The 115,343-nt window shown below is 37.8% G+C and carries 109 protein-coding genes, 2 pseudogenes and 1 riboswitch (1 of these 112 running past the window's edge); of the genes and pseudogenes, 72 read left to right on the plus strand and 39 right to left on the minus strand.

Annotated elements, in window-relative coordinates; translation table 11 throughout:
• The first annotated feature begins 100 nt into the window (after positions 1–100).
• Both aroA and MHH51_RS02490 read left to right on the plus strand, forming a co-directional pair.
• Positions 101–1,456, plus strand: coding sequence for a 3-phosphoshikimate 1-carboxyvinyltransferase (gene aroA, locus MHH51_RS02485; RefSeq protein ID WP_339284305.1), 1,356 nt, complete (start codon positions 101–103; stop codon positions 1,454–1,456).
• A 44-nt stretch (positions 1,457–1,500) separates the two neighbouring features.
• Positions 1,501–2,040 (plus strand): helicase, encoded by a 540-nt coding sequence (locus MHH51_RS02490; RefSeq protein ID WP_339284306.1) that lies wholly within the window; start codon positions 1,501–1,503, stop codon positions 2,038–2,040.
• Between the two features lie 66 nt (positions 2,041–2,106).
• On the opposite strand, the pseudogene MHH51_RS02495 reads toward MHH51_RS02490, so the two are convergent.
• A pseudogene (locus MHH51_RS02495) lies at positions 2,107–3,641 on the minus strand (BCCT family transporter).
• Positions 3,642–4,292: 651 nt separating this feature from the next.
• A riboswitch (FMN riboswitch) is annotated at positions 4,293–4,430 on the plus strand.
• A 141-nt stretch (positions 4,431–4,571) separates the two neighbouring features.
• Between MHH51_RS02495 and ribD the strand changes: the two are divergent.
• From ribD to MHH51_RS02530, 7 genes are all read left to right on the plus strand, one after another.
• Positions 4,572–5,699, plus strand: a complete 1,128-nt coding sequence (gene ribD, locus MHH51_RS02500; RefSeq protein ID WP_339284308.1) for a bifunctional diaminohydroxyphosphoribosylaminopyrimidine deaminase/5-amino-6-(5-phosphoribosylamino)uracil reductase RibD — start codon at positions 4,572–4,574, stop codon at positions 5,697–5,699.
• On the plus strand, positions 5,644–6,258 hold the full coding sequence (locus tag MHH51_RS02505) for a riboflavin synthase (RefSeq protein WP_339284310.1): 615 nt from the start codon (positions 5,644–5,646) through the stop codon (positions 6,256–6,258). Before ribD ends, MHH51_RS02505 begins: the two co-directional genes overlap by 56 nt.
• 10 nt (positions 6,259–6,268) lie before the next feature.
• Positions 6,269–7,468 carry a GTP cyclohydrolase II gene (gene ribA / locus MHH51_RS02510; RefSeq protein ID WP_339284312.1) on the plus strand — a complete coding sequence of 400 codons (1,200 nt, stop codon included), beginning with the start codon at positions 6,269–6,271 and terminating at the stop codon, positions 7,466–7,468.
• 2 nt (positions 7,469–7,470) lie between these two features.
• Positions 7,471–7,938: a 6,7-dimethyl-8-ribityllumazine synthase gene (ribE, locus tag MHH51_RS02515; protein ID WP_339284313.1), complete on the plus strand. Its 468-nt coding sequence runs from the start codon at positions 7,471–7,473 to the stop codon at positions 7,936–7,938.
• Between the two features lie 180 nt (positions 7,939–8,118).
• Positions 8,119–8,556 carry a MarR family transcriptional regulator gene (locus tag MHH51_RS02520; protein WP_147208991.1) on the plus strand — a complete coding sequence of 146 codons (438 nt, stop codon included), beginning with the start codon at positions 8,119–8,121 and terminating at the stop codon, positions 8,554–8,556.
• Between the two features lie 60 nt (positions 8,557–8,616).
• A complete protein-coding gene (locus MHH51_RS02525) occupies positions 8,617–9,555 on the plus strand; it encodes a ring-cleaving dioxygenase (RefSeq protein WP_339284315.1) in 939 nt (312 codons plus the stop codon).
• Positions 9,556–9,592: 37 nt separating this feature from the next.
• Entirely contained in the window at positions 9,593–10,570 is a 978-nt protein-coding gene (locus MHH51_RS02530; protein WP_339284317.1) for a ring-cleaving dioxygenase, read from the plus strand.
• 79 nt (positions 10,571–10,649) lie between these two features.
• Here the strand turns inward: MHH51_RS02530 and MHH51_RS02535 are convergent, their stop codons facing one another.
• Complete coding sequence (locus MHH51_RS02535; protein ID WP_147208996.1) at positions 10,650–11,333, minus strand: YjjG family noncanonical pyrimidine nucleotidase; 684 nt, start codon at positions 11,331–11,333, stop codon at positions 10,650–10,652.
• A gap of 198 nt (positions 11,334–11,531) precedes the next feature.
• Here MHH51_RS02535 and MHH51_RS02540 point away from each other — a divergent pair, with 198 nt between their 5' ends.
• Positions 11,532–11,687 (plus strand): hypothetical protein, encoded by a 156-nt coding sequence (locus tag MHH51_RS02540; RefSeq protein ID WP_186813571.1) that lies wholly within the window; start codon positions 11,532–11,534, stop codon positions 11,685–11,687.
• 31 nt (positions 11,688–11,718) lie between these two features.
• Entirely contained in the window at positions 11,719–12,063 is a 345-nt protein-coding gene (gene ytxJ / locus MHH51_RS02545; protein ID WP_147208998.1) for a bacillithiol system redox-active protein YtxJ, read from the plus strand.
• A gap of 119 nt (positions 12,064–12,182) precedes the next feature.
• Here ytxJ and MHH51_RS02550 read toward each other — a convergent pair whose 3' ends face one another.
• The gene (locus MHH51_RS02550) at positions 12,183–13,226 is read right to left on the minus strand and encodes a beta-carotene 15,15'-monooxygenase (protein ID WP_339284320.1); all 1,044 of its coding nucleotides are present in this window, start codon (positions 13,224–13,226) and stop codon (positions 12,183–12,185) included.
• A gap of 634 nt (positions 13,227–13,860) precedes the next feature.
• Between MHH51_RS02550 and MHH51_RS02555 the strand changes: the two genes are divergently transcribed.
• Together MHH51_RS02555 and MHH51_RS02560 are read left to right on the plus strand one after the other, a co-directional pair.
• A complete protein-coding gene (locus MHH51_RS02555) occupies positions 13,861–15,027 on the plus strand; it encodes an NAD(P)-dependent oxidoreductase (protein WP_339284322.1) in 1,167 nt (388 codons plus the stop codon).
• A 25-nt stretch (positions 15,028–15,052) separates the two neighbouring features.
• Positions 15,053–16,435, plus strand: coding sequence for a sodium/glutamate symporter (locus tag MHH51_RS02560; protein ID WP_156985891.1), 1,383 nt, complete (start codon positions 15,053–15,055; stop codon positions 16,433–16,435).
• Positions 16,436–16,677: 242 nt separating this feature from the next.
• Here MHH51_RS02560 and MHH51_RS02565 read toward each other — a convergent pair whose 3' ends face one another.
• The 4 genes from MHH51_RS02565 to MHH51_RS02580 all read right to left on the minus strand — a co-directional run bounded on the left by MHH51_RS02565 (position 16,678) and on the right by MHH51_RS02580 (position 22,069).
• Positions 16,678–18,024, minus strand: a complete 1,347-nt coding sequence (locus MHH51_RS02565; RefSeq protein WP_339284324.1) for a DnaJ domain-containing protein — start codon at positions 18,022–18,024, stop codon at positions 16,678–16,680.
• Between the two features lie 358 nt (positions 18,025–18,382).
• A complete protein-coding gene (locus tag MHH51_RS02570) occupies positions 18,383–18,841 on the minus strand; it encodes a hypothetical protein (protein WP_339284325.1) in 459 nt (152 codons plus the stop codon).
• An 82-nt stretch (positions 18,842–18,923) separates the two neighbouring features.
• On the minus strand, positions 18,924–20,528 hold the full coding sequence (locus MHH51_RS02575; RefSeq protein WP_339284326.1) for an alpha-glucoside-specific PTS transporter subunit IIBC: 1,605 nt from the start codon (positions 20,526–20,528) through the stop codon (positions 18,924–18,926).
• A gap of 206 nt (positions 20,529–20,734) precedes the next feature.
• Positions 20,735–22,069, minus strand: coding sequence for a 6-phospho-alpha-glucosidase (locus MHH51_RS02580; RefSeq protein ID WP_147209012.1), 1,335 nt, complete (start codon positions 22,067–22,069; stop codon positions 20,735–20,737).
• A gap of 274 nt (positions 22,070–22,343) precedes the next feature.
• Here MHH51_RS02580 and MHH51_RS02585 point away from each other — a divergent pair, with 274 nt between their 5' ends.
• From MHH51_RS02585 to MHH51_RS02595, 3 genes are all read left to right on the plus strand, one after another.
• Positions 22,344–23,117, plus strand: a complete 774-nt coding sequence (locus MHH51_RS02585; RefSeq protein ID WP_339284329.1) for a MurR/RpiR family transcriptional regulator — start codon at positions 22,344–22,346, stop codon at positions 23,115–23,117.
• A gap of 207 nt (positions 23,118–23,324) precedes the next feature.
• Complete coding sequence (locus MHH51_RS02590; RefSeq protein ID WP_339284331.1) at positions 23,325–25,526, plus strand: Z1 domain-containing protein; 2,202 nt, start codon at positions 23,325–23,327, stop codon at positions 25,524–25,526.
• The gene (locus tag MHH51_RS02595; protein ID WP_339284333.1) at positions 25,523–26,050 is read left to right on the plus strand and encodes a tetratricopeptide repeat protein; all 528 of its coding nucleotides are present in this window, start codon (positions 25,523–25,525) and stop codon (positions 26,048–26,050) included. The genes MHH51_RS02590 and MHH51_RS02595 overlap by 4 nt, the downstream gene beginning before the upstream one ends.
• A gap of 80 nt (positions 26,051–26,130) precedes the next feature.
• On the opposite strand, the gene MHH51_RS02600 is transcribed toward MHH51_RS02595, so the two are convergent.
• On the minus strand, positions 26,131–26,931 hold the full coding sequence (locus MHH51_RS02600; RefSeq protein ID WP_339284335.1) for a YwqG family protein: 801 nt from the start codon (positions 26,929–26,931) through the stop codon (positions 26,131–26,133).
• Positions 26,932–27,090: 159 nt separating this feature from the next.
• Between MHH51_RS02600 and MHH51_RS02605 the strand changes: the two genes are divergently transcribed.
• Entirely contained in the window at positions 27,091–27,801 is a 711-nt protein-coding gene (locus MHH51_RS02605; protein WP_147209020.1) for a class I SAM-dependent methyltransferase, read from the plus strand.
• 45 nt (positions 27,802–27,846) lie between these two features.
• On the opposite strand, the gene MHH51_RS02610 is transcribed toward MHH51_RS02605, so the two are convergent.
• The gene (locus MHH51_RS02610; protein WP_147209022.1) at positions 27,847–28,512 is read right to left on the minus strand and encodes a Crp/Fnr family transcriptional regulator; all 666 of its coding nucleotides are present in this window, start codon (positions 28,510–28,512) and stop codon (positions 27,847–27,849) included.
• Between the two features lie 74 nt (positions 28,513–28,586).
• On the opposite strand from MHH51_RS02610, the gene MHH51_RS02615 reads away from it, so the two are divergent.
• From MHH51_RS02615 to MHH51_RS02640, 6 genes are all read left to right on the plus strand, one after another.
• Complete coding sequence (locus tag MHH51_RS02615; RefSeq protein WP_339284337.1) at positions 28,587–29,339, plus strand: HAD family hydrolase; 753 nt, start codon at positions 28,587–28,589, stop codon at positions 29,337–29,339.
• A gap of 26 nt (positions 29,340–29,365) precedes the next feature.
• Entirely contained in the window at positions 29,366–30,454 is a 1,089-nt protein-coding gene (locus MHH51_RS02620) for an aminotransferase class V-fold PLP-dependent enzyme (RefSeq protein ID WP_339284339.1), read from the plus strand.
• A 181-nt stretch (positions 30,455–30,635) separates the two neighbouring features.
• Positions 30,636–31,178, plus strand: a complete 543-nt coding sequence (locus tag MHH51_RS02625; RefSeq protein ID WP_339284341.1) for a CueP family metal-binding protein — start codon at positions 30,636–30,638, stop codon at positions 31,176–31,178.
• 131 nt (positions 31,179–31,309) lie between these two features.
• Complete coding sequence (locus MHH51_RS02630) at positions 31,310–31,495, plus strand: hypothetical protein (protein ID WP_147209027.1); 186 nt, start codon at positions 31,310–31,312, stop codon at positions 31,493–31,495.
• A 370-nt stretch (positions 31,496–31,865) separates the two neighbouring features.
• Positions 31,866–34,004, plus strand: a complete 2,139-nt coding sequence (locus MHH51_RS02635; protein WP_339284343.1) for an SNF2-related protein — start codon at positions 31,866–31,868, stop codon at positions 34,002–34,004.
• A 46-nt stretch (positions 34,005–34,050) separates the two neighbouring features.
• Complete coding sequence (locus tag MHH51_RS02640) at positions 34,051–34,473, plus strand: hypothetical protein (protein WP_339284344.1); 423 nt, start codon at positions 34,051–34,053, stop codon at positions 34,471–34,473.
• A gap of 269 nt (positions 34,474–34,742) precedes the next feature.
• Here MHH51_RS02640 and MHH51_RS02645 read toward each other — a convergent pair whose 3' ends face one another.
• Genes MHH51_RS02645 through MHH51_RS02655 form a run of 3 tightly spaced genes read right to left on the minus strand, consistent with a single transcriptional unit; the run spans position 34,743 to position 35,878 of the window.
• Entirely contained in the window at positions 34,743–34,994 is a 252-nt protein-coding gene (locus MHH51_RS02645; RefSeq protein ID WP_156985879.1) for a hypothetical protein, read from the minus strand.
• Positions 34,981–35,511: an RNA polymerase sigma factor gene (locus MHH51_RS02650; RefSeq protein WP_339284345.1), complete on the minus strand. Its 531-nt coding sequence runs from the start codon at positions 35,509–35,511 to the stop codon at positions 34,981–34,983. Before MHH51_RS02650 ends, MHH51_RS02645 begins: the two co-directional genes overlap by 14 nt.
• Complete coding sequence (locus MHH51_RS02655; RefSeq protein ID WP_147209037.1) at positions 35,501–35,878, minus strand: group-specific protein; 378 nt, start codon at positions 35,876–35,878, stop codon at positions 35,501–35,503. The genes MHH51_RS02650 and MHH51_RS02655 overlap by 11 nt, the downstream gene beginning before the upstream one ends.
• A gap of 560 nt (positions 35,879–36,438) precedes the next feature.
• Between MHH51_RS02655 and MHH51_RS02660 the strand changes: the two genes are divergently transcribed.
• Positions 36,439–36,987: a histidine phosphatase family protein gene (locus MHH51_RS02660; RefSeq protein ID WP_147209039.1), complete on the plus strand. Its 549-nt coding sequence runs from the start codon at positions 36,439–36,441 to the stop codon at positions 36,985–36,987.
• Positions 36,988–37,203: 216 nt separating this feature from the next.
• On the opposite strand, the gene MHH51_RS02665 is transcribed toward MHH51_RS02660, so the two are convergent.
• Positions 37,204–37,866, minus strand: coding sequence for a hypothetical protein (locus MHH51_RS02665; protein WP_339284347.1), 663 nt, complete (start codon positions 37,864–37,866; stop codon positions 37,204–37,206).
• A 191-nt stretch (positions 37,867–38,057) separates the two neighbouring features.
• Here MHH51_RS02665 and MHH51_RS02670 point away from each other — a divergent pair, with 191 nt between their 5' ends.
• The 3 genes from MHH51_RS02670 to MHH51_RS02680 are packed head-to-tail and all read left to right on the plus strand — an operon-like array spanning position 38,058 to position 41,557.
• Positions 38,058–39,383 carry a spore germination protein gene (locus MHH51_RS02670; RefSeq protein WP_339286238.1) on the plus strand — a complete coding sequence of 442 codons (1,326 nt, stop codon included), beginning with the start codon at positions 38,058–38,060 and terminating at the stop codon, positions 39,381–39,383.
• Positions 39,370–40,443, plus strand: a complete 1,074-nt coding sequence (locus tag MHH51_RS02675; RefSeq protein WP_339284349.1) for a GerAB/ArcD/ProY family transporter — start codon at positions 39,370–39,372, stop codon at positions 40,441–40,443. The genes MHH51_RS02670 and MHH51_RS02675 overlap by 14 nt, the downstream gene beginning before the upstream one ends.
• Positions 40,433–41,557 carry a Ger(x)C family spore germination protein gene (locus MHH51_RS02680; protein ID WP_339284351.1) on the plus strand — a complete coding sequence of 375 codons (1,125 nt, stop codon included), beginning with the start codon at positions 40,433–40,435 and terminating at the stop codon, positions 41,555–41,557. Before MHH51_RS02675 ends, MHH51_RS02680 begins: the two co-directional genes overlap by 11 nt.
• Positions 41,558–41,643: 86 nt before the next feature.
• On the opposite strand, the gene MHH51_RS02685 is transcribed toward MHH51_RS02680, so the two are convergent.
• Complete coding sequence (locus tag MHH51_RS02685) at positions 41,644–41,829, minus strand: nucleotidyltransferase domain-containing protein (RefSeq protein ID WP_077604855.1); 186 nt, start codon at positions 41,827–41,829, stop codon at positions 41,644–41,646.
• Between the two features lie 196 nt (positions 41,830–42,025).
• On the opposite strand from MHH51_RS02685, the gene MHH51_RS02690 reads away from it, so the two are divergent.
• Positions 42,026–42,514, plus strand: coding sequence for a PTS glucose transporter subunit IIA (locus tag MHH51_RS02690; RefSeq protein WP_339284353.1), 489 nt, complete (start codon positions 42,026–42,028; stop codon positions 42,512–42,514).
• A gap of 263 nt (positions 42,515–42,777) precedes the next feature.
• Here MHH51_RS02690 and MHH51_RS02695 read toward each other — a convergent pair whose 3' ends face one another.
• Entirely contained in the window at positions 42,778–43,197 is a 420-nt protein-coding gene (locus MHH51_RS02695; protein WP_339284354.1) for a GNAT family N-acetyltransferase, read from the minus strand.
• 295 nt (positions 43,198–43,492) lie between these two features.
• Between MHH51_RS02695 and MHH51_RS02700 the strand changes: the two genes are divergently transcribed.
• Complete coding sequence (locus MHH51_RS02700) at positions 43,493–43,813, plus strand: hypothetical protein (RefSeq protein ID WP_339284355.1); 321 nt, start codon at positions 43,493–43,495, stop codon at positions 43,811–43,813.
• 258 nt (positions 43,814–44,071) lie between these two features.
• Here the strand turns inward: MHH51_RS02700 and MHH51_RS02705 are convergent, their stop codons facing one another.
• Positions 44,072–44,245, minus strand: a complete 174-nt coding sequence (locus tag MHH51_RS02705) for a hypothetical protein (RefSeq protein ID WP_339284356.1) — start codon at positions 44,243–44,245, stop codon at positions 44,072–44,074.
• Between the two features lie 139 nt (positions 44,246–44,384).
• On the opposite strand from MHH51_RS02705, the gene MHH51_RS02710 reads away from it, so the two are divergent.
• Positions 44,385–45,314, plus strand: a complete 930-nt coding sequence (locus MHH51_RS02710) for a glucose 1-dehydrogenase (protein WP_077604853.1) — start codon at positions 44,385–44,387, stop codon at positions 45,312–45,314.
• Between the two features lie 112 nt (positions 45,315–45,426).
• Positions 45,427–46,323, plus strand: coding sequence for a superoxide dismutase (locus MHH51_RS02715; RefSeq protein WP_339284358.1), 897 nt, complete (start codon positions 45,427–45,429; stop codon positions 46,321–46,323).
• A 148-nt stretch (positions 46,324–46,471) separates the two neighbouring features.
• Here the strand turns inward: MHH51_RS02715 and MHH51_RS02720 are convergent, their stop codons facing one another.
• Positions 46,472–46,873: a group-specific protein gene (locus tag MHH51_RS02720; protein WP_339284359.1), complete on the minus strand. Its 402-nt coding sequence runs from the start codon at positions 46,871–46,873 to the stop codon at positions 46,472–46,474.
• 186 nt (positions 46,874–47,059) lie between these two features.
• On the opposite strand from MHH51_RS02720, the gene MHH51_RS02725 reads away from it, so the two are divergent.
• Positions 47,060–47,323, plus strand: coding sequence for a type II toxin-antitoxin system Phd/YefM family antitoxin (locus tag MHH51_RS02725; protein WP_077604850.1), 264 nt, complete (start codon positions 47,060–47,062; stop codon positions 47,321–47,323).
• Positions 47,313–47,627, plus strand: a complete 315-nt coding sequence (locus MHH51_RS02730; protein WP_077604849.1) for a type II toxin-antitoxin system mRNA interferase toxin, RelE/StbE family — start codon at positions 47,313–47,315, stop codon at positions 47,625–47,627. The genes MHH51_RS02725 and MHH51_RS02730 overlap by 11 nt, the downstream gene beginning before the upstream one ends.
• Positions 47,628–47,815: 188 nt before the next feature.
• On the opposite strand, the gene MHH51_RS02735 is transcribed toward MHH51_RS02730, so the two are convergent.
• Positions 47,816–48,538: a MerR family transcriptional regulator gene (locus tag MHH51_RS02735; protein WP_339284362.1), complete on the minus strand. Its 723-nt coding sequence runs from the start codon at positions 48,536–48,538 to the stop codon at positions 47,816–47,818.
• A gap of 4 nt (positions 48,539–48,542) precedes the next feature.
• Entirely contained in the window at positions 48,543–49,415 is an 873-nt protein-coding gene (locus tag MHH51_RS02740; protein ID WP_339284364.1) for an Hsp33 family molecular chaperone HslO, read from the minus strand.
• A gap of 301 nt (positions 49,416–49,716) precedes the next feature.
• On the opposite strand from MHH51_RS02740, the gene MHH51_RS02745 reads away from it, so the two are divergent.
• Complete coding sequence (locus MHH51_RS02745) at positions 49,717–50,040, plus strand: GIY-YIG nuclease family protein (RefSeq protein ID WP_339286240.1); 324 nt, start codon at positions 49,717–49,719, stop codon at positions 50,038–50,040.
• Positions 50,041–50,086: 46 nt separating this feature from the next.
• On the opposite strand, the gene treR is transcribed toward MHH51_RS02745, so the two are convergent.
• The 3 genes from treR to treP form a co-directional block, all read right to left on the minus strand.
• Entirely contained in the window at positions 50,087–50,800 is a 714-nt protein-coding gene (treR, locus tag MHH51_RS02750) for a trehalose operon repressor (protein ID WP_147209070.1), read from the minus strand.
• Between the two features lie 15 nt (positions 50,801–50,815).
• Complete coding sequence (gene treC, locus MHH51_RS02755) at positions 50,816–52,501, minus strand: alpha,alpha-phosphotrehalase (RefSeq protein WP_339284366.1); 1,686 nt, start codon at positions 52,499–52,501, stop codon at positions 50,816–50,818.
• A 76-nt stretch (positions 52,502–52,577) separates the two neighbouring features.
• Complete coding sequence (gene treP / locus MHH51_RS02760) at positions 52,578–54,011, minus strand: PTS system trehalose-specific EIIBC component (protein WP_156985870.1); 1,434 nt, start codon at positions 54,009–54,011, stop codon at positions 52,578–52,580.
• A 169-nt stretch (positions 54,012–54,180) separates the two neighbouring features.
• On the opposite strand from treP, the gene MHH51_RS02765 reads away from it, so the two are divergent.
• Positions 54,181–54,993, plus strand: a complete 813-nt coding sequence (locus MHH51_RS02765; RefSeq protein WP_339284367.1) for a DUF692 family multinuclear iron-containing protein — start codon at positions 54,181–54,183, stop codon at positions 54,991–54,993.
• 138 nt (positions 54,994–55,131) lie between these two features.
• On the opposite strand, the gene MHH51_RS02770 is transcribed toward MHH51_RS02765, so the two are convergent.
• Positions 55,132–55,641, minus strand: coding sequence for a GNAT family N-acetyltransferase (locus MHH51_RS02770; RefSeq protein WP_339284369.1), 510 nt, complete (start codon positions 55,639–55,641; stop codon positions 55,132–55,134).
• A 15-nt stretch (positions 55,642–55,656) separates the two neighbouring features.
• Positions 55,657–56,406 carry a class I SAM-dependent methyltransferase gene (locus MHH51_RS02775; protein ID WP_147209080.1) on the minus strand — a complete coding sequence of 250 codons (750 nt, stop codon included), beginning with the start codon at positions 56,404–56,406 and terminating at the stop codon, positions 55,657–55,659.
• Between the two features lie 183 nt (positions 56,407–56,589).
• On the opposite strand from MHH51_RS02775, the gene MHH51_RS02780 reads away from it, so the two are divergent.
• The 3 genes from MHH51_RS02780 (at position 56,590) to MHH51_RS02790 (ending at position 57,780) form a co-directional block, all read left to right on the plus strand.
• Positions 56,590–56,772 (plus strand): hypothetical protein, encoded by a 183-nt coding sequence (locus MHH51_RS02780; RefSeq protein ID WP_339284371.1) that lies wholly within the window; start codon positions 56,590–56,592, stop codon positions 56,770–56,772.
• Positions 56,773–56,853: 81 nt separating this feature from the next.
• Positions 56,854–57,171, plus strand: coding sequence for an RNHCP domain-containing protein (locus MHH51_RS02785; RefSeq protein ID WP_246145048.1), 318 nt, complete (start codon positions 56,854–56,856; stop codon positions 57,169–57,171).
• A gap of 48 nt (positions 57,172–57,219) precedes the next feature.
• Complete coding sequence (locus MHH51_RS02790; protein WP_339284374.1) at positions 57,220–57,780, plus strand: hypothetical protein; 561 nt, start codon at positions 57,220–57,222, stop codon at positions 57,778–57,780.
• A gap of 58 nt (positions 57,781–57,838) precedes the next feature.
• Here MHH51_RS02790 and MHH51_RS02795 read toward each other — a convergent pair whose 3' ends face one another.
• The gene (locus tag MHH51_RS02795) at positions 57,839–58,573 is read right to left on the minus strand and encodes a hypothetical protein (RefSeq protein WP_147209084.1); all 735 of its coding nucleotides are present in this window, start codon (positions 58,571–58,573) and stop codon (positions 57,839–57,841) included.
• A 297-nt stretch (positions 58,574–58,870) separates the two neighbouring features.
• Here MHH51_RS02795 and MHH51_RS02800 point away from each other — a divergent pair, with 297 nt between their 5' ends.
• Positions 58,871–59,521 carry a FusB/FusC family EF-G-binding protein gene (locus MHH51_RS02800; protein ID WP_147209086.1) on the plus strand — a complete coding sequence of 217 codons (651 nt, stop codon included), beginning with the start codon at positions 58,871–58,873 and terminating at the stop codon, positions 59,519–59,521.
• Between the two features lie 131 nt (positions 59,522–59,652).
• On the opposite strand, the gene MHH51_RS02805 is transcribed toward MHH51_RS02800, so the two are convergent.
• The 3 genes from MHH51_RS02805 to MHH51_RS02815 form a co-directional block, all read right to left on the minus strand.
• On the minus strand, positions 59,653–60,183 hold the full coding sequence (locus MHH51_RS02805; RefSeq protein WP_147209088.1) for a GNAT family protein: 531 nt from the start codon (positions 60,181–60,183) through the stop codon (positions 59,653–59,655).
• A 90-nt stretch (positions 60,184–60,273) separates the two neighbouring features.
• The gene (gene blaI / locus MHH51_RS02810) at positions 60,274–60,660 is read right to left on the minus strand and encodes a penicillinase repressor BlaI (RefSeq protein ID WP_147209090.1); all 387 of its coding nucleotides are present in this window, start codon (positions 60,658–60,660) and stop codon (positions 60,274–60,276) included.
• A 16-nt stretch (positions 60,661–60,676) separates the two neighbouring features.
• The gene (locus MHH51_RS02815; RefSeq protein WP_339284376.1) at positions 60,677–62,464 is read right to left on the minus strand and encodes a BlaR1 family beta-lactam sensor/signal transducer; all 1,788 of its coding nucleotides are present in this window, start codon (positions 62,462–62,464) and stop codon (positions 60,677–60,679) included.
• Between the two features lie 224 nt (positions 62,465–62,688).
• Here MHH51_RS02815 and bla point away from each other — a divergent pair, with 224 nt between their 5' ends.
• A complete protein-coding gene (gene bla / locus MHH51_RS02820) occupies positions 62,689–63,615 on the plus strand; it encodes a class A beta-lactamase (protein WP_147209093.1) in 927 nt (308 codons plus the stop codon).
• 15 nt (positions 63,616–63,630) lie between these two features.
• The gene (locus MHH51_RS02825; protein ID WP_339284378.1) at positions 63,631–65,640 is read left to right on the plus strand and encodes a penicillin-binding transpeptidase domain-containing protein; all 2,010 of its coding nucleotides are present in this window, start codon (positions 63,631–63,633) and stop codon (positions 65,638–65,640) included.
• Positions 65,641–65,941: 301 nt separating this feature from the next.
• Here the strand turns inward: MHH51_RS02825 and MHH51_RS02830 are convergent, their stop codons facing one another.
• From MHH51_RS02830 to MHH51_RS02840, 3 genes are all read right to left on the minus strand, one after another.
• Positions 65,942–66,163 carry a hypothetical protein gene (locus tag MHH51_RS02830; RefSeq protein ID WP_147209096.1) on the minus strand — a complete coding sequence of 74 codons (222 nt, stop codon included), beginning with the start codon at positions 66,161–66,163 and terminating at the stop codon, positions 65,942–65,944.
• A 61-nt stretch (positions 66,164–66,224) separates the two neighbouring features.
• Complete coding sequence (locus MHH51_RS02835; RefSeq protein ID WP_147209097.1) at positions 66,225–66,659, minus strand: NUDIX hydrolase; 435 nt, start codon at positions 66,657–66,659, stop codon at positions 66,225–66,227.
• 534 nt (positions 66,660–67,193) lie between these two features.
• On the minus strand, positions 67,194–68,363 hold the full coding sequence (locus MHH51_RS02840; RefSeq protein WP_147209099.1) for a short-chain dehydrogenase: 1,170 nt from the start codon (positions 68,361–68,363) through the stop codon (positions 67,194–67,196).
• Positions 68,364–68,700: 337 nt separating this feature from the next.
• Here MHH51_RS02840 and MHH51_RS02845 point away from each other — a divergent pair, with 337 nt between their 5' ends.
• The 10 genes from MHH51_RS02845 (at position 68,701) to MHH51_RS02890 (ending at position 84,386) form a co-directional block, all read left to right on the plus strand.
• A complete protein-coding gene (locus tag MHH51_RS02845) occupies positions 68,701–69,570 on the plus strand; it encodes a GNAT family N-acetyltransferase (protein ID WP_186813554.1) in 870 nt (289 codons plus the stop codon).
• A 615-nt stretch (positions 69,571–70,185) separates the two neighbouring features.
• Positions 70,186–73,830 carry a GH32 C-terminal domain-containing protein gene (locus MHH51_RS02850; RefSeq protein WP_339284380.1) on the plus strand — a complete coding sequence of 1,215 codons (3,645 nt, stop codon included), beginning with the start codon at positions 70,186–70,188 and terminating at the stop codon, positions 73,828–73,830.
• A gap of 95 nt (positions 73,831–73,925) precedes the next feature.
• The gene (locus MHH51_RS02855) at positions 73,926–75,728 is read left to right on the plus strand and encodes a histidine kinase (RefSeq protein WP_339284382.1); all 1,803 of its coding nucleotides are present in this window, start codon (positions 73,926–73,928) and stop codon (positions 75,726–75,728) included.
• Positions 75,706–77,301: a response regulator gene (locus MHH51_RS02860; protein ID WP_339284384.1), complete on the plus strand. Its 1,596-nt coding sequence runs from the start codon at positions 75,706–75,708 to the stop codon at positions 77,299–77,301. Before MHH51_RS02855 ends, MHH51_RS02860 begins: the two co-directional genes overlap by 23 nt.
• A gap of 14 nt (positions 77,302–77,315) precedes the next feature.
• Entirely contained in the window at positions 77,316–78,650 is a 1,335-nt protein-coding gene (locus MHH51_RS02865) for an ABC transporter substrate-binding protein (RefSeq protein ID WP_339284385.1), read from the plus strand.
• Between the two features lie 165 nt (positions 78,651–78,815).
• Positions 78,816–79,436, plus strand: a complete 621-nt coding sequence (locus MHH51_RS02870) for a DUF624 domain-containing protein (RefSeq protein ID WP_339284387.1) — start codon at positions 78,816–78,818, stop codon at positions 79,434–79,436.
• A gap of 236 nt (positions 79,437–79,672) precedes the next feature.
• Positions 79,673–80,632 (plus strand): ABC transporter permease subunit, encoded by a 960-nt coding sequence (locus tag MHH51_RS02875; protein ID WP_156985855.1) that lies wholly within the window; start codon positions 79,673–79,675, stop codon positions 80,630–80,632.
• A gap of 15 nt (positions 80,633–80,647) precedes the next feature.
• Complete coding sequence (locus MHH51_RS02880; RefSeq protein WP_147209112.1) at positions 80,648–81,538, plus strand: carbohydrate ABC transporter permease; 891 nt, start codon at positions 80,648–80,650, stop codon at positions 81,536–81,538.
• A gap of 24 nt (positions 81,539–81,562) precedes the next feature.
• Complete coding sequence (locus MHH51_RS02885) at positions 81,563–83,185, plus strand: extracellular solute-binding protein (RefSeq protein WP_147209113.1); 1,623 nt, start codon at positions 81,563–81,565, stop codon at positions 83,183–83,185.
• Between the two features lie 325 nt (positions 83,186–83,510).
• Positions 83,511–84,386, plus strand: coding sequence for an alpha/beta hydrolase (locus MHH51_RS02890; protein ID WP_147209115.1), 876 nt, complete (start codon positions 83,511–83,513; stop codon positions 84,384–84,386).
• A gap of 84 nt (positions 84,387–84,470) precedes the next feature.
• On the opposite strand, the gene MHH51_RS02895 is transcribed toward MHH51_RS02890, so the two are convergent.
• Positions 84,471–84,911, minus strand: a complete 441-nt coding sequence (locus tag MHH51_RS02895; protein WP_147209117.1) for an Rrf2 family transcriptional regulator — start codon at positions 84,909–84,911, stop codon at positions 84,471–84,473.
• A 158-nt stretch (positions 84,912–85,069) separates the two neighbouring features.
• Between MHH51_RS02895 and hmpA the strand changes: the two genes are divergently transcribed.
• Positions 85,070–86,287, plus strand: coding sequence for an NO-inducible flavohemoprotein (hmpA, locus tag MHH51_RS02900; RefSeq protein ID WP_147209119.1), 1,218 nt, complete (start codon positions 85,070–85,072; stop codon positions 86,285–86,287).
• Between the two features lie 149 nt (positions 86,288–86,436).
• Here the strand turns inward: hmpA and MHH51_RS02905 are convergent, their stop codons facing one another.
• Positions 86,437–87,042 (minus strand): TetR/AcrR family transcriptional regulator, encoded by a 606-nt coding sequence (locus MHH51_RS02905; RefSeq protein ID WP_147209121.1) that lies wholly within the window; start codon positions 87,040–87,042, stop codon positions 86,437–86,439.
• Positions 87,043–87,258: 216 nt separating this feature from the next.
• Between MHH51_RS02905 and MHH51_RS02910 the strand changes: the two genes are divergently transcribed.
• Together MHH51_RS02910 and MHH51_RS02915 are read left to right on the plus strand one after the other, a co-directional pair.
• Entirely contained in the window at positions 87,259–87,990 is a 732-nt protein-coding gene (locus tag MHH51_RS02910) for a glucose 1-dehydrogenase (protein WP_339284388.1), read from the plus strand.
• 23 nt (positions 87,991–88,013) lie between these two features.
• Positions 88,014–88,787 carry a glucose 1-dehydrogenase gene (locus tag MHH51_RS02915; protein ID WP_339284389.1) on the plus strand — a complete coding sequence of 258 codons (774 nt, stop codon included), beginning with the start codon at positions 88,014–88,016 and terminating at the stop codon, positions 88,785–88,787.
• 70 nt (positions 88,788–88,857) lie between these two features.
• On the opposite strand, the gene MHH51_RS02920 is transcribed toward MHH51_RS02915, so the two are convergent.
• Positions 88,858–89,004 (minus strand): hypothetical protein, encoded by a 147-nt coding sequence (locus MHH51_RS02920; protein ID WP_186813555.1) that lies wholly within the window; start codon positions 89,002–89,004, stop codon positions 88,858–88,860.
• Positions 89,005–89,108: 104 nt separating this feature from the next.
• Here MHH51_RS02920 and MHH51_RS02925 point away from each other — a divergent pair.
• The 4 genes and pseudogenes from MHH51_RS02925 to MHH51_RS02940 all read left to right on the plus strand — a co-directional run bounded on the left by MHH51_RS02925 (position 89,109) and on the right by MHH51_RS02940 (position 94,815).
• Positions 89,109–90,588: pseudogene (locus tag MHH51_RS02925) on the plus strand (UDP-N-acetylmuramoyl-L-alanyl-D-glutamate--2,6-diaminopimelate ligase).
• A gap of 155 nt (positions 90,589–90,743) precedes the next feature.
• A complete protein-coding gene (locus MHH51_RS02930) occupies positions 90,744–92,495 on the plus strand; it encodes a sensor histidine kinase (protein WP_339284391.1) in 1,752 nt (583 codons plus the stop codon).
• Complete coding sequence (locus MHH51_RS02935; RefSeq protein ID WP_339284392.1) at positions 92,483–93,214, plus strand: LytTR family DNA-binding domain-containing protein; 732 nt, start codon at positions 92,483–92,485, stop codon at positions 93,212–93,214. Before MHH51_RS02930 ends, MHH51_RS02935 begins: the two co-directional genes overlap by 13 nt.
• A 149-nt stretch (positions 93,215–93,363) precedes the next feature.
• Positions 93,364–94,815 carry a carbon starvation CstA family protein gene (locus MHH51_RS02940; RefSeq protein ID WP_147209131.1) on the plus strand — a complete coding sequence of 484 codons (1,452 nt, stop codon included), beginning with the start codon at positions 93,364–93,366 and terminating at the stop codon, positions 94,813–94,815.
• A 651-nt stretch (positions 94,816–95,466) separates the two neighbouring features.
• Here the strand turns inward: MHH51_RS02940 and MHH51_RS02945 are convergent.
• Positions 95,467–95,682, minus strand: coding sequence for a hypothetical protein (locus MHH51_RS02945; protein WP_339284393.1), 216 nt, complete (start codon positions 95,680–95,682; stop codon positions 95,467–95,469).
• Positions 95,683–95,939: 257 nt separating this feature from the next.
• Between MHH51_RS02945 and MHH51_RS02950 the strand changes: the two genes are divergently transcribed.
• The gene (locus tag MHH51_RS02950; protein WP_147209135.1) at positions 95,940–96,251 is read left to right on the plus strand and encodes a YrhK family protein; all 312 of its coding nucleotides are present in this window, start codon (positions 95,940–95,942) and stop codon (positions 96,249–96,251) included.
• A 46-nt stretch (positions 96,252–96,297) separates the two neighbouring features.
• On the opposite strand, the gene MHH51_RS02955 is transcribed toward MHH51_RS02950, so the two are convergent.
• The 4 genes from MHH51_RS02955 to corA form a co-directional block, all read right to left on the minus strand.
• Positions 96,298–97,107: a creatininase family protein gene (locus MHH51_RS02955; protein WP_156985842.1), complete on the minus strand. Its 810-nt coding sequence runs from the start codon at positions 97,105–97,107 to the stop codon at positions 96,298–96,300.
• Complete coding sequence (locus tag MHH51_RS02960; protein WP_339284394.1) at positions 97,108–98,514, minus strand: APC family permease; 1,407 nt, start codon at positions 98,512–98,514, stop codon at positions 97,108–97,110.
• A gap of 87 nt (positions 98,515–98,601) precedes the next feature.
• On the minus strand, positions 98,602–99,369 hold the full coding sequence (locus MHH51_RS02965; RefSeq protein WP_147209141.1) for an IclR family transcriptional regulator: 768 nt from the start codon (positions 99,367–99,369) through the stop codon (positions 98,602–98,604).
• Positions 99,370–99,495: 126 nt separating this feature from the next.
• Positions 99,496–100,446: a magnesium/cobalt transporter CorA gene (corA, locus tag MHH51_RS02970; protein ID WP_147209143.1), complete on the minus strand. Its 951-nt coding sequence runs from the start codon at positions 100,444–100,446 to the stop codon at positions 99,496–99,498.
• A gap of 236 nt (positions 100,447–100,682) precedes the next feature.
• On the opposite strand from corA, the gene MHH51_RS02975 reads away from it, so the two are divergent.
• From MHH51_RS02975 to MHH51_RS03035, 13 genes are all read left to right on the plus strand, one after another.
• Positions 100,683–101,861: a M20 family metallopeptidase gene (locus MHH51_RS02975; RefSeq protein ID WP_147209144.1), complete on the plus strand. Its 1,179-nt coding sequence runs from the start codon at positions 100,683–100,685 to the stop codon at positions 101,859–101,861.
• On the plus strand, positions 101,861–103,144 hold the full coding sequence (locus MHH51_RS02980; protein ID WP_339284395.1) for an amidohydrolase: 1,284 nt from the start codon (positions 101,861–101,863) through the stop codon (positions 103,142–103,144). Before MHH51_RS02975 ends, MHH51_RS02980 begins: the two co-directional genes overlap by 1 nt.
• 9 nt (positions 103,145–103,153) lie before the next feature.
• Positions 103,154–104,692: an AbgT family transporter gene (locus MHH51_RS02985; protein WP_147209148.1), complete on the plus strand. Its 1,539-nt coding sequence runs from the start codon at positions 103,154–103,156 to the stop codon at positions 104,690–104,692.
• Between the two features lie 274 nt (positions 104,693–104,966).
• Entirely contained in the window at positions 104,967–105,836 is an 870-nt protein-coding gene (locus MHH51_RS02990) for a MurR/RpiR family transcriptional regulator (RefSeq protein ID WP_147209150.1), read from the plus strand.
• A gap of 6 nt (positions 105,837–105,842) precedes the next feature.
• The gene (locus MHH51_RS02995; protein WP_339284398.1) at positions 105,843–106,829 is read left to right on the plus strand and encodes a BadF/BadG/BcrA/BcrD ATPase family protein; all 987 of its coding nucleotides are present in this window, start codon (positions 105,843–105,845) and stop codon (positions 106,827–106,829) included.
• A complete protein-coding gene (locus tag MHH51_RS03000) occupies positions 106,830–107,855 on the plus strand; it encodes a serine hydrolase domain-containing protein (RefSeq protein ID WP_339284400.1) in 1,026 nt (341 codons plus the stop codon).
• Positions 107,856–107,893: 38 nt separating this feature from the next.
• Positions 107,894–108,781 (plus strand): N-acetylmuramic acid 6-phosphate etherase, encoded by an 888-nt coding sequence (gene murQ / locus MHH51_RS03005; protein ID WP_246145049.1) that lies wholly within the window; start codon positions 107,894–107,896, stop codon positions 108,779–108,781.
• Between the two features lie 84 nt (positions 108,782–108,865).
• Complete coding sequence (locus MHH51_RS03010) at positions 108,866–110,161, plus strand: ABC transporter substrate-binding protein (RefSeq protein ID WP_339284402.1); 1,296 nt, start codon at positions 108,866–108,868, stop codon at positions 110,159–110,161.
• 159 nt (positions 110,162–110,320) lie between these two features.
• Positions 110,321–111,616, plus strand: coding sequence for an ABC transporter substrate-binding protein (locus MHH51_RS03015; RefSeq protein ID WP_147209160.1), 1,296 nt, complete (start codon positions 110,321–110,323; stop codon positions 111,614–111,616).
• Positions 111,617–111,983: 367 nt separating this feature from the next.
• Positions 111,984–112,907, plus strand: coding sequence for a sugar ABC transporter permease (locus tag MHH51_RS03020; protein WP_147209162.1), 924 nt, complete (start codon positions 111,984–111,986; stop codon positions 112,905–112,907).
• A 21-nt stretch (positions 112,908–112,928) separates the two neighbouring features.
• The gene (locus MHH51_RS03025; protein WP_156985839.1) at positions 112,929–113,753 is read left to right on the plus strand and encodes a carbohydrate ABC transporter permease; all 825 of its coding nucleotides are present in this window, start codon (positions 112,929–112,931) and stop codon (positions 113,751–113,753) included.
• Entirely contained in the window at positions 113,754–114,539 is a 786-nt protein-coding gene (locus MHH51_RS03030; RefSeq protein ID WP_147209167.1) for an HAD family hydrolase, read from the plus strand.
• Positions 114,540–114,917: 378 nt separating this feature from the next.
• A protein-coding gene (locus MHH51_RS03035; RefSeq protein WP_186813558.1) for a helix-turn-helix transcriptional regulator crosses the window boundary here: on the plus strand, positions 114,918–115,343 show its start. It continues 804 nt past the right edge of the window; only the first 426 of its 1,230 coding nucleotides appear in the window; it begins with the start codon at positions 114,918–114,920; its stop codon lies off the right edge, out of view.

Consider the following 115,343-nt stretch of genomic DNA (forward strand, 5'->3'; position numbering starts at 1 on the left):
GATACCACCTATAGCTACTGTTGGAAATATTAATTTCATTTATATCATAACCTTGATTATAATGAATAACAAACAGCATCAACTGAAGAGGGGGATAAAGATGAGAGAAGATTATAAATTTGATATCAAAGCCAGAAGCCCCTGGTCGTCTTTAAATGGGATAAATAAGATCACAATTTCACCTGCCAAGCAAGGAATAGAGGCTGCTATCACCATTCCAGGAAGCAAAAGTCTGACGAACAGAGCACTTATAATGAGTGCTTTGGCAGATGGAAATTCCAAAGTGAGCGGTATTTTAAAAAGTGATGATTCGTACTGGTGTATCGAGGCTTTAAAACAATTAGGAGCGGAGATTGAGCTGCAGGATGATATAGTGTACATCAAGGGAAGCGGCGGTCATCTGAGGTCAAATGATTTATATATTGGTGCAGCAGGAACAATTGCAAGATTTCTGCCGGGAGTATTGGCGGCCTCCCGGGAAGGCGAGTGGAATCTGGAGGCAAGTGAAAGTATGAGCAAAAGACCAATTGCGCCGCTTATCCATGCCCTGAGACAGCTCGGTGCTGAAATCGACTATTTGGCAAAAAAGGATTATTATCCGTTACGTATCAAAGGGAAATATGTAAAAGGCGGAGAAGTAAGTCTTTCAGGCTCGATATCCAGTCAATTTATCAGTGGGGTGTTAATTGCAGCACCATATTTCAATGAAACAACAAGAGTAACTATCAAGGATGGAATTGTCCAACATGCTTACGTCTTTTTAACCCTTGATTTAATGAAAGAGTTTGGTGCAGATGTGCAGTATGACAATGCACTCCAGCAAATTGTTATAAATCCTTCTCCCTACAAAGCGAAAGATATTCTGCTGGAGTCAGATGCTTCTGCAGCCTGCTACTTTTTGGCACTGGCTGCGGTAACAAATGGGAGAATACGGATAAATGGCTTAACAGAGAAGACAAAACAGCCAGATATTCAGATGCTGGATGTTTTTGAAAAGATGGGATGTAAGGTTATAAAAGGTGCTTCCTTTATTGAAGTGGAAGGCGCTCCTCAATTAAAAGGCGGTTTTGAAATATCCATGAAGGAGATATCTGATCAGGCATTAACTTTAGCAGCAATTGCACCATTCGCTGATAGTCCGATTACTATTAAGGACGTCGCCCATATCCGTCATCATGAATCTGACAGAATAAGTGTTATTTGTGAAGCTTTAAAGGAATTGGAAATTCGGACAGAGGAATTTGAGGAGGGGTTAATAGTCTATCCGGGATCTCCGAAACCAGCTAGTCTAAACACCTATGATGATCATCGGGTTGCGATGGCGTTGGCGCTGATCGGGTCAAAGGTTGAAGGGATTCAATTAAATGACCCAGGTTGTGTATCTAAAACATTTCCGGAATATTTTTCATTTTTGGAGGAGTTGGGGTTGGGGGTAAAAAGGCAAGAAGCTATATAATAGAATCAATTATTATAAAATAACGATAGTAAAGAGGGGCTGCTGTGACTAAATGTGAAAATCATTATACTGGGAGCAATGCCAATATAACAATAATCAAAGCAGGTGGTTATACTAAACCGGAATTAATTCAAAAAATGAAAGAAAATAAGATATTGTTAAATGTGCTTGCTGAGAAGCTGATAGCCAGCGATTATTTTGAAGTGTCCAAGGAATGCTATCAAGCTAAAATTGTAGAGCTCGCTGTAAAGGATCTTGATTTTGTTGATGGAGCTACGACATCCCAACTTTTTAGCAAAGCTGCTAATCTTAAATTACAGCTCTGCCCGCTTGAGTTGGCTCCCTATATAAGACTGGCGTATTTTAATCAAGGAGAAGGATATGATGCACACCAGCTGAAAAATCAGGCTCCTAATGGTTCAATAACAATAGCATCAGAAATTCTAAGTGAGGATCTGGATGTTCCAAAAGGCTTTTATCTTCGCCGAATCCAAGGGAATTTATGGCTGCGCGGGTATATTGCGGATGAAGAACATGTTTGGAATCCGAATGATCATTTTATATTTTGTATTGCTGAAAAATAATAGGATACCTATACGATAAAAACAGCCTTTCCCCAAAATACAGAGAAAGGCTGTTTGCAATTTGGTTTATAACGTTTCTTTTTTATGATTATTATATAAATCTTTAGCTGCTTTTGGTGCTGTCCAGAATGTCGTAATCAGCAGGAATACAACAGGTACAGCGGTCACCACAATAAAGGATTGCAGGGCGTCCACGCTTCCTTCACCGATGGTAACTAATACAATAGCAACAAGACCCATGACCAATGCATAAAAAGCTCTTAACCAGCTTGGAGGATTCCCTTCTCCGGTAATAGCCATTGAAATAGACAGGGCCATAGAGTCTGCCGTAGTTAATACGAAAATAACGGTAGCCAGCAAGAACAAGGCTCCGAAAATCATAGGAAATGGCAATTGCTCTGTAATGGCTATCATCGCAGCAGGAGGACCTGCTTCATTTAGGGCAGTTGATATCGAGCCAGAATCATTTAGTTCATAAAAGATTCCTGTTCCGCCAACGACAGTAAACCAAAAAGTTGTAATAATAGGCGCGATAACAGCAACTGCAATAATTAGCTCACGAATGGTTCTTCCGCGTGAAATTCGTGCTGTAAATAGCGCCATAATCGGGCCATAGCCAATAAACCAAGCAAAGAAAAATACAGTCCATAAGCCAAGCCATTCTTCATCACCGCGGAAGGTACTGGAAGAAATAAAATCATTTACGTAAAGACCAAAAGCTTCAAAATAATTGTTAAAGATAAAGAAACCTTGTCCGAGTAATAAGATTCCAATGATTAATCCAAGTGCCAAGAGAACATTAAAGCTGGTTAACAGCTGAATTCCCCGATGGATTCCTGTTACAGCGGAGATTGCTGCACCAATAACGATAACGATAATAATGATAATTTGAATAACTAAGGTATTTGGTAAACCAGTTAATGCATTTAATCCATAACCTGTCTGTAAACCCAAGAACCCAATCGGTCCAATCGTTCCAGCAGCAACAGCAAGAATAGAAAAAGAATCAACAAGTGTTCCTAATACACTTTTTTCATGATTTTTTCGCCGGAAATTGGATATAGTAAAGATCTTGGCTTCAACGGCATGCCTTTATGATAGTGGGCATACATTAATACGATAGTGCCTAATGTACCTAAAATTGCCCATGACAGAAAACCCCAGTCTACAAAACTGGATGCCAGAGCAGGTACAACTGCTTCCAGTGTGCCATTCTCAATCCCTGAGAAGCGGGGAGGTACGGATATAAAATGGGATAATGGTTCTGCAGCAGCCCAAAATATTCCTCCTCCTGCTAATAAAGTACACATAATAATACAAATCCATTTAAATGTACTCATTTCTGGTTTTTCCATATTACCTAAACGGATTTTTCCGTATTTAGAAAAAGCTAACCCTAACGCAATAAAAAATGTGACTAATACAGTCATTTGGTAAACTACACCAAAATAAGTAGCAGACCAGCCAAATAAGGTATCAACCATATCAGCGACAAAGTCAGCATTAATAAATGCGGCTATGACAAATAGTACGAGTGCGCCGCCACTTATAATAAATGTTGGCAGATCTAGCGAAGTCTTTTTTCTATTTGAACCTTTCATTATTTCTTTTCCTCCATCTTGTTAAGTTTAATCATAGTTGTTTGATTTCCTTTTAGTCTTTCTCTGAACCCCGTTTTTTATCTAATGGATAATATCTTTTAACCACATTGAAACGCCTGTAAGTATCCTGACTGAAAAAACTTGGCCAGGGATAAGCGAATAAATTGTTACAATAGGGTGCTTGCAAACAACAAACATTCCGAGGGGGGAAATATGAAAAGCTCCTCGGAATGTTTGTTGTTTTATTATCATGCAAATACAAAACGGAAATGCAGTAAAAAACAAAATAGTGGAATCATACTCCAGCAGTTGAAGTATAATTCCACCGTTCTATACCCTAAAACAATTTTAATACGTTGTCAATCATACGTACTTAATTTAAAATAATCTCTCTTTTCCAAAAAAAGTTAGCGGGTAATATAGTGACCAAATACGACTAATTATTAAAGCATTATAAAAATGATAGCTTGCATTTTATTTTTTAAACTGATATTATCAGTTTTAACATATTAGCATATGTAACTAGATTTTTTTGGCAGGGTTTATGAAGATATAACAGGATACTGACACTTCAGTTGAGAGGCTGTAAACACTTATAGAATGCTAAGTTAGATTATGTAAGGTAAGAAAGAGTAATATAAAAATTTAATATCGTTTCTTCGGGGCAGGGTGTAATTCCCGACCGGCGGTGACAAATCCTTGAGATTTGAAGTCCGTGACCCGCGTATCGCGGTGGATCCAGTGAGATTCTGGAGCCGACAGTTAAAGTCTGGATGGGAGAAGAAAACTTACGTCAGCACATGAATGGGTGAAGTGTATTCTTTTAAGGTACATGAAAATCTGTTTCAGTGTATAGACATGGTTTATTTAAGTACGCCCCGTGGAGATCATTCACGGGGCTTTTTGGTGTTTTAAGAAAGGAGGAAGCACATGGACACACTGTATATGGAGCGGGCAATAGAGCTCGCAAAACTGGGGCAGGGAAACACACATACCAATCCTTTAGTCGGTACAGTAATTGTGAAAGATGACACTGTTTTAGCTACTGGGTTTCATCAGAGATATGGCGAAAAGCATGCAGAAAAAATGGCTATCGACCAATGTGAAGCTCCCGAAGATTTAATTGGTGCAACAATGTATGTGACGCTGGAGCCGTGTAATCATACAGGAAAACAGCCTCCCTGTACCCAAATGATTATAAAAAGCGGCATTTTCAAAGTTGTGATTGCACAGCTTGACCCTAATCCCGTTGTAGCTGGTAAAGGAAAAGCCTATCTAGAATCACAGGGAGTACAAGTGATTTCCGGTGTGTTGCAGGAGAAGGCAGAGGCATTGAATAAGCATTATAACTATTTTCATAGGAGACAGCACCCTTATATCGTATTAAAGCAGGCCGTCAGTCTGGATGGGAAAATTTCTGTCCATTCGAAGCAGCGGACGTATCTTACTGGAGAAGAAACATATAAAAGAGTACATGAGGAAAGGCAATATTTTCAGGCTATTATGGTAGGAAGCGGGACAATTTTAGCGGATAATCCAAAACTGCTGCCGAATGTAATTACTGATTTTCCACCTATTCGGATTATCCTGGATCGGAGAGGGAAAACAATGGATTTTGCGAAATATCAGATTTATAGAGAAACTGTTCCTGTATGGGTGTTTACAACATCAAGTGCTATAGAGGATGTACCTGAGCATGTACGATTGATACCGGACATGCATTGGACAATCTCAAAAGTAATGGAGTATTTACAGAAGGAGGGGATTCAATCCGTTTATGTAGAAGGGGGAAGCAGAATTCATGATGCTTTCCTGGCAGAAAATTTGTTTGAAGAGGTAATTACGTATATCTCTCCCAAGCTGATTGGCGGTAATGGAGTATCTGCCTTTTCCAGTGATAGAAATGTTTTATCTGCAGTACCTTTAACATTACAAAGCGCGGAAGCAGTTGGTGAGGATATACGAATAGTCAGCGGGAGGGGAAAGAAGGATGTTTACAGGATTGATTCAGAAAACGGGAACAGTCAAACGAATCAAAAAAGTGAGTCAGCATATTGAGTTAACATGCTCTGCCTCCAGAGAGCTCTTGCAGGATTATAACATTGGCGACAGTATGGCAATCAACGGTGTCTGTTTAACTGCTATAGAAGTAACTGATTCAGATTTTACAGTGGACATTATGCCGGAAACATTTCAAAAATCGATATTCTCTGATTTGCGGGTGAATGCGGTGGTGAATCTGGAACGGGCAATGTCTGCAAGAGGACGCTTGGAAGGGCATATTGTATCAGGTCATGTAGATACAACGACGCGGTTAATTAAAAAGGTGAAAAAAGAGAATTCCATTATTCTCACATTCTATTATCCGCCACAAGTACAAGGAGAGATTGTAGCCCAAGGATCTGTGGCGATTAATGGAACAAGCTTGACCGTATCAGCTGTTACGGCAGGATCATTTAGTGTGTCACTCATTCCTTATTCCATGAATCATACAAATCTGGGTCAATTAAAACAAGGTGAATTTGTAAATATAGAAACCGATATACTCGGAAAATATATTAAAGCTATAATGGGCACGGAAAAGACTCAGATTTTAAGCAAATACACAGGAGAATAGAGGGGAAAATATGACTGTACAAAATATAGAAGCCGCTGTTACAGCTTTGAAGCAAGGACGATTGATTATTGTTGCTGATGACGAGAACCGGGAGGCAGAAGGTGATTTAGTCGGTCTTTCCAGTAAAGCTGCGGCAGAAACAATAAATTTTATGACAAAACATGCCCGGGGTTTGATTTGCGCTCCTGTCTCCGAACAGATTGCTAAAAATCTAAACTTGTGGGAAATGACCAAAGAAAACACAGACGAATATCAAACAGCTTTCACCATCAGTGTCGACCATAAAGAGACAACCACAGGGATTTCCGCATTTGAACGGGCAAAGACAATTCAAGAGCTGGCAAATATTCATAGTCAAGCAGCTGATTTCAATAGGCCGGGGCATATTTTCCCGTTAATAGCGAAGAACGGAGGGGTGTTGGAGAGAAGAGGTCATACAGAGGCAGCAGTAGATTTAGCAAAGCTGGCAGGAGATACTGAAACAGCCTATATTTGCGAAATTTTAAAGGAAGATGGAACGATGGCCCGGTTCCAGGATTTAAAACAGATTGCGGCAGAATGGAATATGCCTTTGGTTACTATAGAAGAGCTTGCTGATTATTTGGTTTATTCCAGTATCAAGGTAAATGCAAAAGTGAAGCTGCCCACGAAGTACGGAGACTTCGATTTGTCCCTTTATAAGGATAAAGAAGGAAAAGACCAACTTGTATTATCCATGGGGCAAATGAAAGATACTGAAGAGCCTGTCTTAGTTCGAGTACATTCGGAATGCCTGACTGGAGATATTTTTGGTTCCCATCGCTGTGATTGCGGTGAGCAGCTGGAGAAAGCAATGCAAATGATTGCAGCTGAAGGTCGAGGCGCCATTCTGTATTTGAGACAGGAAGGAAGAGGGATAGGACTGCTCAATAAATTAAAAACGTATGAACTGCAGGAACAAGGTGCAGACACCTATGAAGCTAATGTTTCTCTTGGTTTTTTACCTGATGAACGCCGCTATGATATCGCTGCATGGTTGCTGAAAAAGGAAGGAATATCGAAAGTCCGATTACTGACGAATAATCCAGATAAAGTAAAGGATTTACAGCAATATGGTATTGAGGTAGCTGAACGAATTTCGATAGAAACAACCATTTATCATGAAAATAAACATTATTTAAAAGTAAAGAAAGATAAGTTTCATCATTTATTATCTATAGAAGGAGAATGATTATGACTGTATATGAAGGAATGTTTCAAGGAGAACAGTTAAAAGTAGCAATAACCGTTTCACGATTTAATGAGCTGATCACTTCTAAATTACTGGAAGGAGCCAAGGATATTTTAAAAAGACATGGAGTAAAAGAAGAGGATATTGATGTTTATTGGGTCCCGGGCGCTTTTGAGCTTCCATATATCACAAAGCAGGTAGAAAAAACAAAAAAGTATGATGGTATTATTACACTTGGAGCGGTTATTCGCGGGGCAACCACACATTATGAGCTGGTCAGTAATGAAGCAGCTAAGGGTATTGCGCAAATTGGTCTGAATGCAGAAATTCCAATTATTTTTGGTGTGCTGACAACAGAAACAATTGAACAGGCATTGGAGAGAGCAGGTACAAAAGCAGGTAATAAAGGTGGAGAGGCAGCTCTTGGGTTATTAGAAATGATGTCTTTAAATAAATTGATTTATTCTTAAATGTAGACGAATAAATATCATGGAAAGAAGGTTATCTGTAAAAAGACAGCCTTCTTTTTTATAGATATGAAATTAATAAATATGTACTCCGGGAAAAAAATATATTTAATTAAAGATAAAAAGGGTTGCATTTTTATCACTTGAGATGTAAAATGATATTGATAAAGGGAGATGAGACAGATGAAAAAAAATACACTTGGTTCATTAATTTGGCTTCGTATTGCCCGTTTTATGCATCAAAGCAATCTGCTGTCCAATGATTTTCTAAAGCAATTTGATATTACAGTTGCCCAATTTGATGTATTAAACCAGATCTGGTCTTATCAGCCTCTCACACAAAGTGAGCTTGCTGCCCGGGTAACAGTGTCAGAGGGCGGCATTTCACGTATGCTTAGCAGACTGGAACAGGAAGGATATATCCAGCGTAAGCAGGATTGGAAAACAAAATGGATCAGCCTGACGTCAAAAGGAGAAGCTAAGATAGAGGAAGTTTTTGAACATCAGCTGGCTTTTCAAACTTCTGTTGTCGATGATTGTTTAACTGAAGAAGAACAAAGAACATTATATATGCTTATGTCGAAGCTGCAGAAGAATACAGAAAGCAAATTAAAAAAATAATAGCTCTATTATTTTTTTAATCATAACTTGACTAGTAAACTGATAAAGGAGGAATGGTTTATGTATACTATTCCAGGACATCATCATATTTCGATGGTTACAAAAAATGCAAATGAAAATAATAGATTTTATCGTGAGGTACTTGGTTTACGTCGTGTGAAAATGACGGTGAATCAGGACGATCCTTCCATGTACCATCTATTTTACGGTGATAAAACAGGAAGTCCCGGTACAGAGTTAACCTTTTTCGAGATTCCGATGGTTGGCCATACGCATAGAGGCACAAATGCAATTACCCGAATTGGATTATTGGTTCCATCAGAAGAGAGTCTGCATTATTGGGAAGAGCGATTTGATAAGAACAATGTGCTGCATAGCGGAATAACAACCTATGCCAATCGCACTGCGATGAAATTTGAAGATCCAGAAGGACTGCAAATGGTATTGCTCGTGGCTGATGGAGAAAAAATAGATCACTGGGAAACATGGGAAAAGTCAGATGTTCCAGCTAAACACCAGGTTCAAGGGATGGGTTCAGTGGAAATAACAGTAAGGAGACTGGATAAGCTGGCGTCTACATTAACAGATATGCTTGACTATACAGAAGTGAGTCGGAACGAGCGGGAAGCGATTTTCCAATCAGTCCCGGGGCAGGTTTTTGGAGAAATCGTTGTGAAGTATTTAGAAGGTCCATCCGAAAGACCGGGGCGTGGCAGTATCCATCACTTAGCTATTCGTGTGAAAAATGAGGAAGAGCTAAGATTTTGGGACGAACAAGTAAAAGAACGTGGTTTCCATTCGTCTGGTATCGTCGACCGCTTCTATTTTAAAAGTTTATATTTCCGTGAATCCAATGGTATTTTATTCGAAATTGCAACAGACGGACCAGGATTTACCGTTGATGGGGATGTGGAGCATTTAGGAGAAAAACTAGATTTACCGCCATTTTTAGAAGAGCGCCGGACAGAAATTAAAGCAAAATTAACTCCAATAGAATAAAGAAAATATAAAAACGATTTCCAGGAGGCAAAATAATATGAATCATTTAAAAGGAATCCACCACGTAACAGCAATTACAAGCAGTGCAGAAAAGAACTATGAATTTTTCACTTATGTTTTAGGCATGCGTTTAGTGAAAAAAACAGTAAATCAAGACGATATTCAAACGTACCATCTATTCTTTGCAGATGATAAAGGCAGCGCCGGTACAGATATGACTTTCTTTGATTTTCCGGGTATCCCAAAAGGAGTACATGGTACAAATGAAATTTCTAAAACTTCCTTCCGCGTACCAAGTGATGCCGCATTAGATTATTGGGTGAAACGCTTTGACCGTTTGGAAGTTAAGCATAAAGGAATCCAAGAGCAATTTGGCAAGAAAACACTTTCCTTTGTTGATTTTGATGATCAGCAATATCAATTGATTTCAGATGAATTAGATGAAGGTGTAGAAGCAGGAACACCTTGGCAAAAAGGCCCGGTTCCATTGGAATATGCAATTACCGGGCTGGGTCCTGTCTTCGTTCGAATTGCAAATTTTGATTACTTTAAAGAAATGATGGAAAAAGTATTAATGTTTAAAGAAAAGGCGAAAGAAGGTTCCTTCCATCTGTTTGAAGTTGGAGAAGGAGGAAACGGGGCCTCTGTGATTACAGAGTATAATAATATCCTTCCTCAAGCCCGCCAAGGGTATGGAACAGTGCATCACACTGCTTTTCGTGTAGAAGATCGTTCTGTATTGGATGAGTGGATTAACCGGATGAATGATTTTGGGTTCAATACATCCGGCTATGTGAATCGTCATTTCTTCGAGTCTTTATACGCAAGAGTAGCTCCACAAATTTTATTTGAATTTGCAACAGACGGTCCCGGATTTATGGGAGACGAACCTTATGAAACACTTGGAGAAAAGTTGTCTCTTCCTCCATTTCTGGAAGCCAAACGTGAACAAATTGAAAAAGCAGTACGGCCAATTGATACCGTGAGAAGTACAAAAGAATTTGTTAAAGAATAAAGCAGCTTACTAAATAGTATTGAAAATTACTTTATTCAATGAAGAAGCAAGGATAAAAAAATCTATCCCTGCTTCTTTTTTATTTTGCAATTGTAATAAGCTCCGTTAAATGATTAATTTCGTACGTTGGCTGGATACCAATCACGTTTTCTTTATGTTCAGGGTTAAACCAGCATGTATCCATTCCGAAATTTATTCCGCCCTGTATATCGGACGTCAAAGAATCACCAACCATTAATGCATTAGCATCTTCTGTAAGTCCGAGCTTGGAAAAAGCATAATCAAAAATTCGGCTGTCAGGCTTCTGAAAACCCGTTTCCTCTGAAATAATGATTGCTTCAAAAACATTCTGAAGTGGAGAATTTTCCAGCTTAGATAATTGTACATGCTTAAACCCGTTTGTGATAATTGCTGAACGCTGTTCGGAAAGAGAATCAAATAATGTCACAGCACCGTCTACTAAATAGATTTCTTTTCCTAAATTTTCAAGATATGCATGATTAAAATCTGCTCCATCCATTTGTAGATCATATGCTGCAAATAACCTTCTAAAACGCTCTACCCCCAATTTCGTTATTGGCAGTTTTCCCTGCTCTAATTCTCTCCATAGCACATTACTGATTTCGCGGTAGCTTGCCTGGTAATCTGCAAGCCCATCAGGTAATCCAAATGCTTCAAATGTTTTATGTAAAGCAGCTTTTTCTGATTTACCAAAGTCAAATAACGTATCATCTATATCAAAAAAGATCACATCATATTTCATTTTTATATACTTCCTTTCATCTCATCGTTGAAAACGTTGCTTATCCATTATAGCAATAATGAGAAAAAGTTACGATTGTAGGAGATGGATAATGATGATGATTAGTTTCAAATAATTTAAATGGGAACTTTATCTTAATTAAAACCGTATATAAGATAATTCAAATGGTACTATACTAAAATGGAGAGGAGCTTGAACATGGGGAAATCAAGGTTTCGCACCTTAGGAATTGTTCTGGGGATTGCAATTGGTGCGAGTATAGGAACTGCTGTTGAACAGATTGCAATCGGCGTTGCTGTTGGCGTTGTCTGTGGTTTTATTCTTGGTTTCATTGTGGATAATAGACGGTCATAATAAGGTTAAAGTGAATGAGAAAGGAGTATATATGGAGCAGATGAATGAATTGACAACATTGGAGCAGTGGAATAAGATCTGGGAGCGTTCAATGAACATGCCAATATTTGTCTTTAAGCATAGTACTTCTTGTCTGATCAGTGCAAGAGCATTTAAGCAAGTCAAAGCTTTACCAGAGCGTGGTAAAGTAGATTGTTATCTGGTGAAAGTCATTGAAAGCAGAGAGGTGTCTAATCAGATAGCTGAAGATACAAGTATTACGCATAAATCTCCGCAAATTTTTCTTATCTACAAAAAGAAAGTGCTATGGAATACATCCCATTGGAAAATAACGAAGTCTAATATGGAGAAAGAAGTCAGCAGGGTATTCGAATAGAGCATACAGCCAAAAATTATCAAATGTTCGATAAATATTTATAATCGTAAAATAAAAAAGCTATATAAAAATAACTCCTGTAGAAGTATACAACTTCCTGCAGGAGTTATTTTAACAGTCTATATTTTAGTTTCGTTACTGATTTTATTTAAAACGACAGCTTTCAATTTATCTGGATCATCCGATTTAATGGCTACCTTAGAGTATTCCTTTTGGATGCCCATAAATATAGTTGCTTGTACAGGCTTTTTCATTTTTAAAATCATATCCGGATAAACCTGCTCAAAGTCCTTTGCAATAAAATCAATTGTGTCCTTTGAAATTTTACTTTTCAAAGCAGTGTCATCCTCTATCATCCTCTCAATATCCTGGAAATCTATTTTTACCCGCTTTAGTATTCCAAATGAAACATATATAGCTTCCTCATCCGTATATATTGGATTTAAGCGGATGGATTGAATACAGGCTATCAAGAAAATCACCGAGTAAATATTAAGTATCAATAGAACAATGGAAATAACAATCGATTTGCTATGGAGCCACCAGTGAATAGCAAATGTTTCAATGATAATTGCATGAATCATCATTATTTGAAAGGCGATAAAGTTTGATTTTTTATGCAGAGTTATTCCATCGGGAGGTGTTTTCTTCCAGCTGCAAAGTGCATAATAAAGCGCTAAAGACTCCGAACAAATCACATGAATAATCGGGTTGTTCTTTACATATTTGTCCACTGCGCTTGGAAAAGAAAAAATAACAGGCAATGTGCTTGCTTTCACTTTTTGTATAATCCTGGGCAGATACCGGAAAAAAGCAATAACAAATAAAAGCTCAAAGATAATCAAGACAGCTTCTGCGGCTATTCCGGCCCAAGTGATGGTGGCAAAATGTCCTAACAAATGAGTGGGGATAAAAAACCTTGCTAATATACATCCAGCTGCAGCTAGCAGAATAGCGGTTTTAATGGAGAATTTCTTTCTGTACAGCATAAAAAATACTGGCCCCATAATAACCAAATCAATTAGCGAGCCTAATACGACAAGGTTTGCCTCAGGCGGCAGAATAGTTGCACCTATTGATGGCTGATACAGCATATAATTACTGCTTAAAATAAGAACGATCATCAGCAGCCAAAAGTACTTTCCTTTCTGAATTATGTACATTTGACGAACCTCCTTTATTAAAATAAATTCTTAATATTTGGATATTTCAATTATAAAATGAATTTTAATAGAAGTATATTAGGAATAGGTTGTTTTACTTTATTTCTTATTAGATGTTACAAATTTCTGAATTTACGGCTGTTTTTGATTAGAAAGTTGATTTATTTCTACGGTTCTTTACCATATCAATATCCTTATTGTGAGTTCTCTCTTTATCCTTTAGATTGCTTATGGCAGTTATCTGCTTTTCTCGAAAGATAAAGAAATCTGAAAGGATAAGGAATGGATTTAGTAGGGGAGAAATAATTTTGCAGGTGTGGGTAAAGCAGGTTATATCTAAAAAAATAGAAAAACCCAATTCATCCTGCAGAAAGATGAATTGGGTTTTAAATTGACTGTTCCCAACAATTAATTCTATTTTCCTTTCTTCTATCTGAAAAGAAAAAATAATTAGAAACTGACTAAAATAATTGGTATAATAATTAAATCGACATTTAGGCAAAAGGATATAAATAACTTTTATAAAACGTATATTGCAGGACAAGTTTAACGATTAAAATTGCATGGCTTAGGCAATTGGCAGAATAAAATCTGCCATGTAAACAGTCTTTACAAAGATATTGGAGGAATACAAATGATTTTTGGTGTATTAAAGGATAAGAAAATAGGAGAATATCGTGTGGTATTAACTCCTGTCGAGGCAGCAACTATTAAAGAAGATGGACATACTGTTTTGGTTCAAAAAGATGCAGGGTTGGCAGCTGGTTTTACCAATGAACAATATAAACAGGAAGGTGCGGAAATAGTAGAGTCCACTGAGGAAATGTACAAACGATGTGATTTTCTTGCCAAGGTGAAAGAAATTGAAGAAAGTGAATATGGATTATTAAGAGAAAACCAAATTGTATATACGTGTATCCATCCGGCAGCGCATCCAGAGCAAGTACAGGCTATTCTTGATAGCAAGAGTATAGCCTTCACAGCAGAGGATTCGCATCGTTTTGGCTCCGTTAACTGTGAAGCGGCAGGAAAACAGGGGGCATTAATGGGATTAAATGCCATGTTGACCATTAATGGCGGAAAAGGAAAGTTTGTGAGCGGGCTTGCTGGTGCTCCTGGTATGAAAGTATTAATTCTGGGTGGCGGATTGGTAGGACGCTCTGCATTGCAGGTGCTGCAATCCTTAGGTGCCTGGTGCACAGTAATGGACGTTAACTACGGTGTACTTAGAGATATCGGCAAGACTTATAATGAAAAAGTAAACACTCAGCTGTCTACAAAGCAAAATATAAGAAAACTGCTGCCAGAAATTGATATGGTCATTAACTGTGTGAAATGGCCAAAGGAAAATAAAGATTTCTTAATTGATCGTGATATGCTTCATTTAATGGAAAAGGGCTCTGTACTTGTCGATATCAGTAATGATGCAGATGGTGCGATCGAGTCCTTCTGTGAAACAACACATGAGGATCCGACCTATATTGAAAATGGTGTTGTTCATTATTGTGTAAGTAATATCCCGGGAGCAATTGCTAATTCTACATCTGTTGCTTATGCGGCTTCGATATTGCCTCATTTACGTTCTATTTTAAATAATGGTGTTAAAGAGGCTTGTATCCGTGATGGCTTTTTAAGAAGAAGCTTAACGGCTTATAGAGGATATCTCACACACGAGGAAACTAGTGCGATTCAAGATCGTCCTTGGGCTCGACCTGAAGATGTATTGCATATACAAGAGGAAAAACTTGACTTTGCACCGCCGGCAACTCCAACAAGATCGACAAATTTTTTAGAGCTTTAATGCAACCAGGAAAAGGGGAAACTAGATGACGATAAACACATTATTAGTAGATTTTGCCTGTGCAAGTATTCTTATTCTAATAGGAATGTTTCTCAGAGCAAAATTTAAATTTATCCAAAGAAGCTTTATTCCGGCGAGTCTGCTGGCAGGGTTTCTGGGGCTGGCCCTGGGGCCCAGCTTTTTAGATGTTTTGCCACTTTCTGAAAATATTGGTTCTTATGCGGGTGTTATTACCATATTAGTATTTGCGGCGGTAGGGATTAACGGTTTTTCCTTTTCTCCGGGCAACATGAAGAAAGATCTTAACCGGATGGGTGCATACGCGATTTATAAGATTCTCGGTATCGCACTTCAGATGTCTATTCCAATTATTTTTGCAATAATTGTTATTTCAAAATTTATCCCGGAGATTAATTATGGGTTTGGATTACTGCTGGCTGCCGGGTTCTATGGAGGGCATGGAACGGCAGCAGCAATAGGGACAACATTTGAAAACTTAGGCTGGGAAAATGCAACTGATTTAGGTATGACAGCAGCAACCGGTGGTATGCTTATTGGTATTTTTGGAGGGCTTATTTTTATTAAATGGGCGACAAGGAAAGGCTATACGCAGTATGTAAAGGATTTCTCAGAGATATCAGAGGATTTGAAAACCGGCTTAGTAAAGCCTGAAAATCGAACATCTATGGGGGATGATACAGTATCGCCTATTGCACTTGATCCGCTGGCTTTTCATGTAGCATTATTAGTGGTTCCTGCCGGCTTAGGTTATTTATTAAATAATTACATTGCAGAGACCTGGAATTTAGAATTTCCGACATTCACAATTGCATTTATTATTGCATTGCTGATGTATGTTGTCCTAGGAAGAGGGAAAAAAGGTATCTATAAATATGTGGACAGTAAAATAGTAGATCGGATCGGCAGCTCTGCAACTGACTATCTTGTATTCTTCGGGGTGGCGTCAATTCAACTTCCAGTTGTTAGAGAATACTGGCTTCCATTAACGTTATTAATGATTTCAGGTCTTGTTGTCGTTGTGCTGACACTTGTGTTTATTGGACCTGGTATGAATTATGAAAGCTGGTTTGAACGTTCTATCTTTGTATATGGCTACTCCACAGGTGTTTTTGCAATTGGACTTACATTATTAAGAGTTATTGACCCGAATAATAAATCAAAAACACTGACAGATACAGCGATTGTTGGTCCGTTAAACACTCCCTTGGAGCTATTTGCGTGGTCAGCAGGGCCAATTATGCTGATGACAGGTCAGCATTGGGCATTTGTTGGAATCTATTTAGCAATTTCGATTGCCTGTATTATCATAGCAAGAATATTTAAATGGTGGTATTGGAAGATACCGCTGGGAGATCGGCCGCCGGTTCCTTTGGATAAGGATGAGTAATATATTTGAAAATAGAATAGTAGAAAAGAAAAGGCCGGGGTGACACTTTCTAAGGAGATCCCCAGCTTTTTTGTAAATTATCAATAGAAGTTTAAGAAGTGCTTATAAGGATTTTTAGAATCTAAAGGAGAATGTTCGACAAATTGAATGAGAGGATATAACCGGTTATTCTACTTATAATTTAATAGATATAAAAAAACTAGCATATCACCATTTGGTTGCGTGCTAGTTTTTCATATCTGCTATTTCTTCTTCCGCAAATTTCTTTTCTCCTGTCGGCTAAGTCCGGCAGTCAACTGTTCAAATAAGCTATCCCATTGGTTCTGATAAGATTTATAAATGAACGGATATTTTTTCTTTAATTGCAGGATACCTGCAGCATAGCTCTCTTTGTCACTCTCAAGCTGTTGTCTGACATAGGCAGGTAATTCATTCATAACTGCAATTACTTTTGCTGCCGCCATTTTCCCAGTATAAAACCATTCATATGCTCTATAGTAAAGCAGCTGATAGGCATTTTCATCATGGGACAGCTTGCTGATTTCTTTTTGTAGACGAGCTTGTTTTTTTGTTTCGTTATGAGCTTTTCTTATGTCATTATTATTCTTCTGTGTGATAACGTCAGCTAAGCTGATGTAAATCTCTGCTTCCTGAAATAATGCTCCTTTATGGAAATACATATATTGTTCCATTAGCTCATCCTGCAATCTTTTAAAATCTTGTTCATCCGAGATAGTTTTTATATGCTTTTTAAATTTTGATAGTACCTTGGATAATACAGACCATTTTTCTGTAGTAATGATAATATTAATCCAGGATAGATAGAATGCTGTAGCAGTTTTTGCATCGTCCGCTTCTGTCGGCTGGGATTGCTCCATTAAATTGGTAACTTTATCTGAATATGCTGTATTTATATAAAGATGTGCTAAACCAGGGGCGAACATTGCTTTTTGTTCAGGAAATTTCTCCAATAAATCTTCATATGTTTCGATAGCTTTGTCGGGATAGCCGTTATTCTGATAAATATCAGCTTTTAAAGTATAAATAATTTGCAGCTCTTCATCACTTGCAGTAAGAGGGATGATTTCTGAAAAAATCTTTTCCATCTCATCAACATCGCCATTCAGACTCGCCAGCTTTAATAGCTTGAACTTAATTTCGCCGCTGTCGGGTACGAGTTGGTTTAATTTTTTATAGACTTCAAAGGCTTTTTGATTATCTCCACGATCTATTAATTTCTTCGCATCAATGATTAATTGTTCCGCCTCATCAAATTGTTTAACTTCATTTGCTATTGAGTCTGCTTCAGATGTATTATTTTGCTCAGCTTTTACAGACATTGCTTTATCGGCTTTTTTTTGTTGCTTGTCTGCCTTCTTGCCATGTTTACGGGCATCGTCATAAGCAGCTCTTTTCTCTGGATCATTCAAAACTTCATAAGCTTCCTGTACTTTGGCATAACCTTCTGGATCTGTTTCCTGCGGATGCTTCTCTAGAGCCTCCAGATATTTTTCCTCGATTCTTGCCTGGCCAATATTTGCTGTTGTACCAAGAATCTTATAATAGCTTTCATTCTTTACTTTACTCATATTGATAACTCCTCATTATTTACGGTCAAAAAAGGATAAAGTTAGTACTGTATCCTTGTCGGTATTTGAACATATAAGTTCAACTTATATAGATTATTAAAAAAAGCAGCTTTACTTGTAAAATGATAACTTCACTAACCAGAACCTTGCATAACTCCGCTTCTCATTGTAGCTTTTCTTTTCGAATCTCGCAAGAACATGATTGAAATAAGCAGAAGGAATAAATAGGTATATTGGCTAATAAAAGTTAACTTGTATAGAATGAGATCCGATAAAAATGATTTAATTAAATGGGAGTATCAATAGGATTTTAAACTGGTAGAATGGAGATACATTATAGAACACACACTCCGCATTATTAGAAATTTAATCTTATAAAAGCTGCAAGCACAATAACGGTTAAAATAATATTTAATATTGTAAGCAGCCTGCACTGGACTGCTCCGTTTTGAGAACTTTGATCCGATTGAAGTGCTTTTGTTTTGAATCTGGTAATAACTGTAAAGATTACTCCAACAATATTTCCGATAAATAATTGTGAAATTGCCATATATGTTAGATAAGAGGGGAGAGTATGAAACTGATTTAATTCTTTTAGCTTCCAAAGTATATAAGCCCAAATTAAACATATCATGGAAGACAATAATAAGACGGAATTGATTGAATCACTGTTAAAAAAAGCATAGTAGCTGCTATTGGTCTGACTCATTGAAAACGTAACATACCCGAGATAAGCGAAAGGGACAAGAAGATAGAAAATGATTAACGTGTTTATATATTTTCGTGGATGCCGGTAAGTGCTTTTTTGTCTTAACATGCTGATGCCTCCTGTTATTTTAAAGTAAAGGGAAGAAGGAACAGACGAATCCTTCTTCCTTTATATTGTGAAACTCATACAATTAAGTTGATTGTTCTTCATCAATCAATTGTTCAAATTCTTCTCTGACGTTGGGAACAGAGAGACCGACAATGACTTGGATAGCATTCTTGTTTTTCACCAGACCCATGCCTCCAGCCTCTTTAAAGAAAGTATCTTCTGCTACAAGTGAGCCATCCTTTACATGCACTCTTAATCGGGTGGCACAATTGGTAACTGATTCAATATTTGCAGCACCGCCCAGCCCTTGCAGGAATAAGGCTGCCTTATCTTTATTCTCATTTCCTGAAGAGGCGGGCTGAGGATCTGTCTCTTCTCCTTTTTTCTTTTTATAGTCTTGTTTCGTGTATAATTTAATATTTCCAGTGTCTTCGCGTCCGGGAGTCTTCAAGTTCATCTTTAAGATAAGTATTTTAAAGACGTAGTAATAGATAAAGACAAAAGCAATTCCAATTATAATTTGGATAGCATAAGTTCCCCAGTGGTTACTAAATAGCGGAATCCAGTTCCTTGCTGCGCTGTTGATGAGCCCGCTGCTAAAGTCTCCGTTGACACCAAATTGGTACATGACTACAGCCATAACTGCCCCCAAGAAGGAATAAACAACAAAGAGAATTGGAGCTATGAAAAGAAAAGTAAATTCTATTGGTTCTGTTATACCGGCGACAACAGCTGTTATTGCTGCTGGAATTACTAAGGCTAATACTTTTTTTCTGTTTTCCGGCTTGGCTGTTTTATAAAATGCAGCGGCAATTCCGGGAGGAGCGAATATTTTTACACATCCATATAGGGAAAAACCGCCGGCAGGGAACAACGCTTTTAATGATTCTTTTGACTGGGCAAATTCAGAAAGATGATTTAACCAATTGACCTGAATACCTTCTTTTACAATTGCCGGTCCTAACATAAAAGGCGCATAAACAAAATGATGCAGTCCTGTCGGGATTAGTATTCTGACAAGGAAGCTGTACACAAAAATACCAACTGAGCCAGAACTGATGAAAAATGCCTGTAAAGAAGTTATTCCATCCTGGACCAGCGGCCATATCCAGCATGTCAGAAAAGCCAAAGGCAAAGTACAAATAAATCCAAGGATTACTACATAAGCTGAGCCTTGGAAAATCCCCAGCCACTCCGGAAGCTTTTTATCAAAATATTTATTATGAAGCCATACCACCAAAGCGGCTATAGCTATAGATCCAATGATATTCGTATCTAATGTTTTAATTCCTGCTATTAATTTGAGACCTGTTGTTTTACTTGTCTCTAGGTCTGCAAAGAAATCAACCCCGAATGAACCTCCAAAGTATTTTAAAATAGAAGATATAAAGTAATTAAAGGTTAAGTAGATTACCAGAGATTCCATGACCGCTCTGGCATGTGCTTTCTTTGCTAAACCAATGGGAAGACCAATGACAAATAATAGCTCCATTTGTCTGAAGACTGTCCAGGCGCCTGATGCGACAATGTCCCATAATTTAAACCATAATGTATCTTCATTGGCCAATGAACCCATAATCAGTGGATTCTGAAAGACGGAAGCTAATGCAACCATGATACCGGCAAATGCAAATAACAGAACAGGAGTAAACATGGCACCTCCGAACCGTTGTATTTTTTGTAACATTTATAACTCCTCCTTATTATGTTTTAAGCGTTTTCAAAGCTGTTAAAGGAAAGGTGATTAATCCGATTCGTTTTTTTATTAGTCTTTCCTTTGACGGGAATATAAACAACGATTCTGTATGATAAATCAAAGGAGGCTCCAAACCTTGGTTATTCAAAGTAATGTTTGGAGCCTGCTGATTAATAAAGAGTGAACTCCGATAATTTTTAATGCAATGTCGGCCAATAATCTTTATTTGCTTCAATCAGTTCATCTAATAGTTTTTTGGCAATGTCTGCTCCCGGGATGGTCTTACTTAAAGCAAATGCCTGATACAGTTTTTGCTTAGAACCTTCCGTATAGGCTTCCACTGCTAATTTTTCAACAGCTACCTGCTGCTCCATTAACCCTTTTTGGAATGTCGGTATTGGTCCAATTGATAACGGCTCTGCTCCTTTTGAACCTACCAGACAAGGGATTTCAACCATAGCAGTAGCATCAAAGTTGCTGATCGCTCCATTATTTTCGACCATAATAAGCATTCTTTCATGCGTATTGTAGCTTAAAGCACAAGCCAGGTCGACGATATACGTAGCGTGGGCTCCAATTTCTAATGTTGTTCCTTTAGATGTACCTTTTTCAATAATATTACGGCATTCTCCAAATACACGTTTTTCTCTGCCATCTATTACTTCATTTGCCCGTGTATAATTTGCGTCCGCAATCTCTACTTCTTTATTTGGGAACAAATAATATTTTAAATATGTGTTCGGTATTGTGTCTGGATCAAGCTCATAAACAAATTTTGCCATATCATACGTATGAATCCAGCTGGGATCTGAATTTCTTGATTCTTTTCCAATTGCATTAAGATTAAACCCGTTTTCCCCAATATATGATTTTATTTGTGGCATCAGGTCGTTTCCATTTTTGTCCTGAACATCTGTATACCAGCCAAAGTGATTCAGGCCATAATAACGGATTGATAGATCTTTTCTGGATTCTAAACCGACTATTTTAGCCATGCGGTCCTCTAATCCGATAGGATGATCACAAATATTCAATACTTTGGAGTCCGGTCTTAATTTTCTGCAAGCTTCTGCAACGATAGAAGCTGGATTTGAATAGTTTAACATCCAGGCATTTGGTGAATACATTTCCATATAATCAATGATTTCAACAACACCTTTAATAGACCGTAACCCATATGCCATTCCGCCGGGGCCACAAGTTTCCTGACCGATGACATTATATTTTAATGGAACCTTTTCATCTTTTTCCCGCATTTCATATTTACCCACGCGAATATGTGCCATTACAAAATCCACATCTGTAAATCCTGCCTCAGGGCTATCTGTTGCGACAAACTCAATATGAGGAGCTTGTTCCTTAATAATAATTTCACAGGCTTTCGCAATTATGCTTTGTCTCTCTGGATCATTATCATACAGCTTTAACTGTCTAATTGGAAATTTATCCAGATTGTCCAAGAGCATTAATACGATTTCCGGTGTATATGTGCTTCCTCCACCAGCAATTACAATTGAATGTTGTTTACCCATTATTACCATCTCCAAGTTTTGTATTTGATGCTTGAGTAATTTATAACACAGAGATTTTGGGTAAAACAATGGAATCCAGAGGTTTAGGTTTTTGTTTAACAGCCTGATTAAAATTTCATTTCATGAAAAAAATTTACTCTGGACTAAGAAATGAAAATGGTTTCTAAGAAGTAATTCATTTTGTTATAATAAATCAATGTACAATTTTTCAGGTAAGGTTTTTTATCCGGAAAGTTCAGCATGTATAAGTTTGTTTATTATGGAGGGGATTCAGATGGCTGATAATTTGAGTAAACAAATTAATCAAAATTTTAATCAATTAAGTGAAAATGATAAATTCATTTTAAATTATATACTTCAAAATAAAGAAATTTGCCAATATATGAATGTCTCTGAGTTAGCGCAAAGAAGTACGTCTTCGCCAGCTTCTATTGTCCGGCTGTCAAAGAAAGTAGGTTATTCCGGTTTTAGTGAACTGAAGTATCAACTAAAAAGCGAGATAGATGAGGAGAGTCAAATTAACTTTGATACATCTACTTATTTAGATGAATTACAAAATGACATCAATATAACAGTAAAATTATTTAAACAGACAGACCTGTCTGAGCAATTCGCTCTTATCCATAAATCGAATAATGTATATGCCTATGCAACAGGTACAGCACAAAAGAATATGTTAAATGAATTAAATAGATATATGCTGTCTATTAATAAGAATTTAATTATCATTCCGAGCTATAGTGAACTGGAAATGGTATCTAGTCTTTCGTCGGATGTCGATTTACTAATCATCGTATCCTTAAGCGGAGATACAAATGATTTAGAGCACCCACTTCGAATGCTTAAAATGAAAAATATACCAATTTTATCGATTACAGATATTAAAAATAATAAATTAGCTAATTATTCACCTAATAATTTGTATTATCATCCAACAGGTATAGCGAAGAAAGGGAATATCTCAAAATTATCCTTTGTCACGTTAAATGTGTTAATAGATCTCTTTTTCCAGGAGTATGTCTCCTATGTATCCAAAAAAGAATCATAGATTTTTCAATGTATGGTAAAATTTTATAAGGAGCCTGAATTTGTCAGGCTATTACGCAAGCACGTTTTAAACGTGTTTTTTTCTTTCTTGTTCATTTATTCAGTATTAGGCTGCTGTTTTTAGCCCTTCTCGGACAATGAACAAGGCCGGATAGAACGATTAAATATTTAAAAGTATCATGGATAGAGCAAGGAGCCACTTCACTTTATGGAAACAGTTAAACACGAACTAAAAACAAATGGGACATTCTTCTCCCTGGTTTGCAAGAAAAATAATTATAAAACAGAAGAAATAAATGTGATGCAGAATACAGTCAATCAGTTATTAAAAATCTCTACAACATCCAAAAAGCCAGGAATGCTGCTGGGGCATATTCAATCGGGGAAAACGCGTTCTTTTCTTGGTTCTGTGGGATTAGGATTTGATAATGGTTTTGATGCTGCGATTATTTTAACAAAGAATTCGAATGCACTTGTTAAGCAGACCTTTGAAAGGATAGAGGGAGAGTTTTCAGAATGCATAGAAGAGGATAAATTAGCTGTCTATAACATTATGAAAATGCCGGTAAAGCTCCGCAAATTTGAGTTAAAGAAAAAGCTCGTTATTGTTCTAAAAAAAGAAAAGAAAAATATGCAGCGCTTAGAAAGTCTCTTATTTGAAATGTATCCAGATCTGGCCACACAAAAAATCTTATTTATTGATGATGAAGCGGATTTCGCTTCGGTTGCGTATGACAATGTGAAAGATAAAAATATTATTGATCTGAAGGTAATTGCCGGGCAGATTGATGGTATTCGTGCCAGGTTAAGTGATGCTGCTTATCTGCAGGTAACAGCCACACCATATTCCTTATATCTTCAGCCGGATGATATGACGGTTCATGAGCATAAAGCATTTCAGCCGAAGCGGCCGGCTTTTACAGAATTAGTGCCGGTGCATGACAAGTATGTTGGCGGGGAGATGTATTTTGATAAAGCCAAAGAGGATGGACATATGGCAAGTTACCTCTATCATGAAATTCAGGAAGAGGAGCTTGAAATTTTAAGGAAAAGTGATAAGCGCAAGGTAAAAGTGAATTATTTGCTTACCGGTGAACGTTATGACGGCATCCGCAGTGCTTTGATTCACTTTATTGTTGGGAGTAAAATCCGCAATATTCAACAGGAGAAGATGAATCAGCGTCTTGAAAAATATGCGTTTATTATGCATACCATCACCACTAAGGCTGCTCATCAATGGCAGGAAGAGGTGATGCTCCATATGGAGGAGCAGCTCCGCGAAGCAATAGAGAAGGAGGATCCCGTCTTTGACCAGTTAGTTCGTGCAGCTTATCAGGATTTTGTACGATCACAAATGAAGGGTATATATTTTCCAGCCTTTGATGAAGTTCTTTCTAACGTTCGTGAAGCTTTGATAGAGGAAGAGCTGTTAATTGAAATTGTAAACTCTGAGCAAGATGTAGATAATTTATTAGACAAATCGGGAGAGCTGAAATTACGGACCCCGCTTAATTTCTTTATTGGCGGACAAATTCTTGACCGCGGTATTACGATAAAAAATTTAATTGGCTTTTACTATGGAAGAAACCCGCAAAAGTTCCAGCAGGACACGGTATTACAGCATTCCCGGATGTATGGAGCCCGCCCGTTTGCAGATATTGCAGTTACCCGTTTTTATACAACAAAACGTATCTATGATGTGATGGAGCAGATGCATGAATTTGATGCAGAGCTGCGCAGAGCCTTTGAATCCGGGGCAAACAGCGGAGAAGTGACCTTTATTCAAAAGGATATCAATAATACGATTTTGCCATGTAATCCAAATAAAATTTTATTATCAAGCGTGCAAATGTTGAAGCCGGGAAAACGAATGCTGCCAACAGGTTTTCAAACAATTGCGAAGAGCTATCTGGAGCGGCAAATGAAGAAAATAGATAAGTATATGGAAGCGATGAAGCATACGGCAAAAGCAGTACATCCAAAAGACGCCCGCTGTTTCCTGATTAAAAAAGAAAAAATTCAAGAGCTGTTGGCAATGATTTACCAGACCTATGAATTCGAAGATGGATACGAATGGGACCTGGAAACATATTGTGCTGTGATGAATTATTTGTCAGAGGAAACGGACACGAATCGAAAGGGATACGTCTGGATAATTTTACGCCAGAATCGTAATATGGCGCGTATTCGAAAAAGTACGGATAGGTTTGAAGATGCTCCCGATACAAAACAGGATGAATTAAAAATAGCACGAAACTTAGCAAGAGTTGTTCCAGCTCTAATTTTAATAAGACAGAATGGAGCAGAGGAGCAGGGCTGGCGCGGCGGTGCTTTTTATTGGCCGGTGCTGGTTACGCCTGAGGAGACGAAAACGACAGTGTTTGCCGGAAAAGGGGTTAAAGAGAGGTGAAACAGGTGAATAATTATTTTCACAAAGATGATGCCCAGTTAAACCAACAATTACAGCAGGCTATTGAATTAAGAGAAAAAGGCGATGCGAACCAATCCAGAATTATTATATTAAAGCTGTTAGAACAAAATCCGGACCATGCCTTTCTCAACTATCAATGTGCCTGGAGCCATGACGTTTTAGGAGAAGAAAGAACTGCTGTGCCATACTATGAAAAAGCAATTCAGCTGGGCTTAGAAGAAAGAAATTTAGAAGATGCTTTATTAGGGCTTGGAAGTACTTATCGGACATTGGGAGAGTATGAAAAATCGAAGAGCACATTTTTAAAGGGAATAGAACTATTTCCAGATAATAAAGCAATTCAAGTGTTTTATGCGATGACATTATATAATTTAAAAGAGCACCATCAAGTAATGGAGATATTGTTAAAAAATCTTGCTGAGACGACGAATGATGCCGACATCCAAAAATTCTCCAGGGCAATTACTTATTATGCAGATAAATTGGATACAAGCTGGGAGTAATTAGTGAGAAATACAAATTTATAATCGCTTCATAAGTAAATGCCAGTGCTGTTCGATGCGTGAACAGCACTGGCATTATTTTAATAACAATCCCAATTATAAAGCACCTTACTAAAATCTCTATTTTTCAAATCCTCTTCGGAGATAAAGAAATTTCCAACACCGGAATCTCCCCACATAATGTTATCACCGGCACTATCAATTTGCAGCAGCAGTATATCTTTTTCTTGATAATCTCCATAAGCCCGCGGATCTTCCTGGGTAAAGAAAGGATAGCCGCCCAATTTATGGCCTGTACCACTAAACAGCTGGAAAAATTCTTCTTCCAAATCTTCATCATTTCTTATTTTATCAAATATATCTGCGTAAACCTCTTCACGGCGGTAATCACTTACTGTGAGAGCTTCGGAACCTATTTCAAAGGATAATCCCATCTCCTGTTCAACAGGGAAAAATAACTCATCATCCGGCAGGGTTACAAAAGAAAAATCCTGCACTAATTGTGATTCATCCTGAATAATATCTTTATGATAGATAACGCGAAAACCAGCTTGATTCTGACCATCATCAAAATCCATTCCGATAACATCATCATAGCCATCAATGTAAAATTGCAAAATCCCTTTATGCGGAAAATGCGGCAAATGAACAGGAACCTCATTAAAATTAATCTGTGCGAGCAGTTTTAAAGGGTTACTCTCTTCATTTTTAGGATACTCCATGGAAACAGGGAAGTACGGATTTCCTGCAAATTTACTTTCGAATAAAGATGTTTCCCGCTCTGTAGCAGAAACCTTTACAACTGGAATCAGTGTATCTTGAATGATAGAGCGGTATTGCTCAAAAGCCTCTGATAATTGTAATGATGTTTTATCTGGCATAAGAAACCTCCTGAAATTCAGTTTATTCTGTATAATGATTACTATAGCAAATATTAAGATGAGGAGAAAATGAGAGAGCAGATAATTTACAAAAGATAAGAAAGGCTGCTTTATCAGTGGAGATGTTTACAGACTATTACATAATCTGGAGGGATTTCGTTGCACAGAGTAGAGTATATAAGAAATAAAGAAAAAGAATACCATGATGCCTGTTATGATAATTATAAGCTGTTCGAGAAAGGCTCCTGGCTGTACAAGCCTGTTAAAACAGTAATGGAGCAATTGCCATATTTTAAAGAAAAAACGAATATTCGTGTTCTGGATTTAGGTTCCGGGGTCGGCCGGAACAGTATTCCCATAGCAAAAGAAATAAAAGGCAGAGGAAAGATTGTCTGCGTAGATTTGCTGCCCTCAGCAACGGAAAATTTAAGACAGTACAGTAAAGAATATAATGTGGAGGAAGTCCTTAAGCTGGAAACCAGGGATATAGAGGATTATCCAATCGTAAAAGAGGGATTTGACTATATTATTGCAGTCTCTGCTTTAGAGCATGTTGCTTCTGAAGATGTTTTTGAAAGAGTAATAGAAAATATGGCAAAGGGAACTCGAAAGAATGGCATCAACTGTATTATTGTTAATTCTGAGGTGGAAGAAATAGATATTGCAGAAAATAAAAAGTTAGATGTCATGATGGAAGTAAATATTAAAACAGAAGAAATGCTCCATAAATTAGACAGGCTGTATGAGAGCTGGGAAGTACTGAAACGGCTCGTGAAACCATTAAAGTATACAATAACACGTGATAAAAGAGACGTTTTGCTGCAAACAAATGCAATAACTTATGTGGCGAGGAAATGCGATAATTATTGATAGAGGATGCCCGAAACAGAAGGTGATTTCTAAGAATGAATACCGTTACTCAAACCGCACATCCTCAGAAATCTCTTTCAATTTATCCCGTTGCAAAACTCGTATTTGATCATTTTCCCGCTCTACAATCTCTTGAGCTATCCATTGTTTTAAAATTCGATTGACATGCCTTTTTGTAGTCCCTATTAAAGCAGCTGTTTCCTCCATATTTTTGGTTGTAATATAAGATGCCTTCGAATTAGAACCAGAAGCAATGGTACATAAAAAAGCAGCAAGCCGGACATTGGCAGGAGACAGTGCATTCACTCTGGATGAGATGGTACATGTCCGAAGCTTATATGCTAATTCTTTTAATAATATTTGCGTGAATGCTGCATCGTATTTCAGCTCCTTTTCATACGCCTGTTTGGGAATAAAGACGAATGAACATGGTTCTGCCGCAACGCAATTAGATTGAATCACACAGTCTTCCAGAATTTCAATGTCTCCCATAACAGCAGGAGCCTGACAGTAACGCAGCAACAGCTCCTTGCCTGTGATTTCCTGACTGGAAACAAAGTATTTTCCACTTATTAAAAAATAAAATCCATCAATTTCTTCTCCGGCAGTTAATATGTATTCATTGGATATGTATGTGCGGATGGTGACTTCTTTTTCCACTGTATTTGGAATCAAATAATTGTAAATGGCAGCGAATTGGCTTAGCTCCACGTTATTTCCTCCTTGGGACATCTGTCCTTTCGTATATTTTTAATCATAGTATACTTGAAAAAGAGGTGATTCACATGAATTTTGTTTTTGATATAGATGGCACAATTTGCTTTGATGGAAAAACAATAGATGCGTCCATTATACAGGCACTGGATGAAATAAAAGCGGCAGGGCATCAGGTGATTTTTGCATCCGCAAGACCAATCCGGGATTTACTGCCGGTTCTGCCTGAGGCTTTTCAACAAGGGAAGCTGGTTGGTGGAAATGGATCATATACTTCAAATGGCGGAAAGGTTGACGTCATTCATTTTCAAGATAGTTTACTTACAAAGCTTCAAACACTGGTAGAAGATAATCAGTTAACCTACTTAGGAGATAGTGATTGGGATTATGCTTTTACTGGAGAGAAGACACATCCTATCTATAAGAATATTAATCAGGCTTCAGCAAAGAATCGAGAGCTGAGAAGCCTGCATAAGCTGTGTAAGCTGGTCCTGTTTCAGCCTTCACGGCACGTAATAGATGAGCTATCCACTCTGCCTGTAAGTATAACCTGTTACAAGGATGAAAATGCGATAGATATCAGTCCGGTTGGAATCAATAAAGTAAGAGGGCTGCATGCTTTACAGGTGCAGGATTTTATTGCATTTGGTAATGACAGTAATGATCAGTGCTTGTTTGAAAATGCTTTGTACAGCGTCTGTATTGGCGGACATGAGGTTAAACAATATGCATCTGCATCAATAGAAAAGGAAAATGTTCCAGCGATGATAGGTGAAGTATTGCGTGCGTATGAAGATCAAGAAATACAAAGCATCTATGTTTAAATATTTACTATAAAAGGAGAGATAACATGAATGAAGAGATTATCTCGCAATTTCCTACACTGACAAATCGGAATTATCTTGCCAGCTGTTCTCAAGGACTATTGCCGGCAAGTACTTCTCGTGCAATCACAGCGTATCACGAAGAATTACTGGCTAATGGAACAAATTGGGATGCAGCAATGGGAATGCTGGAAAGAGCCCGGGAATCCTTTGCTGCACTAATTGGGGCTGACCCGGATGAAATAGCGGTTGTGTCCTCGGTGTCACATGCTATCTCTGCAATAGCGACAGCTTTTCCAAATGCTTTAACAAGAGATGAAGTTATTTTCACAGACCTTGATTTTCCCACGGTTGCAGATATATGGACTGCCCAGACAAAATTTCAGAAGAAGCTTCATGTGATTCCATCTGAGCATGGGAAGATTTCTCCGGCATCTTTTGAGAACCATATCAATGAAAAAACACTGCTTACATCTATTCCTCATGTCCATTATAAAAGCGGGTTGAAGCTGGATATCAAAGAAATAGCGGAAGTTGCACATCGAAAAGGTTCGTTATTATTTGTTGATGCCTATCAATCTGCAGGACATTGCCCTATTCATGTAAAAGAGATGGGAATTGATTTTCTGGCAACGGGAACAAGGAAGTATTTATTAGGGATTCCTGGCATTGCTTTTCTGTATATTAATCAAGAAATTGCCGATAAGCTTCATCCGGTCGTGACAGGATGGCTGGGAAAAGGGAAGGAAGGCGTAAGAAAATTTGATTCAGGTACACCTTCCTTTATCAGTGCGTATGCTGCCAAAGCGTCTTTGGATTTTATTCAATCTATTGGAGTTCCTCATATTGCAGCTTATCTTGAAGGGTTGGGAGCATTCACAGTGCAGTATGGAAGTGAAAAAGGATTAAGGATATATGGAGCTGAGGAGCCGAAAAACAGAACAAGTTTAGTTGCATTTGTTCATCCACAGGCTGCTGAGGTCGTTAATAAGCTTCAAGAAAAGGGAATTGTATTAACTGCAAAGGAAAATATCATCCGAATCTCACCGCATGTTTATAATACCAGGCAGGATATTAAAAGAGCGATTGATGAAATTGTACTGTTAACGGAATGACGAGACTATGAGAATCTGCATCTTTAAAATCACTTGCATCTATTTTTGAACGCCCTGCTCATTATTGCTCTTTTTCCTTATAAAGTTAACTATATTGTGTCAGTTACCTGGACTATATAGGAAATATCACTGCATTCCCGTATAATACAAGACAAGAAATCCTATTTGGAGTGTGAATTTCATGACGAAGACGAAAAAATTGAGCCTGATCTTGTTCGGGCTGTTAGTTTTATTAGTTGCCTGCGGTGGAGAGAATAATAATCAGCAAGAAGATGCGCTGGAAGAAACGGGCGATATCAAAGAATTAGTTCATCACTATAGTACCGAAGATATTGTTGATGAGAATGCATCCATTACTTCTGAACAGCTGATTGTTACGGATAATGAGGGAAATGAAGAAGCTGTCTATGATTTACCGGAGGATGAATTTTTTGTTTCAATTGCACCCTTTGTTCAACAGACACATCCTTGTGAAATTCATAGTTTAACAGGCTGTCAGGGAGAAATGGTTCAAGAAGAATTTGATGTATATATTGAAACAGCAGAAGGCGATGTTGTCATAGATGAGACAATGCAGACGGAGGAAAATGGCTTTATTGACCTGTGGCTTCCAAAAGATGAGACATATACCGTCGAAATCAAGCATGACGGAAAAGAAGTAACCTCGGAGATCAGCACGTTTGAGGATGATTTTACCTGTATCACTACAATGCAATTAATCTAGTGAAGAACAGTACCCCTATGCAGAGTGTCTGGGATAACCCGGCAGTCTACATTTGAAATAACAATATTATTTTTGTTGTCCTACATAATTGATTCTCCTTGTACATACGCTAAAGCAAGGAGGATGATAGGATGGATAAAACAGATGAGCCAATGAAAAGAATGGCTAATTTGCGATTATCACATGCGGGATTTGCCCAGTATTATAAGGAGCTATTAAACAGAAACCAATATCTGCTCAAGGGAAACAGTAAAAATAAATCTCACAAGCATTTTTTTCAAAAGGTTCATAGGGCGAATTCTTTCCGTATTACATAGAATTTGCTTTATGTAAATATAAAACGAAACTTCAATCAATGGAAGTTTTACGAAAATTACTCCGTGATAAGACAGGATTAACATTGTCCGAGCCGTTTGATATTCTTATATCAAGCGGTTTTTTTTCGATAATTAAGGAATATTTTTAATCCGTGTTAGAACTAGTGAAATAGCTTTAGTACTTCATGGAGAGAAAATATGTAGTGACAAGGACGTATTCTCTTTTTATCAAATGATAAACAATGCTACAATAAAACAATGTAATCTTAAAATAAAGACAGGGCAGCAGGTGGTATGAATAATGCCGCAACAGCTGTCTGTTATAAATATAAAATATATAGTTTCAGATAGAGCAGCAGGAGGAGTAATCATGGTCAGAACGAAACAGGACGTGGAGAGGTTAGAAGCGGAGTTAAACCGAATTCACGAGAGCATCGATATGAGCTCAGAGGAGTTATTTAATTATCGGATTAAAGGAATATGGCAGAGGCTGAAAACAAGTTCGGGAAAAGAACAATTAAAAACAATGCCGATGGACACGATTTTAACATTGGAAAATGAGCTCCCCGTAGATAGTTTAATGAAGAACGGCTTTAAAACAATGGAAGATATAGCTGATCATAAGCCTGAAGACTTCATACAGCTTGAAGGGATGGATGAAAAAACAGCAGAGGAGCTTTATCAAGCTGTTTCAAAGATAAAAGCATCTGTCTATGAACAGGCAATTCCCCGTGTAAACCCAGATGATATTTCCAATGATGATGTAAGCTTACTGGAATCTATTTATAAGAAGTGGCATCTGTTGAAGATTCTGGAGAAGCTGCAGGCGGAATTTCAGGAGTACTATGAAGAAACAATTCCTGATATTGAAATTGCAAAGAAGCAGAAGAGCTTTTTTGGGGCATTATTCCAGCCGAAAGAGGAGAAGGAGAAAATTAGGTCTGCCTTTGCTAATTTAAATAAAAGCAAGCATCAAAAGGAATTAAATAAAATCAAGAAGCGCTTAGATTATATGCTTGATTTTGAGGTGAGCAAAGAAGAACTTAAAAAGCATTTTGAAACAGAAAATGCTTTCTACTATACAGAAATTGAGAAAGCAACGGACTTTGACTCAAAAAATATCTCAGAAAGCTTGCCGCAAGAGGCAGTAGAAGCAGTGAACAGTTATCCGTTTGATACAACAGGGCTGAATATTACCTTAAGAAATTATCAAATTTTCGGCGCGAAGTATGCATTGCTGTATAAAAAGACGCTGTTAGGTGACGAAATGGGCTTAGGAAAGACTATTCAGGCGCTCGCTATTATTAATCATCTTACGCAAAACAATCAGGGACATGCTGTTATTATTTGTCCCTTAAGTGTTGTTGCTAATTGGAAAAGGGAGATTGAACAGCGATCTGATTTACAGACATTTGTCTTTCATGGCAGTAATCGGGAGGAACAGTTTAAAGCTTGGAAAGAAGAGTGTGGAGTCTTAATTACAACGTTTGAACTGGCTGGTGATATGCAGCTGGAAAAAGAGTCTCACCTTGATGCCTTGATTGTTGACGAAGCACATTATGTGAAAAATCCGAGTGCGAAGCGTTCACAAAGCGTTTATCATTTAGCTGATCTGGCAGAGTATGTCTTATTTATGAGCGGAACGCCACTGGAAAATAGTGTGGAAGAGATGAAGCAATTAATCTCGGTTTTACAGCCGGAAATTGCGGAAAGCCTAACCAAAGAGATGCACCTGCATCAACCCAAGGCATTTCGTAAAGCAATTGCTCCCGTTTATTTAAGGAGAAATCGAAAGGATGTCTTAAATGAACTTCCAGATTTAGAAATTATTCCAGAGTGGGTTCGTTTTGGAGACGAAGAGGAGAAGTTCTATCAGCAGGCTGTGAAGGATGAACAAGTTATGGCAATGCGCCGTGCGGGCTGGCAGGGGGAAATCCCAGATAAATCGCCGAAGCTGGAGAAGCTGCTGGAAATCTGTGAGAATGCCAAAGAAAATGGACATAAAGTGCTGGTGTTTTCTTATTTTAAAGATGTTATCCAAACCATCAGCAAAAATTTAGAAGACAGAACACATCGGGCAATTACAGGGGATGTTCCTAATCATAAAAGGCAGGAAATTATTGATGCATTTACAGGAGATGAAGCTGGGTCTGTACTGGTCAGTCAGATTACTGCCGGTGGTGTCGGGGTTAATATTCAGGCAGCGAACGTTGTTATTTTATGTGAACCGCAATGGAAGCCGTCGATGGAGGAGCAGGCAATCAGCCGTGCTTATCGTATGGGACAATCCCGGAACGTTGTTGTCTATCGTTTATTAACAGAGGAAAGCATTGACGTAGCGATGCTGGATGTATTGGGAGAGAAAGCAGATCTCTTTAATCTGTTTGTCAGAGAATCTGATACAGCATCTCGTATATTGGATGAGCAGGAGCAAGAAGAGGAAGAAGCTTCGATTCAGAAGAAGGTATTGAGGCTGGAGAAAGAGCGATTTATGGAGGCTGTGCGTTAACAGACGCTTTGAGCTGTTTTAAGGGACTAGGGAGGAGACAGTCTGGATGTATCAATATTTAAGGTCACAATTTGGTATAGAAAATTTGCAGCATCAAACGCTCTGTCAGCATAAAATGACAATCCCTATTGTTTTTCAGAAAGAAACCTCTCCATTTAAAAACAATGGTTACAGTTATAACGAAAGCTATTTTCATCATGCGAACTGTGAAGCACAGGCTGTGTTTAATACTTTATTTTCCAAATCAGACGAAATAGAAGTAATAGTGAGTGTTTATCATCCTCCTGATATACATCCCAAAGTGGATTTTATCAGAAAATATTTCAAAGAGACTAATAAGTATCAAATCAAGCACAGGCAATTCATGCAGAGTTTAGAAGAGGGTGAGGAGCTGGTAAGTGAATATGCTATCCAGACAGGAAGGCATCAGCTCTGTTATCCCGAATTAATTCAGGCGATTTGTAATTAGGATTTTCCGCCACGGCTGCCGAGACTGAAGAATCGTAATGTTTCTTCTGTAAGGTTTTATTTAATTAATAGGACAAAGCATGTACTTTATTATATTTACGATGATAGAGGAGCACTGGTTGCGATTCAGGATCAAGTACAATTAAAAAAATTTAAAAAAGAATTTAACAGTATTTTAGAACAGGCTGAGAAGTGTATCGAAGAACCAATCATTAATAATAAGTCCCTCAAATAACAGTTTACGACGTTATTTGAGAGGCTTATTTCTTTCTACATATGAACCCAGATCTGAACAATACTTATCACGATGCCCAAAGCTAAAGGAACAATTCTTGTTAAATTTAATCCTGTGAATGTGACAGTAGTCTTTTCTAAAGGATCTTTTGCAGGAGAAGCTAAATAACGTATAAATCGCTGCCAGGCCGTTTGTTTTTGTACCAGCTTTCGTTCAGGAACAATCACATGAAATTGATCCAGTTCTTCCTTTAATTTATCTTCTTTATTAAATTCATCCTTCAGCATGAAAATCCTCCTTCAGGTCGTGTTTTAGTGTGCTCATTGCCTTATGTAGTCTTGATTTAACGGTACCTATCGGAATATCTAATATCGATGCAATTTCATTTTGGGGGAGGTCCTCATAGTAAACAAGTAAAATAATCGCCCGCTGTTTATCAGGTAATGCGGCGATTGCCTGCTGTATCCACATTTTTTCATCCATGCTTATTGAGTGGTCAGCCTGTGGAACCAAAAAGGGAAGCAGAGAGCGCCATTTTTTTCTTCTATTTAACTTATTTATTAATAATCGGTAAGCAATTTGGAACAAATAAGCTTTGACAGTTCCTTTATCAGGGTTAAATGTGTGCTTTTTTATCTGCAGGATTTCAAAGGTATCATGTACAATGTCGACACTAAGCTGCTCTTCCTGTGTGTACCGGTATAAAAAGCAGTAGAGCGGCTGATGCAGAATGGTATATAATTCAGTAAAACCTGTTTCATCTCCATTCTGATAAATCTCCATCCATCCTTCGTTACGCTTCATCTTCTTTATCCTCTAGATGAGCTTTGATGGATTTTAAAGTCATGGAAATACGGCTGATAAAATAGCAAACCGTTACGATTACCCAAGCTTGGGCCTGATTGGATAAAAATTGCACCCAGGAGTTTTCAATATTTTCTCCGGAAGCTAATAAGAAAAATAATATTACCGTACAAAGAATGGTATAAACTGCCACAGCTATTGTGACTGTATCAAATATATTCCATCTTAAATAGACCGTTGTCTTTTTGTAATTTATTTTCCCATCTTCTTTGACAATATATTTACGATTAAATGGTATGCTTATTGCCAAAATCAGTATAATTTGTATTCCTACTACAATCAAAGAAACAATATATCCTATCCCCATATCATTCTCCCTATCTGTATATTTTTTGAGCATAGTCTGATGAAACTTGTTAAAATCAGTACAATGCGATGATGTTTTTTCTATTACATTTCATTGTGCATGCAATGTATCAAATAAGTAAAGCATGGTTTTATTTTTCAATATTACTATGGCCGGGTTTCTCCGAATGTTTTTGGTTGAATATTTGTATATGCTTGCTGTTCTTAGCGGTAAACGCAATTATTATATTAAGAAAAACGGGATATAAGCACCATAAAAAGAACCCCCAACGATTTGTTATTAAAGAAATAACTAACAAGAGAACAAGAATCACGATTGAAATGTAAATAGTACGTTTTTGATATGTATTCATTTTTTATACCCCTTTCGAAAAAATAAATTATTAATCAGCTTTGATTCATTGCAGCGTTGTTTTTTATTTTAATTTGCCACTGTTACTGACTATACAAACAAGGGAGGAAAAAGGTTCGAAAAAATAATGAAAATCAGAAATATATCCTAAAACCATGTTAGGCTAAGAGTATAGATCAAATTTTTCAATGAAGGAGTTGTTGATTAATATGAATAAAACAATTTATATCATCCGGCATTGTGAAGCAGAAGGACAGGCTCCCGATGCTCCCTTAACAGAAAAGGGGAAAGAGCAGGCGGAAAAGCTGGCTGCATTTTTGTATGACAAGAAAGTGGATCGTATTATTTCCAGTCCATTTTTACGTGCAATACAAACGGTAGAGCCGCTTGCTGAAGAAAATAATTTGAAAATAAAAGTGGATAACCGTTTGCGGGAAAGAGTGCTCAGCTCTGCTTCAATGCCTGACTGGATGACTAAACTTGAAGCAACCTATAAAGATTTAGATTTAAAATATGAAGGCGGCGAAAGCAGTAACGAGGCAACAGGGAGAATTGTTGAGGCAGTGAACGAAATACGCGAAAGTGATGCCGATAACAGCATCATTGTTGCACATGGAGGAATTATATCCCTGCTTCTGTATTATTATGATAAAAACGCAGGATTCGAGGCGTGGAGAAAACTTAGTAATCCAGATGTTTATGCATTACAGATTTCAGACGATAATTATCAGCTTGAACGGCTATGGACAGAAGAATAAAATACAAAAAGAGCTGATTGAATATATTTCTCATCATACATCAATCAGCTTTAATGTTTCAAAATCGAAATTCATTCCTGCCAGCTGGAGAACAATTTCAAGATGTATCTGATTCTCCTGTACATCTGCGGTAGAATAGTACACCTCTTTTTGCACATAGAAAAAACAGAACATATGAAGATGCTCTGTCTATTAAATCTCAAAGCTGTATTTCTTTTAGTCATCCCACCAGCTCGTTTCCATGTCAATCAGCCAATGATTTTTTAGTGTTAAGGCACGCTCAATAGCTGCTATAGTTCCAGCAACCAGTAATGTCGTATTCATCCAGGCTGGAAGAATTATCGGTGATGTGAAGGAGCCCCATCTTTCCTCAATGATAGGAAGCTGCGAAATCATGGCAGCCAGCTGTGGTAATCCCAATATGATAGAAATTAGAAGAATGATAACCGCAAGCTTTCCGATGATGGAGCTGATTTCAGGGAACTTGGCATCGAGTCGCACCCGCAAGCCTTCAGCTGAACGGCGATCTGGAGATAATACAAACTCCTGTTCATCCTCTGTCACATAATGAATTCGTTTCAAACCATATGTTGTTGTTGCGACCTCAATAATTCCTCCGGGAATCGGGAAAAAAGCTGGATTAGCAGCTTTTGCATGATGCTTTCCATCACGGTATAAATCAATGGATTCATTTTCATCAAAATAGTCAACATGAACTGCATAGGTGTGCATTTCCCCGTCATCTTCACGAAGCTTTATATAAAAAAGCGAACGATAAAATACTTCGTAAAAACGAAACGGCTTCAATGCATGTCCATCCCCGTCTTTTACTTTTTTTATTGCTTTTTGTCTGCGCTTGCTCTTAAAAAAACGCAACATATTATCCTGCCTCCGAATGGTACCTCTTTAATAGATAATACGGAACAAACAAGAAAAGGTTTCTTATATTATTTTTTTAGTTCGTGGAAAAATGTAGACTCCCGAATGAAATAAACCTGATGACTTTTTTGTATGAAAATGTGCTTGCTGGTTCATAACTAAAAGATAGGAGAAGAGAGAGGGTGCAGGCAATGGATTTCATGAATGAGATAGAGAACTTGAAACAGAAAAATAAAGATTTACAAATGAAATCCATCATGATTAATGATACTGCTTATGATGTGATTGGTTTTGAAAGCCTGGTGGATTTTTCAGCAACGTGGGAAATAGTGGAGGCATTAATTGGTAATAAAGAAAATAAGCCACAAGAGTCAAAAAGTGTTCAATCGACAAATACCACATGGAGTAAAGCGGAAATAAACAAACAAATGCAAGCATTGTATGAGGGGAAATTGATTATTTGGAATCGTGCTGAAGAAGCTTCTTTAATCGTGGATCCTGTTTCTCAGCCCCTTTATCGAAGTATAGAAGTACCAGTTAATGAATCGGTTATTTATGGAGCAAAGGATGCTTTTACAGAGAATAGCCAGCAAAATATAGGATTGTTACGAAGTAAATATCAATCCAAGGATGTTGAAGTACTGACAACGCAGCACGGGAAAAGAAACCGCCGATTTTCATTTCTTATTTTGAAGGGTACTACAGACCAGCAAATGGTAGAAATGATTAAAAAGAAAATTGAGGATTATCCAAATGAAATTAAGCAGGTGAAGGATATTCACGTTGCCTTTGGTTTTTCTAAATTTTCCCTGATTACCCGTGTATCCTCCACAGAGCTTCCGGAAAATGCGATGGAATACATAGAACAAGGAAAAATTGTCTTCTTTATGGATGGTTATCCATTCGCACTGGTACTGTTTAATACTGTTTTTGATGTATTTAAACAGCCGAGTGACAGTAATTATCTGAGTGTATTTGTATATTCTTTATATATGCTGCGTATTGTTGGAATTATGATTGCAGTATTATTACCAGGACTTTATGTAGCACTGATTACAATAAATCCTGAAATGCTAAAGGTGCAGCTTGCCCTCTCTATCACAGAAAGCCGGCATTTTGTACCTTATCCAGCTTTTATAGAAATAATTATTATGCTGCTCTTGATTGAATTAATTACCGAAGCGGCAGTACGTCTGCCTATTTCTATTTCCAATACGATTGGTGTTGTAGGCGGTATTATTTTGGGGCAGGCAATTGTAGAAGCAAGTTTGGTCAGTGGTGTATTAATTATTATTATTGCTGCTACGACAATTGCCAATGGTATTGTAATTAATTTTGAAAATGGAATTACGTTACGGCTGATGAAGTATATCATTGTTATTTTCTCTGCTTTATTTGGAATTCTAGGGCATGTTATCGGTCTGTTGGTTTTATGCTCCTATATAGCCCGGATTACGAGTTTTGGAGTTCCTTATGTCCGGTGGAAAAAGGAAGGGATCCAAAGTGAAAATCAATAACTTATTGATTATTATCTTTTTTTTATTAACGAATATAGGGGTAATGTTTCTTCTCTATCCGACATTGATTTTGGATACGGTAGATAACGGACATTGGCTGATTGTTTTGATTCACGGATTTACACATATCGCCCTCGTAGGAGTTTTATTATTTGGGATGTCTAAGCTTGAAAACCCTAATGTCCTGCAATATTTACCTGAGAAACGCTGGTTCATCTCTATCGTATTTATGATTCCTTTATCACTGTTTATTATTGGTACAGTTATCGTTTCTATCCGGACCTATGCTGAATTTACTACGATATTATTTCTAAATCAGACACCAATTTTATATGTGATGATTATTTTTGTCACGACGGCTACCTATATCGGCCTTGGATCAATGGAGAGTATTTTCCGGACAACGCTTTTAATTGCAGGAGCTTCATCCTATATTATTGTGGTTATTTTCATACTATCCTTCTTCAATGCAAGATGGTATAACTTATTTCCGATGAAGGTAAGCAATATTGATTTCGTATTTGAAATGCCATTTATTACTGGTTTTCTTATTCTCTCTCCTACCTTTTTATTTTTTGCTTTTCTGCCCAAAAGAAAGAAGCTCAATTATAAAACAATTTTCTGGTTTTCATGGTGTTTAATTCCTTTTATTTTTATGGCTGCTTATTCGCCCATGCTGGTCTTTGGGTTTGAAGTAGCGCGGAATTTTACTTTTCCCTATATTGAAATGTTAGCCACAGTCGATATTCAATGGTCTATCTTTGAAACACTGACTAGTCTTTTTGGCTTAAGTCTGCTTATTTACGCAACGATTTTTTTAGGGATGTTATTGCATATTTTGCGAATGCTATATCAAAATATGTTCCGGGTCAGCAAACTGCATGCATCGGTTGCCCTTGTTATTATAGTCATCATCATTACAATAGCAGCAAATATGATTTCTACATGGGAGCAGGTGCAGACACATATCATATGGATTATACCACTTCGTTTTTATTCATTTATCAGTCTGCTGATTTTCATCTTTTGGATAGGAAGAAGGCAAAAGCATGAAACGTAATGATTGGAAAAAAATACTCATTCTCTTATTATCGCTGATCTTTTTAAGCGGCTGCTGGGATTCCAGAGATATTAATTACCGTTCCACACCTATTTTGATGGGGCTGACGAAAGATGAAGATTTATTTCATGTGTATTTAATTATTCCAGTATCAGTAGTATCTGAACAGCGGAATTTGGCCAAAGTGGATGGCAAGGGAATTACGATTGTAGATGCCCTTGAACAGCTTAAGAAAAAAATTGAAACAACTATTGACTTAGAGCATATCGGTTTTATTGTTTTAGACGAGGAGCTGGGTAAAGAAGGAATAGGGAAAATAATAAACACCTTCATGAGGATGCGTGATGTACCCGGAACACCAGCGATTGCATTTACGAAAGAGGATATGAATACCTATATTGATCAGATGATTGATACGTTTCAAAAAGTAGGGGTACCCATATTTGGTTTTCTGGAAAAACAGACTGGCCGGGAAATTTATACTCCAGAAGTTATTTTATGGGAGGTTTATAGAGGTATTCATTCGTATACATCGGATATTTCTATACCGCTAATCAGCTCAAATAAAAATCTGGAAATGGATTACTTTGGTGCATCCGTACTCAAGGATGGAAAAATTGTTGAAACATTAGACTCTATTGAAGTTATGCTGATGAATTTGTTAAATAATGAAGAAAATGTTATTAAAACATTTGTGACCATTGATGACACCACCAATGTAGAGCTCGTTGAAAGAGATGTAGAATATGATTACAAATTTAGAGGAGATGAAGTCGACCTGACTATAAGGTTAGAATTCGTATTGATTGTCTCTGAAGCAGAGGACCATTTGAATGATGATAAAATTCAGAAAATGTTTGAAGAAAAAATGAAAAAAGATACCCTTAAACTGGTAAAAAAGCTGCAGGGTAAACATGCAGATGTATTAGGAATAAGCAACCGGATCAGAAAAAATTATACCAATGCAGAGCTGAAAAACTTTCTGGAAGAAATATATCCAAATATAAATATCAATGTAGATGTGGAAGCAGTAATCGAAAATAACGGTAAGTTAAGAAACTTAAATAATGATGATTTTGAAGACTGGGATAAGGAAAAGCAGGAACAGGACTAGCTTCAAAGAGGCTGAGGTATAGCCAAGTCTTCTCTCTGCCAACAAAGAATCCGGATATCGAAAAATAGCTGGGTTCTTTGTTGTTGCTATTTTGCAAATTGGCCGTTATCGACTCCAAAGACATTAATATCTATATCAATATCAGAGTTGTCATCCCACTTTTCTGTTACTAAGCTTCCTCTCAAAAAAGAATCTTGTACACCATACTGTTTTTTAAAGAAATTTATTAATTCATCGGCTAATTCAAGTAAGGATGAAATAATAAGTGCCATAATGGTTATCCAAGAGGTGGAGCGTATAAACTTCTTATTACAGATGGGCATTTAGTAACGAGAGATCGTGGGGAAAGATTACAAAATGAGAAGAGTTAATCAAAATCTGTCTGCAGCGATTTTCTGATGGGCTTATTAAAGTAATTCTCTGGAACATGTGATAAAATCGATATATATAAATCTTGGAGGGATAGCTATGTTTGGGAAGCTTTTTAAAAAGAAAGAGAATCAGGAAATTGAATTATTTGCTCCAGTTGATGGAGAAGTAATCCCTTTGGAAGAAGTGCCTGATCCAGTATTCGCTGAAAAAATGATGGGAGACGGAATTGCTATTAAACCATCTAATGGAAAAGTTGTATCACCAGTTGATGGAGATATTGTACAAGCGTTCCCGACAAAGCATGCAGTAGGGATTAAAGCTGACAATGGAGCGGAAATTTTAATTCATATTGGTTTAGAAACAGTTGCTTTGAATGGAGAAGGATTCACAATCCATGTCAAAGAAGGAGATAAAGTCAAAAAAGGCGATGCCCTTGTTGATGTGGATTTGGCAATAGTAGGTGAAAAAGCTGTAAGTACTGTTACACCAATGCTTATTACAAATATGAGTGATATCGAAGCTTTAAATAAACAAGATGTGAAGCAGGTTCAAGCTGGGGAAGATGTTGTTATTACTGTTAAATAAAAGAAATTAGCAATAAAAAAATTTGCTGGTACTGAAAGAAGACAAGAGATACTTAAAGAAGCAGCAGTCCGCTTTGAAGTAGAGGACTGCTGCTTCTTTATATATTTTCCGATACTGTGGGAAAAATGTAAAATACAATTTAATTATCACATTAAAAAATGTAGACAATTGACGACCGAAATAAAAGTATAAAATAGTAAACAAAACGCCTGATTCATATCCAACGGGGGTGTCTGCTTAATTTTTTCACCGTAAGAAAAAGCTTATTCTTCTTTTGTTTTCCTATATCCGTAAAAAGTACGAAAACCAATCTCTTCATAAAATAAACGAGACGAACTGGTAGCAAGTAATTCAATTCTTACGTTTGGATATATATTATGTAGATAGCGAATAATTCTTTTCCCTAACCCTAAGCTCCTATACTGTTTATCAATTAACAATTCACAAATAAATAAACTAACGTGAGCGTCGGTTAATCCTCTTAAATAACCAACTATTCCTTGTCCCTGTATTTCCATAATGAATGCTACGTTTGAGTTTTTCCATGCTTCTTTTGTACTCAAATGATTCTCAACTAAATTAGACCAACCTGCTTCTTTATTTAAGTCTTGTATTTTACTGAAGTCTTTTTCTTCATAGGGGCGAATAAATGCTTTTTCGTTGTTTTTCAAATTTATTTCCATACTCGAATTCCTTTCTTAAAGATATTCTTTTTTTATTCCTTTATCATTTCTTTTACCGCAATCTTATTGTACCTCACATCAATCACTCCATCGCTGCTTCAGAATTTTTGTTCTTTGAATTTATAAATGCTTCTTATAAAATCTATTTATTATACGGGTATATATAATGATCTTACTTACAAATTGATATACCTGCAATCAAAGGTATCTAATTGCTTACAAGGAACATTTAAAATATCGAAAGCATAGGCTGCACAGTAGGGAATTTACCTAATTTATAAGCGAGGTGTCTAATTTGACTAATCCATTTAACCCAAATCAACATATGGATTTTTATAACCAGCAGCAGCCCCAACCTTATCAGCAACATCCCCGGAATTATCAGCAGCCGAATATGGGGCAAAATTCGATGGAGCAGCAGGTTTTATCGGCAGTTAATCCGGTAATCAATCACGGAATGAGAGAAGCACAGCATCTTGGCTATCCACATGCATTAAGAGAAGCTGTAGCGATTGCTTACCTGATGGGACAGGGGCAGGATTTTCAATCAGCGTGGCAAACGGTAGAGTCCTGGTGGAGACCGCAGACTCCTGCACAGCCTGGAACTTTTTATTAAGAGTAAAGTAAATGAATAATAAGAAAAAATGCCGATTTTTGATCGGTATTTTTATTGGTTTAGAAACGTTATGATATTTTTCAAATGAATAAGTATCGTTGTTTTGTTCTGTAGTGGAAAATAAAACTTCCATGAAATAAATTTTTTCTATGTATGAGCTAATATCACTCTAGCCGAAGAATAATATTAGCTTTAAGCAGTTGATCCGAAAATTTTTTAGCTTACTTTTCCACATCTTTAGAATTTCATCGCACAGCACTAGATAACCGGATAATACTGCTCGTAAACAGGATTTATAAAATAAGGCGGCCTGGGCCCGATTTTCGGCAATTGGAACATATGCTGATTTGCCGTATACAATACGTCTACTTTTTTATTGGGATGGTTTACTAATAAAAGTGTCGCCTCAGGGTTGTAATAATATTGCTGCATAACAATTTCCTCCTTGATTTGCTTCTCCTTCATACCTTATTCATATTTCTATAATGTGGAACGGAACCTTTCCTCTTTTCACTATCTCCGCCCAAGTGTCATAAAGTAACCTATCCAGGTGATTTCAAGGAGGATGTTTATGACACAGGATAAATCAAATAAACCAGCAGATCAAAAATATCCGATGTATCCAAACTACGGGAAAATAACACAGTATGAAGAGGTTGCAATGACTGTACCTGAGCAGCGGCAATATCGGCAGCCGGGGCTGGAAAAATGGATGGTGCCCAGGCCAATTATTGAGAATGTAAATGAAAAAGGAAGTAATAGGCTTGCTGATAAGACTGCACTTATCACTGGAGGAGACAGCGGAATGGGAGCGGCAGCTGCAATTGCTTTTGCCAAAGAGGGTGCAGATGTAGCTATTGCTTATCTGGATGAGCATGAGGATGCAAATCGGACAAAAAATCGTATTGAAGAGCTTGGGCAGCGCTGTATATTGCTTGCAGGAGATTTAAGGGAGAAGCGCCAGTGCAGTTATATTGTAGAAAAAACGATTGAAACGTTTGGGAAACTGGATATCCTCTGCAATCATGTCGGTATTCAATTTCAGCAATTAAGCCTGCTGGACATTACAGATGAACAATTCGATGATACGTTTAAAGTAAATGTATATTCCCATTTCTATACTACCCGTGCTGCACTTCCACACCTGAAAGCAGGCAGCTCGATTATTAACACGGCATCTGTTGTAGCTTATGAGGGAAATAAACAATTGCTGGACTACACTGCCACAAAAGGAGCTATCGTCAGCTTTTCAAGAGCATTGGCAAATAATTTAGTGGATCAGGGGATCCGGGTAAATGCCATCGCTCCGGGACGTATATGGACACCGCTGATTCCAGCCAGTTTCTCGGCGGATGAAGTAATGCTGGCAGGAAATCCGATGCAGCGGCAGGGCCAGCCTTTTGAAGTAGCACCTGCATTTGTTTATCTGGCATCAGATGATTCTCGTTTTGTTACGGGTCAGACATTGCACGTGAATGGAGGACAATGGACGTCATCTTAATAGGAAAATTTAATTCAAACGTTTGTTTAATCATTTGTTCCTATTAAAATATTATCAGCCTACCTATCTCTTGCATATAGTATTAACGACTAATTTTAGGGAGGATTTATCGTTGTCACAATACCTTAATTCAATAAAACAATGGTGTGAAGAAATTTTGCAAACGTATCGGGAATCAAGTGAACATCTTAGAGGAAATACTGGCGGGGAAGCATTGCAGGAGTGGAGGGATAATTTAAATCAATTTCAAGAAGAGCTTTCCAATAATCAAATTGTAGAAGAGGAGGATGCTTACAAGCGCGCCGAAGATTTATATACACAGTTAAATTCTTATCTGGAAGAGAGCATGAAGGGGAGCCGTGCAGAAGGCAATCGTGAAAGAGTTGTTCCGATTGGCGGGCATACCCTTCCGCCATTACCTTACAGCTATGATGCTCTAGAGCCTTATATCGAACGAAGAATTATGGAGCTTCATCATGATAAGCACCATCAGAGCTATGTAGACGGTTTGAATAAAGCGGAACTGGAAATGCAGCAGGCGCGTTGGGATAACAATTATGATCTGATTAAACATTGGGAAAGAGAAGCTGCATTTAATGGTGCAGGACATTATCTTCACACGATATTCTGGAAGGTGATGAGCCCGGATGGAGGCGGTGAGCCAACAGGAGATTTAATGAGTGAAATCGAGCAGTCCTTTGGCAGCTATGATCAGTTTAAAGCACATTTTACAGAAGCAGCGAACCATGTAGAGGGTGGAGGCTGGGCTATCTTAGTATGGTCGCCGCGGGCAAGGCGTCTGGAAATTCTGCAGGCGGAGAAGCATCAAAACTTAAGTCAATGGGATGTAGTTCCTCTTCTCGTTCTGGATGTGTGGGAGCATGCCTATTATCTGCAATATGAGAATGTGAAAGAAGACTATGTAGACAATTGGTGGAATATCGTGAATTGGACAGAGGTTGAAAATCGCTATAATAAAGCAAAACAATTAAAATGGCAGCCTTTTTAATTAAGCAAACGTATTAGCATGCTCTCAAAAGGGAGCGGTATCTTAACCGTAAATAATAGGAGGATACATCTGCGGTATGCTTTAATAATATTTATTCAAAAAATGGCTTCAAGTAGAGGGAAGCCATTTTTTAATGGAAAAGAAGTACTTAATAATTAGAAATATCTTGTTCGGATAATATAAAATCGATAAAAGCTGGCAGTTCTCCAACAAACATTTTAACACCATCTAAATGATAGAAGGTACTGGTGGTTTCAAAATCTAATATATCATTGTTTTCAGAGTGTAGATAAATTGGTTTACCTTGCCCTAAAGCAATCCCTAATTCGATATGACTTCCCTCGCCTGCCGGACTTAATACAACAAGGAAGTCAGAGTCTTGAACCGCTTGTTTTTCTTTTTCTCCTATATCTGCTAAATCCTTGATAGTAGCTGCGTGTTGATTTTTTGTCCAATCATAAGTTTGGGTAAAGCCTTTTTCGTTTAATGCGGAAGTAAGTAACCTGACATTGCTTATATTTCGAAAGCTGGAAGCTGCGTAGTATTTCATATTTTTCCTTCTTTCATATGTATAAAGTATGACCTAAATTTAAATTATAGATTAAATCAGGTTAGTTGTATAGATGTTGCAAACTTTCAGTAAAAAGAAATTATTGAAGGAATCTTCTTGGGGAAATGCATATAATAACATAATTAGGACATAATTATGTTATTATATAAAAAAGGAGGGAGTATAATGCCTGAAATTCGACCTATAAAAGATTTAAGAAATACAATGGAAATATCTGAATTATGCCATCAGTTAGAGGAACCAATTTTTATCACAAAAAATGGTTATGGCGACATGGTTCTGATGAGCTTGGAGACTTATGAAAAATCATTAGCAAAGCTGGATCTATACGAAAAATTGGCGCAAGCAGAAAAACAGCTGAATCATGAGGAAAGTTTTTTAGAAGCTGAACAAGTATTTGAAAAGTTGAAAGAGAAGTATGGAAAATAATAAATATATAGTTAAGATAGCTCCGAAAGCTGTAAAAGATTTGGATGAAATTTACAAGTATATATCTGGAAATTTGTACAATCAAGATGCTGCGGATAAATTAATAAATAAGATAGAACTTAAAATTAAAAGGTTAGGTATATTTCCATTTTCGTGTGAGTTAGTAGCAGATGATATATTAAAGGATAAAGGTTATCGTAAACTTATTGTTGAGAATTATATTGTTTTTTATTTAATTAAGGACAAAAGTGTATTTGTTATGCGTGTTTTATATGGTGCCCAGAAGTATAATGATTTAATTTAATAATTTTAGATAAAGGCTAACTCAAACTGGATTTCATATGTTAGCCTTTTTTAACAGTTAAGAAAGTATAAACTTTATTACTGCATAAGTGTAACTAAGGCTGTCACCTAAAAAGCTTGGTGACAACCAAGTTTTCTAATATAAATAGATATTTACTGCAGTGAACTGTCATACTTGTTTCTTTTCTTTTATTCTTCCAAGGCCTCCTGAATATACTTATATAACGTACTATCTAAGCCATAATGCAGCGCAGGCTGAGGATTCTCAGCATAGAATTTTTCGGCATTTTTGGTGATTTCACTGTCTCCATCTGAAAAAATACGCGTTAACTCCTGCCATTTTATCGCTAATTCCTGCACTGATGCATCCTGTGAAGAAATCTCTTTTTCCATGCTGTCTTTTAATGCTTTTAGAAGGTCCTTAAATTGTTTCTCCTCTTGTTTTAGCACTTTATCATTTGTATTTAGGTAGCGCTCTCTAAGCTTTTGAAGCTGTTCCTCTGTAAAATAATTGGAATGATTTAATCGGATTAGTTCAAATAGTGAAGTTAGTCCTTCAAAGGAAATACGGTCTGATTTAGCCGCTTCTACTCTGGTTTGTTCCAGCTGATGTAACAGCTTTTGCTGCATAGCTACCTCTGTTTTAATCCGATTAATCTGTTGATCCAGTGTATCCAGCAAATTCTGGCTGCTTGTACGAATAATCTCCTTTATCTCCTCCAAAGGCAAATGCATTTTTTTCAGTACAAGAATTTGTAACAACAGCTGCATATCCTCACTGGTATAGCGCCGATGACCTGCCTTTGTATAGAGGGAAGGTGAAAATAATCCGATTTGATCGTAATACCTCAGTGTCCGGATGGACAGACCTGTGAGGGCAGCTAATTGGCCGGTGGTCCAGTAATTAGACATGTGCTCACCTCGTTTGTAAAAGTATTTTTATCTCAGAAGGACTGAAAACATATTGTCTGCCGCAAATATGACATTTTGTATCGACAGAAGTGTTCGATTCGGTAGCTTTTTGCAATTCTTCATCAGATAACGAAAATAGAAAGCCATAAAACATTTCTTTCGAGCAGTGACAGGCAAATTGTATCAATTTTCGTTCCATTACTTTTGAGTTATGAAAGTGATGATTTAATTCTTTTTCTATCTCTGCATCATTCATCCCGAGCAGCATAGGAGCAAGATTCTCTGCTTCAAATTGTTCCCGGATATACTCTAATGAGCCTTCTTTTGTCCCTGGAAGTACCTGAGCATAGATTCCATAGCTTTTAGCAAGGCCATGGTTATTGTCAAATTCTATATTTGTCTGAATTATAGTATTTGTCTGCTCACTCTGTTTAAAATAATATGCAAAATCATCATCTATATTTTGATAAGGCATATCAGTAATCCCGGTAAATTGATTCATTTCAAACCCCTTCATCATTCGTATAGAAGCATTTGGACCGATAAATTCCTTAAGAGATTGAACTGAATCTTGCTGCTGGTGCTCTTCTAACAGTGCTTGATTGACATAACCGCGTACATTTCCATCTGCGTCTGTATCTGCATAAATTTTATGTTTTTTATTAGTCACTGTAATAACAGCACTGATTCTCTGAGTAGTTTTTAAGGTTACGGAAAGGAGGCTCATTATGGAAACAGCTTTAGCTAATGCCAAATAACAGGCCTTATCCTTTATTTTACTTAACTTCATGATTTCTTGGAGAACTTTTGTATTGTCGGTAAAATATAAACGGATACTTTTATCTAAAACAAGCGCTTTGATAATTTCATTCGTCATTTTATCTGCTCCCTTCTAATAATAGGATAAAACATTACGTGACGTAAGGTTCAAGTTTAAATTTATAAATAATTATTAGTAGGGAAAATGTACATTCGTCTTTTTCAATTTCAGCAGCTGATTTTTAAGATATAATAATTACGAATAGGGACTGAAGAATAATTTTGAGTAATTTCTTAAATGTAACAAATAGCAATGGAGGTGACAAAAAGAGATGAAGCCTGCAGATTATTCTGTGCGGGAATCCGATACGCTTTATTGTGTAAAAGCGTGACTGCCGGAAGATACAGAGAGTGTTACTATCGGCAAACTAGGGAAATTTAATTTTTCGAAGGGTTATTATGTTTATGTAGGAAGCGCAAAGCGGAATATTCGTGCGCGAGTGGACAGACATATTCAGATTGAGAAAAAGAAGCGCTGGCATATAGACTATTTACGTCCTTATCTGCAGATTCAAGCTGTGCAAACTTATCCTGGTGAAGAAGTGGAGTGTGGGCTTTTTGAAAGGCTGAGGCAGGAAAACGAAGGGAGTATGCCGGTAAAAGGATTTGGCTCATCCGATTGCAGATGCTTTTCGCATTTATTTTATTCGAAGAAAGAGATTGTATTAGTACATAGTACATAAATCAAAAGGCTGATATAAGCAGTTAAATACTTAAATCAGCCTTCTTCTAATGCTCTCTTCTAGCAAAATCAACAAATCGGAACTTATCAGGACGGTGTCTCGATTCGGTATATTGAAATAATGTTGCATCATCTAAATAAACGTAGTTTTTAATAACCACTACATTATAAAAGCCTTCTAAATCCAGCAGCTCATGATCCTCTGCTGTTGGTTCCTCAACAATAATTTCTTTTTTTGCAAAGCTGATGATAAGACCTAAATTATTTTCAAGATAGTCATAAATAGAAGCTTCTGCAATATCCTTAGAGATGTGCTGAACGGTTCTTGTTATTAAATAATCCTTGTCCAAAATGACGCGCTGTCCAGAGAAGGAACGGGTCCGGATAATTTCCCAAACCTCCTGATTATCTGCAAGCTTTAATTGCTTCTGGATAAACTCATTTGCGCTGACTTTTGCACATTGATGAACCGTGGTAATCGGCTTTTCTCCCATTTTATCAGCTAATTCTTTAAAGCTGACCAGGCCGGATACTGGAAAATCGAATTTATTCCGTTCAATCACCGTTGATCCTTTGCCGCGGATTTTTTGAATGTATCCGTTTTGGGCAAGCAGATTTAAAGCTTTTCGAATCGTTTCCCGTGATGTCTGATACTGCTCAGCTAATTCATTTTCCGACGGAAGGAATTCATTTGCTTTAAATGTTTCTTTTTCTATTTTTTGAGCCATTTCCTGATAAATAATTAAATACTTATTTCGCATCGCAACTAACTCCATTTATTTCTTTAGATAATAAACAATCGACTCATATGGGCGCAGTGAAATCGTATCTGAAGCTAAAGATGGAGAATCTGCGTAATTAGATAATAAAATCCTGCTATCCTTACAATCACTGCGGATCGCTTCAGGTAAATTCAGCTCTGCTTCTTTTGCATAAAAATTGTTTACTACTAATAGTTTTGTATCTTTATTTTCTCTTATATACGCAAAAATTGCAAAGTCATTGGGTGAAATCAGCTGATATTTTCCGTCTGTAATGACTTGATACTCTTTTCGAAGCTGAATTAATCTTTGATAATGGTAAAAAATAGACGTTTTATCAGCAATTGCTGCTTCTGCATTGATTATCTGATAATTATCAGGAAGCCCGATCCAAGGACTTCCTTCCGTAAAACCGGCATTGACTGTATTATTCCATTGCATTGGTGTACGAGCGTTATCCCGGGATTTTTCCTGAAGTATTTCAATAATTTCCTGGTCAGAGAGGCCCTCTGCTTTTTTAATTTTGTACATATTCAGCGATTCTACATCCCTGTACTGGCTAATATCATTAAAGCCGGCATTGGTCATTCCGAACTCTTCACCCTGATAGATATAAGGAGTACCCTGCATCATATGAATTGTTGTTGCCAGCATTTTTGCCGACTCCTTGTGATAGATTGTATCATCTCCAAAGCGGGATACTATTCTTGGCTGATCATGATTACACCAGAATAGCGCATTCCAGCCGCCGCCTTCCTGCATCCCTGTCTGCCAATCAGATAGCAGCTGCTTTAGATAAAGAAAATCAAATGGAGCTTTTGTCCATTTTTCACCATTTGGATAGTCAACCTTTAAATGATGGAAGTTAAAGGTCATATCCAGCTCCTCACGTTCTGGATTGGAATACTTAATACAATCCTCCATAGAAGTGGATGACATTTCTCCAACGGTAATCGTTTCACGACCTTTAAATACTTCCTGATTCATTTCATGAAGAAATTCATGTACCCGAGGTCCGTCTGTATAGAATTTACGTCCATCTCCCGGAGCGATACTGCCGTCATCATTTGGGAAACGCTGGTCTTTGGAAATTAAATTGATAACATCCATCCGGAAGCCATCTACCCCTTTATCCAGCCAAAAGTTCATCATTTGATAGACATCATCACGGACTTTTTCATTTTCCCAGTTAAGATCAGCCTGGGTAACATCAAAGAGATGTAAATAATAAGAACCAGTTGTTTCATCGTACTCCCAAGTGTTGCCGCCGAATTTGGATTCCCAGTTTGTCGGCAGTTCACCTGGCTTGCCATCCTTCCAGATATAATAGTTTCTATAAGGGTTATCCTTCGACTTTTTAGCTTCCTTAAACCATTTATGTTCTGTCGATGTATGGTTAACAACGATATCCATAATAATTTTTAAACCGATTTGGTGTGCTTTTTCCAGCATTTTTTCGAACTCTTCCATCGTTCCATAATCGGGTTGAATGGTATAGTAATCTGCAATATCATATCCGTTATCATTTTGGGGAGAAACATAAATAGGGGTTAGCCAAATCACATCTACCCCCAATTCTTTGATATAATCCAATTTTTCTGTGATTCCGTTAATGTCTCCCATTCCATTACCTGTCGTATCATTAAAGCTTTTTGGATAAATTTGATAAACGACGGATTTTTGCCACCATTTTTCTTGCATAATCAACCTCCTAAATACTGCTGCGTTTCAAATACTTTTGACTCTATATGAATTAGAGGAGGGATAGACTCCCTCCTTATTTACCTAAACGCTTATATGCGTCTACACCCATTTTTGTTTTGGATAGAACAACTGTTAAGATGAATGGGATAACGATAGCTGCCACCATTGCTACAGCGAACATCAGCATATGCGGTAATTGAATAGATAAGATCCCTGGTATACCGCCGACACCGATCGAGTTAGCCATAACACCAGATCCGACAGATATAACTGCTGCAACAGCAGAGCCTGTCATTCCGGCGATAAATGGGAATAAGTAGCGTAAATTAATCCCGAATAATGCCGGTTCTGTAACTCCTAAATAACAGGAGATAGCGGCTGGAATAGATACCTGTTGTTCCTTTTTATCCTTGCGATTCAGATAAATCATTGCTACAACGGCAGAGCCTTGTGCGATATTAGATAGAGCAATCATAGGCCAGAGATTTGTGCCGTTAAATTCGCTCATTAATTGTAAGTCAATGGCATTTGTCATATGATGCAATCCCGTAATAACCAGTGGTGCATATGCAAATCCAAATACTGCTGCAAATAGCCAGCCGAATGCGGAAGTTAATCCATCATAGACAACCGTTGAAATCCATGAACCGATTGTCCAGCCGATGGGGCCTAACACAACATGGGCTATGATAACAGCTGGAAGTAATGCAAAGAATGGCACAAAAATCATAGATACCACTTGTGGGATGATTTTACGAAGCCATATTTCTAAATAAGCTAATACGAAACCAGCTAAAATAGCCGGGATAACCTGTGCTTGATAACCAATCATCTCAATTTGGAAAAATCCAAAATCCCAGACTGGTATTTCTGTTGCTTCTGCAACGCCATAAGCATTTAAAAGCTGGGGTGAAACAAGTGTAAGACCTAAAATAATTCCAAGTACTTGCGTTGTTCCCATCTTCCTGGAAATAGACCAGGTAATAGCAACAGGGAGAAAATGAAAGATAGCTTCAGCAATTAACCAGAGAAAATCATATAACCCTGACCAAAATTGCGAGGATGCCGCTAATGTCATAGTTCCGTTTTCCAGCATTTCAATTTCACCAATGACATTTCGGAAACCTAAAATCAGACCTCCGACAACAAGTGCTGGGATAATCGGCGTAAAAATATCTGCTAAGTGCGCCATTAACCGCTGGATGAAATTCATATTTTGTTTCGCTGCTTCTTTGACATCTTCTTTAGAAGTGTCACCAACACCAGCAATACGCGTAAATTCATTATAAAAGGAAGCGACTTCATTCCCGATAATAACCTGGAATTGTCCAGCCTGTGTAAAGGTTCCCTTTACAATATCGATATCTTCAATGGCTTTTACATCTGCTTTTTCCGGATCATTTAAGACAAATCGCATTCTGGTAGCACAATGCGTAACGACAGAGATGTTGTCACTTCCACCGACTTTTTCCAATAATTCTTTTGATGGAGCTGTATATTTACTCAATGACTTTCCTCCTTTTCATATCTTGTATATACAAGTGTTAACGTTTTCAGTTTAACTTGTATATACAAGTTTGTCAATAAAAAATTTAAGCTGTTTTTATGAATTGTTGTTATAATTGTATGAATATTATATTTTCAAAAAAATGAGTGGGGTAGAGGGGAGTAGATATATGAAATTGGCGGTTAATTATTCATCGGAAGCTTATCACTTGGTAAATGAAGGTAAAATAGATGTTGATGTTTTCAAATGCCCTGATTTAAATGATAAATTAATAGAAACAGCTCAAAGCTTCAGGCCAGCGTACGTCCATTTTAATTTAGATGCCGGTACTGGAAATATGGATAAAGTCGATTGGATAAAAATAGAAAATTTTTTGTGGGAAACAGAAACACCTTATATTAATTTACATTTAACAGCATTATCAAAGGACTATCCTGCTTTTGACATAAACACGAATGATCCCAAAGAAATAGAATTTATTATTAAGAATGTTACAGATGATATAAATATCGTTTCAGAACGATTTGGAGCCGATAGGGTAATCGTTGAGAATGTTATATATCGCAGCTATGAAGGGAATATGCTGAAACCGATAATCGATCCAAATATTATTACACAAATAATAGAGGAAACGAAATGTGGGCTGCTGCTGGATACAGCACATGCACAAATGACTTGCAGGTATTTAAATAAAGATGTGTTCGATTATGTAAGTCAGCTGCCATTACAGAATTTAAAGGAGCTGCATATTACCGGAATCCAGCATGATGGTAACCGCTACCGTGACAGCATGCCTATGACCAGAGCTGACTGGGAACTGGCGGAGTGGGCACTGGAAAATATACATAATGGTATATGGTCTGCACCTTGGGCTGTATCTTTTGAATATGGAGGAGTAGGGCCTGCTTTTGAATGGAGAACTGAATCACATGTCTTAGCTGAACAGGTGCCCCGCTTACACCGTTTAGTAAACAGGAAATAGTACATGCTCAGATATATAATGTTGAGAAGATAATCCCAATATGAAAGAGGGATTATCTTTTGGCATCTGAAATATCTTCTACAAAATGTTCAGCGTACATATTCCAATATTTTTTAAAGACACGGTCTTTTTTATCATCTAAATTAAGCTGATACTTCGGAAAATGACGAGAATATCCTTTGGCTGCCATTGTTCCTCATAGGAATATTGATAGGTCATTCCGAGCTTCTGCATAATTCTCCCGCTGGCGATGTTATAAATATCATGTGTTGCAGTAATATACTTGAGTCCAGTATTTTTTAGCTCTGCAATGACAGCATGGCCTGCTTCTGTCACAAAGCCATTTCCCCAGAATTCTTTTTTTAACGCATATCCAAAATCATGTCCTTCTTCCAGGCTGACAGTTACATAACCAATCGGCAGATTAATTTCTTTTAGACAAATTGCAAGGTAATACCCTGTTTTTTTCTGATACTGAGGGAGAATTCTTTCTGCATAATAAGTTTCTGCCTCCTGCTTATTTTGCAGAGTAAATAGAGGCAAATATTGATTAACAACCCTATCGCCCAGGATTTCGTATAGCGCCTGAATATCTCTGTCTACTGCTGTAAATGGCCGCAGAATCAGCCGTTCCGTTTGGATTTTCAAAATGATATCACCCCTCTAATGACGCTCTTTACTCGCAATAAATGTTATTAAGGAAGGATCATTTTCCTGTCCATAGCCAATTTCATAACTAACGGTGCCGAATCCAATATTTTTTAATAATAACTCTAATTCCTTCAGTCCATACCAGTATAGGATAAAATGAGAGATTTCTGTTTTCTCTATCGCACCTTTACGCAGGAGCTCATATTTATGGATATAGGAAACTTTTTGCTCCAGCCAATCTATCGCTTCACTCGTGCTTGTGAATAATATCCCCGAGTCCTCTGTCAAAGAGTGAGTGCTTATATCCATGTCTCCAGCATGAAAGTCTATTGGCAACAAAGTATCAAAAATAAATTGCCCGCCTTCTTTCAGATGATTATACAGTCTTTGAAGAAAAGCATTGATATGATTTCCTGGAAGCAGACAAAAGCTTCCTGTTGGCATAATAATAGTTTGATATGTCTGCTTTAAATCAAGCTGCAGCAAATCCTGGTTAAATAAATTTGTATTTACCTGATGCTCCCGCATATTGACTTTGCATTGCTCCAACATCTCAGCTGAGATATCCACGCCATCAATAGTAATTCCTTCTTTTAAAAATGGAATCAGCATTCTTCCAGTGCCGACACCAGCCTCCAGTACAGGACCCTGACGGTTTTTCAACTTCTCATAATAATACTCTATATCACCGCCCATAGAGTATCCGACAGGTTTCGTAATTTCATATAATTTTGTACTTAATTCTCCATATTCTTTGAACACACCTATCCCTCTATTCTATAAATATTCAAATCTGGAAGTACACCATTCGTGTAAAGGTTGTGAATGATATATTTCCATTCTATAATAAAGTGAGAGAATAATCTAAAATTGGAAAGAGAGAGGCGGAGTTATTTGCATATTACATTATGGAAGCTTCAACGTCCTTAATTGGGGATGATGCCAATGTCAGTGATTAGGGAAGAACACTTACTAATGGAAGATGGCGTTGGCTGTCTTACAGTGGTTGATATAAATGCACAAAATCAATCGTGGTCCGGATCAGGAGATGGAACAGGCTCTTGTGAAGCTGGAACTAGAAGTAATCGTTTTGCAGAACAAGACGGTGAATTTGTCCCTTCTCCTTAAAAGCCTGAAACTGCGAATAGCAGGAAAAAAAACAGAACCCATTCTCCAAAGATAAAAAAATTATCTTGGAGGATGAGGACGTTGAGCAAAATAACAGAAAATACAGCTTTTCAATGTGAGCATTGCGGAGCGAACGTAGCAGCGGTAACAAATGGGAGCTTTCGCAATCATTGCCCTTTCTGCCTATATTCAAAGCATTTGGATAATGAGCCGGGAGACAGACTTAGCACTTGTAGAGGAGTCATGCGGCCAATTCAGATAGACTATTCTGGAAAGAAGGGCTATCAAATTATTCACGAATGTAACAAATGTGGAAAAAGACAACGTAATAAAGCAGCAATAAATACGATTCAGGAAGATGATATTCTCCGTTTCGTGAAAGCATTTAATCAGTATTAGATTATTCTTTGCCTCCCTGCTCTTCAGCGGCAGGGAGGCAATTCATCTTTGAAACAGAAAGCAGGTAACGCATTGCAGAAAAAAATAAAGAAAATACATATTATCGGCGGTGCGGGAAGCGGGAAAACCTATCTGGCAAGAGTACTATCAGATAAACTTGCTATTCCGGCTGCTGATCTGGATAACTTATTCTGGAATAAAAGCTATGGAACAAAAAAAGATCTTGTAATAAGAGACAAGGAGCTGGAGGCTGTCCTTTCAAAAGATGCCTGGATTATGGAGGGTGTCTATTATGGCTGGCTGGATACCAGCTTTGAAAAAGCGGATCAAATTATTGTTTTACATACAAATATGCATTTAAGACAAATGCGGATAATTCTCCGGTTTTTAAAAAGAAAGCTTCGTATTTTGCCAACCAAAAAGGAAAGCCTGAAGGATCTTATGCAGTTATTAAAATGGAATACGAAATATGATACAAATAATTTAGCAAAGGCATTGAGGAAAATAGAAGCGTATGAAGAAAAAGTAGTTCATATTTATAATAAGAGGGAACTGAATCAATTTCTGAAAAAGTATCAGGTGAAAATAAATAATGTGAGCCGAAAATAATTTTATTGGACTACATGAAAAGACTTGCCTCTATATAACAAAGGCAAGTCTTTTAAGTCTAAGATTCGCTTTCAACAGCAATTTGCAATGCATCTATTGGATTGTCAGTGCTCTCATCAATTTCATAGACAGTACTGCCTTGCTGCCAACGGATAACTGTTCCGGGATGTTCGTCAAAATCGTCAATTTCAATTACTCCACGCTCATCAGGCGCAGGTAGATAATTTGTTTCCAAATAATCTACGACAGCCCGGGCGAGCTCCTCGCCATCCCCATAATTCCCGGCTGCATATTCAGGGTCAGTTGGAGCATTTACCCGAATCAGCCATTTCCCTTCATTCCACGAAATATAGTTGTGGCCGGTAGCTCCTTCTGAGAGAGCTTTGACGCCATGACCAAGATCTATATTTGTCTGCTCAACTTCTTCATAGTTTTCAATTGCGTTAATTGCTTCCTGTTTACTGGAATAATCCGTTTCTTCTATATCACTGCTGGGAGCTTCTTTACTGTCTGTGTTTTCTTCCTCAGCAGCTGTATCTGTGCTATTGGAATCATCGGATTCTGTCTGTTGTTCTTCGTTATTGCTGTTCTCCAGTTCTGTTGCTTCGTCTTCCTGATTCTTTTCTGTTGATTCTACTTCATTATCTTTTGTGCTATCTGTCTCAGAAACTATTTTTTCATCCGATTCCTGCTGTGACATATCTGATTCTGCTTGCGAAGCGCCCTGGCATGCCCCCAGAATAAGTAAGAGTGCCATACCTGGTACTGTGAAATATGATTTTTTCAGTCTCATGGTGCATCACCCCTTCTACTGTATATATTTCCCTTCTTTTCCTGAAATGAATCCTGAAGTTCCAGATTATTTTTTAAGAATTATTCAAATCGTAAAACTTTATTTTGAAAAAGTGCTATACTGGCAATAGCTTTCTTTTTAAGGAGGAATCGAAATGGCAGCATTCTTTGGTAATGCTTACTCTAGACTGGGCGCCCTTTTGGTCTGAGAGGTCTGAAGTAAAGCAGCATTAATAATGAATGATCTCTTTAGGCCGTACATTTTAATAAAAAGCCTAATATAATGGAGTGAATTCAAATGGAAAAACAATTAATTAAGCCGTTTTTAACGGTAGCAAACTATCGTTTTATGGAGCAGCAGACAGATAAAATTATACGGGCGTTGGCCACAACAAAAGATAAAAATGTTATTCTGGCTGTACGCGGAATTGTGAAAAGCGAGTTGATAGATTCCTTTACATGGTCTGATGAGGAAGAAAAAATAGTTCAATCGTTGATAGATATAAATGACCGGGCAGAGGGAGAGGTCTTTTTAGAACAGCTGAAAACCTATATTATTCCATTTAAAGCAGTGGAAACAAGTAAGTTAAAAAGCTTATTTAAAAAGGAAAAAAAGCTGAAGCTTCCTAATCTGGAGGAGATCGACTTTCAGCAAATTTCTTATTTAGCCTGGGACGATCCTGGGAAACTCCGCAGATATTTGGTAATGGAACAAGATAAAGGTTTTAAAGCACTAAAGGGTACTTTTAAACTTCCTGCAACACAAGGTATTTGTGCGCTTTGCAACCAGCATACGGAAGTTGTCCGTCTCACCACTTCTGTAAAAGGAGAGGTTCCCGGAACTTTTACCAAACACTACAATTATGTCTGTGCTGACAGTCAATTATGTAATCAGCATGTAACGGATATAGAGAAGGTAAGTGCATTTTTTGATAGAGTTACCAAATAACTTAATTAAAGAAATTTAATAGGAAGCAGATAAAGAAAGTACGTACTTTCTTTATCTGCTTTTTGAAATGAAAAACTCTAAAGAAAAACCGCTCCAAATTCTGAAACAGATCTGGAACGGCTTCCATATAATTAATCATTTTTTAAAAGGGAATAGATATGCATATCAACAAAATTACCCTTCACCTTCTCATATTGCCGTAATGTTCCTTCAAAGGTAAATCCTAGTTTTTGCAATACTTTAATCGAATTTATATTTGCCGGTTCCACTTTCGCTTCAATCCGGTTAATTGCTAAATTCTCAAAAGCTTCATCAATTAATGCCTGGATGGATTCAGGAGCATATCCATTTCCCCAATGTGCTTTTGCAATATCATAGCCAATCTCAACCCGGGCATTTTCTGTGTCGATAGCATTAAATCCACAGCTGCCGATAATATCCTTCGACTTTAAATCAAACAAGGTGTAGCGGATAGCCTGATTTGTTTCAGCTAATTCATTGAGCAGGTTAATCATTTCTATTGCTTGAGATTCATGTATAAAAGCAGAAATATTCATAAATGCCGCAACAGCCGGGTCTGACCAGACATTAAATAGCGCAGTGGCATCAGATATCCGAATTTTTCGTAAGGCTAATCTTTTTGTAAAAAGTTCTTCTTTCAATACTTCACCCTCCAATATTTTTTAGAAATCTGTCTGGAAAGTATTGTTATCTGCGCATCATTCAGTCCCTTCATCAAGTCTCTGTTCAGGTTATTTTTTCTTTTTTGGTTTTTCATCCAAAATCGATTTTAATTCCTCAATATCCTCCTCGGACAATGAATCTTCTTCCATAAATTGAACAAGCATCGATTTCACTGTGCCGCCATATATACGTTTAATGAAGGATTCTGCTTCTGCACGCTGGCAGTCATCCTGAGAATAGAGCGGATAAAAAGTGTACACGCGCTGGTCTTTATTTACACCAACAACATCTTTGTGCACTAATCGGTCTAAAAGCGTCCGTACTGTTTTTGATTTCCAATCTTTTTGCCCCTGCAGATTGGAAATCACATCATTTGCTGTCTGCGGTGCTTTTTCCCACAGGACATTCATTACTTCCCATTCTGCTTCAGAGATGCTTGGTACTTTTTCTGACATATATATCACCCCGGTTCTATTCATCAAAAATTTGTTTATCCTTTAAAATAGCTAAGGTTATTTCCGTTGCTATGCTTCCAGAAGCTTTGTCCTCATCCTGTATATTGGTTGCAAAGAAATAAGTATTTGTCTCTGTTTCTACAAATCCAATAAACCAGCCATTTATATCCTTGCCATTCACATTACCTGTGCCTGTTTTTCCGTAGAGTACAGAACTATTCTTTTCATCCATTTGCAATGCGTTTTTAACAGCTTCAATATGCTCTTCCTGAAAATCGAAGCTATTGTTATAGAATGAATGTAACAGCTCAACTTGTTCAACTGGCGAAATTTTTAAAGTAGATTCCAGCCAGTATTGTTCCAGCCCTCCAGAAGTATCCTGATTTCCATAATGGATTTGATTTAGGTAGGATTGAACACTGTCCAGACCTATTTCTTGATCGATTTGCTGGAAATACCAGTTAACAGAACGGTTTAAAGCCGTCTCTAGGTTTTGATCTCCATTCCATTGTTCATAAGGTTGTTCGACACCACCCCATTCAATCATGCTTTGTGCCGGTGTTATGACGTTCTCCTCTAATCCAAATAAGGCACTATAGATTTTATAAGTAGAATCAGGAGAAATCCGTGATGTGCTCTGATCCTCATTATAGATATGGTAAGCATCCTTTTGCATATCGTAAAGAACAAAACTGCCCTCATCATTTTTGAAATAGTCACTGAGATCTTCTTCGTATATCTGATCATGATTAAAAGACGTATAGCGATTGTTATCGTTGGCCATTACAGAAGCAAGTGGAATCTGCGTAACTATAAACAGGCCGGTGAGCAGGAAGATGCCGATGCTTTTGACATGCTGTAATTTAGAGTCTGCTTGAAATGATGCAATTTCTATAATTCGTTTCTTTATCTGCTTTTTTGAGCCATTTAATTGATTTGCCAGCTTATTATACTGAGGGCTGGGAGATTTATCGATAAAATGAATAATTGTGTTTCCATATTTTTTATAGTTCTTATCATCTAAAGATGTTAGTACGGCGTGATCACATGCAATTTCACGATCCAGACGCATTTCTTTAAAAGCAAGCCAAATTAAAGGGTTGAACCAATATATGATTTGGAAGAAAACCATTAGATAGTTGGTAGGAATGTCCTTATATTTATAATGGTTTAATTCATGCAGAAGGATATGTTTGATATCATCCTTAGATAACCATTCTTCAAAATTGGCCGGTAATACAACAAAGGTTTTACGCAGTCCAAATGTCAGAGGTGACCGTACTTTATCTGAGACACCTAATACTATATTTTTTGAGATATTTAATTGTTGTTTAGATGTTTGGAATAGGTCAAGAATTTCTTTATCTTCCACATGAGAAATCGACTTTTTAATACTCCTTAAATTCAGCCACGCGTGTATAGAAAGCCCTGTGAAAACAAGAGCTCCAGTAATCCATATTCCAGCAGCAATCCCATTTAACAGTTCTGTATTTGTCTGCGTCACCGTTACGGAAAAATCCTGCATCCAGTTTGAATTTGTTCCTCCGTTTCCAGACGCTGCGCCATTAATAGCAGCAGAATTCCCATCTGCAGAATGACCGCCTGTAAATGTACGGAATAAATTACCGGCGGGAATGAAGCGGCCGGGAATAAATGGAATAATCAAAGCAAAAAGTAATAAGTACCATAGATTATATTGCCATTTGGCGGATAACTGCTTTTGGAATAACTTTTTAATAAGAAAAATAAACCCGATTGTAATGGAAGAAATGATGAGGCCTGTAATAAGCGTTGTGATATACATGCTTTTCGTCTCCATTCTTCATTTGCGGTAATTATATAAGAACGATTTACCGAAATTTATTTTAAATTACATTTGTAATACATTAAATTTTAGCACTATCAAGTACATTTATCAATCTATCAGTTAAGAAATTGTAAAGGATAAAAATAGAAATTGACAAAACAAGACTACGTGTGTAGTATTATATTACAGTTGTAGTCAAACTGATTTAAGGAGGACTTTAAATGAAACATTTTCAAGATATTTTTAATAAAAAAGGCTTCATCTTATTGTTGTCGATTGCCGCAATTGGATTAGCAGGCTGTTCCAATGATGTGGAGAGCAGCGAAGAAAGTTCTGAAGCTCCAGAACAGACTTCTCAAGGCGAGGAAGTTTTTAAAGAGCTGGAAGATGAATTTGATGCAAGACTTGGTGTATATGCTATTGATACTGGATCTGAACAGACAGTTGCCTATCGTTCAGATGAAAGATTTGCTTATGCTTCTACTTTTAAGCCTTTAGCAGCGGGAGCTATTTTACAAACAAATTCAATAGAGGATTTAGAGAAAGTAATTACTTATTCTGAAGAAGATTTAGTAACCTATTCTCCTGTGACAGAGAAACATGCAGATGATGGAATGAAGCTGGAAGAAATTATAGAGGCTGCTGTCCGTTACAGTGATAACACAGCAGGAAATCTGATGTTAGAAGAACTTGGAGGGCCAAACGGGCTGGAAGAAATATTAAGAGAAAACGGTGATGAAACTACAGAAATGGATCGAATGGAGACAGAATTAAATGAAGCCGCTCCAGGAGATACAAGGGATACCAGCACGCCTCAGGCCCTTGCTGAAAGCCTGCAAAAATATGTGTTAAGTGATTTACTTCCTGAAGACAAGCGTGAATTGCTGATTGATTGGATAACAGGGAATGAAACTGGAGATTCGTTGATTCGGGCAGGTGTTCCAGAAGGATGGGAAGTAGGAGATAAGAGCGGGGCAGGAAACTACGGTACAAGAAATGATATAGCTGTTGTATGGCCGCCTGACAATAAAGCTCCAATTGTTATCGCCGTTCTTTCCAGCCAAGATACCGCAGACGCAGATTATAATGATGAATTAATCGAAAAAGCTGCTGAGCGCGTCATTGAACAGCTGCAGAATGAAGAATAACAGGAAGGTGGAAAAATGAAAGGATACCGGACGATTATCCTGATTGTAATGGTGTTTTTGCTAGCAGTTGGATGTTCCAAAAAAGAGGAGCCGTCAGAAGTATTAAACGGTTATATTTCCAACTGGGAGAATAGGGATTTTCATGCTATGTATGAGCAGCTTTCCGAAGAAGTAAAAAGTAAAATAACAGAAGAAGCGTTTATTGAACGCTATGATGCTATATATGATGGAATAGGAGCTGAAAATTTACAGATAACATTGAGGGTAGATACAGAAGAGGAGTTGAAGTCTGAGGGAGATCTCATTACTATTCCGTATAGTGTAGAGATGGATACCACTGCTGGTTCTATTGAATATAGTCATCGGGTGACATTAGAGCAGGATGATGAAGGAGCCTGGCTGGTCAAATGGAATTCCTCGCAGATATTTCCCCAGTTAAGTAAAGGGGACAAAGTAAAGGTAAAAACAATAGAAGCAGAAAGAGGAGAACTGACGGACAAGAATGGAACCGGGCTTGCAATCAACGAAGAGGCGAATGTTATTGGTGTCATACCAGGTATGCTTGAAGAAGATGCAGATCAGACTAAAGAAAAGCTGGCTGAGTTATTGGGTGTTTCTGTTGAAGAAATAGACAAAGCGCTGGATGCGTCCTGGGTTACTCCAGAAGTATTTGTGCCGATAAAAACACTGCCGATGGAAGAAGATGATATAGAAGCTTATGAGGAGCTCCCGGGGGTAAGCTCCCGGGTGGAAAAGGTCCGTACCTATCCATTGGGAGCCTCGGCTGCCCATTTAACCGGCTATGTGCGGGAAATATCTGCAGAACAGCTGGAAGAGCTGGACGAGTATACTGCTGGAGATGTAATTGGAAACGCAGGTCTGGAGAAGATATTTGAAGAGAAATTACGGGGAGAAAATGGAACCCATATTTATATAAGTAATGCAGACGGTGATTTGAAAGAAACGCTGGCCAAAAAAGAACCTGTCGATGGAGAAGATATACAATTAACTATTGATGCTGCACTGCAGCAGGAAATATATGAACAGTTTGAAGGTGATGCAGGAACTTCAGTTGCTTTAGACCCGAACACCGGAGCTGTTTTATCGTTAGTCAGCTCGCCTGCCTATAATCCCAATGCTTTTGTCCGGGGATTATCAGGAGAACAATGGGAAAAATGGAGTGAAGATCCAGATGAGCCATTCTTAAATCGTTTTACAAGCCGTTATGCTCCGGGTTCCGTGTTTAAAACGATAACAGCTTCAATAGGATTAGAAACAGGTGTAACTAATCCTGAAAAAGTAAGACAGATTAATGGACTTCATTGGACAAAGGATGATTCATGGGGAGATTATTATGTCACCCGTGTACATGATAAAGCGAATGTCAATCTGCGTGATGCCTTTGTTCATTCGGATAATATTTATTTTGCGCAGGAAGCTCTGGAGATGGGGAAGGATACCTTTTTAGAAGAAGCGGCCGGTTTTGGATTTGGGGAAGAGATTCCATTTCCATTTGTGATTCCAGCCTCTAATTTGACGAACAATGGAGAAATTGACAGTGAGGCACAGCTTGCTGATACAGCTTATGGACAAGGTCAGGTAATGATGAGCCCGCTGCATCTTGCTTTAACCTATACACCTTATCTCAACGAAGGAAATATGCTGTACCCATCTCTGGTGGAAAAGGATGAACCTGAAGTATGGAAGGAAAATCTTATCGGTAAGGAAACAGCAAATCTGGTCAAAGAGAATTTGATTCAGGTTGTTGAGAGCCCAGAGGGTACGGCACATACTACCTATATTCCTGGCACGGTCATCGGCGGGAAATCTGGAACAGCAGAAATTAAACAGAGCAAAGAAGATGATAATGGAAATGAAAATGGCTGGTTTGTCGGTTTCGAGGAAACGGATCCAGAAATATTATTGGTGATGATGATAGAAGATGTGAAGGATCGCGGGGGCAGCGGTTATGTGATTTCTAAGGCGAAAAATATTTTTGAGTATATACAGCAGGGAAGCAATTAGCGAGCTGCTGTATATAAAATAGGGTGAAGTACACATGCTTCCCCCTATTTCAAATTTATTCATCACAGCGGGCCGCCAAGCAGTATTGTTATGGGGAGATTTCAATTAGTGAATTATAATAGGGAATTATTTGGGAATAAATATTTCAGAATCATTAACTTGTGTAGTGTGGTAATGATTCTTAATGGTTTAAAGAACCTTAAAAGAAATTTGCACTAAAAAGACTTGCCGGTCAAACAAGTCTTTTTATAAAGTAATATTTTGCAGTAATTTCAAACCAGATGAAGCATTTAAATATATTTTATTCTCCACCCTCAAAAATATCCTCAACCTTGTCTTCATCTGCTCCATCCTCGTTATTATCTTCCTCTGTATCTTCAGGTTCATTTCCATCTTCATTACCGTTTTCTTCTTGAGTCGGTTCTTGATTATCCGGTTCTTCATTTTCATCACTCTGACATGCTCCGAGAATAAGTATCAATGAGACCCCAAAGGCTGCAAGAAAAGATTTTTTCAACCTCATGATGTATCACTCCTTCTAATGTATGCTCATACCCGATTTTAACAAAGAAAATCAGAAAAATTCATTTTGTTAATAAATTGTAAAGTGATTCAGGCACAAGGCGCAGTTTTCCATTTTGAAAATCAGATAAAGGCTTCCACGTGGCTTTATGTGTTTGTCCATTATCTTCTTTTATTAGCAGCTTGGACTGATTATATAAGGACTTGTCAACAAACTCACCATCATAAATCTGAACAATTTCATGGGCTGTATCTCCATTAAAGGTAAATATATTTTCAATCGTACTGAGAAACTGAAGATTAGAAATATCTGCATCTAATTCTTCTTTTACTTCTCTTATCAAGGTATCTGAACTTTTTTCTCCAAATTCAATTCCCCCGCCAATTGGTATGTAATAGAATTCTTCTTTTACATAATCATAACCTTCAGAAACTAGTATTGTATTGTCTTTTTGAAACAGACAAATAGCAATTGGACGTATGATCTCTTTTTTCATAAAGACACCGCCTTCATTTTTTTATAGATGATTTTCATATTGATACAAGCATTTTTTCTCAATGAATATAGATAATGAAACGTGCTTGTTGTATGGTATAATCGATATATCAATAGTATTCGGATAACTCAAGGGTGGTTGGCACACTCCCATAAGACAGGGGGTGGTGCTATGACAGTATTTGAAAGTCTAATGTTAGCTGTTGCTTTTGCCAGTTTAATATTAGCACTGTCAGATAACCAAAAAAAATAACCCACCCTTGAGTTGACAGCTCGGTTCGGTGGATTATTTTCGTAATCGGTGCTAACCCCCTTGCAGGGATCCTAGCTATTGTATACCGCTAGTGCTCTCGACACTGGCGGTTTTTATAATTTATGTGCTTCTACTGTAAATATACACTAATATTTATTATTTGTAAAATAACCTAAATGCAGTGACTGATTCATTTCTCTAAAATTTCTTATATAATAAACAATTAAGAATGATTACTTTAATGAAATAAAAACGCAGTTACTCAATCAAAAAAAGTAAAAGTTAAGGCCGTCTATCCCAAGGCTCTAGAGTGCCAATAACTTTGACGCTCTTTTCATTAGCAACAGCATCAATTACCCCCTCGCTGATTTCTTGATTTGTTAACCACCTGGAATGTTCTTTTTCTAAAATAAATCCAAGCTGAACTTGTCTGTACTGGCAACCTGGATATTTCTTTAAAGCGGCTTCTTTGATTTGAGTTAGATTAGAGCTGCTTCCCAGTATATGATAGAGTTTCCAATCTGAACTTTCTTTTGAAACTTCCCAATCAATAATATCTAAAGCATTATTCGAATTGGAATGAATCCACGCAATAACCAAATCAATTGGACCATTCTGATGAATACAGGATCTGATTTTATCCTTTAGCATGGCACTATCTGTATAGTCAACTAATAATGGTGTGATTGGGGCAGAATAATTAGCTTTAGTAATTAAACTTTCCATTTTACTCTGATCGCGTGCAATAATAGAGACTTTGTTTGATCTGTCAGCAAGCCATAGGGATGCTTCGGATAACATTCCAGTTCCGCCAATAACTAAGGCATGAGAGGGGAGACTTTGAATTTTATCATTGATTATTTGCAGCCAAGGATGCTCCCTGTTAAATTGTTGACTTAACGCATGATGTAGCCACTTCATTTCATCTCTTTTCAGAATAGGAAGCATCCGCTCTAAATCATTATTGTCTTTCTGTCTGATAACAGAGCTCCCGCCTTTATATAATAATTGTATCTCAGGTTTTATATAGGGTATATCATCCTCTGTTATTGCTCCAATCTCACTTAAAGGCCGCTTAATCTGATTATTTCTTTTATATATCCATTCATTATTCTCTGTATCAATCAGCATAATTTCAAATAACCAAATTATCTCATGCTTCATTTTCACCCAAATACTGCCTGATTGTATATTTAAATTCTCTGAATCTGTAAGCTTTGATAAACTGCCTTTGTTAGCAAGAAATAATTCATAGCTTTCACCCAGATACTTTTTCAAAAAAGGTAAATGTGTTTTTCTAATAAGAATATCCATGTCTTCATGCTTTCTTGTCTGCTTCCCGTAATGCAGGTCCAGCGCCCAGCCGCCAGCAATCCACCATGGTATAGAGATATCTTTCATCAGATAACGTATTTCTTGAAGAGATAAAGGCTCCCAGTGATAATTCTGCAAAAAATCCCTCCTCTCTAGTTAATTAGTCTGTATATTAATCAAGTGTCTATTATTCATTGTAAAAGCGTTTTTGAAAACAAGCAATATAGTGTATATATCGTTTTCGGAATAATAAATTGATTTTTTCTGAAATATATATGATACATTTAAAGAAGAAAGAGAGTGCAGGAATAGAATTTGAAGAAATATTAAAAATGAAACAGCAATATTAATATTCATTACTGTATATTGGATAGTTCACTGGCTGTTGGTAAATGTCAAGGAGAATTAGTCTTACACAGTTAAATAGTATAATATGTCTTCAACAAAATATGATTCAGATAAAAGGAGATTTTCAATGAGTATTTTAATAGAAAGAGCAAATGACCTCGAATTTCTGTCTGCTTTTCTTGCTGATATAAATAATCAAAAATCCAATCATATTGGTTTTTGTGGAACAGATCAAGCAGATATTTTGAGAGCGCTTAAAGAGGATTTCATTGATGAAAAGGGAGAGGCTTCCTTTTTTATAGCAAAAACCAACACTGGTGAGATTATAGCTGCATGCGGAATCGATATTGAAAATGGAGAAGCAGAGGTCTGGGGGCCTTTTAATAAAACAGAAAGTATGGAGATATCCGCTAAGCTATGGGGATGTTTAAAAGAAAATTATCCTGAGGTTCGGCAATTTTCTTTCTTGATTAACGAAAAAAATACAAAACAGCAATTATTTATGAAGCAGATAAATGCTGAAGAAAAAGGTCATCATTTAAGTTTAATCATCCATCGGAGCTGTTTTGATATGCTTGGGGAAATAAAGAGCAGTTCAATAAAAGAAGAAGATTTTTCTGCATTTCAAGCACTGCATGATATCACTTTTCCAGGTACATATTATGATGCTGAGACAATTTGGAGCAGACTCAACAAGGATAATATACTGAAGGTTCTAAAGGATGATAATGGAGGGCTTATTGGTTATGCTTATTTTGAAGTAGACAAAGAGCTTTCAGAAGCTTCGCTGGAATATTTTGCTGTATCGAACAATTACCAAAATAAAGGTTTTGGGAGGCTTTTATTAAAAGAAGCGTTAACTGCAATGTTTTCCTATTCCGAAATAAATGAAATATATCTTACGGTAGATGCTGGAAACCATTATGCGAATCATGTTTATGAGAAAGCTGGATTTGAAAAAGAGAATACATTGATTCACTATAAAAGTAAGGATTAGTGAAGCTGCGGTTAATAAAACAGATAGTATTACTTCTTGTAAAAGAGTAAATTATTTTGATACAACAAATGCAATATACAGGGCATAAAAAGGTGATTGAATTTTATCGCAGTGTAACTGGCTGGGACTGGGACTGCGATTACTCGCCCCATCGAAAAGCTTTTGTAAGACTCCCTCATCAATAAATGAAGGAAACACGTTATTTCTAAGTGGGAGAGCAGGCAGCCAGTAACGGCCCGATTAGTTCGGGCCTACAGGATGTAGGTCACAAAGGTGTTGCGACACGATGTCGCGATGTCGCGAACTTAGCCTTTGTTCCTTGGACATTGGGTCCCTCTGTCCAAGGAATGTTCACTTCATGACAACCGCTTGACATATGTAAGCGTTTACCTTATGATGATTTTGTATTTGTTCATTTATTTTAGGTTTTTATGTCAACCGGTTGATATAAAGGTGGAATTACAAATTGATGTTCTTTGCAGTTAATAAAAGGGGGAGATTACTATTGGGTGGAGACTGAAATGCAAACGTTCTATATGGGTTATATTGTTTATACTAGTTGTTATATTTTTGTGTGATTCAGATATTGAGGCTGCTGATAAGGAGGGGAAAGTGATGAGTAAAGCTAATAAGAATCTACAGAACTGGAGCGTGGGAGGTTCAGGGGAACTGAAGGATACTGTCCAAGGAATCCAGCTAACTTCCGAGGAGAATGAGCAGGCTGCAGCATTTTCTGATACAACTGCTGATGACTTTACCTACGAGGCAGATATTAAAACAGTTGATAAAAAGACCAAAGCAGGGCTTGTTTTCCAGGCAAACACGACAGAGAACGAGGGTTATATGATTCAAATAGATCAAGAGGAAGGCAAGCTTCAGCTTTTAGATCTGCGGAATCCAGATAAGCCCTTAGAGGAAGCGGAAATAGATTTGGAAGCGGGAGAGATATATCATCTCAAAGTAAAAGCAGTTAATCAGAAGCTTCAAGTATACTGGAATAATCAGTATAACGATATATTGGGAACGAAATTAGAAAATGATGCAGCTGGAGTTTTGGGACTCCATGTGGAGGACGGAACAGGATATTTTGAGAATGTATATGTAAGTGATTTTACTCATAACTTAGGTGAGATTATTATGACAGAAGGACAATGGCAACCAGATATCCAGGGGTTAAAAACTATTGGAGAAGGGCAACAGACCTTTGATAGACAAGTAAATGATTTTGTTCTGGAAGGGGATCTTTCATTTGCAGAAGAAGAAGGAGCGGCTGGATTTACTTTCCGGAAAAATCATGAGACTGCGGCTGGTTACCAAGTGATATTAGTAAAGCAGGATGACCAGTTAAGGGTGCAATTGCAGTTACTGGATGGTACTGTGCTGGCAAGCTCAGAGCAGTCATATTCCTCCATCAGCGGGACGAGGCATCATATGGAGCTTATAGTGAAGGATAACCAAGTAACAGCCTATCTGGATGGTTATCGTGAGCCAGCAATAGAATATATTGATAATCAATATCAGGAAGGTCAGATCGGGCTGGTTAATTTGTCTGGAACAGCTTATTTTGAAAATGTCTATGCGGCACAGACTGATGAATATTACAAAGAAAATTATCGTCCAAACTACCACTATACACCGGCAAGAGGATCGGCAAGTGATCCGAATGGCCTTGTTTATTTTGAAGGGGAATACCATCTCTTTCATCAGGATGGAGGCACATGGTCACATGCTGTAAGTGAAGACCTTATCCATTGGAAGCATTTACCTACTGCTCTTCCTTGGAATGATCATGGGCATGTCTGGTCGGGTGCAGCTGTTGCAGATGAAGATAATGCATCTGGGCTTTTTTCAGATACAGGCGGGAAGGGTTTAATTGCTTATTATACCTCTTTTAATCCTGATCAAGAGAATGGAAACCAAAGAATTGGGCTTGCTTATAGTCATGACAAAGGACGTACATGGGAATATTCCGAGGAGCATCCTATTGTAATTGAAAACCCGGGTAAGGCAGAAGATGATCCGGGAAGCTGGGATTTTAGAGATCCTAAAGTAGTACGTGATGAAGAAAATAATCGTTGGGTAATGGTAGTTTCAGGAGGTGATCACATTCGCTTTTTTACCTCTGAAAATCTGATTGATTGGGAGCATACCGACAGCTTTGGTTATGATAGTTATGTTCGTGGCGGTGTTTGGGAATGTCCAGACCTGTTTGAATTGCCGGTAGAAGGAACAGACGAGACTAAATGGGTGCTAATGATTAGTACAGGCGCCAACCCTGATACAGAGGGCTCTGATGCTGAATATTTTATTGGCGATTTAACAGAAGAAGGAACATTTATTAATGATAATGAAGCGGGAGATGTATTGAAAACTGATTTTGGCAAGGAATTCTATGCCTCTATGTCTTTTACTGATATGCCGGATAATCGTCGTATTACCATTGCATGGATGACAAATTGGGATTATCCATTTGATTTCCCGACAGAAGGCTGGAAAGGCCAATTGACAATACCAAGGGAATTAAGTCTGATAGATACAGAGCAAGGGGTCAGGCTCGTCCAATCTCCGGTTGAAGAATTGGCTTCGATTAGTGAGACAATTTTTGAAATAAGCAATCAACAAGTAAGTGAAGACGAAGCGGGGACCCTTTTGGAACAGATTGACGGCGAATCCTATCAGATTGAAGCGGAAATTGAAATTCCAGCTGACAGCGAAGCTTCAGAATTTGGTTTTCAAGTTCGTCAGGGAACCGAAGAAAAAAGTGTGATTGGGTATCGCCCGGCTGATGAGCAAATATACATTGATCGTTCGGAATCTGGACAAACAGATTTCTCCAATCAATTTAGCACGCGGCAAGAAGCGGATCTGGCACCTGATAATCAGCGTGTGAAATTAAATATATTCGTAGACAATGGTTCAATAGAGGTGTTTGCGAATGATGGGCAAGTGGTTTTCTCTGATGTTATTTTTCCAAAGGCAACAAGCAGAGGAATGAGTTTTTATACAGAAAATGGGCCTGTTGAGATTATCTCATTAAAAGTAAATCAGCTGGAAGATATTTGGAATCGTCATCATGAAGATGCAGCTGAAATTATAATTGATACAAGTAAAAGAGAGCTGAATGTTGGCGATACAATTTCTCTTCAGGCGGCTTTAAAGAATGGTAATGACTCCAAATCACTGGAATGGTCTGTCTCTGATTCGGGTGTGATTAATATTAAGTCATCTAATCACCAACAAGCTGAATTAGAAGCTGTTAGCGATGGTGAAGCAGTGGTTACTGTTTCTACACCTGATGAGAAAGTCATGAAAACAGTAGAAATACAGGTGCATGATGGAACATTTAATACGAATCTGACAGGCTGGCAATCTGATATTGAAACAGTAAAATGGCTGAAAACAGAAGCTGGAATTCGCGGTGCCCATACAAGTGATGCTAATTATATGGCAGAAGATACAGGTGGGAATTTTATTTATGAAGCTGATATGACACTGAGCCCCGATGGCGGTGCCGGAGCCGTCGTGTTTCGGGCGAATGAAGATGGCAGCAGCGGGTACTATTTTAATTTAGACCCTAATATGAAGGCGTTCCGTTTGTTTTATAAGGTAAATGGTCAGATAGAAGATCATATGGTGATTGACAATGTTCCGGCATTTATCGAGCCCGACAAAACATATGCTGTCAAAATTGAAGCAGAAGGACCGCATATTCGTATTGATGTTGATGGCGAGAATATCATCGATCTTAAGGATGGCACATTTGCTCAAGGTCACTTTGGATTAAATGTTTTTGATGGGAAAGTGACGTATCAAAATGTAGAAATAAACCAGGTATCTGATGCTGAATTAGTGCAGACTGCCTTTACGAATACTGAAATAGGTCAATCATTATATGCAGTTAATTTACAAAATGGAGAGCCTGTGAAATTGGGAGAGGAACAAATGAAATGGTCTCTTATGCCGACAGGAGACGAACAGGGGTCCTATTCAATTAGAACAGAACAGGACCAGGCATTTGACTTGGATACCAATCAGCAAAAAATTCAGTTATACGATTATCTTGGCTATGACAACCAGCGTTGGCTAATTGAGCAGCTGGATAATGAAACTGTAGTCATCCGTTCTATTCATAATGAACAAGTATTGACGGTAACAGAAGATGGAAAACTTACGCTTGCAGAATTGCAGGAAGAGCAGGCAAATCCAAGCCAGCAGTGGCAGGTATCAGCAGATGTATTTTCAGATACCAAGAATGAATAATACAGTGTTTATTTCCTGTAGATTCTTTTCTTTTTCATGATGATATAATGAGAAAGCGGATTGGCAGCTTAGAGACTTGTTATGGAGGATTTGATATGTTTTTGTCGTTGCGAAATAAATTATTTCTTGTTTTTTCCTGTGTATTAACTATTCCTTTTTTAATCTTGTCTCTAATTATGCCAAGTTTATTTACAAATTATATAAAGGAACAAACGCAAGAGCTGACAATTGGTATGATGGATCAATTCTCTCTCTATATTGACTCCGTTACGATGCAGGCGACTGACGTGGGACAGCAGGTATTAGCGAATTCTATTACACAGGATTGGCTGCGGGTGGAGAATAGCAAAAATAATGATGATGAAACATTGGAAACGGCCAGATTAATGGTGAGAAATGAGCTTAATGCCATGCTCAGTTCCATGATGGTCAATAATTCTAATAATATTTCTGTTTCCATTTTTACACATGATGGGGAAGGAATTTGGGGTGACTATCCGGAACTGGATAAAACGGAATGGTATCAGGATTTTATGGAAAATGATCAGACTTTTACCCATTCTCACATAGATACAAACCAGCAATCAGCATTAATGCGAGAAATGCCTATTAACAGCCATCTTATCCCTTTAGTTGATTTAAATACCCTTCAGGATAGCGGGGTTATCAAGGTGAATTTTTCAACAGAAATGATAGAAAATTCCCTGGATAAAATTAAAATAGGTGAACATGGCTATGCATTTATTATAGATTCCCAAGGTGAAAATGTTTTAACAGAGGAGGTCGATACCCCTCAGTCTATTATTGAAGAGTCTTTGAAACAGATTGCACATAAGGAAGAGGATCAGGGATTGCTTGAAATAGAAAATGAACAGGAAACCTATTTATTGTTTTATCAGCAATTATCCGTAGGGGATTGGATTTTGATTAGTGAAGTAACGGAGGATGATTTATTTTCTCATTCCAATCAATTACAGAAAAGCCTGTTGTTACTAAGTGCAGGTTTGTTTTTAATTACTATTATTGCTTCCTTTCTTTTCTCATCTTCGATTACAGATCCTTTACGGGGATTGATGAAGGCAATGCATTATTTGGAGAAAGGGGACTTTAAAAAGGCGCAGAAGATTATACCGACAATCCGGTCAGAGAATAATGAAATCCGCTATTTAGTAGAAGTATTTGATCAGACAGTGGTTCGTTTAAAACAGCTGATTGATAGTGAATATAAAACCAATATTCGGAGGCGTAATGCTGAATATAAGGCTTTGTTACTGCAAATTAACCCTCATTTTCTTAATAATACCCTTGAAATTATTGGCGGCTTAGCAGCCCAGGGAAAGAACAAAGAGGTGGTAAATGTAAGTGTTTATTTAGGAAAGATGCTTCGCTATGCCTTAAACACAAAATCAGACCTGGTAACATTGACAGAGGAGATACAATATATCCGTAACTATGCCAAAATTCTTGAGCTTCGTTATGAAGGGGACCTTCAAATAACAATTGAGGAAGATCCGCAAGCAAAGGAATTTCCGATTATTAAATTTATTATTCAGCCATTAGTGGAAAATGCAGTGAAATATAGTTTGATTTCTAAAGAACATGCTAGTGTGGAAATAAAGTCCAAATATCAAGATAACCAGTTAACATTGCAGATTGCAGATGACGGTGTCGGGATACCGGATGAAGTAATTCAAAGTTTATCAATGAGTAGTCAGGCAGATACTCTGGAGAGTAGTGGCAACAGTATCGGACTTAAGAATGTGTTGGATCGCTTGCATTTATATTATGGAGATCGATTCAATTATCGAATTGAGACAGAATTAAACAAAGGTACGATAATCATCCTGCAAATAGCAGAAGAAGGGAAGATGATGGATGAGGAACGTCTTAATCGTTGATGATGAAATCCAAATTCGCAAGGGTTTACGATGGAAAGTGGATTGGGAGGAATTAGGGTTCCATATTGTAGCAGAGGCTGCGAATGGGGGAGGAGCATTGACAAAACTGGAGGAAGAAAAGGTAGACTTGGTGATGACCGATATCCGGATGCCGATCATGGATGGAATAGAGCTGGCAAGACATTGCCGGGAAAAATATCCAAATACTAAAGTAATCGTACTGTCTGGTTATTCCGATTTTGAATATGTGAAAAGTCTGATGAAAAAAGGGGTAAGGGATTATCTGCTAAAACCGGTGGATCCAGTTGAATTGGCAGAGGTATTAAGGCAAATGAAGAATGAAATTGACCACGATCGCTTGAGGCAGCTTGAACTGGATCGTGTTAAGCGGCAGGCACGGACACAGTTTCAGGGGGTACAAGAACAATATCTGCTGTCGCTGGTCAAGGAAGAGTGGTTTCAATATAGCCTGGTAAAAGAGAGACTTGAACAACTGAAGCTGGATATGCTGCTTAAGGAGGACTTAAAGGTACAATTTATCAGTGTTGGAGTGAGAGACTTTAGTGGTCAGGCGAATCGGGTGAACGAATTACGAATGGCTTTTCAAATGCTGTGCAAAGAATTAGTCGAACCAAGACCGGGCATGTTCGCCTTTTATGATCTGGGTTATACAAATATGATGCACTTTCTTATCATATTAGATCAGAATTTTGATAATCATCCTACCCAATTAACGAAAACGATTCAGCATCAGATAAAAAAACTTTTGAAGCTAGAGACCGTGATTGGAATCGGAAATCCTGTCAATGGCTTGTCGGAATTGAAGACAGGCTATATTTCCAGTTTGCTCTCATGGAGTCAGAATCAGTTAAACCATCATTCACAGGTAATTGATGAGCATGTCAGAAGAGAAGAGCTGATGGATTTTTCACCAGACCTGGAGAAGCATATTATTAATGCAATTGAACAGATGGATATGTCCAGATTTCACAAAGAGCTGGAATCTCTGCTGGGTGAAACAACAACTCAATCGGTACTGTCTTCTTCGATTGTTGCGAACCGGATTTTGTTTTGTCTCGGTTCCATTGCCAAAAAATATAATGTTGAGAACAACAATGCACAGCGATTGATTTGGGAATGCCAGCAAGTCATTTGGCAATTAAATGACCAGAGCAAGGTCATCGCTTATCTTACTGAGCTTGCTAAATTAATTGTTGCCCAAATTCATGATACAAGAACAACGGATGGGAAACAGATTGTTGACGGGGTCCGCCGTTATATTGATCAGTATTACGGGAATGATATTTCGCTGACCATTTTGTCTGAGCTTTTTCATATTAACAGCGCTTATTTGTCAGAGATTTTTAAAGTACAAATCGGCAAAAACTTTAGTGAATATTTAACTGAAGTCCGGGTGAAGGAGGCAAAGAAATTCTTAAAAGACCCGCACTTAAAAATAATTGATGTAGCTAATCTTGTCGGGTTTTCCAGCTCTGCTTATTTTAGTATCGTCTTTAAAAAGCATGTAAACGAAACTCCAGCTAATTATCGAAAGTCATTCGATCCGGTATAAAAGGGTGTTGTATCATGAGAAGAAGAATAATTTATTACAGCTTATTTGTGATATTAGTCAGTATTGTCATTGGTTACTTGATTATATTGGTACAACCTTTGTCTATACAAGATGAAAAGGAAGACTCTGAGCAGAAAGAAGAGATGGAGGACGTTGTTGAATTAACATTTTGGCGTAATTACGGAAATGCAGCAGAAAACAAGGCTTATAACGAGATTCTGGAAGATTTTCACCAATCCCATCCTCATATTCATGTCACCATGCAAAATATAGAGTATGCCAATTATGAAGTAGAGCTGCGGACAGAACTAGTTACTGGTACGGGACCGGATATAATGGCAATTGACAGTCCTTATTTAGCTCTATATGCGGAGGCAGACCTCCTGATGCCGTTAAATGAATATTTAACAGAGGAAGACAGACTGGAGGAAGATTTCCCGGAGACAATTACCCAAGGATTAACTTACAATGATCAATTATATCTGATGCCATTAATCGAATCGAGTATCGCCCTGTACTACAATATGAATCTATTGGAAGAAGCAAATCTTCCCTTTCCGGATAGCAATCCTGCTAACCCGATGACATGGGAAGAAATTGTTACGTTATTGAAAGCAGTTCAGAGACCGGAAGAAGGAATTTACGGTATCGATCCAGCCCAAGGATTTGGGAGTGGCGAGGCGCCTGCTTATTTCAAACTTCCGATTATCTGGCAATTTGGCGGGGAAGTGATTAGTCCTGATGCAACAACAGCCAGCGGATACTTAGATTCAGCAGAAACGATGGAGGCTTTGCAATTTTATCAGGATTTATACCATAAAGATAAAGTGGCTGTCAGGGAGTTTCCAGCGAATGCTTTTGAGGAGGGCCAATTAGTAATGACGGTACTTGGCGCGTGGGCAATAACGGATTTAGAGAAAAATGGATTGAAGCTGGGAGAGGACTTTGGAGTTGCCCCGCTTCCAAAATCAAAATATCAGGTTGTTCCGAATGGAAGTTGGGCGCTTGGCATACTTTCCACTACCAGTCATCCTGAGGAGGCATGGGAATTTATCCGCTATGTAACGAGCTATGAGCCTATGAAGAAATATAGCTCTATCACGGGAGAGGTTCCAGCACGTTATTCAGTAGCCGAAGATCTTCCTGAATTTAATACCTACCCTTATAACATCTTTGCAGAGCAAGCATATTCTTATTCCAGAAATCGTCCGGTTACACCGGTCTATCCTGATATAAGTATAGCGATAAAAAAATTATTTGAAGATGTTGGCCTGGCGAATAAGGATGTAGAAGCTTCTGTGGAGGAAGCGGTAGAAGCTATTAATCAGCGTCTGAGACAAGCCGATTAATTTTTTTGACTCTAAGCCAAAGATTTTATAATATCTATTCCAAAAATATTACAATCGAGAGCCTTGCTTTTTTGATACAGTGATTATAAAGAGATTTCTTCCCTATAGGATAAATTGGGCCTTTACTGGCTGTTAATCTGTAATAAAAAAGGAGCAGAGCACAATATGATTGAAAAAAGATGGTATATGCGGATGGGTACGCTTGGCTTCAATTTAATATATTTAAATCTATTATGGGCAGCATTTACTTTATTGGGAGGCATTGTTCTTGGTATCTTTCCGGCAACAGCAGCTCTGTTTGCCGTTGTAAGGAAAATGATTCTTGAAGATGAAGATGCAGCGGTATTTCCGGAGTTTATTACTCATTTTAAAGCCTCATTTAAGACATCTAATATACTCGGATATATCGTTTCTTTTATCGGTTTATTCCTGTTAATAGATTTTCGTATTGTACAGAATATCAGTCAGGAAAGTATGCAGGTGCTGCTCTTTAATCTTATTCTTATCATTGGTATATTTTATCTGGTAGCAATGCTTTATATCTTTCCGGTATATGTTCACTTTGACCTGAAGTGGAATGAATATTTCCGATATGCTTGTATATTAACGATTGCCCGTCCTTTACAAACAATTATGTTAGCAGCTTTTGTTGCGGCGGTTATCTACTTATATATACTCGTTCCAGCATTAGTTTTTGTAATCGGCGCCAGCTTTATGAGTTTTGTGATGATGAAGATTGCCTCATTATCATTTCCTAAGAAGCAAGTTTTACATGAATCCACATAATTAGATAAACCTGTGAAGTAAAGGAACACTTTTACTCCACAGGTTTTTAATTTCTTGTCAGCCTGTGATTATCCTTTTTTTCTCCTCAGAGTAATATTTCGGAATCGAAATTATGAACCGAAAATTTTATAATTCATCGCCCTAAAATATTGAAATAAAACGCATACAAACTTTGCTATATTTAGATTACGAGAAGATTACAGCAAAGAGTAGAGCTTAAGCAAGGGAGGGTTTAGATGGCAACATCAAAGTCAGATACATTATACGGCAACACACCGCCAGTAAAGAAAAAGAAAAGCGGTGCGCTGGCATATATCCGAAAAAATTATATTCTTTATTTGTTTTTGTTACCAGCTATTGTGTTAGTTTTTATTTTTAATTATGTTCCAATGTATGGAGTAACCATTGCTTTTAAAGATTTCAGCCCTATAAAAGGGGTGTGGGAGAGCGAATGGGTAGGATTTGAGCATTTTCGTAACTTCTTAGAATCTCCTAACTTTCAGCAAATTTTTATGAACACTATTAAATTGAGTGCCTTTGACCTTTTACTAGGGTTTCCAGTTCCAATTATTCTGGCACTGATGCTGAATCAATTGAGAAAGGCGAGAGTGAAAAAAAATATTCAATTAATCATTTATGCACCACATTTTATCTCAGTGGTAGTTATTGCGGGAATGATTTTTATTTTCTTATCCCCGGCAGGTCCTCTAAATACCATTCTCGGTTTGGTATTTGATCAGCCAATTTCATTTATGTCTGAACCAGGATATTTTCGAACGATTTTCATTGCTTCAGGTATTTGGCAAGGGGCAGGATTTGCTTCCATTATTTATGTGGCAGCACTTTCCAATGTGGATCCGCAGCTGCATGATGCAGCCACAATGGATGGTGCAACATTGTTGCAGAGAATCCGACATATTGATCTACAGGCATTGAAGCCGACGATGACTGTGTTGTTTATATTAGCGGTTGGAGGAATTATGGCGATTGGTTTTGAAAAGGCTTACTTACTCCAAACTTCTATGAACATACCGGCTTCAGAGATTATTGATACGTACGTTTACAAGCGGGGGCTGCAAGCAGCAGACTGGTCGTTTGGTGCGGCGATGGGATTATTTAATTCAATTATAAGTCTAGTCTTATTAGTTACCGTTAACTTTATTGTGAAAAAAGTAAATGGAGAAACATTGTATTAGAGAGGAGGCAGTTTCATGGATAATAAATTAATTAATAATTCTAAGTCTGATAAATTTATCTTATTTCTTAACAAAATTATGTTAGGTCTGATTGTACTAATCGTAACTGTCCCTCTTTTGTATGTTCTGCTGGGTTCCTTCCTGCAGCCTGATGTATTACTGACAAAAGGAATCTCTTTTAATCCCAGTCATTGGACAATAGATGGCTATGTCCGTATTTTTCAGGATGGCACAATTATGAGAGGCTTTTTGAATTCTATTCTCTATGCGACTGGTTTTACATTGGTATCCGTCATCTTTACGATTATGGCAGGTTATTCTTTATCTGTTGATGGCTTAGTTGGCAAGAAAGCCCTTATGCTCTATTTCATTATTACGATGTTTTTTAACGGCGGGATGGTACCAACTTATCTGTTAGTAAGAGAACTGGGGATGCTCAATACACCGTGGGCAATTATCTTGCCGGGCGCAATTACTGTTTGGAATATTATCTTGGCAAGAACGTATTTTAGAGGATTACCAAAGGGACTGATAGAAGCTGCAATGATTGACGGGGCTTCCGATGCGAGAATATTTTTAAGCATTATTCTGCCGTTATCGAAACCGATTATCTTTGTACTAGCCCTGTACTCTTTCATTGGCCAATGGAATGCCTATTTTGACGCAATGATTTATTTGGAAGATCGAAGCCTGTATCCATTGCAGTTAATCTTACGTGATATTTTGATACAAAATGAAGTGCAGCCGGGGATGATTGGAGACCAGATGGCAAGAGCAGAATTGCAGCGTCTGGCAGAAATGATTAAATACTCGGCAATTGTTATAGCAAGTTTACCATTGATGATAATGTATCCATTCTTCCAAAAGTACTTTGAAAAAGGTGTTATGGTCGGATCATTAAAATAATATAAAAAAGTGAGGGATAAAAGTATGAAAGGTTTATATCGTTATTTAGCGGCAGCTATGTTTGCAGGTCTGCTACTCATGGCGGGCTGCGGGAAAAGTGATCAGGCATCGTCAGAGGATTATGAATTAAGTGACATCACTTTTCCGATAGAGGAAGAGGATATCAGCTTGAAGTTTATTACAGAAAGCTCGCCAATGGCGCCGGAAGACCCTAATGATAAGTTAATCCTGCAACGTTTAGAAGAACAGACAGGGGTTCATATTGACTGGAAGAGTTTCTCAGGCGAATCCTTTACTGAGCAGCGTAACCTGGCAGTCGCAAGTGGTGACTTACCAGATGCTATCATGAATACACATTATAGTGATTATGAATTATTGGATTTAGCCTCTGATGAAGCAATTATTCCTGTAGAGGATTTAATTGATCAGTATATGCCGAATCTGCAGGCTGTGTTAGAAGAAGCACCGGAATATCGTGCTATGATGACAGCACCAGACGGCCATATCTATGCTTTTCCGTGGATTGAGGAATTAGGATCTGGCAAAGAAAGTATCCATTCTTTAGACGCTACAGGATGGATTAATGTAAAGTGGTTAGATGAACTGGGCTTAGAAATGCCTTCAACGACAGAAGAGTTAAAAGAGGCATTGATTGCTTTCAAGGAGAATGATATGGCTGGAGATGGTCAAACGATTCCATTATCGTTTATGATCAGCAATGGCGGGGAAGATGTATCCTTCTTATTCTCACCATTTGGTGAAGGAGAGAACTGGGATCATACCGTTGTCACCAATGAAGATGAAGTCTTGTTCACCTCTGCGCAGGACGGTTATAAAGATGCTATTAACTATTTAAATGAATTATATGAATTAGATTTGATTGATGTAGAAGCCTTTGAGCAGGAATGGAATACGTACTTAGCTAAAGGACAGGAAGGACGTTACGGTTTATACTTTACGTGGGATATGGCAAATATTTCCGGCACCGAAGATTATGCAATGCTTCCTCCGTTAGAAGGACCTGATGGACGTAAGCATGTCGCCCGATCCAATGGAATGGGATTTGACCGTTCACGTATGGTTATTACATCTGCAAATGAGAATTTAGAGCTGACAGCTAAGTGGATTGACCAGCTGTATGATCCGCTGCAATCCGTACAGGATAACTGGGGAACTTATGGAGATGAAGAGAAGCAAAATATCTTTGAATATGATGAGAATGAAGGTATGTTGAAACATTTACCGTTGGAAGGTACAGCACCGGTAGAACTGCGTGAAGAGACATCTATTGGCGGACCGTTAGCTGTTTTGGATAGTTATTATGGGAATGTAACGACGATGCCAGATGATGCAGCATGGAGATTGGATCAGCTGCATGAAACATTAGTGCCTTACATGAATAATGATAATATTTACCCAAAAGTATTTATGTCTTTAGACGAATTAAAGCAGCTTAGTGATATTGAAAATGATTTATTCCCATATGTGGAACGCAAGAAGTCTGAGTGGATTACCAATGGTAAAGCAGATGAGGAGTGGGAGGACTACCTTGCCGAATTGGATCGTTTAGGTTATCAGGAATGGTTAGAAATCAAGCAAGGTGCCTATGATCGAAATGCAGAAGTAGAGGCAGAGGCTGTAGAATAGTTCTATATAGAAATTAACTCGACCTTATACAGGAAAGATAATCCTGTATAAGGTTTTTTAAGTAGAATAGAAGATTTTATGAGTTAGTTTAAATTAATGAAGCATTTGAAAAAAAGGAGTAACAATGAAGCTGATGGTAAAAATGGATTAATAGATCAGCTTGAAAATGTATTAAAATAAACCGCAAAAAATCAAAGGTAAGTTTAGTAGGCAGGATTTGGTTTCTGTGATTTTTGTTTTATAGAAGAACGAACCAAATTTTTCCATGGTAATATACTTGCGATTTGAATAATTATGTTAAAATTCAAATAAGGGAGGTTTTAAAATGTGGGAACAAGAAATTGTGAAAACAGCAAGGGGAGATTTCGAAATTTTTCGTAAAGGAGAAGGAGAACCTTTATGTTCAACACATTTATATAGTGAGTTCAATGAGCTTGGAGATTATTTTTCCGATGAGTTTACCGATTATTTCTCGGTGATTCTAGTAAATTTAAGAGAAGCCGGAAATTCCTGTGAAGCAGAGGAAGAATACCAATTAAGCATGGCAGAATCAGTGTATGATTTGGAAGCAATACGGGAAGCTCTAGGTTATGAAAAATGGACTTTTGCCGGACATTCGACAGGTGGAATGCTTGGACTGAAATATGCGATTTTAAAACCGGATTCTTTAACAAAAGTAATTGTCGGAGGTGCGGCTGCATCCAGGCAGTATATGAAGCACCCAGAAAGTATCTACTGCAAAGAATCCCCTTATAATAAACGTTTATTAGAGATTCTTAACATCTTAAAAATTTCAACGGATAAAGCTGAGCGACGACAGGCGAATAAAGAATGGTCAGATATGTCCTTATATTACCCAGAGAAAAGAGAAGAATATTTCCAAAGGCCAAGCAGCGGAAAAACAATAGGCAGCAGATTGGATTATTATTCATATAGGGAATTACCAGAATACGATATTACTCAGGAATTGCCAGATGTAAAAATACCTGTATTTGTATACTGTGGGGTACACGATGCGCAGTGTCCATATGTGTTTTCAGAGGAAATAGCGATGAAGCTGGCTAATTCCAGATTATATGCTTATTCTTACAGTAATCATTTTCCATACATTGAGGAAAAGAAGAAATTCAATGAGATGGTCCGCGCGTTTGTAAAAGTAGAGGACGGAGAAGTCTTTACCAAGAATAAAGCACATTCCTGAAAATAAATACTTGTTTTAAAAGATGTTCTTGTATCGCTGTCTTATAAATAACATCATGATAAATTGCAAGAGCATCTTCCTGTATTAACTTTTCATCCCCATCAGTTCCTTCAGTTCTTCCTCATTCTGTATCAAATCTTCCAGCGTATATTCCTCCAGCACTTTAAAAAATTGAAATAATGCTTTATTCAAGACGTGCTTCAGGGAACAGCCTGGTGAAATCACACAATGATCGGTACCTTTATCAAAGCATTCGAGCAGATTAAAATCACTCTCCAGGGAGCGGATTAATAATCCAATATTTATGTCTGAAGCAGATTTAGCAAGACGGAAACCGCCATTTCTTCCCCTGACCGATAGTAGTAAACCTCTTTTTGTTAAATCATGGACAACCTTTCTCAGGTGCTCAGGTGAGATGGAATATACATCGGATACTTCTTTGATGGTTGAAAGTTCTTCCTCTGGTTTTAACCCCGTAAAAATCAAGACGCGTAAGGAGAAGTCTGTATATTTTTTTAAGTTCATAGTATCTCTCCATTTGTTAATTATTTCACATAATTGTAACATAAAATTGTCTTTGACACATTGAATTCACATTTTAACAGGAATAGAATAAAAGATGTATTTTAAATACATGTTTTATTTATTAGTATTAATAATATATAACAAAGGAGCGTTTTTAAATGAGTACTGCAGTTGGATTAGATCAAAAAACAATTGAAATTATTAAATCGACTGTTCCTGTATTACAGGAGCACGGGGAAGCTATTACAAAACACTTTTATAAAATTATGTTAGAGAATGAACCAGAATTAAAGAATGTCTTTAATCAGACAAATCAGAGGAAAGGAGCACAGTCAAAAGCATTAGCTGGGGCAGTATATGCAGCGGCAGCAAATATCGAACATTTGGAGAATATCCTGCCTAATGTGAAGCAAATAGCGCATAAACATACGAGCTTAAATATAAAGCCGGAACAATATCCTATTGTAGGGAAATACCTGTTAATAGCGATTAAGGAAGTACTTGGAGACGCTGCCACAGATGAAATTATCGAGGCATGGGGAAAAGCTTACGGCGTTATTGCAGATGTTTTTATCAGTGTGGAAAAAGAAATGTATGACGAAAAGCAAAATGCTTCTGGGGACTGGGTTGGATTTCGTGATTTTACAGTCGCTGAAAAAATCCCGGAAAGTGAAGTTATTACTTCCTTTTATTTAAAACCTGCAGATAATGGAGAAATTCCATCTTATCGACCAGGTCAATACATCACTATAAAAGCACAAATTGATGGTGAGCCTTATGATCATCTACGCCAATATAGTTTATCTGCAGCGCCTGGTCAGAATTTCTTACGGATCAGTGTGAAGCGGGAAAATGAACATAATCCTGAAGGCATTGTATCGAACTATTTACACAATCAGGTACAAGAAGGATCTGTAGTTTCGATCAGTTCGCCATCTGGAGATTTTGTATTGAATGATGCAGAGCAAAGATCGTTAGTGTTAATTAGTGGAGGGGTCGGCTTAACCCCATTAGTAAGTATGCTGGAAACTGTTGTAAAAGAGCAGCCTGAAAGAAAAGTTATCTTTATTCATGCGACAAGATCACGGGCTTATCATGCAATGAAAGACAGAGTAGCATCTATTGCAGAAGCAAATGAGCAAGTGACCCATTATACAGTTTATGAGGATAATTCCAACGCCGATGCGTGTGATAAACAAGGATTTATCGATTATGATTGGTTAAAAACAGTTATTCCAACTACAGACGCATCCTTTTATATGTGTGGGCCTAAAGGATTTATGAGTGCAATAAATGGCCTTTTAAGAAAATTGAATGTTGCGGATGATGATATTCATTTTGAATTCTTTGGACCTATGGATGAGCTTGCGAATTAAATAATAAGACTGATGAGACTGGCTTATGAAGAGAGTCTATTTTAAGAGTTATGGTTAACTTTTGAGTAGGCAAATATCTTCTTAGGCTGGTCTTTTTTTATGGCTTTGTTTTAAAATAAAAATAACAGAAATGCAGGACATCCGCTTATCTAATAATTATTTAGTTTGTATTTTGAAACTGGATGATAATTTAAAATTTTAATTAATTGATTTGTCATATCCTCCACTGGTATCTGGAAGTCACTTTTTATCCAATTTATAATTAATCCCCAAACACCGTAAGCACGATAAGTAATGAACAATTCATCATCCATATCCAACTCTTGATTTGCGTAGTTAGAGATGTCATTTTTGTGCAGCTGGATTAGTGTATTGATAAATTGTGACTGGAATCCGGGGATACCTTCTGAATCTTTCCATAGCTGATAGAAATTAATATTATCCAGTATGTGATAAAAAATAATTACATTGGAAGAGGATAAACTATCTACCGTAAGCCATTTCTTATTTTTGTAGGGAAAACGGAAGGATTCAGTTAAATCTTCCAAGATAGAATGGATTAAATCATGGACTAATGTTTCTTTATCTTGATAATGTCGATAGAATGTTGTTCGATTATAATCCGCAGATGTTACGATATCTGTTACTGTAATACGGTGATAATCTTTTTCATTCAATAACAAAATGAATGCATTTTGCATGTTCTTTTTAGTTCTTCGAATCCGTCGATCTTCTGCTTCACTGTCTGTAACCATAAATATATCCTCCTTAATGATAGATTGGCAGTGCAACAGTATTTCTAAATATGTTGACTAACCATACAGATTTCTTTTTTTTAATGATTGAATATGTGAAGTGAGCATTTATACTTAAGTTAAGATTAATATTGTAAGCGTTTGCTAATATTTATTCTACACGTATTCATTGAGTTACTCAATTTACAGACATATTGATTAGGGAGGTAATAACGTATGGACAGATTGAAGGGGAAAGTAGTAATTGTTACAGGTGGTGCAAGAGGAATGGGAGCTCAGCATGTTAGAAGAATGGTGGAAGAAGGAGCAAAAGTCGCGGTTACAGATATATTGGAGGAGGATGGGAGAAAATTAGAACAGGAACTAGGTAGTAATGTTCTCTTTATAAAACATGATGTTACCAAAGCAGAAGATTGGGAAAAGGTGGTGCGGGAAACAGAAGAAGCCTTCGGACCAATCAATGTTTTGATTAATAACGCGGGGATTGATATTTCTGAAATTGATTTAGAAGACTACCCTGAAGAAACATACCGAAAAGTGATTGATGTGAATCAGGTTTCTGTATTCTTGGGAATGAAGCATGCTGCTCCATCGATGAAAAAAACTAAGGAAGGATCCATTGTTAATATATCCTCATTGGCCGGAATTATTGGAGCATATAAAAAAGGTGCGTATACAGCCTCAAAGTTTGCTGTAAGAGGTATGACAAAATCGGCAGCACTGGAATTAGGCGAATTTGGAATTCGGGTGAATTCAGTCCATCCGGGATTTATAAGGACGCCAATGACAGAGCATCTGATTAACGATGAATTGGTTAGTATGTTTCCTTTAAGAAGAGCTGGAGAACCGGAAGAGGTAACCAATCTGGTCATCTTTTTGGCATCGGATGAGTCAAGTTATATGACGGGATCAGAATTAGTAATTGATGGCGGTCTAAGTGCGCAATAAAAAACGGGATGGAGATGAGTTAGATGGACAGATTAGCTGGAAAAGTAGCTATTATCACAGGAGCTGCAAGTGGAATGGGGCTGGCTGGTGCACAATTATTTTCTGAACAAGGAGCAAAGGTAGTCGCTACAGATGTGGAAGTAGATTTATTAGAGAAAAAGGTAGACGAAATTGTTAAAGGCGGCGGAGATGCTATTGCCTTAAGGTTGGATGTATCGGACCAGAAATCATGGGATTATGTGATTGACAGAACAATGGAGCAATACGGGAAAATAGATGTATTAGTAAACAATGCAGGTATTCATATGGCAAAAGGAATTCTCGAAGCTGAGCTGGATGATTGGAATAAGGTAATGGCGATAAATACCACTGGAGTGTGGTTAGGGATGAAAGCTGTGATCCCGCATATGCAAAAGCAGGGTGGCGGATCTATTGTGAATACCTCTTCTATTGCTGCGATTGTCGGCGGGATTGGTGATGCAGAAGGAGCCGCATATAGTGCTTCTAAGGGAGCGGTACGATCTTTGACAAAGCATGCGGCACAATGGTTTGGTGAAGATAATATCCGTGTGAATTCGGTTCATCCTGGAGCTATTTTTACCGGGATGGCAGAAAAAACTGGTATTAAATCCCGGGAAAAAATGGGAGAAAATTTTAAGGGAAGAACTCCTTTAAAGCCTTATGCTGGAGAGTCTTTGGATATTGCTAATGCATATCTGTATTTAGCATCGGATGAATCAAAGTATGTAACAGGCTTAGAATTGGTAGTTGATGGTGGATGGACAACGAGTTCTTAATTAAGAGAGTTATAACAGGCGGGCTTCTCGTATAAGATGATGAAAAAAGTTAGCTATAAATGGAGCATAATTATAAAGATTTATCTTCTTTATCTTCATTATGACATGAAAAACAGACCAGTGTATGATCCTCTTGCACAACACCTTCTAAAAAGCCGTTATGACAGTAAACGTTTTTCTCGCAAACACCACAGATGCCTACAAATTCCTTCTCCATAGTCAGATTCTCCTTTCCCTTTTCATATAGTATAATTATAACAATAAACACCTGAAAAATATTCATATTATGATAGTATTTAAGTGTTAAAGGAGGGCGAATGAGTGCAGTTAAAAGAACTGATTAATTTACTGGCGGTAAAAGAAACGGAAGGAAATACGGATGTTCTTGTCACAGGATTCACATGGATTCCAGAAAAATTGAAAAAGGGAATATTTTTATTTGTGTGCCTGGTATTAAAGGATTTCTGGCAGATAGACATGATTATATAGAAGAAGCTGTTTCAGCTGGAGCAGCGGCAATTGTTGTTGAAAAAGAAGTGGATAACTATCCTGGTGTTACAAAAATATGGGTGAAGAACGCCCGATATGCAATGGCGGTAATGTCAGCTCATTTTTATGATTATCCTTCCAGTCAGCTTAAACTCTATGGGATTACAGGAACAAACGGCAAAACAACAACATCTTACATAATAGATACGATATTTTCTAATCATAAATTAAATATGGGGTTGATGGGGAATAATGGAGTGAAAATCAAGGATAAATTAAATCCTGTCCATATTAATACACATGAACCGCCAGCATTGCAGAAGAATTTAAGAGAAATGGCTGACCAGGGAGTAGACTGCTGTGTGATGGAAGTAAGTTGTCAAGGGCTGGATATGAGCAGAGTGATAGGATGTCGTTTTAAAGTGGGTATATTTACAAATCTAACCCAGGATCACATAGATTATCATAAAGATTTTGAAAAGTACAAAGAGGCGAAAGGGCTTTTGTTTTCCAGATTGGGGGATAATAGTTCGGATAAAAATAAATCTTATGCCGTTTTAAATGCAGATGATCCTGCCTCAGCATATTTTAGCAAAATAACATCAGCTGAAGTCATAACCTATGGTATTGATAATAAAGCAGATGTTTCTGCAAAAAATATTACTATGGGAGCCGGTGGTATTTCCTTTAAAGCAGAAACCTTCAAGGGGGAAATAGATATTCATTTAAAGCTGATTGGCCGTTTTAATATTTATAATACATTAGCTGCCATTACAGCAGCTTTGCTGGAGGGTATTCCATTGGAAAGTATTCGGGACAGCCTGACACAATTAGAAAGTGTTCAAGGAAGAATGGAATTAGTGGATGCCGGCCAGCCATTTTCAGTACTTGTAGATTACGCCCATACACCGGATGCTTTAGAAAATGTATTGAATACATTAAAGGAAATTGCTGAAGGAAGAATTATTACCGTATTTGGCTGTGGCGGGGACCGTGATACGGGGAAACGGCCAAAAATGGGAAGAATTGCGGGTGCTTTCAGTGATTATGTAGCAGTTACTTCAGATAATCCAAGAACTGAAGAACCATCAAACATATTGTCACAGATAGCAGAAGGAATAAATGAAGATAAATATCAATGTATTGTTGACGGTGAAACCGCTATTGAAAAGGCTATAAAAATGGCCCGAACAAAAGATATTGTACTTATTGCCGGAAAAGGACATGAGACATATCACAAATCATCGGCGACCAAACCACCTATTTCGATGATAAAGAAGCAGCAGCAGCCATTTTAAAAAATATCTCATAATATAAGCTCTATTTGGCAGAAAGCGTGCAGTTTTTGCTGAATAGGTTTTTTTGTTTATCTTGATAAATGCTGTGAGCACCAATTTTCAAATTTCTAGGAAACTGCTATAATAATGAGAGCGTTTTCGTGAGAGTAAAACGGAAAGGGGCTTTACGATGTTCGAATTATTAATTACGTTAGTAGAACGGGTTGGAATTATTGTAACGATAGCCTTTGTTTTAACAAGGCTTCGCTTCTTCCGAAAAATGTTTTATCAGGATCAGCTGAATCGCCAGCAGAATCTCACTGCAATTATGTTTTTCGCCTTTTTTGGGATTATTGGAACATATACAGGGTTGAATGTGAATACAGACAGCCTGCAATTTAACCGCTGGGCAACGGGATTATTGACAGAGGAAGCCATTGCGAACTCGAGGGTTATCGGTATTGTCATTGCTGGTTTGCTGGGCGGACCCAAGGTTGGTATTGGGGCTGGGATAATTGCTGGGGTACACCGTTTTACTCTGGGAGGATTTACTGGGATTGCTTGTGGTGTGGCAACCATGATTGCAGGAGTTATCTCAAGTTTGTTTTACAGGAAAAATAAACGAATTAAGCTAAAAACGGCTTTTTTTGTGGGCGCCTTTGCTGAAGCTGTACAAATGCTGGTGATAGTAGCTTTAGCCCGTCCGATAGAGCAGGCATGGGCTTTGGTTAATTTAATAGGGTTACCGATGATTCTGGCAAATGGCATTGGCTCTGTACTGGTTCTGCTGGTTATTAAAAGTGTACTAAAGGAAGAGGAAAAAGCTGGTGCGGTACAGGCTCAAAAAACGTTAAGAATTGCTGATCAGACGCTCGCGCATTTACGGAATGGTTTACATATGGAAGGTGCAGAGGCAGTTTGCCGTATTATTCATAAAGAATTGAATACAAGCGCAGTATCGATTACTAATAAAACAGAGATTCTTGCGCATATCGGTCTTGGACATGACCATCATCAGCAGGAAAATCCGATTCAGACAAAGATTACATTAGACGCAATAGACAGCGGGAAAATCCAAATGGCAACAGCAGAATCGATTCATTGCACAAATGCAGATTGCCCACTGGAAGCTGTTATTATTGCTCCTCTTAAAGAACGGGGAGAAATAATTGGCACACTGAAGTTCTATTTTCAATCAGAAAATGATTTAACCAATGTGAATATGGAGCTTATTTCTGGGTTAAGCTCCATGATTAGTCATCAACTGGAAATTGGCCAGGCCGAGCGAGTATATCAATTAGCGAAAGAGGCAGAAATCAAAGCGCTTCAGGCACAAATTCATCCACATTTTTTATTTAATACACTAAATACGATTGTATCACTAATCCGTCTTCATCCGGTGAAGGCCAGAAAAATGCTTATTTCTCTGTCTCATTTTATTAGGCAGAATTTATCTGCAGCTACTCAAAAAATAACAACCTTAGAACAGGAGCTGAAGCAGGTTCAAGCCTATTTATCCCTGTATGAGGAACGATTTAAAGGTAGGCTGCTGGTCAAATATGTGATTGATGAAGAGGTATTATCAGAAATCATTCCTCCTTTAACCTTACAGCCAATTGTTGAGAATGCAATCATGCATGGATTTAAAGATAAGGATAGTGACTGTATTTTAGAGGTTATGATTAATAAGCAGCAAAAGGGTGTTTATATTGGAATCAAGGATAATGGTAAAGGAATAGAGAAGGAAGTAGCCAATCAAATACGACGTAAACCAATTGATTCAAAAACTGGAAGCGGGTTAGCGCTATACAATGTCAATCGGCGCTTAAATATTCTTTTTGGAGAAGAGGCTTTGCTTCAGATTGAAACAGGGCAGGATGAAGGAACAAATATATATTTTGTCTTATCGCATAAGGAGGGGAAAGAGCAATGGGTCAGCTGATGAATGTACTAATCGTTGATGATGAACCGTATAATCGAGAGGAGTTAAAGCATTTATTGAATGATTTCCCGCAGATACAATCCATTAAAGAGGCAGAATCAGGAGAAGAGGCTATTATGAAAACGATGCAGCATCAGCCTGATGTTATCTTCTTAGATGTGGAAATGCCAAAGGTGAGCGGGATGGAGGTAGCAAAGGCAATCAAAAAATTAAAAAAACCTCCGTTTGTGGTATTTGCAACTGCGTACCCGCAATTTGCTGTGGAAGCTTTTCGATATGACGCAGTAGATTATTTGTTAAAACCATATGATGAAGAACAGCTTGGGGAAACAATCCAAAGGCTTGAGAAAAAAATTGGTGTGGAAGAACAGGGGAATTCGGGAAAGATGCTTGGGAAGCTGGCAGTAGATGTGGAGGGAGATATTCATTATTTAGAACTCAATGATATTTTATATATGTCACGAATAGAGAAACGCACAAAATTAGTTACCAGGCAGGGTGAATTTGATACAAAAATGCCTCTGAAGCAGTTGGAAAACCGCTTGCTGGCATATGGGTTTTTCCGGATTCATAAGAGTTTCTTAGTTAACCTGGAGCATATTCAGCGGTTAACACCATGGTTTAACGGAGCGTATCACTTACAGCTGGAGGGAAGCAAAGACACGTTATCTGTCAGCAGAAACTATGTAAAGGCATTACGGACAAAATTAGAGATTTAATTTTTCTTTCGGTTGCATCTTAATAACTTAAAAGAACATGATAAATCTAAAAAACAACCTTTTGTTCCTGATTTCTCCTCTTTTGATCTTGTATATTTTATACTTTATGAAAGCGTGTTCACTGTAAAACTTATAAAGGGGGAGAAAATTTGTATACATTTCTGGCGGGAATTGTTTTATTAATTATTGGATATTTTACGTATGGGAAATTTATTGAGAAAATGTTTGGGGTAAAGGAAGATCGTCCAACTCCTGCTTATGTTAATGGAGACGGTGTGGACTATATTCCAATGAGCACGCCGAAAAATTCACTGATTCAGCTTTTGAATATTGCAGGGACGGGTCCGGTATTTGGTCCGATTATGGGAGCGTTATATGGGCCGGCTGCATTCATCTGGATTGTAGTAGGCTGTATTTTTGCAGGGGCAGTGCATGATTATTTAACAGGAATGATCTCCATTCGTAATCGAGGAGCACATTTACCGGAGCTTGCGAGTAAGTTTCTGGGGAAGGTTATGAAGCATGTTGTAAATGGGTTTGCAGTATTACTGTTATTATTAGTTGGGACCGTATTTGTTTCTACTCCGGCAAGTCTGCTTCATTTACTTTCAGATGGACGTGTAGCATTATGGATTTTTATTGCATTTATTTTTGTTTACTATATTTTAGCTACATTACTTCCTGTTGATAAAATTATTGGCAGACTTTATCCTTATTTTGGAGCTTTGCTTTTAATCAGTGCACTTGGTGTAGGAATTGGTCTGGTTGTTACAGGAGCTCCAATTCCAGAGCTTTCCTTCCAGAATTTCCATCCTGAGGGAGCTGCAATTTTTCCATTATTATTCTTTACCATTTCCTGTGGTGCTTTATCCGGCTTTCATGCCACACAAACACCAATTATTTCACGTACCACAAGAAGAGAAAAAGAAGGACGCAAAATTTTCTACGGTATGATGATTGCCGAAGGGATTATTGCAATGATCTGGGCTGCAGCTGCTATGAGTATGTTCAGCGGTTATAATGGATTAAACGAAATTTTAGCAGCGGGCGGACCTGGGGCTATTGTAAGTGAAGCTTCGACAACATTACTGGGAGCCATCGGTGGAACACTTGCTGTGCTTGGTGTCATTGTACTGCCAATAACTTCCGGAGATACAGCTTTTCGAAGTGCGCGTATGATTATTGCAGACTATTTAAAAGTTGCGCAGAAAAAGTTTTCTAGCCGCTTGTGGATTGCATTGCCGTTATTCGCAGTATCTGTTGTTTTAACGCAAATTGATTTTAATTTATTGTGGCGTTATTTTAACTGGGCAAACCAATCGACGGCAGTAATTGCTCTCTTTGTAGCATCTATGTACCTCTATATTGCCAGAAAGAATTATTTTGTCGCGCTGATACCGGGAACTTTTATGCTGATTATGGTGATTACCTATATTTTATCACAGCCAATCGGATTTAATTTACCTATGAATATATCATGGGGCGGTGGATTCGTGGGTGCAGCGATCCTGGTTGTTCTATTCTTTAAAGCTGCTGTTAAAGCACGCGCTAATAATATTCCGCTTGAAGTGGATGTTTCGGATTGGAAGAAAGCTTCTTAAAACAAAGGAAAAGATGCCTGGAGATAGGCATCTTTTCCTTTGTTTGTATTCAATTCGTTGAAAAAGCTTTCAACGTAAAGGTCTTATGCCGGTGAGAATCCTGTTTGCACTCAATTCGTTTTTCCTTTGAAGCTTAACGGGTTGATTATCCTCCATCGTAGCACGGTATAATGTAATATTCTCATCCAAAGAGATAGTCCAGGCAGCTGCGTTATCCTTTTTTAAAACAATGGCCAGAGTTCCAAATTGTTGTGTGTTTCCCCGATCAAAATGTTCTGTTTCGCCATTAGCTGTGATTGTAATCCCCTCTGGATCGCTGGTTAAATCTACATTTTTACCTTGCCATGCACCATGTGTCTGTGCTCCTATGTAATAGTAGCTTGTTCCATTCCATCACCTCTGTCTCCGTAAGTAGCAATAAATTGCTGGATAGAATTACCGATTGTTTGATAAGTGACAGCAGCAATAACGTTTTCGCCAGCCATTCTACTTTCACCTCACCCGCAACTGTAGAAGGAAGTCTCTCCTGTGCGCGGGCAAAAAATGCCGAAGTAAGGACGATAATAGATCATCTCATTTGTTTGCATATTCTCTTTGATAGATAAAACATGCTGTTTATCAGGCGAAAGGACTGTCACGCTTTTAACAAGCTCATTGCTGCTGGAGAGCATGGTTAACTGACCTGCTATCAAAAGAACCGTAATGCCGATACTGATTAGCTTGAATCTTTTGGTGGTAAAGAGCAAAAGAAGAATAGCCAGTAACTGGAGAGGCCATAAAAAAAGCCGGTTTTTGGTAAACAATAAAACTGGTAATTGTAAATATAATAATCTTTAAACCGGATATACTCAGTAAAAGTGGTTTCATAAAATGTGCTCCCAACGTATTTGCTTTTAGACTGATCAACCAGCCTGTAGTCTATAGTGATCGATAATGCAACTTAATAAATCATAACATGAATAAGAATCAGGATGAAAGAAGGCAAATTTAAAATAGACACTGTTTTCAGTTATTCAAAGTTTATACTTTGAGTGCCTGAGCTGTTTTTAAGCAGGCATTCAAATTGTAAAAATTTACATCTTTCCTAATAATGGGTAAGGTAGTTTGGAAGGAGGGAAAACAGTATGTCGTTTAATAAGTATAACAGGGAACTGGATTTGCATCTGGAGCGGGTGGAATTAAAAGTAACCTCGATTTATAAGCTGCTCTATCAGATTAATGATGTGATTCTTGGATTAGTTTTCCTGATGGGAAGCATTATGTTCTTTAAAGACAGTACAATGTTTGCAGGAACTGTCTTATTCGTAATCGGTAGTATTCAAATGCTGATTCGTCCTGTTATTTCGATTGTACATGATTTCCATTTGTCGGTTCGGGGGAAAATACTTCTCATAATAAAGAATCTAATAAATCCTGCAGCCGTTAAGTTAATTTGAACGGCTGCAGGATTTTTCAGAATCTGTTCGTGAAAGAAGTTTTGTTTTATAAAGGAATATCTTTTTTTCGGATTTCTACATCTATCTTTTCTTCACAATAGGTTACAAATTCAGCGATATTGGCAATCATAGTATCATGATAGATTTTTCCTTTTACTGCGTCTGCTTTTGTAGCATCCCCCATGATACCGATTCCTTTTGTTGCCTGCCTGTATGTGCCGACATCACTGGCAGTAATCATTTTATCACCGGAGACATGAGGGTCATGCTGCATAAAACGATGGTGCTTCGGGATATTAATTTCAGCTTTTTCTGGTGAACAAAGGTCAGGGAAGAAATGGTACATTTGAGAGGCTTCGAGTTCTTCTGCATGACCAATACCTCCCTCTGCAACTTCACTGAGCTCCTTTCCTTTTTCAGCATTAATATAGAAAGGATCAGCTATTGCCAGGAAAGCACCTGTCCGGTTTCGTACTTTTGTCATACCAATTTTAATTGGAGGTAAGTTGGCCTCACGATGTCCATTGATTAAAATAATTTTACTGAATCCATGATATATAAGACTTTCACACATATCTTCAACAATGCTTGTTAATGTTTCAGGGCGTAATGTAATAGTTCCTTTATAAGCCATATGATGAGGCGCCCAGCCTGTCCATACTGGCGGAGCAATCAATGTGCCAGTTTCCTTGGCAACATCTTCGGCAATTTGCTGGGATAGATAAGCATCCGTTCCCAACGGAAGATGCTTGGCATGCTGTTCTACACTTCCAAATGGCATCAGTATCGTACTTTTTTGCTTTAAATAATTTTCTACATCTTCCCATTTATTTTCCTGTAACCATAATTTTTTCATTTAATTCGACTCCTTTTCTGTATTACGTGTTAATTCTTTCATCTGCTCTTCATCTAACAAATCCCAGCGGTCTTTGGAATAGACGAAATACCAAATAGTTAATAGAACAATCCATGAAAAGCCGATCAGCAAAGGCAACGGTTCAATATATGTGAGAATCCATATACAGGCAATAGCTGCTAATATCGCTAATATTGGAATGTTCCTAATATTTATAGGATAACGAAAGCTGGGAGTGAGTTCTTTTCGGGTCACCCGGACTATCACCAGAGCTATATTCATAAGTGCCATCATAAACCAGTTTGCAAATACGGCTGCACTTACTAATAAATTGATTGCTTTGGCATATCCCAGTACAGTCGTCATTGTTGCTAGGAGGGCGATAATACCAGTAAAGATAATAGCCGTATATGGTGCTCCTGATTTTTCTCCCACCTTTGCAAAAATACGGGGGAATGCATTTTCACGTGCGCCGGCATAAAGCATTCGTGAAGATCCGAGTAAGCAGCCGAGTGTAGAAGTCCCTGTTGCCGTTAATGCAGCAATGGCAATTAATACTGCGCCGATACCCGGCAGTACATTTTCAATTGCTAGAGATAAAGGAGCACTGGAGGCCGCCAACTCTGCCGGGTCTGCTGATGATACCACACCATACCCCGTTACAATATATAAAACAACAACAGTGATGAGAGCAGAAACTTGTGCCAGCGGCAGATTTCTTCTCGGATTTTTGGCCTCTTCACCAAGTGTTAAAACGGCTTCAACCTGCATTTGTCCAAATGCGATCAAAGCAGTAGCTGCAAAAACACCGCTCCACCCATTAGGTAAAAAATTATTGTGTTCAAATGGTCCAAATGGGTTAGCTGAAATGGCAATAACAGCAATAGCAAACAATGCAACTACTTGAATAATAGAGAAAAATGTGTTTACCTTTCCGGTGGCTTTGATTCCCACTAAAAGCAGTCCGGTGATAACGATGGAAATAACTGGTGCAACAATTGTTGGGGGCAGGTTCGGAAAAATGAAATTAAAATACCCCGCAAAGCCCAGATTTACTGCACCAGCAGCAAAAGAAAATGATAAGAAGTATAATCCTGCACACCATAAAGCAACTAATTTTCCTAAGTGAGAGGATATTGGTGCAAAAGCAAACTTAGAATAGGCATACGAAGCCCCTTGATAAGGCCAGATAGAAGCTAATTCCGCATAGCTCATAGAGGAGAGTGTCGCAACTACTCCTGCAATAATAAAGGCAATAAATAAACCAGGACCAGCTTCGGCCACTGCGGGTCCAATAACCGTGAATATTCCTCCGCCAATGAGAGCACCTACTCCGACACTCCATAAATCAACAAATCCCAAGCCGCGTTTCAGATTGCTTGTCGTGCTGTTATTTGCAACGGCCATATAATTTAACCTCCATCTCATATAATGATATTTGAAATCCATTATATAAGAATCAGAAAAATAAATCTATTGAATATATTAAAATTTTCACTTTTTTATTGAATCCTGGATTTCTTTTGCTGTTTCTTTCAGTATCTTAATATAATAAAGTTCATCTTTTTCAAAATCTGTATCTAATCCAGCTATACTTAGAGCAGCCAGAATATTATTAGTTACCGGTTCAAAAATGGGGACGGCGATCCCAGTTGTTCCTTCGATAAGCTCTCCTCTGCTGATACTATAACCTGTCTCTATAATTTGCTGAATTGCTTTTTCCGTCTCCTCTATACCAGCTGGTGTTGCTGGTGTGAACTTTGTCCATTTTGCTTTATGGAGGATAGCGATTCGCTCGCTTTCCCCCATATAAGCTAAAAGTGTTCTTGGGCATGAAGCTGCGTAAAGAGGAGCCCTTCTGCCAATAGCAGGATATAGTTGTATAGGCCGCCAGGATGGGACTTGTTCTATGTATAAAGCATCATGCCCATCCTGGACAGCTAATTGTATATTCAGGTTCCACTCATTACGAAGCTCTTCCATTCTGCTTCTTGCATAATCCCTAATATTAAATTGGCGATGTACCATCATTCCTTTTTCAAATAAAGAGAAACCAAGACTATACCATGTTTTATGGGCAGTTTTGGTTCGTTTAATATAGTTGTAATCTTCTAATGTAGCAAGCATACGGAATACTGATGACTTTGGGATTCCGGTAGTTCTCGCCAAATCTTCAGCGGTCATCTGAAACTTTTTTTCTGAGAAGCAGTTAAGGAGCTGCAGTGCTTTTTCAATGCTGCTTAGTGATTTTTTGTCATTCATAGAGATCCCCCATTTGATTGAATTTTCTTATTTAGATAAAGTATATCATTCGTATTTATTGGAAGGGTAGAGAAAGAAGGGGATTCAAAATAAAAAAAGAAAGACATAAAAATTGTCTCCCTTCTATTAAAACCATTTCTTAAATTTAAAATAAATAATAAGTATAACACTGATAAACAGCATAACAGCAAGAACTGCAAAATAGCCAAAATCCCATTGTAATTCTGGCATATTCCGAAAGTTCATGCCATAAATTCCAGTAATTAATGTCAGAGGAAGAAAGATAACAGAAACCAGCGTTAATATTTTCATAACATTATTTAAGCGGTAGGAGTTTAAAGAATCATAGTTATCCCGAATATCTCCAGTCATTTCCTGTGCGGACTTAATGATATGCATCTGTTTAATAATATGGTCCTCAATATGGTGTATATACATTTTCTGCTTCTTTGTTTTTATGAAGGATGTTTCGTCTTTTACATGCTGAATAAGCTCCTGCATCGGTACGGTGACGCGTTTGAGTTTAATAATAAGCGAACGGATCTGGAATACATCCTCCATCAGCTTGTTATCTGTAGCATCATTAACATGCCGGTCTTCAAAAGAAAAAACTTCGTCTTCGATATGGTACACGTATTCAAAATAACTATCGACGATAAGATCTAAAATAATAAAAGCGATATCTGCGGGTGTAACAAGCTGGGAAGGGTAGCGCCTCTGAATAGCTTTTTCTATATTGCCCAGCTTTTTCAGCCTGTCCTGATGATAGGTTACAAGGATATTATCTTTCATAAAGAGATTAATAGCTTGTGCACGGTAATCTTTTGGATTTATCAGGTGTAAGACTAAGAATTGGTATTCTTGATATTCTTTAAATTTTGGACGTGAAACAGTCTTTATCGTATCTTCTATGGCCAGCGTATTAAAATGAAATTTGGAAGCAAGCAGTTCGCTTTCCTCTGAGGTTGCATTAATAAAATCGTACCATATAAAAAGCGCATCGTCTGGTACAGCATTGGTATTTTCCGTTTGCTCCCATTCTTTTGAAGCTGTTTGATAATGTATGAAGATTGGCATAGTAAGCTCCTTATTTGTGGAATGAAATAGCTCTCAGTAATTAGTAGTCTTTATTATATAACAAAAAATAATTACATTGGAAGAAGGTGAACAAATCAATTTTTAAAATGGTATGCTGAAAAAGCCCTTAATTATAATAATAAAGAAGCAGGGCTATGTTAAGTAAATTGACATTTGGAGTTGTGTTCATTAGACTTAAAACAGAAATTTCCAAATATATAAAGAGGAGTGATGTTATGTCAGTTCGCACTGATATTGTCGGAGATGTTATTAAATTTCGCCGTTTATTACATGAAAATCCAGAATTAAGTGATAAAGAATTTGAAACATCCAAAATAATACAAGAAGAGTTAGATAGATATGGAATACCTTATACAGCTGGATATGCGGGAACAGGTGTATTAGGAGTAATTGAAGGATCTCATCCGGGTAAGACAGTTGGGCTGAGAGCAGATATAGATGCTTTGCCAATTGATGAAATATCTGGAGAATCCTTCAGCTCTAAAAATCCGGGGGTTATGCATGCTTGTGGTCATGATGCTCATACAGCAATGCTTATTGGTGCGGCTCGTTCACTATTGGCCAGGAAGGACGAGATTTTTGGGAAGGTCTTATTGATTTTTCAACCTGCTGAAGAGAAGTCGCCGACCGGCGGTTCCCAAAAGATGATGGATGATGGTGTTTTTGATGTGCATGAGCCGGATGTATTAATCGCCCAGCATGTATGGCCAGGCTTGCCGGTAGGTACATTTGGCGTGATGGCTGGACCAATTATGGGTAACTCTGACCGATTTAAATTAACTATTAAAGGTTCTGGCGGACATGCCTCGATGCCACATGATACAGTTGATGCTATTATTGTGGCTAATCAGGTGATCAATGCATTGCAGACAATTACAAGCAGGAATGCAGATCCCTTTGAACCAGCTGTGGTGACAGTCGGAAAGATTACAGCGGGGACACAGCATAATGTTATAGCCGAAACAGCAGAAATTCTTGGGACGGTCAGAACACAATCTGATAAAACGAAACAAATGATTAAGCAAAGATTCATTGAGATAGTAAAAAATGTTACAGCGGCTATGGGAGCAGAAGTCGAAATTGAATACCTGGACGGTTACCCGGCCACAATAAATACCCCAGAGTGGGCTGAACAAATACGAAAGACCGTAACCGGTCTGTATGGGGAAGAAGCTGCTCCAGTACTGAATCCGAGTCTGGCAGGAGAAGATTTCAGCCGCTTCCTGCAAAAATATCCTGGTGTCTATTATTGGCTGGGGAGCTCTGTCGGTGAAGGCCAGAAGCCATTACACAACCCGGCGTTCCGCTTCAATGAAGATGCTGTAGAATACGGTGTTACGACAATGACACAAGCAGCTATCGATACACTACAGACACTCAAGGGGGATAAATAATGCATAAAGAACTGCAGGAGTTTGCTGTTGATGTACGCAGGAAGTTTCACACCTTTCCAGAGGTTGGATTTACGGAGTTTATCACTACTTATGAAATTTATCAATTATTGCAAAGTCTGTCTTTTGATTTATATATTGGAAGAGAAATATTAGAAAGCGATGAACGCTATGGAGTTCCAACAGCGGGAGAAATCGAAGCAAGTAAAGAAAGGGCAATAGCATATGGTGTTCCAGAAGCTTTTGCTGAAAAGCTTGATGGCGGTCATACAGGAGTAGTGGCAGTATTAGATACTGGAAGAAAAGGCCCGCACATTGCGATGAGATATGATATTGATGGCTTGCCTATCACTGAGTCCGATGAAAAAGGACATGTGCCATTTGATAAAGGCTTTCTCTCACAGCATCCAAAGGAAATGCATGCATGTGGACATGATGGGCATATTAGCATTGGTCTTGCTGTCGCAAAATACCTGGATGCACATAAGGATGATCTGACAGGGAAATTCACGATTATCTTTCAGCCGGCTGAGGAAGGCTTAAGAGGAGCAAACAGTATTGTTCAAAAAGGCTGGCTGGATAAGGTAGATTATTTTATGAGTGGTCATCTGGGCATTAATTCTTTACAGGCAGGCAGTATAGCAGCAACAGCTGATCAATTACTGGCAAGCACAAAATTTGATGTAACCTTCACAGGAAAATCTGCACATGCAGGTGTAGAGCCCAATGAAGGGAAAAATGCCTTAACTGCAGCGGCAACAGCATTGCTTCAATTAAATGCTATCCCCCGGCATAGAGATGGGACAACAAGAATTAATGTAGGTCGTTTATCTGGGGGCAGCGGACGGAATGTGATTGCAGATGAAGCTGTAATGCTGGTGGAAACACGGGGAGAAACGACAGAGTTAAATCAATATATGTACGATGAAGCAGTAAGAATTATTCAGGCAGCAGCTGCCATGCACGATGTCAAAGCCAGTATCCGGTTTATGGGGCAGGGATTGGGGTCTAAGTGTGACGCAGAATGGATTCAAATTGTAAAAGATGCATGTGAAAAAAATTTAGATGTAAAAGAAATTTATGATGTGCTGCCATTGAAAGCTTCTGAAGACGCGTCATATATGATTGACCATGTTCAGAAAAATGGCGGGCTTGCCACATACATGGTTTTCCCTAGTTTGTTACCGGCCGGGCATCATCATCCAAATTTTGATATAGATGAAGACGCTGTTCGGACAGCTGTATCAGTATATATTGATATCATAAATTATTTGCAGCATAAGTGAGGTGACAGTATGTCCGAAGAAAACAAAAATGGAAATAATACAGATAACGGAGAACAGCAAAGCAAAGGCCTTTTAAATGTTATTGAAAAAATAGGTAATAAGCTGCCTGAACCGTTTTTTATATTTATTTATCTAGCTGGAATTGTAATGATTTTATCGATGATTTTTCATTGGTTCGGAGCAACGGTTGAGCACCCGGGGACGGGAGAAATGCTCGAAATTAAAAGCCTGCTGTCTTTTGAGGGGTTAGAATTTATACTATCCTCTATGATAAGCAACTTTACAGGGTTTGCTCCTTTAGGGCTTGTGTTGGTAATGATGTTTGGTATCGGCCTTGCTGATAAAGTTGGATTGTTGGAAACGGCAATTAAAAGCTCGATTCTAAAGGCTCCGAAGTCTTTAATAACCTATGCAGTAGTATTTGTTGGTATTCTAGGGAACATTGCTTCTGATGCGGCATTTGTCCTTATTCCACCGTTGGCAGCAATGGTCTTCTATACCATTGGCAGGCACCCTCTTGCTGGATTGGCGGCAGGTTTTGCGGGTGCCGGCTCCGGATTCACGGCAAATATCCTTGTGACAGGTACAGATGCACTCTTATCCGGAATTACAACAGAAGCAGCAAAATCTATTGATGAAAGCTTTATTGTGACACCTGTCGATAACTACTTCTTCATGGCAGCCTCTGTTTTTATCATGACAATTGTCGGAGGATTAATAACTGATAAATTGGTGGAGCCAAGACTTGGAGAATACAAAGGAAATGTTGAGAAAGAAGTCAATGAAGTGACAGCGCTGGAATTAAGAGGCTTACGGAATGCTGTTATAGCTGCTCTGATTTATATAGCTGTTGTACTGCTTTTAATTTTCCTTCCCGGCTCCAGCCTGACAAATGAAGATGGCGGACTTATACCATCCCCGCTTTTAAGTAATATCGTGCCAATCATCCTCTTGTTATTTATTACGGTAGGTTCAGCATACGGAATAACCACCAAAAAAATTAAATCACAAAATGATGTTGTAACCTATATGGCAGAATCCATTAAAGGGATGGCAGGCTATATTGTATTAATATTTGCTGCAGCTCAATTTATTGCTTATTTCAATTGGAGTAACCTGGGAACATGGATTGCTGTAAATAGTGCAGACGCATTGATTTCTATTAATTTAACAGGGCTGCCTATTGTTATTGCATTCTCAGTGCTAATGACCTTACTGAATTTAATTATATTTTCCGGCTCTGCACAATGGGCTTTAATGGCACCAATATTTGTACCAATGTTTATGCTGCTGGATTATAATCCGGCATTTATCCAGGCGGCGTATCGTATTGCTGATTCATCAACGAGTGTTATTACACCGCTGAACCCATATATTCTGCTCGTACTTGCAGTGATGAGGAATTATCAGAAGAATACAGGTCTGGGTACACTTATTTCCATGATGCTCCCATACGCACTTTCATTCTTTGGAATATGGGTGGTTATGCTGATTATCTTTGCGCTTTTAGGAATTCCGTTTGGGCCGGGAGTCGGCGTAAACATGTAATGGTAAATTGTAAAATGAAAATATAAAAATATTAGTCGTAGGAAAACCGGTCTGCTGTCGAAGTTGTGAAGCAGACCGGGTTTTGTTTTATGCTCTTGTAAGGCAGGCAGCTTTTGCATGTTGTAATAACAAATTTTCAAAAATATAAAATCTGCATTTATATGTGATGAAATACTATATTTGAAATTTAATTTTAATATTATAAAAATATTGACATTAAATTTCAACTGTAATATACTCCATATAAATCATATGTGAAAGGGTTTACAAAACTATGAATAATGATGGTCTAATTCGAATAAGAGAAGCGATGAATCACATAAAACCGGCTGAAAAAAATGCTGCAGTTTATATATTAGAAAACCCTGAGGAGATTGTACGGTTATCGATTAAAGAGCTTTCGAACCGGAGTGGCTCAAGTCAGGCTGCAATTACACGTCTTTGCAAGAATATAGGAGTTTCCGGTTTTCAGGATTTAAAGCTGCGAATTGCTGGAGACCTGCAGACCAGTGAATTAAATATCTATAACGGTAATGAAATTATATCTGATGAAAATGTCAATTCATTGATTGAGAAAGTTTCACAAAAAAATATTGAGTCAATCAGACAGACATTAAAAATTTTAGAAATAAATAGTGTAGAGAGAGCGATTGAAGCTTTAAATAAAGCAAACAGAATTGATTTTTATGGAGCGGCAGCATCACAGGTTATTGCTCAGGATGCACAGCAGAAGTTCCTGAGAATTAATAAATACTGTACCGCATACGAGGATGCACATTTACAATTAACTTCGTCGGTGACGCTTAGAGAGAATGATGTTGCTGTCGGAATTTCTTATTCAGGAGAGACCAAGCATGTACTCTCAGCAATCAGGAATGCGAAACAAAATAATGCTGTAACAGTGGCAATTACAAGATATGGAAAAAATACGTTATCTGAATTAGTGGATATTCATCTATGTGTTTCATCCGTAGAGTCCGATCTGGTTCGAAGTGCAGCAACAGCATCAAGAATTGCACAGCTTAATATCATTGATATTTTGTTTACGGGTGTTGCTTCAAGGAATTATGATGCCACAATCCATTACCTGAATCAGACGAGAGAAGCTTTACAAAGAGAATTTCGAAATCCTAAAAAAGGGTGAAGAGAGATGTATATTTTAGGAATTGATGGCGGCGGTACAAAAACCAAAGCAAGTTTATTTCATGAGGAGAAAGGATTCATATGGGAAGAGGAGGAAGAGGCTGCAAATCCGCATAGCACCAGCTATGCGCATTCTGTGGAGGTAGTTAATCGTCTTATAAACAAAGCATATGAAGCTCATTTTTTATCTGAAAATACGGAATTATCAATCGGTCTGGGGGTTGCAGGACTGGGAAGAAAAGCAGATCAGATTAAATGGTTAAAGTACTTTCAAGAATCCTCTCTGTGTTTACATAAAATAAAAGAAATCGTAGTAGAAAATGATGGAAAAATAGCCCTTTATTCAGAAACACTTGGCAGGGATGGCATCGTATCTATTTGTGGAACAGGGGCAATCACCATTGGCGTCCATCAAGCAAAAACAGTCCGTGTCGGAGGATGGGGACATTTAGTAGGCGGTGATCCAGGCAGTGGTTATCATATAGGCTCCCAGGCTTTGATAGCTGTATTTGATGAATTAGATGGATTAGGGCCTGAAACAATGCTGACAAGTCTCATCCTAGAAGGGGAGACTATTAACAGAATGGAAGATTTGGTTCCTATTCTTTATCAGGATTTTGAGAAGCAGCGGATAGCAGCGTTCGCAAGTTATGTCTTTCAGGCAGCAAATCAAAAAGATGAAGTTGCTATAAATATTATCAGAGAGACTGCTAAGGGGATAGCCCGGCGCGGGGGGATTTTATTTCAAAAATTGTTCCAGACAGATGTAAAGAATATTCCATTTGTACTGGCCGGAGGAATTTTTCAAAATGATTTTATAGTCAAAGAAGTAACAGCTGAATTAGCTGCGATTTCATCAGTAAAGGTAATCAAAGCACAAAGGCATCCCGTTGTCGGAAGTATTGTGCTCGTTCTTAAACAGCAGGGTTATTCTGCAGAACAAATTGAAACAATGCTTACAAATACAAGTGGCCGGCAGAAAAGAGGTTTGTAAATGAATGCTTATGAACAGTATTTGGAGGAATTGATAGCGAAAGATGAAATTCCTGGAGCAGTTTATCTTATTCAGCACGGGAAGCAGAGAAAGACATTAAGCAGTGCAGGCTCATTTTTAAACAATCAGGGGGAACGTATTCCAGTTACAGCAGATACTTATTTTGATTTAGCTTCCTTAACAAAAGTCATGTGTACACTGCCTAGTATTTTATTTTTATATGAACAAGGGGAATTGCATATAGATGATACGGTGAGTAAATATCTTTCCGAATTTCCTCTGGAAGACATTACTATCCGCCATTTCCTGCAGCATATATCAGGCGTTTCTGCAGATTTAGCCTTTAAAAACCGCTATCAACAAAGAGATGTATGGAAGGAAGTTCTGAATTGCAAAGCAGTTCAACCTCCTGATACCCAAGTATTATACAGTGATATCGGCATGATTATACTGGGAAAATTAATAGAAACAATAACGAAGCAGAAGCTGAATGTATTTGCCCAAAAAGAGTTATATCAACCATGGAGCATGACAGATACGGACTTCCTGCCTGAACAGGTTGAGAAAAATAAAATTGCAGCCACTGAGAAAGTTAATGAGAAATATGTGCATGGTGAGGTTCATGATGAAAAAGCATTCCATCTGGGAGGGGTCAGCGGTTCGGCAGGTTTATTTTCAACTGTTAAGGATGTAGCAGCCTATGCAAATTACTGGCTGTATCCGGAAACACAGTCGGTTTTAAAACCCGAGACAATGGCTTTAATCAAAGAAAATGTGATTCAAAATCGGGGTCTGGGCTTTGAAGTATTATGTGACAAATCTATTGGAGCAACTTGCGGTCCAGCCTGGTCCAACGGTTCTTTTGGCCATACCGGGTTTACTGGAACAAGCCTATGGATTGATCCAAAAGAAGAAATTATTACCGTCTTGCTAACTAACATGGTCCATTACGGGAGGGAGCATCGATTACCTGAAATCAGAAGAAAGTTTCACACGCTGGTTTATGAAACATTAATCAGCCAGTAAGCTGCCAGGATATTTCAGAAGAGAAGGGATGTATGTGTATGCAGACAGAGATGAGAAATAAAGAATCGAACCGCCTACATGAAAAGTCAACTTATGAAATTTTACAGATGATGAATAAACAGGATAAAACAGTTCCTGGTGTTGTAGAGAAAGCTTTGCCGCAAATAGAGAAGGCTGTAGAAGCTATGGTAGAAGCAATTGAGAAAAAGCATAAAGTAATCTATTTAGGATCAGGAACAAGCGGCAGGCTGGGTGTTTTGGATGCATCTGAATGCCCGCCAACTTTTGGTGTAGCTCCTGATGTTATTCAAGGGATTATCGCTGGTGGAGATAAAGCACTGCGTATTGCTATCGAAAATGCAGAAGATGATGATCAGCTTGGTGAGCAGGATGTAAGGGAAGCTGCCAACCTGGGTGATGTAGTTGTAGGGATTGCATCAAGCGGGCAGACTCCTTATGTGCTAGGAGCAGTAAAGAAGGCAAAAGCATTAGGATTAAAAACAATTGGAATTTCCTGTAACGAGAATACTAGATTATCAGAGGAAGTGGATATTGCTATTGAGCTTCCTGTAGGTCCGGAAATTTTAACCGGATCAACAAGGTTAAAGGCGGGAACAGCTCAAAAACTGGTGTTGAATATGCTGTCTACAGTAACCATGGTGCGGACGGGAAAAGTATATGAAAATCTGATGATTAATTTACAAGCCAAAAACAAGAAGCTGCGAAATAGAGCTATATCTATTATTAAAGAATTGACTCAGGCAAGCGATAAAGAGGCCGGCCAGGTCTATGACAAAGCAGATGGAGATACGAAAGCAGCTATACTGATGCTGATGTTTGATGTTGATGCAAAAATAGCCCAAGAAAGATTGAAGAAGCATCAGGGGAACTTTGTTAAAGCGTTGAGTGAATGGAGCAAAGAGTAGACATACATGGGAGGATAAGCATATTGCTGCTCCGGATAATTTAGGAATTATACAAATTTTAATAATTAATAGGAGGTTTTAGTAATGAAGAAGAGTCTATTGCTTGGAATGTTTTTAATTATATGCAGCGGAATACTTGCTGCATGTGGAAACGGAGACAGCTCCGGCAGCTCGAATGAAAATGCAGTAGAACTGGAAATGTACAGCTGGAGAACAGAAGACAGGTCTGCATATGAGGAGATAATTGCTGCTTTTGAAGAAGAGAATCCGGATATTAAAATTAAATTCAATCCGTTTGATTCTACGGAATATAATACGATTTTAACCAACGCACTGGTTTCGGGAACAGGACCTGATATTGTGCAGCTGAGACCATATTCAGGTGCCCAGACAATTGCCGATAATGGATATTTAGTGGCTTTAGATGATATAGAAGGAATTGAAAACTTCGATGATTCTTATTTAGAGGCAGCACAGGGAAGTGACGGAAGTACTTATGGAATACCATTGTCTTTAAATGTAGGTGTCATTTTTTATAATCAGAATATTTTTGAAGAGTATGGTTTAGATGTTCCAGAGACATGGGAGGACTTTGTAAGCGTTAGTGAGGAATTATTGGCTAATGATATTATTCCTGTAGCTCAAGGGGGAAGAGACGCATATTTATTATCGATGCTTCACGGTGTTATTTCGCCGACAGCATACGGAGGTAACGAATTTGTAGATGAATTAACAGAAGGAAATACTGATTTAACGGACGAGCGCATGCTGGCATCCCTGGATCGAATGGAAGAAATTACAGCATTTTTGCCGGATGATTTTATTGCTTTAGATGATAATGACGCACAAGCTCTATTTTATGCGGAAGAAGCAGCGATGTATATTAATGGAGACTATCGATTAGAAACCTTTGAAAATAACATTCCAGATATTCCTGTTGGTGTTATTACTGGATTCAAGGAGGAGGATGCAGAAGAACCGCTGGCGATGGACTGGGTGGACAGCTCTTACGGAGTCGTTGAAGGGACAGAGCATGAGGAAGAGGCTCTGAAATTCATGGAATTTATGGCATCGCAGGAGTTCGGACAAACGTTCAGCGACAGCTTGAGTCGTGTTAGCGCTGTAGATGGAGTAACAGCTACACACGAAATTGTTCAGCAGGTGACAGAGGCTTCCGAAGCAAATTCTACACCTTACCTTATGCTTGTCCATTATGGAGAGGGCTCGCCGACATCAAAAACTATTTTTGAAGACGGACTGCAGGGAATGTATCTGGGAGAAATTACGAAAGAAGACCTGCTCGAACAAACACAGGAAAACGCTGAAAGAGCTGCAGAAGAGGGAGTAGAAGAGTTAGAGATGATTGAAGAAGATGAGTAAAGGTAATTGGAGAACTTTGGGTCTTCCGTTATTGAGAATAAGCAGTCAATAAATTTTCTTTAATATTTTGGCAGCGCTTCTAAAAAAGCGTCCTGCAGCGTTTATTCATCTCAGAAGAAAGAGTCGCGCTGTGATAAAACACAGAGGAGGTTTTCAATAATGAAGAAAAAGCTGTTTATTGGAATATTCTTTATCTTATTCAGCGGGATAGCTGCTGGATGCGGAAGCGAGGATAGTTCCGGTAATTCAAATGAAGATGCCGTAGAACTGGAAATGTATAGCTGGAGAACAGAGGACAGATCTGCATATGAGGAGATAATCGCTGCTTTTGAGGAAGAAAATCCAAATATTAAAATTAAATTTAATCCATTTGAAGCTACGGAATATAATACTATCTTAACCAATGCCTTAGTATCAGGAACAGGACCTGACATTGTGCAGCTCAGACCTTATACTGGTGCCCGGACAATTGCAGACAATGGATATTTAGTGGCTTTAGATGATATAGAAGGTATTGATAACTTTGACGAATCATATTTAGAAGCTGCGCAGGGAAGTGACGGAAATACCTATGGAATACCTTTGTCTTTAAATATTGGTCTGATCTATTACAATATAGATATTTTTAATGAACATGGGCTGGATCCCCCTGAAACATGGGATGATTTTATAGAAGTCAGTCAGGAATTAAAGAATAATGGCGTTACACCATTATCTGTAGGCGGGAGAGAAGCATGGCTGTTATCTATGCTGCACGGGGTTATAACTCCAACGGCATATGGAGGTAATGAATTTGTATCAGATATAACAGAGGGAGCAGCCGATTTAACAGATTCTCGAATGATGGAATCCTTAGATAGAATGGAAGAGCTTACAGAATATATAGCTGACGGCTTTATGGCTTTAGATGATGCTGATTCACAAGCATTATTTTATACAGAAGAAGCAGCAATGTATGTAAATGGAGATTTTCAATTAGAAGTATTGGAAAATAGTAACCCTGATCTTTCCATAGGCGTAATTCCCGGATTTAAGGAGGAAGGTTCAGATGATCCATTAGTCATGAATTGGGTGGATGGTTCATATGGCGTTGTAAAAGGTACAGAACATGAAGAAGAAGCCCTGCAGTTTATGGAATTTATGGCCAGCCCGGAATTCGGGCAATTATTTACTGATAATTTAAGCCGGGTTAGTGCTGTAGAGGGCGTAACTGCATCACATGATATTGTCAAACAAATTATGGAGGCTTCGGAGGCTAATTCAACTCCTTATCTTATGCTTGTTGAGTATGGTTTAGGTTCCCCATCAACAAAAGGTATTTTTGAGGACGGATTACAGGGGATGTATTTAGGGGAGGTCACAAAGGAAGAATTGCTTGAACAATCACAGGAAAATGCAGAGAGAGCTGCAGAAGAGGGAGTAGAGGAGTTAGAGATGATTGAGGAAGATGAGTAACGTAAATAGGATGTTCAAAAAGTCCAATAAAGATGACACGGCGATAAGAGGATCTTCTACTAAGAGCGCCCACGTCGTGTGGGCAACGTAGAAGCCACCACAACACGTGAGAAGTGCGTTGACTAACTTTTTCCGATGGGACTGCGATTACTCGTCCCATCGAAGAGCTTTTGCGATTACTCGCTCCACCGAGAACATTTGTGGACAATACAGAAGTCACCACATCCTGTGGAAGTCCGTTCGTAAAAAATTAGTCGCCTTGAACTTCTTAATCCTAGTTACAGGACTTTTTGAACACACACTTAAATAAAAAACGAATACACAATCAGCTTTGGTTGTGTATTCACCTTTTGGGAGGGTGGACTCCATGGCTAAAAATAAGCAGAAAAATAGATATAAAAAGCATCTTGTTCATTTATTCATACTTCCTGCTGCACTGATTTATGGTGTTTTTCAGTTATATCCATTAATTTCGGCTGCCTTGAACAGCTTTTATTCGTTTAATGGATTTGAACGGATGGATTTTATAGGGTTTCAAAATTTTATAACGTTATTTACAGAAAAACCGTACAAGGATTTTTTCCTGAATGCATTTAGTCATAACTGGATTTATTTTTTCGTTACAGTACTTACCCAACTAGTTATCTCACTTATATTAGCTTTAATTATACATAGTAAAATTAAAGGTAAAGAGTTTTTTAAAAGCATGTTCTTCTTGCCGAAGCTATTGTCTGTTATTGTCATTGGGTTTTTATTCAGCCTAATTTTAAACCCGACCAGAGGTGCGCTTAACACACTGCTGGAAGCAATCGGCCTGGAGGCATTCACAAGACCCTGGCTGGGGGATATGAGTACTGCACTCTTAAGTGTTATCTTTGTTGACAGCTGGGCGTCCATCGGATTTTCTATGCTGATATTTTTAGCTGGTCTGCAGGCGATTGATAAGGAAATTTTTGAAGCGGCAAGAATTGATGGAGCTAATTCATTTACTGTTTTATTTAGAATTACGCTTCCTATGATTGGACCGGCCCTAATGATTATGACAGTGCTGACATTTATAGGATCATTTGAAACATTCGAATATGTATTTGCTATGCAGGGATCTTCGGGAGGGCCATATTATTCAACGGATGTACTGACAACCTTCTTTTACCGTTTAGCTTTCGGAACAGTTGATGGAGGGCAGGCAATTGGACTCGGTTCAGCAGTTGCAGTCGTTCTATTTATTATTATCGGCATGGCGACAAGTATCATTTTATTTGTCTTCAAGCGGAAAGACTTCGAAAGGTAAAACAGTGAAGGAGGAGAGAAGATGAAAACTAATCCGTTATTACAAATCATAAAGTACGCCGTCTTAGCATTATTTACGTTTGTTTTTGGCTATCCGATTTTTTTAATGATTGTTTCTTCATTTAAAGAAAATGCAGAGATTTTTACAAATCCTTTAAGTTTGCCAACTTCCTTCAATTTAGATAACTATATAGAGGTTTGGGAAGTCGTCAATTTTTCCAATTATATTGTTAATAGTATCATTGTCAGTTCAGCTTCTGTATTTATTGTACTATTTGTATCGTCTTTGGCTGGATATTATCTTTCAAGATATAGATTTAAATGGAATCCTTATTTGTTAGCGTTTTTCATGATAGGGCTTATGCTTCCGATGAAGCTGGCTGTTATACCGCTTTATATGACGATGCTGAAATTAGGTTTAGTAGATACCCTATTTGCTTTAATTTTTATCTATGTTGCCGGTGGAATTCCATTCGCAGTATTTTTGTTCTATGGTTTTTTCCGTACAGTTCCAAGAGCCTTGGAGGATTCTGCGAGATTAGATGGCTGTAATGATTTTCAAGTGTATTACCGGATTGTACTGCCGATAATGAAACCTGCTATTTCAATTGTGGGTATTGTAAACCTGATTAATGTCTGGAATGACTTTTTCTATCCGTTAATATTTATTCGAACCGATTCATTATCAACTATTCCTCTGGGGATGTTAACATTATTCGGTGAGTATGATACACAATGGAATCTGCTGTTTGCGGGTTTAACTTTGTCGTCATTACCGATGATTATCGCATTTTTATTCGCCTCCAGGCAGTTTATGGATAGCTTAACGGAAGGAGCCGTGAAATAAGTGGGAACAAAATGGATTACATTTGATCTTGATGAAACAATAATGCAAAATCCCTTCGGAAAATGGGTTTTTCCGGAGATTGTGAATATGTTGAAAAAGGAAACAGATACGGAAGAGGATATTCTGGATTTGATTGTCAGCGAGCACTTACAAAGAATGAGTGAAGAGCGATTTTTAGAAGCATATGATTGGGATGATATTATAACTGGCGTAGCAGGGAATTTAGGAGCAGGTTCAGTTATAGATATAGAAAGGATGGTTATCAAGCATTCTGAGTCTCCGAAGATTTATTTGCTGGAAGATAATATGCTGGACTATCTGAAACGAATCAAAGAAAAAGGCTTCCATCTTGCAGCTGCAACAAATGGTTATTCAAAGTATCAGCTCCCGGTATTGCAGAAACTGGGTCTCGATAGAGTATTTGATGAAGTGATTACATCCGATTCGGCAGGATTTGCCAAGCCGAATCCTGCCGTTTTGAAAAAACTGTCGGATGACGGAGAAATAACAGCGCACGTTGGTGATCGAATTGACCATGATGTATTATTGGCCAATAAATTAGGAGTTTTTTCTGTTTTTATTCACAGGGCCCTGCCAGCTGAAGTTTTAGCATACCCGATTGATGAAAGGGCAACACACCCAAGTTTTATTAAAATATGTGAAGAAAAATGGCATAAAGAAAACAGATTAAGAGAGATGCCGTTTCTTGAGAATGAATGCATTCCAAAAGTGGTGGTGCAATCTGTTGAAGAACTGGCGGAGAAAATCGGCTTTATTCTTAAATAATTAATTCCTGATAAAGAAATAAAAAGATGTTTGGAACAAAAGCAAATTGTATAGATATAAGGTATGAGAGGATATTAATGTATTAAAGTGTTTAAAAATAGAATACGGATTGAATGAATAAACTGCTGTTGTCAGAGAGCAGTTTATTTCTTTTTGCTTTAAAAATAGAAAAATAATGTAATAAATAAGGAGAAATTGAGAATTTGTGCTGAAAAATGAATAATATTGTCGTTTCGAGTTAAATTTTATACTTTTCTGAATGTAATTTGTTATTATTGTTATATAGACAAATTTTAATTTTAGCAATATACTTCTAATTTTTATTAGAAATATGTTACATTTAGAATAGGAGAAATTTCATACAGAGGAGAGAGAATGTTGGATTTAGGGCAAAAACTTAAATTTTTACGAAACAAACAAAAATCCAAGCAGCAAGAGATTGTTGAAGGTATTTGTTCTGTATCCTATTACAGCAAGATTGAAAACGGCAATGTCGTTCCTAATGAAGAGATCCTACAGCTGCTGGCCCGAAGATTTGGAATAAGTGTCCAAGAATTAGTTCAAACAGATGAAGCAATGAGTGATGAAGTAGTTCAGGAAGCAGAAGAAATTTATAATTTAATTAAAGAAAACCGGAAAGCCGCAGAAGAAGCCTATCAATTGTTTTTAGAAAAATACAAGAACTCACTGGATCCCGGTATGAAATTACTGATCAGTTTAATTCAATTACGGTTTACTTTGAGATTTTCAACACAGACAGAAGCGGAAGAAAAATTCCAGGAAGTTGAAGCTTTACAGGAGTAT

The sequence above is a fragment of the Oceanobacillus sp. FSL K6-3682 genome, assembly GCF_037976165.1.
In the GTDB taxonomy this organism is placed as follows: Bacteria; Bacillota; Bacilli; order Bacillales; family Amphibacillaceae; genus Oceanobacillus; species Oceanobacillus sojae.

Coding starts and splice junctions, on each gene's coding strand:
- MHH51_RS02995 (WP_339284398.1), top strand. CDS start 105,843: ATGTATATTTTAGGAATTGATGGCGGCGGTACAAAAACCAAAGCAAGT.
- ribE (WP_339284313.1), top strand. CDS start 7,471: ATGACTGTATATGAAGGAATGTTTCAAGGAGAACAGTTAAAAGTAGCA.
- hmpA (WP_147209119.1), top strand. CDS start 85,070: ATGAGTACTGCAGTTGGATTAGATCAAAAAACAATTGAAATTATTAAA.
- MHH51_RS02880 (WP_147209112.1), top strand. CDS start 80,648: ATGGATAATAAATTAATTAATAATTCTAAGTCTGATAAATTTATCTTA.
- MHH51_RS02725 (WP_077604850.1), top strand. CDS start 47,060: ATGCCTGAAATTCGACCTATAAAAGATTTAAGAAATACAATGGAAATA.
- MHH51_RS02655 (WP_147209037.1), bottom strand. CDS start 35,878: ATGGGGATAGGATATATTGTTTCTTTGATTGTAGTAGGAATACAAATT.
- MHH51_RS02780 (WP_339284371.1), top strand. CDS start 56,590: ATGTCAGTGATTAGGGAAGAACACTTACTAATGGAAGATGGCGTTGGC.
- MHH51_RS02620 (WP_339284339.1), top strand. CDS start 29,366: ATGAATGAAGAGATTATCTCGCAATTTCCTACACTGACAAATCGGAAT.
- MHH51_RS02660 (WP_147209039.1), top strand. CDS start 36,439: ATGAATAAAACAATTTATATCATCCGGCATTGTGAAGCAGAAGGACAG.
- MHH51_RS02615 (WP_339284337.1), top strand. CDS start 28,587: ATGAATTTTGTTTTTGATATAGATGGCACAATTTGCTTTGATGGAAAA.
- MHH51_RS02845 (WP_186813554.1), top strand. CDS start 68,701: ATGAGTATTTTAATAGAAAGAGCAAATGACCTCGAATTTCTGTCTGCT.
- MHH51_RS02960 (WP_339284394.1), bottom strand. CDS start 98,514: ATGGCCGTTGCAAATAACAGCACGACAAGCAATCTGAAACGCGGCTTG.
- MHH51_RS02695 (WP_339284354.1), bottom strand. CDS start 43,197: ATGGAAATAAATTTGAAAAACAACGAAAAAGCATTTATTCGCCCCTAT.
- MHH51_RS02965 (WP_147209141.1), bottom strand. CDS start 99,369: ATGAATGACAAAAAATCACTAAGCAGCATTGAAAAAGCACTGCAGCTC.
- MHH51_RS02905 (WP_147209121.1), bottom strand. CDS start 87,042: ATGGTTACAGACAGTGAAGCAGAAGATCGACGGATTCGAAGAACTAAA.
- MHH51_RS02685 (WP_077604855.1), bottom strand. CDS start 41,829: ATGGCACTTATTATTTCATCCTTACTTGAATTAGCCGATGAATTAATA.
- MHH51_RS02590 (WP_339284331.1), top strand. CDS start 23,325: ATGGAAACAGTTAAACACGAACTAAAAACAAATGGGACATTCTTCTCC.
- MHH51_RS02710 (WP_077604853.1), top strand. CDS start 44,385: ATGACACAGGATAAATCAAATAAACCAGCAGATCAAAAATATCCGATG.
- MHH51_RS02815 (WP_339284376.1), bottom strand. CDS start 62,464: ATGTATATCACAACGCTTATTACAGGCCTCATCATTTCTTCCATTACA.
- ytxJ (WP_147208998.1), top strand. CDS start 11,719: ATGGAGCAGATGAATGAATTGACAACATTGGAGCAGTGGAATAAGATC.
- MHH51_RS02910 (WP_339284388.1), top strand. CDS start 87,259: ATGGACAGATTGAAGGGGAAAGTAGTAATTGTTACAGGTGGTGCAAGA.
- MHH51_RS02720 (WP_339284359.1), bottom strand. CDS start 46,873: ATGAAATACTACGCAGCTTCCAGCTTTCGAAATATAAGCAATGTCAGG.
- MHH51_RS02730 (WP_077604849.1), top strand. CDS start 47,313: ATGGAAAATAATAAATATATAGTTAAGATAGCTCCGAAAGCTGTAAAA.
- MHH51_RS02865 (WP_339284385.1), top strand. CDS start 77,316: ATGAGAAGAAGAATAATTTATTACAGCTTATTTGTGATATTAGTCAGT.
- MHH51_RS02855 (WP_339284382.1), top strand. CDS start 73,926: ATGTTTTTGTCGTTGCGAAATAAATTATTTCTTGTTTTTTCCTGTGTA.
- MHH51_RS02530 (WP_339284317.1), top strand. CDS start 9,593: ATGAATCATTTAAAAGGAATCCACCACGTAACAGCAATTACAAGCAGT.
- MHH51_RS02665 (WP_339284347.1), bottom strand. CDS start 37,866: ATGTTGCGTTTTTTTAAGAGCAAGCGCAGACAAAAAGCAATAAAAAAA.
- MHH51_RS02800 (WP_147209086.1), top strand. CDS start 58,871: ATGGAAAAACAATTAATTAAGCCGTTTTTAACGGTAGCAAACTATCGT.
- MHH51_RS02640 (WP_339284344.1), top strand. CDS start 34,051: ATGTATCAATATTTAAGGTCACAATTTGGTATAGAAAATTTGCAGCAT.
- MHH51_RS02735 (WP_339284362.1), bottom strand. CDS start 48,538: ATGTCTAATTACTGGACCACCGGCCAATTAGCTGCCCTCACAGGTCTG.
- MHH51_RS02570 (WP_339284325.1), bottom strand. CDS start 18,841: ATGTTAAGACAAAAAAGCACTTACCGGCATCCACGAAAATATATAAAC.
- MHH51_RS02600 (WP_339284335.1), bottom strand. CDS start 26,931: ATGCCAGATAAAACATCATTACAATTATCAGAGGCTTTTGAGCAATAC.
- MHH51_RS03010 (WP_339284402.1), top strand. CDS start 108,866: ATGAAGAAGAGTCTATTGCTTGGAATGTTTTTAATTATATGCAGCGGA.
- MHH51_RS02565 (WP_339284324.1), bottom strand. CDS start 18,024: ATGAGTAAAGTAAAGAATGAAAGCTATTATAAGATTCTTGGTACAACA.
- MHH51_RS02585 (WP_339284329.1), top strand. CDS start 22,344: ATGGCTGATAATTTGAGTAAACAAATTAATCAAAATTTTAATCAATTA.
- MHH51_RS02935 (WP_339284392.1), top strand. CDS start 92,483: ATGGGTCAGCTGATGAATGTACTAATCGTTGATGATGAACCGTATAAT.
- MHH51_RS02980 (WP_339284395.1), top strand. CDS start 101,861: ATGCATAAAGAACTGCAGGAGTTTGCTGTTGATGTACGCAGGAAGTTT.
- murQ (WP_246145049.1), top strand. CDS start 107,894: ATGCAGACAGAGATGAGAAATAAAGAATCGAACCGCCTACATGAAAAG.
- aroA (WP_339284305.1), top strand. CDS start 101: ATGAGAGAAGATTATAAATTTGATATCAAAGCCAGAAGCCCCTGGTCG.
- MHH51_RS02955 (WP_156985842.1), bottom strand. CDS start 97,107: ATGAAAAAATTATGGTTACAGGAAAATAAATGGGAAGATGTAGAAAAT.
- MHH51_RS02850 (WP_339284380.1), top strand. CDS start 70,186: ATGAGTAAAGCTAATAAGAATCTACAGAACTGGAGCGTGGGAGGTTCA.
- MHH51_RS02950 (WP_147209135.1), top strand. CDS start 95,940: ATGTCGTTTAATAAGTATAACAGGGAACTGGATTTGCATCTGGAGCGG.
- MHH51_RS02690 (WP_339284353.1), top strand. CDS start 42,026: ATGTTTGGGAAGCTTTTTAAAAAGAAAGAGAATCAGGAAATTGAATTA.
- MHH51_RS02985 (WP_147209148.1), top strand. CDS start 103,154: ATGTCCGAAGAAAACAAAAATGGAAATAATACAGATAACGGAGAACAG.
- MHH51_RS02945 (WP_339284393.1), bottom strand. CDS start 95,682: ATGAAACCACTTTTACTGAGTATATCCGGTTTAAAGATTATTATATTT.
- MHH51_RS02875 (WP_156985855.1), top strand. CDS start 79,673: ATGGCAACATCAAAGTCAGATACATTATACGGCAACACACCGCCAGTA.
- MHH51_RS03015 (WP_147209160.1), top strand. CDS start 110,321: ATGAAGAAAAAGCTGTTTATTGGAATATTCTTTATCTTATTCAGCGGG.
- MHH51_RS02550 (WP_339284320.1), bottom strand. CDS start 13,226: ATGTACATAATTCAGAAAGGAAAGTACTTTTGGCTGCTGATGATCGTT.
- MHH51_RS02705 (WP_339284356.1), bottom strand. CDS start 44,245: ATGCAGCAATATTATTACAACCCTGAGGCGACACTTTTATTAGTAAAC.
- MHH51_RS02765 (WP_339284367.1), top strand. CDS start 54,181: ATGAAATTGGCGGTTAATTATTCATCGGAAGCTTATCACTTGGTAAAT.
- MHH51_RS02630 (WP_147209027.1), top strand. CDS start 31,310: ATGGATAAAACAGATGAGCCAATGAAAAGAATGGCTAATTTGCGATTA.
- MHH51_RS03020 (WP_147209162.1), top strand. CDS start 111,984: ATGGCTAAAAATAAGCAGAAAAATAGATATAAAAAGCATCTTGTTCAT.
- MHH51_RS02535 (WP_147208996.1), bottom strand. CDS start 11,333: ATGAAATATGATGTGATCTTTTTTGATATAGATGATACGTTATTTGAC.
- MHH51_RS02860 (WP_339284384.1), top strand. CDS start 75,706: ATGAGGAACGTCTTAATCGTTGATGATGAAATCCAAATTCGCAAGGGT.
- MHH51_RS02830 (WP_147209096.1), bottom strand. CDS start 66,163: ATGAGGTTGAAAAAATCTTTTCTTGCAGCCTTTGGGGTCTCATTGATA.
- MHH51_RS02560 (WP_156985891.1), top strand. CDS start 15,053: ATGACGATAAACACATTATTAGTAGATTTTGCCTGTGCAAGTATTCTT.
- MHH51_RS02555 (WP_339284322.1), top strand. CDS start 13,861: ATGATTTTTGGTGTATTAAAGGATAAGAAAATAGGAGAATATCGTGTG.
- ribD (WP_339284308.1), top strand. CDS start 4,572: ATGGACACACTGTATATGGAGCGGGCAATAGAGCTCGCAAAACTGGGG.
- MHH51_RS02670 (WP_339286238.1), top strand. CDS start 38,058: ATGGATTTCATGAATGAGATAGAGAACTTGAAACAGAAAAATAAAGAT.
- bla (WP_147209093.1), top strand. CDS start 62,689: ATGAAACATTTTCAAGATATTTTTAATAAAAAAGGCTTCATCTTATTG.
- MHH51_RS02795 (WP_147209084.1), bottom strand. CDS start 58,573: ATGAGACTGAAAAAATCATATTTCACAGTACCAGGTATGGCACTCTTA.
- MHH51_RS03000 (WP_339284400.1), top strand. CDS start 106,830: ATGAATGCTTATGAACAGTATTTGGAGGAATTGATAGCGAAAGATGAA.
- MHH51_RS02580 (WP_147209012.1), bottom strand. CDS start 22,069: ATGGGTAAACAACATTCAATTGTAATTGCTGGTGGAGGAAGCACATAT.
- MHH51_RS02650 (WP_339284345.1), bottom strand. CDS start 35,511: ATGAAGCGTAACGAAGGATGGATGGAGATTTATCAGAATGGAGATGAA.
- MHH51_RS02930 (WP_339284391.1), top strand. CDS start 90,744: ATGTTCGAATTATTAATTACGTTAGTAGAACGGGTTGGAATTATTGTA.
- blaI (WP_147209090.1), bottom strand. CDS start 60,660: ATGTCAGAAAAAGTACCAAGCATCTCTGAAGCAGAATGGGAAGTAATG.
- treR (WP_147209070.1), bottom strand. CDS start 50,800: ATGCGAAATAAGTATTTAATTATTTATCAGGAAATGGCTCAAAAAATA.
- MHH51_RS02645 (WP_156985879.1), bottom strand. CDS start 34,994: ATGCTGAAGGATGAATTTAATAAAGAAGATAAATTAAAGGAAGAACTG.
- MHH51_RS02870 (WP_339284387.1), top strand. CDS start 78,816: ATGATTGAAAAAAGATGGTATATGCGGATGGGTACGCTTGGCTTCAAT.
- MHH51_RS02625 (WP_339284341.1), top strand. CDS start 30,636: ATGACGAAGACGAAAAAATTGAGCCTGATCTTGTTCGGGCTGTTAGTT.
- MHH51_RS02540 (WP_186813571.1), top strand. CDS start 11,532: ATGGGGAAATCAAGGTTTCGCACCTTAGGAATTGTTCTGGGGATTGCA.
- MHH51_RS02920 (WP_186813555.1), bottom strand. CDS start 89,004: ATGGAGAAGGAATTTGTAGGCATCTGTGGTGTTTGCGAGAAAAACGTT.
- MHH51_RS02915 (WP_339284389.1), top strand. CDS start 88,014: ATGGACAGATTAGCTGGAAAAGTAGCTATTATCACAGGAGCTGCAAGT.
- MHH51_RS02890 (WP_147209115.1), top strand. CDS start 83,511: ATGTGGGAACAAGAAATTGTGAAAACAGCAAGGGGAGATTTCGAAATT.
- MHH51_RS02520 (WP_147208991.1), top strand. CDS start 8,119: ATGAAAAAAAATACACTTGGTTCATTAATTTGGCTTCGTATTGCCCGT.
- MHH51_RS02895 (WP_147209117.1), bottom strand. CDS start 84,911: ATGAACTTAAAAAAATATACAGACTTCTCCTTACGCGTCTTGATTTTT.
- MHH51_RS02835 (WP_147209097.1), bottom strand. CDS start 66,659: ATGAAAAAAGAGATCATACGTCCAATTGCTATTTGTCTGTTTCAAAAA.
- MHH51_RS02575 (WP_339284326.1), bottom strand. CDS start 20,528: ATGTTACAAAAAATACAACGGTTCGGAGGTGCCATGTTTACTCCTGTT.
- MHH51_RS02740 (WP_339284364.1), bottom strand. CDS start 49,415: ATGACGAATGAAATTATCAAAGCGCTTGTTTTAGATAAAAGTATCCGT.
- MHH51_RS02975 (WP_147209144.1), top strand. CDS start 100,683: ATGTCAGTTCGCACTGATATTGTCGGAGATGTTATTAAATTTCGCCGT.
- treC (WP_339284366.1), bottom strand. CDS start 52,501: ATGCAAGAAAAATGGTGGCAAAAATCCGTCGTTTATCAAATTTATCCA.
- MHH51_RS03025 (WP_156985839.1), top strand. CDS start 112,929: ATGAAAACTAATCCGTTATTACAAATCATAAAGTACGCCGTCTTAGCA.
- MHH51_RS02885 (WP_147209113.1), top strand. CDS start 81,563: ATGAAAGGTTTATATCGTTATTTAGCGGCAGCTATGTTTGCAGGTCTG.
- MHH51_RS02990 (WP_147209150.1), top strand. CDS start 104,967: ATGAATAATGATGGTCTAATTCGAATAAGAGAAGCGATGAATCACATA.
- corA (WP_147209143.1), bottom strand. CDS start 100,446: ATGCCAATCTTCATACATTATCAAACAGCTTCAAAAGAATGGGAGCAA.
- MHH51_RS02680 (WP_339284351.1), top strand. CDS start 40,433: ATGAAACGTAATGATTGGAAAAAAATACTCATTCTCTTATTATCGCTG.
- MHH51_RS02525 (WP_339284315.1), top strand. CDS start 8,617: ATGTATACTATTCCAGGACATCATCATATTTCGATGGTTACAAAAAAT.
- MHH51_RS02825 (WP_339284378.1), top strand. CDS start 63,631: ATGAAAGGATACCGGACGATTATCCTGATTGTAATGGTGTTTTTGCTA.
- ribA (WP_339284312.1), top strand. CDS start 6,269: ATGACTGTACAAAATATAGAAGCCGCTGTTACAGCTTTGAAGCAAGGA.
- MHH51_RS02635 (WP_339284343.1), top strand. CDS start 31,866: ATGGTCAGAACGAAACAGGACGTGGAGAGGTTAGAAGCGGAGTTAAAC.